Source organism: Aestuariibius insulae, assembly GCF_040783535.2.
GTDB classification, from domain to species: Bacteria; Pseudomonadota; Alphaproteobacteria; order Rhodobacterales; family Rhodobacteraceae; genus Aestuariibius; species Aestuariibius insulae.
Genome location: NZ_JBFONW020000001.1, coordinates 716,316 through 831,658, shown reverse-complemented (window position 1 = coordinate 831,658; position 115,343 = coordinate 716,316). Strand labels below are relative to the sequence as shown.

104 protein-coding genes (2 of these 104 cut by a window edge) are annotated in these 115,343 nt (G+C 61.4%); 54 read left to right on the top strand and 50 right to left on the bottom strand.

The genetic code is table 11. From position 1 onward, the window contains the following. From sdhC to AAD018_RS03960, 6 genes are all read right to left on the bottom strand, one after another. A protein-coding gene (sdhC, locus tag AAD018_RS03985; RefSeq protein WP_367313417.1) for a succinate dehydrogenase, cytochrome b556 subunit crosses the window boundary here: on the bottom strand, positions 1 to 95 show its start. It extends 289 nt beyond the left edge of the window; only the first 95 of its 384 coding nucleotides appear in the window; it begins with the start codon at positions 93 to 95; its stop codon lies beyond the left edge, outside the window. A 308-nt stretch (positions 96 to 403) separates the two neighbouring features. Then, positions 404 to 1,468: a Hint domain-containing protein gene (locus AAD018_RS03980; protein ID WP_367313418.1), complete on the bottom strand. Its 1,065-nt coding sequence runs from the start codon at positions 1,466 to 1,468 to the stop codon at positions 404 to 406. Between the two features lie 167 nt (positions 1,469 to 1,635). Beyond that, the gene (locus tag AAD018_RS03975) at positions 1,636 to 2,658 is read right to left on the bottom strand and encodes a MaoC family dehydratase (RefSeq protein WP_367313419.1); all 1,023 of its coding nucleotides are present in this window, start codon (positions 2,656 to 2,658) and stop codon (positions 1,636 to 1,638) included. Beyond that, the gene (locus AAD018_RS03970; RefSeq protein ID WP_367313420.1) at positions 2,655 to 2,861 is read right to left on the bottom strand and encodes a DUF1737 domain-containing protein; all 207 of its coding nucleotides are present in this window, start codon (positions 2,859 to 2,861) and stop codon (positions 2,655 to 2,657) included. The genes AAD018_RS03975 and AAD018_RS03970 overlap by 4 nt, the downstream gene beginning before the upstream one ends. A gap of 4 nt (positions 2,862 to 2,865) precedes the next feature. Then, the gene (locus tag AAD018_RS03965) at positions 2,866 to 3,417 is read right to left on the bottom strand and encodes an NnrU family protein (RefSeq protein WP_367313421.1); all 552 of its coding nucleotides are present in this window, start codon (positions 3,415 to 3,417) and stop codon (positions 2,866 to 2,868) included. Beyond that, on the bottom strand, positions 3,417 to 4,274 hold the full coding sequence (locus tag AAD018_RS03960) for an HpcH/HpaI aldolase/citrate lyase family protein (protein ID WP_367313422.1): 858 nt from the start codon (positions 4,272 to 4,274) through the stop codon (positions 3,417 to 3,419). Before AAD018_RS03960 ends, AAD018_RS03965 begins: the two co-directional genes overlap by 1 nt. A 156-nt stretch (positions 4,275 to 4,430) precedes the next feature. Here AAD018_RS03960 and AAD018_RS03955 point away from each other — a divergent pair, with 156 nt between their 5' ends. From AAD018_RS03955 to lpdA, 20 genes are all read left to right on the top strand, one after another. Further along, the gene (locus AAD018_RS03955) at positions 4,431 to 4,754 is read left to right on the top strand and encodes a hypothetical protein (protein WP_367313423.1); all 324 of its coding nucleotides are present in this window, start codon (positions 4,431 to 4,433) and stop codon (positions 4,752 to 4,754) included. A 186-nt stretch (positions 4,755 to 4,940) separates the two neighbouring features. Then, positions 4,941 to 5,903 carry a malate dehydrogenase gene (gene mdh / locus AAD018_RS03950; RefSeq protein ID WP_367313424.1) on the top strand — a complete coding sequence of 321 codons (963 nt, stop codon included), beginning with the start codon at positions 4,941 to 4,943 and terminating at the stop codon, positions 5,901 to 5,903. Between the two features lie 4 nt (positions 5,904 to 5,907). Then, positions 5,908 to 6,732, top strand: a complete 825-nt coding sequence (locus tag AAD018_RS03945) for a hypothetical protein (protein ID WP_367313425.1) — start codon at positions 5,908 to 5,910, stop codon at positions 6,730 to 6,732. Between the two features lie 952 nt (positions 6,733 to 7,684). Next, on the top strand, positions 7,685 to 7,879 hold the full coding sequence (locus tag AAD018_RS03940; RefSeq protein ID WP_367314207.1) for a DUF1963 domain-containing protein: 195 nt from the start codon (positions 7,685 to 7,687) through the stop codon (positions 7,877 to 7,879). Positions 7,880 to 8,091: 212 nt separating this feature from the next. Then, positions 8,092 to 9,285 carry an ADP-forming succinate--CoA ligase subunit beta gene (gene sucC / locus AAD018_RS03935; protein ID WP_367313426.1) on the top strand — a complete coding sequence of 398 codons (1,194 nt, stop codon included), beginning with the start codon at positions 8,092 to 8,094 and terminating at the stop codon, positions 9,283 to 9,285. Between the two features lie 110 nt (positions 9,286 to 9,395). After that, positions 9,396 to 9,779, top strand: a complete 384-nt coding sequence (locus AAD018_RS03930; RefSeq protein ID WP_367313427.1) for a hypothetical protein — start codon at positions 9,396 to 9,398, stop codon at positions 9,777 to 9,779. 93 nt (positions 9,780 to 9,872) lie between these two features. Continuing rightward, positions 9,873 to 10,451 (top strand): hypothetical protein, encoded by a 579-nt coding sequence (locus AAD018_RS03925; protein ID WP_367313428.1) that lies wholly within the window; start codon positions 9,873 to 9,875, stop codon positions 10,449 to 10,451. 210 nt (positions 10,452 to 10,661) lie between these two features. Beyond that, positions 10,662 to 11,117, top strand: coding sequence for a hypothetical protein (locus AAD018_RS03920; protein WP_367313430.1), 456 nt, complete (start codon positions 10,662 to 10,664; stop codon positions 11,115 to 11,117). Positions 11,118 to 11,186: 69 nt separating this feature from the next. After that, a complete protein-coding gene (sucD, locus tag AAD018_RS03915) occupies positions 11,187 to 12,068 on the top strand; it encodes a succinate--CoA ligase subunit alpha (RefSeq protein WP_367313431.1) in 882 nt (293 codons plus the stop codon). A 277-nt stretch (positions 12,069 to 12,345) separates the two neighbouring features. Next, positions 12,346 to 13,056, top strand: coding sequence for a sulfotransferase family protein (locus tag AAD018_RS03910; protein ID WP_367313432.1), 711 nt, complete (start codon positions 12,346 to 12,348; stop codon positions 13,054 to 13,056). Beyond that, positions 13,053 to 13,529, top strand: coding sequence for a DUF805 domain-containing protein (locus tag AAD018_RS03905; protein ID WP_367313433.1), 477 nt, complete (start codon positions 13,053 to 13,055; stop codon positions 13,527 to 13,529). The genes AAD018_RS03910 and AAD018_RS03905 overlap by 4 nt, the downstream gene beginning before the upstream one ends. Beyond that, positions 13,526 to 14,011 (top strand): DUF805 domain-containing protein, encoded by a 486-nt coding sequence (locus tag AAD018_RS03900; RefSeq protein WP_367313434.1) that lies wholly within the window; start codon positions 13,526 to 13,528, stop codon positions 14,009 to 14,011. Before AAD018_RS03905 ends, AAD018_RS03900 begins: the two co-directional genes overlap by 4 nt. Next, a complete protein-coding gene (locus AAD018_RS03895; RefSeq protein ID WP_367313435.1) occupies positions 14,008 to 16,980 on the top strand; it encodes a 2-oxoglutarate dehydrogenase E1 component in 2,973 nt (990 codons plus the stop codon). The genes AAD018_RS03900 and AAD018_RS03895 overlap by 4 nt, the downstream gene beginning before the upstream one ends. Positions 16,981 to 16,984: 4 nt before the next feature. Next, positions 16,985 to 18,523, top strand: coding sequence for a 2-oxoglutarate dehydrogenase complex dihydrolipoyllysine-residue succinyltransferase (gene odhB / locus AAD018_RS03890; RefSeq protein WP_367313436.1), 1,539 nt, complete (start codon positions 16,985 to 16,987; stop codon positions 18,521 to 18,523). 27 nt (positions 18,524 to 18,550) lie between these two features. Beyond that, positions 18,551 to 18,955 (top strand): hypothetical protein, encoded by a 405-nt coding sequence (locus AAD018_RS03885; RefSeq protein ID WP_367313438.1) that lies wholly within the window; start codon positions 18,551 to 18,553, stop codon positions 18,953 to 18,955. A 135-nt stretch (positions 18,956 to 19,090) separates the two neighbouring features. Beyond that, entirely contained in the window at positions 19,091 to 19,474 is a 384-nt protein-coding gene (locus tag AAD018_RS03880; RefSeq protein ID WP_367313439.1) for an MAPEG family protein, read from the top strand. Then, on the top strand, positions 19,471 to 19,965 hold the full coding sequence (locus tag AAD018_RS03875; protein ID WP_367313440.1) for a L,D-transpeptidase family protein: 495 nt from the start codon (positions 19,471 to 19,473) through the stop codon (positions 19,963 to 19,965). Before AAD018_RS03880 ends, AAD018_RS03875 begins: the two co-directional genes overlap by 4 nt. Positions 19,966 to 20,007: 42 nt before the next feature. Continuing rightward, positions 20,008 to 20,271 carry a hypothetical protein gene (locus tag AAD018_RS03870; RefSeq protein WP_367313441.1) on the top strand — a complete coding sequence of 88 codons (264 nt, stop codon included), beginning with the start codon at positions 20,008 to 20,010 and terminating at the stop codon, positions 20,269 to 20,271. Continuing rightward, complete coding sequence (locus AAD018_RS03865; RefSeq protein ID WP_367313442.1) at positions 20,268 to 20,669, top strand: MAPEG family protein; 402 nt, start codon at positions 20,268 to 20,270, stop codon at positions 20,667 to 20,669. The genes AAD018_RS03870 and AAD018_RS03865 overlap by 4 nt, the downstream gene beginning before the upstream one ends. 30 nt (positions 20,670 to 20,699) lie before the next feature. Continuing rightward, a complete protein-coding gene (gene lpdA / locus AAD018_RS03860) occupies positions 20,700 to 22,091 on the top strand; it encodes a dihydrolipoyl dehydrogenase (RefSeq protein WP_367313443.1) in 1,392 nt (463 codons plus the stop codon). A gap of 13 nt (positions 22,092 to 22,104) precedes the next feature. Here lpdA and AAD018_RS03855 read toward each other — a convergent pair whose 3' ends face one another. Both AAD018_RS03855 and AAD018_RS03850 read right to left on the bottom strand, forming a co-directional pair. Continuing rightward, the gene (locus AAD018_RS03855; RefSeq protein ID WP_367313444.1) at positions 22,105 to 22,716 is read right to left on the bottom strand and encodes a ferric reductase-like transmembrane domain-containing protein; all 612 of its coding nucleotides are present in this window, start codon (positions 22,714 to 22,716) and stop codon (positions 22,105 to 22,107) included. 5 nt (positions 22,717 to 22,721) lie between these two features. After that, entirely contained in the window at positions 22,722 to 23,213 is a 492-nt protein-coding gene (locus tag AAD018_RS03850; RefSeq protein ID WP_367313445.1) for a peptidase associated/transthyretin-like domain-containing protein, read from the bottom strand. Positions 23,214 to 23,460: 247 nt separating this feature from the next. On the opposite strand from AAD018_RS03850, the gene AAD018_RS03845 reads away from it, so the two are divergent. From AAD018_RS03845 to tssH, 10 genes are all read left to right on the top strand, one after another. Further along, entirely contained in the window at positions 23,461 to 24,123 is a 663-nt protein-coding gene (locus tag AAD018_RS03845; protein WP_412005174.1) for a DUF6931 family protein, read from the top strand. Between the two features lie 34 nt (positions 24,124 to 24,157). Beyond that, complete coding sequence (tagH, locus tag AAD018_RS03840) at positions 24,158 to 25,396, top strand: type VI secretion system-associated FHA domain protein TagH (RefSeq protein WP_367313447.1); 1,239 nt, start codon at positions 24,158 to 24,160, stop codon at positions 25,394 to 25,396. A gap of 57 nt (positions 25,397 to 25,453) precedes the next feature. After that, positions 25,454 to 26,827 (top strand): type VI secretion system protein TssA, encoded by a 1,374-nt coding sequence (locus AAD018_RS03835; protein ID WP_367313448.1) that lies wholly within the window; start codon positions 25,454 to 25,456, stop codon positions 26,825 to 26,827. 138 nt (positions 26,828 to 26,965) lie between these two features. Beyond that, positions 26,966 to 27,496, top strand: coding sequence for a type VI secretion system contractile sheath small subunit (gene tssB / locus AAD018_RS03830; RefSeq protein WP_367313449.1), 531 nt, complete (start codon positions 26,966 to 26,968; stop codon positions 27,494 to 27,496). Positions 27,497 to 27,547: 51 nt separating this feature from the next. Next, positions 27,548 to 29,041: a type VI secretion system contractile sheath large subunit gene (tssC, locus tag AAD018_RS03825; protein WP_367313450.1), complete on the top strand. Its 1,494-nt coding sequence runs from the start codon at positions 27,548 to 27,550 to the stop codon at positions 29,039 to 29,041. Positions 29,042 to 29,099: 58 nt separating this feature from the next. Continuing rightward, on the top strand, positions 29,100 to 29,606 hold the full coding sequence (locus AAD018_RS03820; RefSeq protein WP_367313451.1) for an Hcp family type VI secretion system effector: 507 nt from the start codon (positions 29,100 to 29,102) through the stop codon (positions 29,604 to 29,606). A gap of 155 nt (positions 29,607 to 29,761) precedes the next feature. Continuing rightward, positions 29,762 to 30,352, top strand: coding sequence for a type VI secretion system baseplate subunit TssE (gene tssE, locus AAD018_RS03815; protein ID WP_412005173.1), 591 nt, complete (start codon positions 29,762 to 29,764; stop codon positions 30,350 to 30,352). Beyond that, a complete protein-coding gene (gene tssF, locus AAD018_RS03810) occupies positions 30,349 to 32,265 on the top strand; it encodes a type VI secretion system baseplate subunit TssF (protein WP_367313453.1) in 1,917 nt (638 codons plus the stop codon). The genes tssE and tssF overlap by 4 nt, the downstream gene beginning before the upstream one ends. Next, entirely contained in the window at positions 32,262 to 33,248 is a 987-nt protein-coding gene (gene tssG / locus AAD018_RS03805; protein ID WP_367313454.1) for a type VI secretion system baseplate subunit TssG, read from the top strand. The genes tssF and tssG overlap by 4 nt, the downstream gene beginning before the upstream one ends. A 67-nt stretch (positions 33,249 to 33,315) precedes the next feature. Next, entirely contained in the window at positions 33,316 to 36,006 is a 2,691-nt protein-coding gene (gene tssH / locus AAD018_RS03800; RefSeq protein ID WP_412005199.1) for a type VI secretion system ATPase TssH, read from the top strand. Between the two features lie 137 nt (positions 36,007 to 36,143). Here tssH and AAD018_RS03795 read toward each other — a convergent pair whose 3' ends face one another. From AAD018_RS03795 to AAD018_RS03785, 3 genes are all read right to left on the bottom strand, one after another. Beyond that, complete coding sequence (locus AAD018_RS03795; protein ID WP_367313456.1) at positions 36,144 to 38,435, bottom strand: M23 family metallopeptidase; 2,292 nt, start codon at positions 38,433 to 38,435, stop codon at positions 36,144 to 36,146. Positions 38,436 to 38,444: 9 nt separating this feature from the next. Then, positions 38,445 to 39,887 (bottom strand): caspase family protein, encoded by a 1,443-nt coding sequence (locus AAD018_RS03790; RefSeq protein WP_367313457.1) that lies wholly within the window; start codon positions 39,885 to 39,887, stop codon positions 38,445 to 38,447. Positions 39,888 to 39,978: 91 nt separating this feature from the next. Beyond that, positions 39,979 to 40,395, bottom strand: coding sequence for a DUF1036 domain-containing protein (locus AAD018_RS03785; RefSeq protein WP_367313458.1), 417 nt, complete (start codon positions 40,393 to 40,395; stop codon positions 39,979 to 39,981). A gap of 87 nt (positions 40,396 to 40,482) precedes the next feature. Here AAD018_RS03785 and AAD018_RS03780 point away from each other — a divergent pair, with 87 nt between their 5' ends. The 6 genes from AAD018_RS03780 (at position 40,483) to AAD018_RS03755 (ending at position 44,350) form a co-directional block, all read left to right on the top strand. Continuing rightward, a complete protein-coding gene (locus AAD018_RS03780; RefSeq protein ID WP_367313459.1) occupies positions 40,483 to 40,980 on the top strand; it encodes a hypothetical protein in 498 nt (165 codons plus the stop codon). 124 nt (positions 40,981 to 41,104) lie between these two features. After that, the gene (locus AAD018_RS03775) at positions 41,105 to 41,536 is read left to right on the top strand and encodes a hypothetical protein (protein WP_367313460.1); all 432 of its coding nucleotides are present in this window, start codon (positions 41,105 to 41,107) and stop codon (positions 41,534 to 41,536) included. 34 nt (positions 41,537 to 41,570) lie between these two features. Continuing rightward, entirely contained in the window at positions 41,571 to 42,212 is a 642-nt protein-coding gene (locus tag AAD018_RS03770; protein WP_367313461.1) for a MotA/TolQ/ExbB proton channel family protein, read from the top strand. 16 nt (positions 42,213 to 42,228) lie between these two features. After that, positions 42,229 to 42,678: an ExbD/TolR family protein gene (locus AAD018_RS03765; RefSeq protein WP_367313462.1), complete on the top strand. Its 450-nt coding sequence runs from the start codon at positions 42,229 to 42,231 to the stop codon at positions 42,676 to 42,678. Beyond that, positions 42,675 to 43,079, top strand: coding sequence for an ExbD/TolR family protein (locus AAD018_RS03760; protein WP_367313463.1), 405 nt, complete (start codon positions 42,675 to 42,677; stop codon positions 43,077 to 43,079). Before AAD018_RS03765 ends, AAD018_RS03760 begins: the two co-directional genes overlap by 4 nt. Then, a complete protein-coding gene (locus AAD018_RS03755; protein ID WP_367313464.1) occupies positions 43,076 to 44,350 on the top strand; it encodes a hypothetical protein in 1,275 nt (424 codons plus the stop codon). Before AAD018_RS03760 ends, AAD018_RS03755 begins: the two co-directional genes overlap by 4 nt. Here the strand turns inward: AAD018_RS03755 and AAD018_RS03750 are convergent. The 12 genes from AAD018_RS03750 to AAD018_RS03695 all read right to left on the bottom strand — a co-directional run bounded on the left by AAD018_RS03750 (position 44,347) and on the right by AAD018_RS03695 (position 65,293). Further along, positions 44,347 to 46,338, bottom strand: coding sequence for a serine/threonine-protein kinase (locus tag AAD018_RS03750; RefSeq protein ID WP_367313465.1), 1,992 nt, complete (start codon positions 46,336 to 46,338; stop codon positions 44,347 to 44,349). The genes AAD018_RS03755 and AAD018_RS03750 overlap by 4 nt on opposite strands. A 4-nt stretch (positions 46,339 to 46,342) precedes the next feature. After that, the gene (locus tag AAD018_RS03745) at positions 46,343 to 47,122 is read right to left on the bottom strand and encodes a PP2C family protein-serine/threonine phosphatase (RefSeq protein WP_367313466.1); all 780 of its coding nucleotides are present in this window, start codon (positions 47,120 to 47,122) and stop codon (positions 46,343 to 46,345) included. A gap of 54 nt (positions 47,123 to 47,176) precedes the next feature. Further along, positions 47,177 to 47,827 carry a type VI secretion system-associated protein TagF gene (gene tagF / locus AAD018_RS03740; RefSeq protein ID WP_367313467.1) on the bottom strand — a complete coding sequence of 217 codons (651 nt, stop codon included), beginning with the start codon at positions 47,825 to 47,827 and terminating at the stop codon, positions 47,177 to 47,179. A gap of 7 nt (positions 47,828 to 47,834) precedes the next feature. Further along, a complete protein-coding gene (gene tssM / locus AAD018_RS03735; RefSeq protein ID WP_367313468.1) occupies positions 47,835 to 51,407 on the bottom strand; it encodes a type VI secretion system membrane subunit TssM in 3,573 nt (1,190 codons plus the stop codon). Positions 51,408 to 51,460: 53 nt separating this feature from the next. Next, entirely contained in the window at positions 51,461 to 53,032 is a 1,572-nt protein-coding gene (icmH, locus tag AAD018_RS03730) for a type IVB secretion system protein IcmH/DotU (RefSeq protein ID WP_367313469.1), read from the bottom strand. Then, positions 53,032 to 54,363 (bottom strand): type VI secretion system baseplate subunit TssK, encoded by a 1,332-nt coding sequence (gene tssK / locus AAD018_RS03725; protein ID WP_367313471.1) that lies wholly within the window; start codon positions 54,361 to 54,363, stop codon positions 53,032 to 53,034. The genes icmH and tssK overlap by 1 nt, the downstream gene beginning before the upstream one ends. Before the next feature lie 100 nt (positions 54,364 to 54,463). Continuing rightward, on the bottom strand, positions 54,464 to 59,353 hold the full coding sequence (locus AAD018_RS03720) for a beta strand repeat-containing protein (RefSeq protein WP_367313472.1): 4,890 nt from the start codon (positions 59,351 to 59,353) through the stop codon (positions 54,464 to 54,466). 374 nt (positions 59,354 to 59,727) lie between these two features. Then, entirely contained in the window at positions 59,728 to 60,369 is a 642-nt protein-coding gene (locus tag AAD018_RS03715; protein WP_367313473.1) for an ATP-binding cassette domain-containing protein, read from the bottom strand. Beyond that, complete coding sequence (locus tag AAD018_RS03710; protein WP_367313474.1) at positions 60,362 to 62,080, bottom strand: ABC transporter permease; 1,719 nt, start codon at positions 62,078 to 62,080, stop codon at positions 60,362 to 60,364. Before AAD018_RS03710 ends, AAD018_RS03715 begins: the two co-directional genes overlap by 8 nt. Further along, the gene (locus AAD018_RS03705) at positions 62,064 to 63,263 is read right to left on the bottom strand and encodes an ABC transporter substrate-binding protein (RefSeq protein ID WP_367313475.1); all 1,200 of its coding nucleotides are present in this window, start codon (positions 63,261 to 63,263) and stop codon (positions 62,064 to 62,066) included. Before AAD018_RS03705 ends, AAD018_RS03710 begins: the two co-directional genes overlap by 17 nt. Position 63,264: 1 nt before the next feature. Further along, a complete protein-coding gene (locus AAD018_RS03700; RefSeq protein WP_367313476.1) occupies positions 63,265 to 63,894 on the bottom strand; it encodes a CDP-alcohol phosphatidyltransferase family protein in 630 nt (209 codons plus the stop codon). A gap of 103 nt (positions 63,895 to 63,997) precedes the next feature. Continuing rightward, on the bottom strand, positions 63,998 to 65,293 hold the full coding sequence (locus tag AAD018_RS03695) for a dihydrolipoyl dehydrogenase family protein (protein WP_412005198.1): 1,296 nt from the start codon (positions 65,291 to 65,293) through the stop codon (positions 63,998 to 64,000). 162 nt (positions 65,294 to 65,455) lie between these two features. Between AAD018_RS03695 and AAD018_RS03690 the strand changes: the two genes are divergently transcribed. From AAD018_RS03690 to AAD018_RS03660, 7 genes are all read left to right on the top strand, one after another. Further along, positions 65,456 to 67,033, top strand: coding sequence for an alpha-amylase family glycosyl hydrolase (locus AAD018_RS03690; RefSeq protein ID WP_367313478.1), 1,578 nt, complete (start codon positions 65,456 to 65,458; stop codon positions 67,031 to 67,033). A gap of 112 nt (positions 67,034 to 67,145) precedes the next feature. Continuing rightward, positions 67,146 to 68,234, top strand: coding sequence for an ABC transporter ATP-binding protein (locus AAD018_RS03685; RefSeq protein ID WP_367313479.1), 1,089 nt, complete (start codon positions 67,146 to 67,148; stop codon positions 68,232 to 68,234). Then, positions 68,235 to 69,320, top strand: coding sequence for an ABC transporter ATP-binding protein (locus AAD018_RS03680; RefSeq protein ID WP_367313480.1), 1,086 nt, complete (start codon positions 68,235 to 68,237; stop codon positions 69,318 to 69,320). It begins immediately after the preceding gene. Next, on the top strand, positions 69,320 to 70,192 hold the full coding sequence (locus AAD018_RS03675; protein WP_367313481.1) for a carbohydrate ABC transporter permease: 873 nt from the start codon (positions 69,320 to 69,322) through the stop codon (positions 70,190 to 70,192). The genes AAD018_RS03680 and AAD018_RS03675 overlap by 1 nt, the downstream gene beginning before the upstream one ends. After that, positions 70,189 to 71,079: a carbohydrate ABC transporter permease gene (locus AAD018_RS03670; protein ID WP_367313482.1), complete on the top strand. Its 891-nt coding sequence runs from the start codon at positions 70,189 to 70,191 to the stop codon at positions 71,077 to 71,079. Before AAD018_RS03675 ends, AAD018_RS03670 begins: the two co-directional genes overlap by 4 nt. Before the next feature lies 1 nt (position 71,080). Beyond that, positions 71,081 to 71,356: a DUF2160 domain-containing protein gene (locus AAD018_RS03665; RefSeq protein WP_367313483.1), complete on the top strand. Its 276-nt coding sequence runs from the start codon at positions 71,081 to 71,083 to the stop codon at positions 71,354 to 71,356. Between the two features lie 63 nt (positions 71,357 to 71,419). Continuing rightward, the gene (locus tag AAD018_RS03660) at positions 71,420 to 73,135 is read left to right on the top strand and encodes an ABC transporter substrate-binding protein (protein ID WP_367313484.1); all 1,716 of its coding nucleotides are present in this window, start codon (positions 71,420 to 71,422) and stop codon (positions 73,133 to 73,135) included. A 34-nt stretch (positions 73,136 to 73,169) separates the two neighbouring features. Here AAD018_RS03660 and AAD018_RS03655 read toward each other — a convergent pair whose 3' ends face one another. Continuing rightward, a complete protein-coding gene (locus AAD018_RS03655) occupies positions 73,170 to 74,141 on the bottom strand; it encodes an SDR family oxidoreductase (protein ID WP_367313485.1) in 972 nt (323 codons plus the stop codon). Between the two features lie 190 nt (positions 74,142 to 74,331). Between AAD018_RS03655 and otsB the strand changes: the two genes are divergently transcribed. Both otsB and AAD018_RS03645 read left to right on the top strand, forming a co-directional pair. Further along, on the top strand, positions 74,332 to 75,078 hold the full coding sequence (otsB, locus tag AAD018_RS03650) for a trehalose-phosphatase (protein ID WP_367313486.1): 747 nt from the start codon (positions 74,332 to 74,334) through the stop codon (positions 75,076 to 75,078). A 25-nt stretch (positions 75,079 to 75,103) separates the two neighbouring features. Continuing rightward, positions 75,104 to 76,483, top strand: coding sequence for an alpha,alpha-trehalose-phosphate synthase (UDP-forming) (locus AAD018_RS03645; protein WP_367313487.1), 1,380 nt, complete (start codon positions 75,104 to 75,106; stop codon positions 76,481 to 76,483). Positions 76,484 to 76,486: 3 nt separating this feature from the next. Here AAD018_RS03645 and AAD018_RS03640 read toward each other — a convergent pair whose 3' ends face one another. Then, complete coding sequence (locus AAD018_RS03640; RefSeq protein ID WP_367313488.1) at positions 76,487 to 76,909, bottom strand: helix-turn-helix domain-containing protein; 423 nt, start codon at positions 76,907 to 76,909, stop codon at positions 76,487 to 76,489. 107 nt (positions 76,910 to 77,016) lie between these two features. Between AAD018_RS03640 and AAD018_RS03635 the strand changes: the two genes are divergently transcribed. Further along, positions 77,017 to 77,898, top strand: a complete 882-nt coding sequence (locus tag AAD018_RS03635) for a helix-turn-helix domain-containing protein (RefSeq protein WP_367313489.1) — start codon at positions 77,017 to 77,019, stop codon at positions 77,896 to 77,898. Positions 77,899 to 77,907: 9 nt separating this feature from the next. Then, on the top strand, positions 77,908 to 78,636 hold the full coding sequence (locus AAD018_RS03630) for a hypothetical protein (RefSeq protein ID WP_367313490.1): 729 nt from the start codon (positions 77,908 to 77,910) through the stop codon (positions 78,634 to 78,636). 64 nt (positions 78,637 to 78,700) lie between these two features. Here AAD018_RS03630 and AAD018_RS03625 read toward each other — a convergent pair whose 3' ends face one another. The 5 genes from AAD018_RS03625 to AAD018_RS03605 form a co-directional block, all read right to left on the bottom strand. Beyond that, positions 78,701 to 79,168, bottom strand: a complete 468-nt coding sequence (locus tag AAD018_RS03625) for an Hsp20 family protein (RefSeq protein ID WP_367313491.1) — start codon at positions 79,166 to 79,168, stop codon at positions 78,701 to 78,703. Positions 79,169 to 79,311: 143 nt separating this feature from the next. Next, positions 79,312 to 80,118 carry a trypsin-like serine peptidase gene (locus tag AAD018_RS03620; protein ID WP_412005172.1) on the bottom strand — a complete coding sequence of 269 codons (807 nt, stop codon included), beginning with the start codon at positions 80,116 to 80,118 and terminating at the stop codon, positions 79,312 to 79,314. 136 nt (positions 80,119 to 80,254) lie between these two features. Then, the gene (glcF, locus tag AAD018_RS03615; protein ID WP_367313494.1) at positions 80,255 to 81,622 is read right to left on the bottom strand and encodes a glycolate oxidase subunit GlcF; all 1,368 of its coding nucleotides are present in this window, start codon (positions 81,620 to 81,622) and stop codon (positions 80,255 to 80,257) included. Beyond that, complete coding sequence (locus AAD018_RS03610; RefSeq protein ID WP_367313495.1) at positions 81,619 to 82,803, bottom strand: FAD-binding protein; 1,185 nt, start codon at positions 82,801 to 82,803, stop codon at positions 81,619 to 81,621. Before AAD018_RS03610 ends, glcF begins: the two co-directional genes overlap by 4 nt. Next, complete coding sequence (locus AAD018_RS03605) at positions 82,800 to 84,248, bottom strand: FAD-linked oxidase C-terminal domain-containing protein (protein WP_367314208.1); 1,449 nt, start codon at positions 84,246 to 84,248, stop codon at positions 82,800 to 82,802. Before AAD018_RS03605 ends, AAD018_RS03610 begins: the two co-directional genes overlap by 4 nt. Before the next feature lie 131 nt (positions 84,249 to 84,379). Here AAD018_RS03605 and AAD018_RS03600 point away from each other — a divergent pair, with 131 nt between their 5' ends. Then, positions 84,380 to 84,733 (top strand): hypothetical protein, encoded by a 354-nt coding sequence (locus AAD018_RS03600; RefSeq protein WP_367313496.1) that lies wholly within the window; start codon positions 84,380 to 84,382, stop codon positions 84,731 to 84,733. Here the strand turns inward: AAD018_RS03600 and AAD018_RS03595 are convergent. The 4 genes from AAD018_RS03595 to AAD018_RS03580 are packed head-to-tail and all read right to left on the bottom strand — an operon-like array spanning position 84,730 to position 91,443. Continuing rightward, a complete protein-coding gene (locus AAD018_RS03595) occupies positions 84,730 to 86,799 on the bottom strand; it encodes a hypothetical protein (RefSeq protein WP_367313497.1) in 2,070 nt (689 codons plus the stop codon). The two genes, AAD018_RS03600 and AAD018_RS03595, sit on opposite strands and share 4 nt — an antisense overlap. Further along, positions 86,796 to 89,567: a DUF4159 domain-containing protein gene (locus tag AAD018_RS03590; protein WP_367313498.1), complete on the bottom strand. Its 2,772-nt coding sequence runs from the start codon at positions 89,565 to 89,567 to the stop codon at positions 86,796 to 86,798. Before AAD018_RS03590 ends, AAD018_RS03595 begins: the two co-directional genes overlap by 4 nt. Then, positions 89,567 to 90,439 carry a DUF58 domain-containing protein gene (locus AAD018_RS03585; protein ID WP_367313499.1) on the bottom strand — a complete coding sequence of 291 codons (873 nt, stop codon included), beginning with the start codon at positions 90,437 to 90,439 and terminating at the stop codon, positions 89,567 to 89,569. The genes AAD018_RS03590 and AAD018_RS03585 overlap by 1 nt, the downstream gene beginning before the upstream one ends. Next, positions 90,436 to 91,443, bottom strand: coding sequence for an AAA family ATPase (locus tag AAD018_RS03580; RefSeq protein WP_367313500.1), 1,008 nt, complete (start codon positions 91,441 to 91,443; stop codon positions 90,436 to 90,438). Before AAD018_RS03580 ends, AAD018_RS03585 begins: the two co-directional genes overlap by 4 nt. 72 nt (positions 91,444 to 91,515) lie before the next feature. On the opposite strand from AAD018_RS03580, the gene AAD018_RS03575 reads away from it, so the two are divergent. From AAD018_RS03575 to AAD018_RS03560, 4 genes are all read left to right on the top strand, one after another. Beyond that, a complete protein-coding gene (locus AAD018_RS03575) occupies positions 91,516 to 92,106 on the top strand; it encodes a DUF1285 domain-containing protein (protein ID WP_367313502.1) in 591 nt (196 codons plus the stop codon). 324 nt (positions 92,107 to 92,430) lie between these two features. After that, positions 92,431 to 92,676, top strand: a complete 246-nt coding sequence (locus AAD018_RS03570) for a DUF2798 domain-containing protein (RefSeq protein WP_367313503.1) — start codon at positions 92,431 to 92,433, stop codon at positions 92,674 to 92,676. A gap of 68 nt (positions 92,677 to 92,744) precedes the next feature. Continuing rightward, positions 92,745 to 93,122, top strand: coding sequence for a VOC family protein (locus AAD018_RS03565; protein ID WP_367313504.1), 378 nt, complete (start codon positions 92,745 to 92,747; stop codon positions 93,120 to 93,122). Continuing rightward, the gene (locus AAD018_RS03560) at positions 93,119 to 93,862 is read left to right on the top strand and encodes a helix-turn-helix transcriptional regulator (protein WP_367313505.1); all 744 of its coding nucleotides are present in this window, start codon (positions 93,119 to 93,121) and stop codon (positions 93,860 to 93,862) included. Before AAD018_RS03565 ends, AAD018_RS03560 begins: the two co-directional genes overlap by 4 nt. Here the strand turns inward: AAD018_RS03560 and AAD018_RS03555 are convergent, their stop codons facing one another. The 16 genes from AAD018_RS03555 to AAD018_RS03480 form a co-directional block, all read right to left on the bottom strand. Next, positions 93,863 to 94,255 carry a PAS domain-containing protein gene (locus AAD018_RS03555; RefSeq protein WP_367313506.1) on the bottom strand — a complete coding sequence of 131 codons (393 nt, stop codon included), beginning with the start codon at positions 94,253 to 94,255 and terminating at the stop codon, positions 93,863 to 93,865. Positions 94,256 to 94,345: 90 nt separating this feature from the next. After that, on the bottom strand, positions 94,346 to 97,147 hold the full coding sequence (polA, locus tag AAD018_RS03550) for a DNA polymerase I (protein ID WP_367313507.1): 2,802 nt from the start codon (positions 97,145 to 97,147) through the stop codon (positions 94,346 to 94,348). Positions 97,148 to 97,931: 784 nt separating this feature from the next. Next, positions 97,932 to 98,690, bottom strand: a complete 759-nt coding sequence (locus tag AAD018_RS03545) for a TIGR02117 family protein (RefSeq protein ID WP_367313508.1) — start codon at positions 98,688 to 98,690, stop codon at positions 97,932 to 97,934. Further along, entirely contained in the window at positions 98,647 to 99,492 is an 846-nt protein-coding gene (locus AAD018_RS03540; protein WP_367313509.1) for a fumarylacetoacetate hydrolase family protein, read from the bottom strand. The genes AAD018_RS03545 and AAD018_RS03540 overlap by 44 nt, the downstream gene beginning before the upstream one ends. Before the next feature lie 62 nt (positions 99,493 to 99,554). Next, the gene (locus AAD018_RS03535; RefSeq protein ID WP_367313510.1) at positions 99,555 to 100,382 is read right to left on the bottom strand and encodes a metal ABC transporter permease; all 828 of its coding nucleotides are present in this window, start codon (positions 100,380 to 100,382) and stop codon (positions 99,555 to 99,557) included. Then, positions 100,379 to 101,230 carry a metal ABC transporter permease gene (locus tag AAD018_RS03530; protein ID WP_367313511.1) on the bottom strand — a complete coding sequence of 284 codons (852 nt, stop codon included), beginning with the start codon at positions 101,228 to 101,230 and terminating at the stop codon, positions 100,379 to 100,381. Before AAD018_RS03530 ends, AAD018_RS03535 begins: the two co-directional genes overlap by 4 nt. A 276-nt stretch (positions 101,231 to 101,506) precedes the next feature. After that, positions 101,507 to 102,391, bottom strand: coding sequence for a manganese/iron ABC transporter ATP-binding protein (locus AAD018_RS03525; RefSeq protein WP_367313512.1), 885 nt, complete (start codon positions 102,389 to 102,391; stop codon positions 101,507 to 101,509). Position 102,392: 1 nt separating this feature from the next. After that, entirely contained in the window at positions 102,393 to 103,271 is an 879-nt protein-coding gene (locus AAD018_RS03520) for a metal ABC transporter substrate-binding protein (RefSeq protein WP_367313513.1), read from the bottom strand. Positions 103,272 to 103,360: 89 nt separating this feature from the next. Further along, positions 103,361 to 105,301, bottom strand: coding sequence for a cation:proton antiporter domain-containing protein (locus tag AAD018_RS03515; RefSeq protein WP_367313514.1), 1,941 nt, complete (start codon positions 105,299 to 105,301; stop codon positions 103,361 to 103,363). Next, on the bottom strand, positions 105,298 to 105,900 hold the full coding sequence (locus tag AAD018_RS03510; protein ID WP_367313515.1) for an NAD(P)H-dependent oxidoreductase: 603 nt from the start codon (positions 105,898 to 105,900) through the stop codon (positions 105,298 to 105,300). Before AAD018_RS03510 ends, AAD018_RS03515 begins: the two co-directional genes overlap by 4 nt. Positions 105,901 to 106,024: 124 nt before the next feature. After that, entirely contained in the window at positions 106,025 to 106,984 is a 960-nt protein-coding gene (locus tag AAD018_RS03505; RefSeq protein ID WP_367313516.1) for a fumarylacetoacetate hydrolase family protein, read from the bottom strand. Next, positions 106,981 to 107,841, bottom strand: coding sequence for an MBL fold metallo-hydrolase (locus AAD018_RS03500; RefSeq protein ID WP_367313517.1), 861 nt, complete (start codon positions 107,839 to 107,841; stop codon positions 106,981 to 106,983). The genes AAD018_RS03505 and AAD018_RS03500 overlap by 4 nt, the downstream gene beginning before the upstream one ends. Before the next feature lie 42 nt (positions 107,842 to 107,883). Further along, complete coding sequence (gene hmgA / locus AAD018_RS03495; RefSeq protein ID WP_367313519.1) at positions 107,884 to 109,239, bottom strand: homogentisate 1,2-dioxygenase; 1,356 nt, start codon at positions 109,237 to 109,239, stop codon at positions 107,884 to 107,886. A gap of 142 nt (positions 109,240 to 109,381) precedes the next feature. After that, complete coding sequence (locus AAD018_RS03490; RefSeq protein ID WP_367313520.1) at positions 109,382 to 110,650, bottom strand: ABC transporter permease; 1,269 nt, start codon at positions 110,648 to 110,650, stop codon at positions 109,382 to 109,384. Beyond that, positions 110,647 to 111,459 carry a taurine ABC transporter ATP-binding protein gene (locus AAD018_RS03485; protein ID WP_367313521.1) on the bottom strand — a complete coding sequence of 271 codons (813 nt, stop codon included), beginning with the start codon at positions 111,457 to 111,459 and terminating at the stop codon, positions 110,647 to 110,649. The genes AAD018_RS03490 and AAD018_RS03485 overlap by 4 nt, the downstream gene beginning before the upstream one ends. A gap of 108 nt (positions 111,460 to 111,567) precedes the next feature. Continuing rightward, entirely contained in the window at positions 111,568 to 112,581 is a 1,014-nt protein-coding gene (locus AAD018_RS03480) for a taurine ABC transporter substrate-binding protein (protein WP_367313522.1), read from the bottom strand. Between the two features lie 428 nt (positions 112,582 to 113,009). On the opposite strand from AAD018_RS03480, the gene AAD018_RS03475 reads away from it, so the two are divergent. Then, entirely contained in the window at positions 113,010 to 114,392 is a 1,383-nt protein-coding gene (locus tag AAD018_RS03475) for an aminotransferase family protein (protein ID WP_367313523.1), read from the top strand. A gap of 95 nt (positions 114,393 to 114,487) precedes the next feature. Further along, on the top strand, positions 114,488 to 115,343 hold the 5' portion of the coding sequence (locus AAD018_RS03470; protein WP_367313524.1) for a Hint domain-containing protein. It continues 320 nt past the right edge of the window; only the first 856 of its 1,176 coding nucleotides appear in the window; it begins with the start codon at positions 114,488 to 114,490; its stop codon lies off the right edge, out of view.

Genomic DNA, 115,343 nt, shown 5'->3' with positions numbered 1-115,343 from the left:
AGGCGCACGAAGATCGAGGTCATCGAGGTCATCTGCGGTTTGTAGATGCTCAGATGCGGTGAGAGGGGCCGGTTGCCCCGGTTCACGTCGGCCATGGTGTATTCCCGATCCTTGGACTGTCGCTCGGCCTCTTATCTGGAACAATTCCAGACAGATGTCACGGGGCAGCGGCGCGGATTAGTGTCGCGGAGGAAAGAAACCGGCTTTTGTGATCACGTTGATCGGATCTCGTTAGAGATAGAGGGTTAACAGCCAGGATATCGCGATTTTGGGGTTTCGGTATCCGGTCGGTATCGCGTCGGTATCTGGTCGGTGGATTTTCGGTGCCACGCGCCTTTAACGGACCGCGCGTTGCCCGGCGGCGTCACGGCCCTCGACACGCAGGGTGCCGAGGGCCGGATTGTCAGTGCCGCGTGTCCAGAAGCGGCGCGCCGTTTTGGGCGTGCTGCCGGACAAGCTGGTTCTGGTTCTTGTTCGACGGGATCGGGCGGCGAGGTTCAGGAGCGCCGGATTGATCCGCGATTTGAGGGAAGAGGGTCATGATCTCCTCCCGTGCAGCCGGAGCGAGGGCCTTGAGCGCTTCGGGACCGGTGAAGAGGCTCTCGGTCGGGGCGCCTTCGGCGTAGATGACCTCGTGGCTGTCGAAGAGGAGGTGGATATATTCCACCTCGTGCACCTCGGTATCGACGAAGATCCCAGGCAGCTCGGTCAGACGGATCGCCGCAACGAGGACCTCCGGCTCTCCGAAGAGGCGCTGCGCGATGGCAGAGCGCACGAGCATCCGGTGCTGGCGCGAGACCAGCAGGTCGCGCTTGGGCAGACCGTCCCCCAGAGCGCCCGCGCAGATGCGGATCGGGCGGAGTTTGGGATTGGCCTGCATCTCGGCGGCGGTGATGACGCGGCTGAGACGGTGGGGCGCGCTGCGATATTGCCCGTCGATGGTCAGGACTGTCATGTCGTCGCGCAAATCCTCGACTTTCACGTCGCCGTCGGACGTCTCCACCAGAGTGCCGCGGGTCAGACACGGCACGGATCCGGGATTGGGATCGTCTTCGGGGGTGAACGTCTCGCCGTCGTCGCTGACGATCGATCCGCCGCGAGGGTCGGGGCCGACTTCGGTCGATGTCAGACCGTTGGCCGGGCCTTCGGTTGCGGTGATCGCTTCAGGCGTGTCGCGGAAGGATACGAAGGAATAGACCTCTGCCCCTTCAGAGAGGGCGACGCCGTTGCTTCGTGCCACGCCGTTGAACGTGTCGGAGCTTTGGGTGTCGATGACGTAGACATCCTTGCCTTCCGACTGGGTCGGCGTGATGCCGTCAAGCGAGTTAGACGTCCGGACGGTTCCGTCGGACCGGTAGATTGTCAGCTCGAGCGCCGAGACGTCGGTGCCTTCGTCGACTGCGATTTCGATGAAATCGCCATCGCGATTTCCAACGTATTTGATTTCAGAGAGGAATGGATCAGCCATGGGGAAGCTCCTGATGAGATGTTTCGAACACTGCCACTCATTGGGTAGAGCGCTACCACATGGGAATCGGCATTGGACACCTCGGGCGGCGGGGTCGGCCGGTTCGGTTCGGCATCTGTCTGCTTACGATGCGGCGAAGATCGCCGATGCCGGATCGCGAGGCGGATTTATGCTGGCATCAGAGCCCAGTAATCCAAGTCCAGAAGCACCTCCGGACGGTATTTGCCCGCCTCGTCCTTGAGATCGCCCGCCGCGCCCTTAGTGGCGACAAGACGTAGGCGGAGGGCCGCCACTGTTTGCGATAGCGGCGCCTTGTCCAGCACTTCGGACCAGGCGCGGACGGTGTCACCCGCGAAACAGGGGTTGGCATGGGCGCCTGCATTGATCGCCGCGATCATCTGGGCGTTGGCCAGACCGTTGAAGCTGAGCGCGCGGGCGAGGCTGATGATGTGGCCACCATAGATGAGGCGCTTGCCGTCCTGGCGGTGGGTGGCGTCGAAATGGACCTTCGCGGTGTTCTGCCAGAGGCGGGTCGCCATCATGTGCTCGGCTTCTTCGATGGTGACGCCGTCGACATGGTCGATGACCTCTCCGATGTCGTAATCGGACGCGCGGTGCGGCTCTCCGGCCAGGGCGGTATCATAGTTGGCGAAGGTGAGGCCTTCGGGGAGGGCGAGGTCCTGGGCCGCGACATGGGGAGCGAGATCGGGGATCGTGGTGTCGGGGGCGGAAGCCTCGGGGTCGCGTTTGCGGACCATGACCCAACGCACGTAGCTAAGCACAGGCTCTTCATTTTGGTTGAGGCCTGTCGTGCGGACCCAGACGACACCCGATTTGCCGTTGGAGTTCTGCTTGAGGCCGATCACCTCGGAGACGGCGCGGAGCGTGTCGCCGGGCCAGACGGGTCTGAGGAAACGCCCCTCGGCATAGCCGAGATTGGCGACGGCATTGAGCGAGATGTCAGGGACGGTCTTGCCGAAGACGGTGTGGAAGGCGATCAGATCGTCGAGCGGGGAGCCGTCGAGGCCCGAGTTGATCGCGAAGAGGTCCGAGGAGTAGAGCGCGAAACGTTGCGGATAGAGCGCGTGATAGAGCGCCCGCTCGCCTTCGGCGACGGTGCGGGGGACCGCGTGGTGGATGACCTCGCCAAGGCGGTAATCCTCGAAGAAGCGGCCGGGGTTGGTTTTCATTGCGCGCCCAGTTTCATGTCGGGGTCATAGGGTGCCTCGACCTCTTTGGTCACAGCCTGGGCGCATCGCATCACACCGTTGGCTGCGTCGAACGCGTAGGAGGGCGAGCCGTGCAGGCTCCACCCTTTGGCGAGCGCCTCGGTGACCTTGTGGCAAAAGGCGGAGGTGTCGTCGGCGGTCAGCAGGCGGTAGAGCGTTGTCATGTCGTCAGCCTCCTACCGGCCAGGGGCCGAGCCAGCCGTGAATAAAGATCACGATCACATAAAGGACGACGGCGGCGATGGGGGCCGTGATCTCCTTGCGGGCGATGGGATGGGCGGGTTTGACCCATTCGGTCTGGCGGTTCAGGACGACGATCTCGGCGATGGCCCAGGCCAGCAGGCCGCCGAAGAGGATGAGGGACGGAAGATCCCCGTTCACCAGCAGATGCGCCGCGGCGAAGATCGCAAAACCGGTGAGCTGCGGATGGCGGATGAGGCGGGTGATGCGGATCTTCGCGCCGGAGGCGGCGAAGAGGTAGAAGGCGATCAGCATCAGCAGGTTGTTGAGATGCCGCGTCCAGCTGCCGAGATCCCACAGGAATATCGTGTCGGACCAGCGGTAGCCAAAGATCATCGCGACGACCGAGACGATCAACGCGGCGGTCACGGCGCCCTTGCCCGCCTCGCCCATCGCGGCCCGGCGTTCGGGTGCGATCCGCTTGAAGAAGTGGGCGCCGGCCCAGAGGGCGACGCCGAAGATCAGCAGGAGATATCCCATCAGGTGTCGCTTTTCTCGATAAGGCGGGCTTTTGCGAGCGTGGCCCGTGCGGTTTCGATATGCAGATTTTCGACGATCTGGCCGTCGACGACGGCGACCCCCTGCCCTTGCGCCTCGGCCTCTTCGAAGGCGGCGATCTGGCGGCGGGCGAGGTCGATTTCGTCCTCCGAGGGGGCGAAGGCGGTGTTGGCGATGGCGATCTGGGCGGGGTGGATCAGCGATTTGCCGTCGAAGCCCATAGCGCGGCCTTCGGTACATTCGGCTTTCAGTCCATCCTCGTCCTTGAAGGCGTTGTAGACGCCGTCGATGGCCACGATGCCCGCGGCACGCGCGGCCAGAAGGCTAAGCTGAAGCGAGGTCATCAGGGCGGAGCGACCCTTGGCCTGTAAATCCTTGGCCAGATCGTTGGTGCCCAGAACAAAGCCTGCCATGCGGGGGGCGGCGGCGATATTGGCGGCGTTCAGCACGCCTTGGGGCGTTTCGATCATCGCCCAGATGGCGGTGTCGGCATAGCCCGGCAGCTTGTCCATTTTGGCGGCCAGTGCCTCGATATCCTCGGCGCCGTTCACCTTGGGCAGCAGGATCCCGTCGGGGGTTTCGTTGGCGATCTCGGTCAGGTCATCGCGGGACCAGCCGGTGTCGGTGCCGTTGATGCGCACGATGCGGGCGCGGTCGCCGTAGCCGCCTTCCTCGAGCGCGGCGCGCAGGGTGAAGCGGGCGGTCTCTTTTTCGGTTGGGGCGACGGCATCCTCGAGATCGAAGAGGATCGCATCGACCGGCAGCGTGCGGGCCTTTTCCAGCGCGCGGGCCTTGGAGCCGGGGATGTAGAGGGCTGAGCGATAGGGACGGATCGTCATGGAAGCCTCCGCACGATTGTTGCGCCGGGGATGGCATGAACAGGCCGGATCGTTCAAGGCGATAGTCACGCAACACCCCGCCGGACGCGCCGTTAACCCATCGCCAAGGTGCCGGGCGCAGCTTTCCCCCATTGGATAGAGGAAAGGACGGCGGCGATGAGAGAGCGGATCTATATCATAGCAGGATTTTTCTGGGCCTGCGCGGCGGCACTGGCGGCAACGGGCGTCGCGGCGGACGGCGGGCCGAAATGCGCAGAGCGGGAGCGAGTGATCGCGCTGCTGGCCGAGCAATACGGCGAAAGCCGCCAAAGCATCGGGATCGCGGCCAATGGATCGTTGATGGAGGTCTATGCCTCTGAGGTGACGGGAAGCTGGACAATCACCGTCTCTGCACCGGATGGGCCGATGTGCCTGATCGCGTCGGGGCAGGCCTATAGCCACCTCGCCGAGGCGCTGCCGTCGCGCGACGAAGGGGCCTGAACGAGGCGATTCTCTGGGGGCGCAGCCTTGGGGCTTGCCTTTGAGAAAGACCGGTCTCGCTGGGGCGGAACCGGTCTTTTTGCTGTTTGGCGAAGGGCTTAACCGGGCCGCCCGGGAAGGCTTGCGCGGGCCGGGGTGGCGCGGTAGGCCTCCCCGCGACCAAAACCGAACGCGGAGAGCTCTTCGATGGCACGACCCAAAATCGCCCTTATCGGCGCCGGACAGATCGGCGGCACGCTGGCCCATCTGGTCGCGCTCAAGGAACTGGGGGACGTGATCCTCTTTGATATCGCGGATGGCACGCCGCAGGGCAAAGCGCTTGATATCGCGGAATCCGGCCCTGCCGAAGGGTTCGACGCCAATCTAAAGGGCACCACCGATTACGCCGATATCGCGGGCGCCGATGTCTGCATCGTGACCGCGGGCGTGCCCCGCAAACCGGGGATGAGCCGCGACGATCTGCTGGGCATCAACCTCAAGGTCATGAAGGCCGTGGGCGAAGGCATCAAGGCGAATGCGCCTGAGGCGTTCGTGATCTGCATCACCAATCCGCTCGATGCGATGGTCTGGGCTTTGCGCGAGTTTTCCGGTCTGTCGCACGAGAAGGTCTGCGGGATGGCGGGCGTGCTGGACAGCGCGCGGTTCCGGCATTTCCTGGCGGACGAGTTCGACGTGTCGATGAAGGATGTGACAGCCTTCGTGCTGGGCGGTCATGGCGATACGATGGTGCCGCTCACGCGCTATTCGACGGTAGCGGGCATCCCTCTTCCCGATCTGGTGAAGATGGGCTGGACCAGCCAGGAGAAGCTCGACGCGATTGTGCAGCGCACCCGTGACGGCGGCGCCGAGATCGTTGGTCTTCTGGGCAACGGATCGGCCTACTACGCGCCCGCGACGAGCGCGATCCAGATGGCGGAGAGTTATCTGAAGGACCAGAAGCGCGTCCTGCCTTGCGCGGCCTATGTGGACGGCGCCTACGGGCTGGACGGATTTTACGTGGGCGTTCCGACCGTGATCGGCAAAGGCGGCATCGAGCGCGTCGTCGCCATCGAGCTGGCCAAGGACGAGCAGGCGATGTTCGACAAATCGGTCGATGCGGTGAAGGGCCTTGTCGAGGCCTGCAAGGGGATCGACGAGACGCTGGCCTAGCGTCGTGGCGGAGGCGAGCGAACCGCGCGGCTTTGTCCTCGCCTCCAGCGGCGAAGGGTTCGCGCCCATCGCCTTTCATGCCGGACAGTACCTGCGGGAAGTACATCCGGATGCGCTGATCGATTTCTATACCGATGAAGAAGGGCTCGATCTCGGCCCGTTCGACAGGATCGTCAAGCTGGAGCGGTCCTGGCACCGGCCCAAATTCGAGGCGCTGCGCCGGACCCGGTTCGAGCGGGCGATCTATATCGACACAGATGTCATCACGCTCGCCGATCTGAGCGATGTCTTCGATGTGCTCGACCGGTTCGACATTGCAGGCGCCCATGCGGACCGGCGCGGCAACGCGTTCAACTCGCGCGGTTGGCGGTCAAGCGTTCCGCCGGCTTTTCCGCAGATGAATTCCGGCGTGATGGGCGTCAAGAAAAGCCCGGAGATCCTGAAGCTCTGGCAGGATACCGAGGCCGCCCTGGCCGAACCGGACCAGAAGAAGGATCAGATCCCGCTGCGCGAGCTGCTGTATGAGAGCGACCTGCGGATCGCGACATTGCCGGTGGAGTACAATCTGGTCAGTCAGCGGCAGATCGATGCGATGAAGGTGGGCTATGCGGCGGCCCCTCGCGTTCTGCATCTGCACCGCCTGCACAAGCATCTGCGCCGCGACATGCCGCAGGAGACAGATCTTTCGGCCCTGCTTGGACATGGCCGACTGGCCCGGATCGCCAAACTGCTGGAGGCGGATGTCACGCTGGAGGGCCGGAACGTCGCGGATCTGTCCCGCTGGCGCCAAGGCTGGCGGGCCCGGCTGGCCGATCTGACGGTGCGCTGAGGAGTGGGGATGTTTTGCCGGCCTATAGCCAGCCCGGCCATGGGGATCGATGTCGTCATGCAGGGTAGGTAGTATCGAGATTGTTTGTGGGTCTCGAGTTGATTTCAGTGTGGTTAAATCTGCCGTCAGCCAAGGAGATGTTCGTCAGGATCATCCGACGCTCTTCTTCCTCTATACGCAAAGCTACACGAGAATTACTTCTTCGGCGAGACGACGGGCGAAGAACAAAGTATTTTTCGAGGTGGCCTGTTGAGTTCGCAGGTCTAACCCCGATGAACTCGGTCAATGACCCACGTTTGGAAGTAAATTTCTAAAGACTGAAATTAAAGAGCAGTATGGGCTTGCCGAGCATTTACTTTATGCATCTGGCCATCTTAAAAAATTTTCTCTTCCGAGACTCCGCTGCAGTTTCGATACAGCATCGGTCTGATTATTAGCGATCTCGAGAAAGTTTTCGAGAGTTTTTCGTGGAAACTGGAATATAGCAAGAAAGAAGTTGATCGCTTGAAGTCAGAAATTTTAGGTACTTTGACCGAACGAACCCTACGACTTATTGGATTGATCTCTCAGGAAGAAAGAACGCGCATCCAAATCGCGAAAACAAAACTAGAGACAGCAGAGAAAGAACTTCGGAACCGCCTTTCTGTGCAGTCCCGGCGGGATGTGTTCAAGGAGGGCCGTCTATCTCTTGGAGGTCATTACCAAGAGGGCAGAAAGTGGTAGAGGCTTTCATCGGTAGAAGTGAGAGACATAAAAAGGTATTATTGCGGATCTTTCGGAGTTTTATAAGAGCGCGAACCAGTATGGCACTATTGAGAAATCTTTGAATGAATGCGTTCTACAAATCATTTCGGCTGAGCCAGAGGTGTACCAACTGCTCCCGCAGAACCTCAGAACGCTTCTGGAGAAAGACTACCGAAATCCAAGCTGGGGTGATGATATGTGGCACTAGATCGGGGGCTGGGGCGGCGAGGTTCAGGAGTCGGCGACGATCAACGAGAAGAGTATTTTACTGTTTCAGGCTGCAAGTGACGAGATTGTCCGCTTCATGTGGGGCGATGTCGGGCTGATGCAGTTCTGGATTTCTGCGGAGGCGCTTGCAGAGCGCGATTGGTCCAAGGTTCAGGTGACTGTTGAAGGTCACTGAAGGAACCTGTGGTACTCACCTCTATCTTGGCTTCGTGTTGCGCCCCTGTTTTATAGGGACGATTAACCTTGCAATACAAATTTGTGATCACACCTATTTTGACTGTGATCACAATTGCTGGTTTTCCGCCGGTTCACACTGAATCCCCTTTGATCGCGGGGGCGGGCGTGGCAGACCGGGGCTGATCTGATGCCAGCCAAGGAGACGTTGCGGTGAACATTCACGAATATCAGGCCAAGGCCCTTCTTCGCAGCTATGGCGCTCCGGTGTCGGATGGGCGTCCTGTGATGCGGGCCGAAGAGGCCAAGACGGCGGCGGGCGCTCTGGACGGACCGCTTTGGGTCGTGAAGGCGCAGATCCATGCAGGCGGGCGCGGCAAGGGCTCGTTCAAGGAGGCGGATGCGGGCGAAGCGGGCGGTGTTCGGCTGACCAAGTCGGTCGAGGAAGCCGCCGAGGAAGCCAAGAAGATGCTCGGCCGTACGCTGGTGACGCACCAGACGGGCCCGGCAGGCAAGCAGGTGAACCGCATCTATATCGAAGACGGCTCGGGCATCGAGACCGAGCTGTACCTCGCCCTGCTTGTGGATCGTCAGACCTCGCAGATCAGCTTTGTCTGCTCGACCGAAGGCGGGATGGATATCGAGGAGGTCGCGGCCTCCACCCCGGAGAAGATCCTGAGCTTCAGCGTCGATCCGGTGACGGGCTACCAGCCGTTCCATGGACGGCGGATCGCCTTTGCGCTCGGCCTTGAGGGGCAGCAGGTCAAGCAATGCGTCAAGCTGATGGGCACGCTCTACCAGATGTTCGTCGACAAGGACATGGAGATGCTCGAGATCAACCCGCTGATCGTGACCGACAAGGGCGATCTGAAATGCCTCGATGCGAAGATGGGTTTTGACGGGAACGCGATCTACCGCAATGACGATATCGCCGCGCTTCGCGACGAGACCGAGGAAGATCCCAAAGAGCTGGCCGCGTCGAAATACGATCTGAATTATATCGCTCTGGACGGTGAGATCGGTTGCATGGTGAACGGCGCGGGTCTGGCCATGGCGACGATGGATATCATCAAGCTTTACGGCGCGGAGCCTGCGAACTTCCTTGATGTGGGGGGCGGCGCGACCAAGGAGAAGGTGACGGAAGCCTTCAAGATCATCACCTCCGACGAGAACGTCAAAGGCATCCTGGTGAACATCTTCGGCGGCATCATGCGCTGCGACGTCATCGCCGAGGGCGTGGTCGCCGCGGTCAAAGAGGTCGGCCTCAAGGTGCCTCTGGTCGTGCGGCTCGAGGGGACGAATGTCGAGAAGGGCAAGGAGATCATCAACACCTCCGGCCTCGACGTAATTGCAGCGGACAATCTGAAAGACGGCGCGCAGAAGATCGTGAAGGCGGTGAAGGGGTGAGTGCAGTGAGAGCGATCGGGACGGCTGCGGCTATTCTTGTCCTCGCCTCCTGCGCCCAAACTGGATCATCTGGGCGTGAAGGAGTGATAACCTCTGACGTGCAGACAGTCGTGGCCGACGCCGCTCGGGCCTGCGTCGCGCGCCTGAGCGACGGGCAAAGCCTCAATACGCTGGTGGCGCGCGGCTTCAGATCATCTCGCAACGAATATGGCATACGTGTTCCCAACCCTAATACAGTCGGAAGCAGCAGTATCAGCGTCCGCGAACGTGAGAATACCTGCCAAGTGCGGGTCTCTCCGGCAATGTTCAACGAAACGTCGATACTCTTCGATGTGGCAGAGGACGCGTTGCTTGGCGCAGGGTATCGCGAGGAAATCGTTCAGATCAACGGTGCGCTTGGCCGCAAGGTCTTCGTTCGTGGATCTGCACGAATCGAGCCTCGCATCCGCACCGGATCTGGCCGGGCCGAGCTGATATTGTCGCGGAGGGACTAGGCGACTTTTGAAAGAGGGAACTTGGGTTGATGCGTCTGATGGCGTTGTCAGCCCCCCATATACCGAACAACACAGACCAAGGACGATTAAGACGTGCGTATACTTAAGACGATGGCCTGCGCGGCTGCATTGATGGCGATGGCTGGTTGCGAAGCCCCCGGAGTTTCAGCACCGGGCCGGGTCACCGAGGGTGCCCAGACGGCGCAAGCCTCTCAGTTCACGAGCGCGAAGCCGGAGCTTGTCCTCAAGGCGCAGCAGGTCATCACGGCCTGCGTCGAGGAGTTGCCGGATCGCCGTGCGGTGCGCGGGCGGTTGCAGGATATCGGGCTGCGGTCGGAAGGCGTGTTCGAGAGGGACAACTATTACACGCTGGATGGCCGGAGACTTGTCGCCGTGGTGTCGATCGACAGCGACCGGGAGGCCGTTTGTTCGGTCTTTGTGAGCGAGATGTCGGAAGAGGAAGCGACGATCCTGGCGGGCCTGGCCGCGGAGCCCCTGGACGCGACGCGCTACGGCACCGATGGGGTCGATATCGCTGCGGTCTGGGCGCTTGAGCGGGAGGGCCGGGCCTTCATTCTTGCCGCTCTCGAGCGGCAGAACCTGCGGATCATGCGCGGCGCGGGCGTTGCCGTCATCCTTGACGACGAGCCACTGGAGATCGTGGAAAACTAGAGTGATGTGATCGCCCCGGGGAGGGCTGTTCGGATGTCGGTTCAACAGGTGGACAGAAGAGGAAAGGCCGGTTTTGGCCGCGATGCCGGCCTGACTGCCGGTCAAGCGGGCGGGATCGCGCTGAGCGGGCGCGTGAGCCCGCGCGTTGGTACAGGCCTGGCTGCAGCTGCGCTAAGTCTTGCACTGTCCCGGACCTGAAGGAGCCACACGATGCGTCTTGCCCTCTGTTTTGCCCTTTTCCCCGCCACCGCCTTTGCCGATCCGCTTGCCGAGATGGGAGAGGCCTGTGTGACGACCGATCCCAAGCAGCTGATGGCAGCCGGCAAGATCCTCGAGGAGCGTTTCGGCTATGAACGGACGGCGGGGATCGAGGGGATGGAGACGTATATCTCTTCGGACAAGAGCCGGACCGTGTTTTTGATGGGCGACGGTGCGGCGGCCTCTTGCGTGATGGTTCTGACGGCCAAGGACGAGGCCCGGATCAACAAGATCACAGGCAAGCTCGACCAGTTGGCTTCGGGCCAGCCGGGCAGCACCGAGATCGAAGGACCCGGATCGCACTATCACTGGGTCGCCGATGGCCATGACGTCACCGTCGGCCATCAGATCGCCGAGAACGGCGAGGATCTGATCCTGACCTATGAACTTGGCGGAGCGGGGTCGTGATCTGCGCCGCCTCCCGATATCGCGCGGCGCCCTGCCCCGCCTTCAAGACAGAAATCCCAAGGAGCTGACATGGCCATTCTCGTCGACGAAACCACCAAGGTGATCTGCCAGGGGCTGACCGGCTCTCAGGGGACGTTCCATACCGAGCAAGCCATTGCCTACGGCACGCAGATGGTGGGCGGCGTCACCCCCGGCAAGGGCGGGATCGAGCATCTGAACCTGCCGGTCTTCAACTCCTGCCACGAGGCGGTGGAGCGGACGGGGGCTAATGCGTCGGTCATCTACGTGCCGCCGCCTTTTGCCGCCGATTCCATCCTCGAGGCGATCGATGCGGAGATCCCGCTGGTCTGCTGCATTACCGAGGGGATCCCGGTTCTCGACATGATGAAGGTCAAGCGGGCCTTGGAGGGATCCAAGACCACGCTGATCGGGCCGAACTGCCCGGGCGTGATCACGCCCGATGCCTGCAAGATCGGGATCATGCCGGGCCATATCCACAAGCGCGGCAAGGTCGGCGTCGTCTCACGCTCGGGCACGTTGACCTATGAGGCGGTCAAGCAGACGACCGATGTGGGTCTGGGCCAATCGACCTGCGTCGGCATCGGCGGCGATCCGATCAAGGGGACCGAGCATATCGACGTGCTGGAATGGTTCCTGGCCGATGACGAGACCGAGGCGATCATCATGATCGGCGAGATCGGCGGCTCGGCCGAAGAGGAAGCCGCCCAGTTCCTCGCCGACGAAGCGAAGGCGGGCCGCGGCAAGCCGACGGCGGGCTTTATCGCGGGTCGCACGGCGCCTCCGGGTCGCCGCATGGGCCATGCGGGCGCCATCGTCGCAGGCGGCAAGGGTGATGCGGAGAGCAAGATCGAAGCGATGAAGGCTGCCGGGATCACGGTGGCCGAGAGCCCTGCGACGCTGGGCGAAGCTGTGGTGGAGGCGATAGGGTGAGGTGGCAGACGTTCGGTCATCAGAGCTAAGGGCTGCGCCTGACCGGGCGGGGCTAGGGCGTGCAGGCTCAGCCCGGTCGTGCCGGACATCGTCCACTGGACGATGTGTTGTTCGGCATTTACCCCCGTGCGGAGCGGGACGGGCGCTGCCCGGCGCAAACGACGGGAGCGACATCTAAGCGATGACCCGGCTTGCCCTCCAACTCTGCTTGCTCCGTCGATCTCGTCTCGCGGGCCGCTCGCGGCGGTTCGCGTTCCGGCGGATTGAGGGTTAGATCATGGCGCTTATCTCTCACGATCATGAGCTCATCTTTCTCAAGACGGCGAAGACCGCCGGAACATCGGTGGAAATGTTTCTTGAGGCGATCTGTAGCGGCAGCGATACGCCTGTCCTGGAGCGAACGCATGCGAGGCAGACCGAGCGGTTAATCGTGGGGATGCGGCTGGTCGAGAAAGCCGAACGCCTTCCTCTGGACGAGGTTTGGTACAATCACATGCCAGCCGCGGAGATACGGGACCGGCTTGGTCCCGAAAGATGGGATCGCTATCGCAAGGTCACGACGGTTCGGAACCCGTTCGACCTTGCAGTCTCGCGCTTTCACTGGACTGCGGAACGGCGCGGAGACCTTCCAATCCCGGAGGATGTCGATCGCCAGCGGGAGGCTTTCTCGCATTTTGTGAAAACGGCCGTGTTTCGCAGCAGTGCGGATATCACCCATATCGACGGGGTGTTCGCGGTCGACCATATTCTGCGCTTCGAGACACTTCCGGCAGATCTGCGGACGCTCTGTGCTGATCTGGGTTTGCGATATGATCCGGCGATCCTGCCCCATGCCAAAGCCACCTCGTGGCGGCGGTTCGGGCTGGCGACCGAGGATTATTATACGCCTGAAACCGAGGAGATCGTCCTTCATCAATACGCCTGGATGTTCGATCACGGTGGATATTCCAGATCCGTTAAGGAACTTGCCGGAGGGGTTGGCGTATGACCCCCCTCGTCGCCCTCAGATCCTCACTCGCCCGTTGGCGCACCTTTGCGGGGCGCTCGCGGCGGTCGGAGTTTTGGTGGAGCGTGCTGGCGGCGCTCTGGGTCGTGGTGGCCGCGCTGGGGCTGGATCAGCTTCTCTTCGGAGGCGGCACCACGAGGATTGACTGGAGCCCGCGGTTTCCGGTGACCGGGCTCGCCTTGTTGGCGCTGGCCTGTCCCTTGATGGCTTTGGGATGGCGGCGGATGCAGGATACGGGGCGGCCTGGATGGCTTGCGCTCATGCCTCTGGCGGTGGGCGTGCCGGTCAATGCCGCTTTGCTTTCGGGATGGGTACAGACCGGGCGCGGGGTTGCCTATATGATGCTCACCGTGATCGAACTTGCTGTCCTTGCTGTGACCATCCTGCTGCTCGCCCGGCCGTCTGCGCCCGGGGCGAACCGGTATGGGCCCAATCCGAAGGAGGTGGGGGTGTGAGCTATTCTCAATCTTTGATCTCATTCATTAATCCAATTCGTCCCTTTTCCGGGCGAATGTCGCGAAAAGCATTTTGGAGCTGGGCTCCGGCATACGTTGTTTCGGTTGCTCTATTTGTTGCGATATTTTCCAGGTGGCTCGGTCATCCTTATATTAATTTTCTGCAGTTCATTATTCTTATCTTTGTTATCGCGATGTTGCCACTTTTTGTGCTTTTTACAAGGCGCATCAGAGACGCGGGACTGCCACCCGGAATCATGCTGACTTTTCCACTTTATATTATCTTTGTTCCGCCATTGATTTACTTTGCGGACGTATATGAATGGATCTACCCGACTTCGCGCGGTCGGCTGATGCCCGAAGGTCTATACGCGTTATTCGGCTATATCGCCCTTTTTCCTTTGACCTTTCTGCTATGCCTTCTGCCATCAAAAACTATGACAAACACGGTTAGCCCGAACCCCAACGAGGTCCCCCAATGACCGAACAGTCTCCTAATGATGTCTTCCATGCCTCCTCGTTCCTGCAGGGGCATAATGCCGATTATATCGAGCAGCTTTATGCGCGATATGCCGAAAACCCCGATGCGGTGGATGAGGACTGGCAACGGTTCTTCAAGGAGCTGGGGGATCGCGAGGATGCTCTGGCCGAGGCGGCGGGGCCGAGCTGGGCGCGCAGCGATTGGCCGCCTCAGCCAGCCGACGATCTGACGGCGGCTCTGGACGGGCAGTGGCCGTCCGATCCCAAGGATGCTCCGAAAGAGGCGAGGGCGGCGGCGAAGAAGATCGCGGACAAGGCCGAAGCCTCGGGCGTGACGGTGAGCGATGCGCAGATCCGGGCGGCGGTTCTCGACAGCATCCGGGCGCTGATGATCATCCGCGCCTACCGGATCCGGGGGCATCTGGTGGCCGATCTCGACCCGCTGGGTATGCGCGATCAGACGCCGCATCCCGAGCTTGATCCGGCCTCCTACGGGTTCACCAAGGCGGATATGGACCGGCCGATCTTCATCGACAACGTGCTGGGCCTCGAGATCGCGACGATGAACGAGATCATCGCGCTGGTGGAGCGGACCTATTGCGGCACCTTCGCGCTGCAATACATGCACATCTCCGATCCCGAACAGTCCGGCTGGCTGAAGGAGCGGATCGAGGGGCTGGGCAAGGAGGTTCAGTTCACGAAGCAGGGCCGCCGGGCCATTCTGAACAAGATGGTCGAGGCCGAGGGCTTCGAGAAGTTCCTGCATGTCAAGTATATGGGCACCAAACGGTTCGGCCTTGATGGCGGCGAAAGCCTGATCCCGGCGATGGAGCAGGTGATCAAGCGCGGCGGCGCGCTGGGGATCGAGGAGATCGTAATCGGCATGCCCCACCGCGGGCGGCTGAGCGTTCTAGCGAACGTGATGGGCAAGCCTTACAAGGCGATCTTCAACGAGTTCCAGGGCGGCAGCTTCAAGCCCGAGGATGTCGACGGATCGGGGGATGTGAAATACCACCTTGGCGCGTCGTCTGACCGGGAATTCGACGGCAACACCGTGCACCTGTCGCTGACGGCGAACCCTTCGCATCTGGAGGCGGTGAATCCGGTCGTGCTGGGCAAGGCGCGGGCCAAGCAGTTCCAGATGAACGATGCCGACCGGACCAAGGTGCTGCCGGTGCTGCTGCATGGCGATGCGGCCTTTGCCGGTCAGGGCGTCGTGGCCGAGTGCTTTGGCCTTTCGGGGCTGGTCGGGCACCGGACGGGCGGGACGATGCATATCGTGGTGAATAACCAGATCGGGTTCACGACGGCCCCGCATTTCAGCCGGTCAAGCCCCTACCCCACCGACATCGCGCTGATGGTCGAGGCGCCGATCTTCCACGTGAACGGCGATGATCCCGAGGCGGTCGTGCATGCCGCCAAGGTCGCGACCGAGTTCCGCCAGAAGTTCCACAAGGACGTGGTGATCGACATCTTCTGCTACCGCCGCTTCGGTCACAACGAAGGCGACGAGCCGATGTTCACCAACCCGGTGATGTACAAGAAGATCAAGAAGCAGAAGACCACGCTGACGCTTTATACAGAACGGCTGGTGCGCGACGGTCTGATCCCCGAAGGCGAGATCGAGGATATGAAAGCCTCGTTCCAGGCGCATCTGAGCGAGGAGTTCGAGGCGGGCAAGGATTACAAACCCAACAAGGCCGACTGGCTCGACGGGAAATGGTCGCATCTGGATCGGCGGGACGGCGAGAACTACGACCGGGGCGAGACGGCGATCAAGCCCGAGACTTTCGATCAGGTGGGCACGGCGCTGACCACGGCGCCGGAGGATTTTCCGCTGCACAAGACGATCGGGCGGCTGCTCGACGCGAAGTCGAAGATGTTCGACAGCGGAGATGGTTTCGACTGGGCGACGGGAGAGGCGCTGGCCTTCGGCTCGCTGCTGACCGAGGGCTATCCGGTGCGGCTGGCAGGGCAGGATTCCACGCGGGGCACGTTCTCGCAGCGGCATTCGGCCTTCGTCAATCAGGAGGACGAGAGCCGCTACTACCCTCTCAACCACGTGCGCGACGGACAGGCCCGCTACGAGGTCATCGACTCGATGCTGTCGGAATATGCGGTTCTGGGCTTTGAATACGGCTATTCGCTCGCCGAGCCCAACGCGCTGGTCATGTGGGAGGCGCAGTTCGGCGATTTCGCCAATGGCGCGCAGATCATGTTCGACCAGTTCATCTCCTCCGGGGAGAGCAAGTGGCTGCGCATGTCGGGCCTCGTCTGCCTGCTGCCCCATGGTTATGAGGGACAGGGCCCTGAGCATTCCTCGGCTCGGCTGGAGCGGTTCCTGCAGATGTGCGGCGGCGACAACTGGATTGTCGCCAACTGCACGACGCCGGCGAACTATTTCCACATCCTGCGCCGCCAGCTGCACCGGACGTTCCGCAAGCCGCTGATCCTGATGACGCCCAAATCGCTGCTACGGCATAAGATGGCGATCTCGGCGAAGGAGGATTTCGTCACCGGATCGTCCTTCCATCGCGTTCTCTGGGACGATGCGCAGAAGGGCAATTCGGACACCGAGCTGGTAGCGGATGACAAGATCAAGCGGGTCGTGATGTGTTCGGGCAAGGTCTATTACGACCTGCTGGAAAAGCGCGACGCCGAGGGGATCGACGATGTCTACCTGATGCGGTTCGAGCAGTTCTATCCCTTCCCGGCGCAGTCCGCCGTCAAGGAGCTGGAGCGGTTCAAGCAGGCCGAGATCATCTGGTGCCAGGAAGAGCCGCGCAATCAGGGCGGGTGGAGCTTCATGGAGCCGAACCTCGAATGGGTCCTGAGCCGCATCGATGCCAAGAACCAGCGCCCGGTCTATGCCGGACGTGCCGCCGCCGCGTCGCCCGCGACGGGCCTTGCCTCCCAACACAAAGCTCAGCAAGAGGCGCTCGTGAACGACGCTCTCGGAATTGAAGGATAACACGATGAGCACCGAAGTCCGCGTCCCCACTTTGGGGGAATCCGTCACCGAAGCCACGGTCGCGACCTGGTTCAAGCAGCCCGGCGACAGTGTCGCCGTCGACGAGATGCTGTGCGAGCTGGAAACCGACAAGGTGACGGTCGAGGTGCCCTCGCCTGCTGCCGGTACGCTCTCCGAGATCGTGGCGGGCGAAGGCGACACGGTCGGCGTCGATGCGCTGCTGGCACAGATCGCCGAGGGCGGCGAAGCAGCCGAGCCGAAGCCCGAGAGCGGGGAGGCCAAGGCGGAGGCGCCGAAGGATGAGGCTCCTGCCAAGTCCGATGGCGATGATGCGCCGGTGGACGTGATGGTGCCGACGCTGGGCGAAAGCGTGACCGAGGCGACGGTTTCGACCTGGTTCAAGAAAGCGGGCGAGAGCGTCGAGGCGGACGAGATGCTCTGCGAACTGGAGACCGACAAGGTGTCGGTCGAGGTGCCTGCGCCGACGGCAGGCACGCTGACCGAGATCCTGGCCGAGGAAGGCGCCACTGTTGAGGCGGGCGGTAAGCTGGCCGTGATGTCGCGCGGCGCGGCCCATTCGGAAAGCGTCGGCACGCCGAAGACGACGATGGAGGCGAATACCGACGCCCAGTCGCAGACCCCGGACAAGGGCCGGTCGGATGTCGAGGATGCGCCGTCGGCGCAAAAGCTGATGGCCGAGAAGAACCTCTCGCGCGACGAGGTCACCGGGTCGGGCCGCGATGGGCGCGTGATGAAGGGCGATGTGCTCAAAGCGCTTTCGGAGCCGAAGAAGGAGGCGGAGGCGCCCAGCGCGCCGCGTGCTCCGGTGGCCGCCGAGGACGAAGCGCTCGAGGAGCGGGTCAAGATGACCCGCCTGCGCCAGACCATCGCCCGCCGCCTGAAGGAGGCGCAGAACACGGCGGCCATGCTGACCACCTATAACGAGGTGGACATGACCGGCGTCATGGAGCTGCGCAATGAATACAAGGACCTGTTCCTGAAGAAACACGGCGTGAAGCTGGGCTTCATGTCCTTCTTCACCAAGGCCTGCTGTCATGCTCTGAAAGAGGTGCCCGACGTCAATGCCGAGATCGACGGCGATCACGTCGTCTACAAGAACTACGTCCATATGGGCATCGCGGTGGGCACGCCGAACGGTCTGGTCGTGCCGGTGGTGCGCAATGCCGACGACATGAGCTTCGCGACGATCGAAAAGACCATCTCGGAGCTGGGTGTGAAGGCGCGGGACGGCAAGCTTTCGATGGCGGACATGCAGGGCGGGTCGTTCACGATCTCCAATGGCGGGGTCTACGGCTCGCTGATGAGCTCTCCGATCCTGAACCCGCCTCAGAGCGGGATCCTAGGGATGCACAAGATCCAAGAGCGGCCGATGGTCGTGAACGGAGAGATCGTAATCCGCCCGATGATGTACCTCGCCCTGAGCTACGACCACCGGATCGTGGACGGTAAAGGCGCGGTGACGTTCCTTGTGCGGGTGAAGGAAGCGCTGGAAGATCCGCGGCGGTTGTTGATGGATTTGTGAGGGGTTGGGTTGGTGAAGACTGTGCCATTGGATCTCACCAGAAAAGCAATCATCGCGTGGTGTGCGCTAGTTATTGTTGGAATAGTCACCGGGCTGACAGCAACACTGGCGTTTGCAACCGAGCCTGACTACTTTTTGACGGCAATCATCCAAGCATCCATGGTCGCTTGTGGGCTCATTTGGATTTACGCGACACTTGCCGTCGCCTCATACCGGCGTTCAGACAACGCACCCAAGTGGAACCGTAGCCTCTTCTGGTTCTGGTCTGGTATCGCGGGCTTGATGCTCTTGGCATCCGTTTTTCCCGACCCAAACAAGGACGAGTTTGCGACTCAGCGATTTGCTGCAAGCATTCTTTTGTTGTCTTTATTTGCGGTTATTCACTGGGGTTTTCATCGCGGACTTCGAAACGAAGGTGCGACTTGCCGATGAAGAGTGCCGAGCGGGCACCTGCGCCCCAGTTGACTTCCATTTTCGAGATAGGATGGCGGGGTTCAATCCGCCATCCTTAGTTACCAAACCGAACCGGGACGGCGGGCTGAAGCCCGCCCTACAGACAGGAACTTTATGACCCTTTCCACCATCCTCGCGCTTTACGGTCTTCTCGTGGCCATCACCCTCGTTTTGCAGGCCACCGGTTATATGCAGAAGCTCGGGATGGGGTATCTGCTCTCCTCTCGGGACGAGCATCGGACGGTTGAAGGGATGGCGGCTCGGCTGGACCGGGCGCTGAACAACTCGGTTGTGGGGATGGCGCTTTTTGGGCCTGCGGTTCTGCTGCTGATTATCCTCGACCGGGAGACCAATCAGGCGCTTCTGGCGGCGCAGGTCTTTCTGGCGGCGCGGGTCGTTTACCTGCCCGCCTATGTCTTCGGGATCGTCGGGCTGCGGACCTTTGCCTGGAGCGCGGGCTTCGTGGCGACCGTGATCCTTTATCTCCTCGCCCTATGATCGCTGTCTTCCTCCTGTCGCTCTGGGCCGATTGGGCCGAGCCGCCTGCGATGGCGGCAGCCTCGGAGCAGGCGGATGCCATCCATGTGGACAAGTCGGAGCGCCGGATGGACCTGCTGCGGGGCGGCGAGGTGATCGAGACCTATCGCGTGGCCCTTGGCTTTACCCCCGAAGGCCACAAGAGGCAGGAGGGTGACGGGCGCACGCCCACCGGCACCTACGAGATCGACTGGCGCAATGCGCAATCCATCGCGCATCTGTCGCTCCATATCTCCTATCCCAACGAGGCGGATCGGGCCTGGGCGGCGGAGCGCGGCGTCGATCCCGGCGGAGATATCATGATCCACGGCGTGATGAACGGATACCGGATGCTCGGGCCGCTTTTGCGCTATGTCGATTGGACCTGGGGCTGCATCGCGGTGACCGACCGCGAAATGCGCGAGATCTGGTCCCTGGTGCCCGACGGCACGCCTATTGTGATCGAGGAATGATGGAAGCGCTTCGTGATATCCGGATCCTAAGGTTTTGACCGAATGAGCGACGAACCCACCCTCGCCCGGCCGCTGATTACATGGGTCGTCCGCGTCGCGATTGCCGCGGCGCTTGTCTGGGCATGGCAGGTGACACGCGGATCAGGCCCGGCGCTCTGGTGGGCGGTTGCGGCCTATGCGGCGCTGTCGCTGCTGACCGGTTTGATGCTTTATCGCGCGCGCAAAGCGCAATATGCCAAGGCGCAAGCGCGGCTTGAATCCATCGCCGAGACGCAAGACATTCCTGAGAAAGACACGCGACCATGACCCCCGAACTGACCGTTCTTGCCTTGGCCGCCCTGCTGCAGGGCGCGCAATTCGTGCTTTACGCCGTGCCCGCCAATCTGGAGCTGGGGACCAAGAAAACGATGGGGCCGCGCGATGACCAGACAGCCCTGGCCTCGGGGTTGTCGGACCGGACGAAGCGGTTGAAGCGGGCGATGGAGAACCATTTCGAAGGGTTGATCCTCTTTACCATTGCCGCTGTCGTGGTGACGCTGGGCGAGCAATCGACATGGTTCACCGGCGCTTGCGCATGGGCCTATCTGATCGCCCGCATCGCCTATATTCCCGCTTATGCGCTGGGCCTTTCGCCACACCGATCGATTGTTTGGATCGTCGGGTTCGCCGCGACCTTTCTCATGATCCTCGCAGCCCTTATCTAAGTTCCGAACGCCCCCGAAGGAGAGACCCCCATGGCCAGTTACGACGTTATCATCATCGGCTCAGGTCCGGGCGGCTATGTGGGCGCGATCCGTTGCGCTCAGCTGGGGCTCAAGACCGCAGTGGTCGAGGGGCGCGAGACGCTGGGAGGCACCTGCCTGAACATCGGGTGCATTCCGTCGAAGGCGCTGCTGCATTCGACCGAGCTGCTGCACGAGACGGAGCATAATTTCGAGAAGATGGGCCTTAAGGTCGGGGCGCCCAAGGTCGACTGGAAACAGATGCAGGCCTACAAGGACGACGTGATCGGGCAGAACACCAAGGGGGTCGAGTTCCTTTTCAAGAAGAACAAGATCGACTGGCTCAAAGGGTGGGGATCGATCCCGGAAGCAGGCAAGGTGAAGGTCGGGGACGAGGTCCACGAGGCGAAGCATATTGTCGTTGCCTCAGGGTCGGAACCGTCGGCTTTGCCGGGGATCGAGGTGGACGAGAAGATCGTCGTGACCTCCGAAGGGGCGCTGGCACTGGGCAAGATCCCGAAGACGATGGTCGTGATCGGCGCGGGCGTGATCGGGCTGGAGCTGGGATCGGTCTATGCCCGGCTCGGGACCAAGGTGACGGTCGTCGAGTATATGGAGACGATCACGCCAGGCATGGATGCGGAGGTGCAGCGGCAGTTCCAGAAGATCCTTAAGAAGCAGGGGCTGGAGTTCATCCTCGGCGCCGCCGTGCAGGGTGTGGAGACGGCCAAGTCGAAGGCCAAGGTGAGCTACAAGCTGAAGAAGGACGACAGTGAGGCCGTGCTGGACGCCGATGTCGTTCTCGTTTCGACGGGGCGCAAGCCCTATACGGACGGGCTGGGGCTCGACGCTTTGGGCGTGAAGGTCAGTGAGCGCGGGCAGATCGAGGTCGACGGGCATTACCGGACGAATGTGGAGGGCGTTTATGCCATCGGGGACTGCATTGCCGGGCCAATGCTGGCGCATAAGGCCGAGGATGAGGGGATCGCGGTGGCCGAAGGCATCGCAGGCCAGCATCCGCATGTGAATTACGACGTGATCCCTGGGGTCATCTATACCCATCCGGAGGTGGCCAGCGTCGGCAAGACCGAGGCGGAGCTGAAGGAGGCGGGGCATGCTTATCGCAAGGGCAGCTTCCAGTTCATGGGGAATGGGCGGGCGCGGGCTAATTTTGCGGCCGATGGGTTCGTGAAGATCCTGGCCGACAAGGAGACGGACCGCATTCTTGGCGCGCATATCATCGGGCCGATGGCGGGCGATCTGATCCACGAGATCTGCGTCGCGATGGAGTTCGGCGCGGCGGCCGAGGATCTGGCGCGGACGTGCCATGCGCATCCGACCTATTCCGAAGCTGTCCGCGAGGCGGCTTTGGCGGCCAGCGGGATGGGCGCGATCCACGCCTAGAGGCGGATCGGCCTCAGGCCCTCCTGCGCGTCAGGAGGGTCCAGACCCGCAGATCGAGGATGACCTTGATCGTCGCGGCCAAGGCAAAGGCGCAGAGGGCGATCTTTGACACGGTGCCCATCGTGCCCTCTATCAGCAGGGCATGGATCACGCTGCCCGCGACAATGACCACAGCCAGACCGGTATGGAGTAATCGCCAAAGGCGCGGGCGGATGCGGCGCCTTTGGTGCAGGACGGCGAGGAGCGCGGTGGCGAAGACGGCCCACATCGCAATGACGCCCCAGACCGAGAAGGGCGTAGGCGAGGCGAAGAGAAGCGCATCCACGACGTCGGGCGGGCTGGTGATCCAGAGGGCGCCTACGTGGAGGATGACGGCGATCAGCAGGCCCAGACCGAGCAGGCGGTGGATCTGGCGACCTTTCAGGGTGGGCAGGCCGGGTAGATATCCCCCTGCTAGTAGCGGCTGGAGCAGAAGGATCGCCATGGCAATCACTCCGGCGAGCCCTGCGGCGATATAGACGGGATCGCGCCAGGCGAGCTGCGGACTGGTGGCCGCGACGGCGATCGGGATAGCAACGGCGCCTGCGAGGGCGATCCAGATCAGGGTCGCGCGGATCCGGCTCATGCCGCTCAGGCCGGTTGCAGGACGAAATGCGCCTGAAGGCTGGTATTGCTCGCGTCGGGCATGATCGGGCGCAGGAAGACCGTTTCAAAGTCGGGATCGTCATAGGCCAGATGGCCATGTGCCTGCCCGAAGGCGGGTACGATCTGCGGCATCTCGAGGCGAAACTCTCCGTTTGCGTCGGTGAGCGTCGCGCCGTGGCTTTCAGGATCACGCTCGTGGCCTTCGGTCGTGTGGGCCCAGATCTGGATGCGCTGGCCTTCGAGCGGCGCGCCGTCGCCTGCGCGGCGCACGGTGCCTGTCATCCAGAAACCGCCGCCGCCGATCCGGTCTACGATGGGCGCGCCGGGGCGGTAGTTATTGGCGCCGCCGCGCATGGTGGGCGTGGGTGCAAGACCCTGCGCGCGGGCGGGCACAAGCAGGCCGGAGGCGCCGGTCAGAAGGGCGGCGCCTGCACCGGCGGCGAGAAGGCTGCGGCGGGTCGGGGTGATGGGGGACATGTCGATCTCTCCTCTGGGCGTCCGGTCCGGACTGCGCTTGCGGGCTGTCGCATCAGGCACGCCAGCCTTGGATGTCTTGAAATTCCTTAAGAAGGTAGGAGCCTCGACGGATAAGAAAAACCGCCCCAACGGCTTTGTGAAGACAGGCGCGGCCCGAGATGGGCACCCCCTATTCGGGTGGCCTCGCGGATCTTGACGCCTGCAACGCCAGAGGAAACAAATGGAAAAGAATAGTTTAGGGCTTTGCATGCGACCTGCCGGGGGATTGAACGTGGCCGATACCGAAAGCGACGAGGCAACCCGCCCGCCGCCGCCAGAGGCGGCGATCCAGACCGAAAGCCGCGCGGACGCCCCAGAGCAGCCAGCCAAGACATTGCGGTTCGATACGCCGCAGGACCTCTATGCCGCCATGCCGCAACTGGCGGAGCTGACCCAGCATCGCCCCCGCGAGGGCGAGGAGATGCGCGCGTTTCTGTACCGGCTCCGCTCGTCCACCACGCCTGAGGAGGCTGTGACCTTCACCGCCTTTGCCGCGCAGCCTCGGGTGGCAATCTGGTGGGCGCATGACTGCCTGCGGATCATGGCGGACGGGATGGATGCGGATGATCTGGCGATGATGGAGCGAATCGCCCAGTGGATTACGACGCCGACGCAGGCGCTTCGTCATGCGATGATGCGCGATGCTCTTTGGGCGCCGAGGCGGTCTCCGGTGATCCTGCTCGCGCTGGCGGCGGGCTGGTCGGGCGGGCCGGTCGCACCGAACGATCCGGTGCCGGTCGCGCCCTACCGCGCGCCGCGTTCGATCAATTCGGCGGTTCTGTCGGGGCTGGCGCAGGCAAGTCTGACGCGGCGGTCGATCCTGCTGGCCCGGTTCATCGACATGGCGGAATCGGTGCTGAGGGTCTATTGACGCGGCGCTGCCTTCACGCGACGACGGACCGACCATGACGCTGACCCTTCAGATCGAGAATTTCGACCGGCTGGACGATGGCGGTCCGACGCAGATCACGGTGGATCGCGCCGGTCTGACCGTAGGGCGCAGCACGACGTCGGACTGGACGCTGCCCGATCCCGCCCGCCATGTCTCGAGCCGTCATTTCACGGTCGACTATCGCGATGGCGGCTATTGGCTGAGCGATACGTCGACGAATGGCACGTTTCTGATCGGCCAGCCCTACCGGCTGGACGGGCCGCATCCGCTGGTGAGCGGCGAGCGGTTTCAGGTCGGCCATTACATCATCGCGGTGACGGTTGGCACAGGTGCTGCTGCGGTGGCGCCGCCCCAGGCGCCGCCGATGGGCGATCCCGATCCGTGGTCGCTGGGCCCATCGGTGCACGAGCCGATCACTCCCAGCCCCGCGCCCGATCCGCGACAGTTCGAGGATTTCGCGGACGAGTTCATTGCAACGCCCGGTTTTGCGCCTGCGGCTCCGCCTCCGGTGGCCCCTGCTCCGGTCCCGGTCCCGGCCCCCGCATCGGCAGCGAGCCCGTTCGGCGCGGCGCCAGCCGCCTCGGAGAGCCCATTTGGCGCGGGCGGGGCTGCGGCGGCTCCTTTGCCCGTGCCTCCGGCGCCTGCCCCGTCCGCACCTGCGGCATCCACCGGTGCAGTGCTGGCTGCGTTCCGCGAGGGGGCCGGGCTTCCTCCGGCGGCGTCCGGTGTGGACGAAGTGCAGATGGCGCGCGAGCTGGGCCGGACGATGCGGATCCTGACCGAAGAGCTGATGACGCTGCTCCGCGACCGGGCTTCGGCCAAGCAGTTCACGCGGGCGGGCGACCGAACGATGATGGGGGCCACGGCGAACAATCCGCTGAAATTTATGCCGTCGGCCGAACAGGCGCTCGAGGTCATGCTGTTCGAGCCGCGCGACGGATTTCTGCGCAGCGCCGACAGCGCCGAGACGGCCTTGAGGGATGTGCGGCTGCACCAGTCGGCGGTCTTTGCCGCGATCCAGCCTGCGCTGGCGCGGCTGCTGGAGGATCTGTCGCCCGAAGCCGTGGAGGAGCGGTCGGGCAGTGGCCTGCTGGGCGCGGGGCGCAAGGGCAAGGCCTGGGACACCTATGTGCAACGCTGGGACGCCAAGGTGACGGCGCATGAGAACGGAATGCTCGATGTCTTTCTGGCCTATTTCGCCGAGAGTTACGCCCGGGCGATCGCTGGCGCCAAAGACACGCCCGGGAGTTGACGCGACCGGCCAAAGCCCGCACGGTTCGCGCATGTTTGATATGACGATGGCCTATTGATGCAGCTTGATTTTCTGACCGATCCCGTAACGCCCGAGGCGCCGTGCGGCCCCGATCTGGAGGCGACGGACCATGACGGGTTCCTCGACTACTATTTCGAGGCCGAGGCCCGGATGCCGGAGCGGTATTTCACCCCAGGGATCCGCGACGGGAAAGGCGAAGGCAGCACGGATGTGCTGTTCGACCCGTCTTCGGTGGATCTGAAGGCCGAGAAGGCCGCCATTCTAGGGCTACTTCAGGAAAGCCGGGATCTGCGGCTTTTGTCGCTGCTGGCACGCTTTTCGGTTCTGGCGGGGGATCTGGCGGGCTTTGCCGAGGCGCTGACAGGGATGGCCGATCTGATCGAGGCTTTCCCGCAAGAGGCGCATCCGTCGACCGAGGACGGCCCGTCGGACCGGCGCAGCGCATTGGAGGATCTGGCCGGTATCGTAACGGTGGTCATGCCGCTGCAATATGCGGATCTGGCGCCGCCCTCTCAGGCGACGTTGCGGCGGTATATGGTGGGCAATGCAGAGGTCACGCCGCGCGAGGGCGAGGACGAGCTGTCGACATCGGATGTGCTTTCGGCATTGGGGGATCCCGGCGCGGCGAGCCGGGTCGAGACCGTGCATGGGCAACTTGTCGCGGCGCGCGATGCGCTGGCGCGGATCCGGTCGGCCTGTCTGGGGGATGCCTCGCAGCCCTTCAACGTCACGCTCGATCCCGCGGCTGACACGCTTGAGCGGATGCTGACGGTGATCCAGCAGGCACGGAGCGATCTGACCTCGGATGCGCCTGCCGTCCCCGCAGCGCCTGACCCTGAACCCGAAACGCCGGTTTCGACCGGTGAGAACGATTTGCCGGAGACGCCCAAGGCTCCGGTGGAGGCGCCTGCTTCGCAGCCTGCGCCATCCTCGCCCGGGAGTGTCGGGATCGAAAGCCAGGCGGCAGCGAAGGCGACGCTGGAGGCGATCGAGGGCTATTTCGCAGCCCACGACCCGGCCTCGGCGGCCTTGCTTCTGGTGACGCAGGCGCGGCTGCTGATCGGCAAGCCGCTGGTCGAGGCGCTGGATACGCTTTTGCCGGACAAGGCGGGGCGCGCGATCATCGATTTCGGGCCGCAAACCGGCTTTGCGCTTCCCATGGACCGGCTGCGGATGTTGTCGGGTGCAGGGCCCTCTCAGACGGATGCCGAAGGCGCCCCCGCAACGCCCCCGGTGATCGAGCGGCGGGCGGATCTGGCGATGCATCTGAGGGGGGTCGAGGACTTCTTTCGGCAGACCCAGCCCGCCAGCCCGCTTCCCTTGCTGCTGACTCGCGCGCGCACATATTTGGACAAGGATTTTCAATCACTTCTGTCCGAATTGTTGCCAAAAGAGCCACCGCCCGAGTGACACTCCCCCCGAACGGGTGGGGCCGCTCCCCCGGAAGGGGTGGGGCTTTCCACCATTGATCGAGAAAAGGGGGGCTGACACGTTGACTTGGCCTGCCCCAACCGGTTTTATCTGCGCAAGATCAGGAGATTTGATTTAATGGCTTCCGATAAGAGTACCGATTTCATCAAGCGTAACCGGCCGCCTCGTGTGAATATCGCCTACGAGGATCCCTATGACAGCGAGAAGATGGTTGAACTGCCGTTCACCATGGGCGTGATGTCGGATCTGTCGGGCAACAACTCTCCCGTCGAGAAGCCTGGCTTTGAGGAGCGCGAATTCACCGATGTGACCTCAGCCTCGCTCGACAGCTATATGGAAAGCGTCGCGCCCGGTGTGACGTTCAATGTCGAGGACAAGCTGAACCCCGATAGCGGCAACAAGCTGGGCGTGGATCTGCAGTTCCGCTCTATGGACGATTTCAGCCCCGCCGAGGTGGCCCGCCAGGTGCCCGCGCTCAACAAGCTTCTGGAGGCGCGCGAGCATCTCGCCAATCTGCAGCGCTACATGAGCTCCAAGCCCAAGGCGCAGGATCAGATCCATCAGCTGCTGAACGATCCCGAACTGATGAAGGTTCTGGCCGAACGCAGCAAGCAGGCCGCTAGTGACGACGAGGCCGAAGACAACTAAGACGGTATCCAAGCGTATATTGGACGCAATGGACCGGAAGGGTAGCTGACGATGGCAAACGAAGCACAGACGCAAGAGTCTCAGGTCTCCGAAGGCCTCAACGAGCTTGAGGAATTCTCCGATATCCTCAAGCAGAACATCAAGCCGCGCACGGATGTCGCCGCCAAAGAGGTGGACAACGCCGTCGTTGCGCTGGTGCGTGAGGCGCTGGACGATCAGACCGTCATTGCCGAGGACGTCCTTGATACGATCAACGCGATGATCGCCAAGCTGGACGAGAAGCTGTCGGCGCAGGTCAACGAGATCATCCACCACGAGGATTTCCAGACCATCGAGTCGAGCTGGCGCGGTCTGGCCTATACGGTCAACAACGCCGAAACCGACGCGACGCTCCGCGTGAAGGTGATGAACGCGTCCAAGGCTGAGCTGGCCAAGGAGCTGCGCCGCTATCCTGGTGCCAAGTGGGACAAGAGCCCGCTGCACACCAAGATTTACGAAAAGGAATTCGGCACGCTGGGCGGCAAGCCCTTCGGTGCGCTGGTGGGCGACTACTACTTCAGCCAGTCGACCGCCGATGTCTCGCTTCTGCGCTCGATTGGGCAGATCGCCGCGGCGGCGCATGCGCCGTTCATCTCGGCCGCTGCACCGGAGCTTTTAGGTCTCGACAGCTGGAACGAGATTTCCACCCCGCCCGATCTGTCCGAGATTTTCGATACGCCGGACTATGCCGCCTGGAACAGCCTGCGTGACAGCGAGAACAGCCGCTATCTGGCGCTGGTCCTGCCGCGCGCCCTGTCGCGCGAGCCCTACGGTCAGGATTCAACCTCGGTCGTCGAGGAATTCGCCTTCGAAGAGGATACCGACGGACGCGAGGGCAGCCTGTATGCGTGGATGAACGCCGCCCATGCGATGGCCGCCAATATCAACCGCGCCCACAAGGAGCACGGCTGGACGGTTCAGATCCGCGGCGTGACCTCGGGCGGCGAGGTGACCAACTTGCCCTCCCATACCTTCGATGTGGGCGACGGGTCGAAAGAACTGAAATGCCCGACCGAGGTGTCGATCACCGACCGCCGCGAGGGCGAGCTGTCCAAGGCGGGCCTGATCGGCCTGATCCACCGGAAGCACACAGACAAGGCAGCCTTCATCGGAGCGCAGACGCTCTATCGCCCGAAGAAGTATGTCGACGAGTTGGCAACCGCCTCCGACAACATGTCGTCGAGGCTGCCCTATATCTTCGCCGTGTCGCGGTTCAGCCATTACCTCAAATGTATGGTTCGCGACAAAATCGGTCAGAGCCCGGATCGGGTCCAACTGGAGAAACAGCTTCAGACCTGGATCAACACCTATGTCTCTGCCAATCCCGAAAGCGCAAGCGAGAAGGAAAAAGCGAAGAAGCCCTTGGCCGGCGCAAAGGTCGAGGTCATCGAAGACGAGGAGAACCCCGGTTATTACACCGGCAAGTTTTTCCTCAAGCCGCACTTCCAATTGGAAGGAATGGATATCGGAATGAGCTTGGTGTCCAAGCTTCCCGGGGGAAAGTGATCAAGTCATTCAGTTCCGATGAAATCAAACCTAAACTTCATTACCAAGGAGACAGGCTATGGCCGTCGACATCTTTCTTGAACTTTCGAACAACATCAAAGGCGAGTCCCAGGATGCAACCTATAAGGATTGCATCGACGTTCTCGCATGGAATGCCGGGATGACCAACTCCGGCACCACCCACATGGGTGGCGGCGCCGGTAGCGGTAAGGTCAACGTGTCCGACCTGTCGCTGACCAAGTATGTCGACCTCGCGTCGACCGATCTTCGTCGCAAGTGCTGCGACGGCACTCACATCGAGCGTGCCAAGCTCATCGTGCGCAAGTCCGGTGGCGATGCCCCGGTCGAGTACGAGATCTGGCGCTTTGAAACTCTGATGACGTCGTCCTATCAGACGGGTGGCTCCAAGGACGGTCTTGACCGTATCCAGGAGAACCTGACGCTGAACTTCCGCCGGTTCCATACGACCTACACCATCCAAGACGAGAACGGCGTTGCAGGCGCATCGCAGTCCTATGGTTGGGATATTGCCGAGAACCAGGAATGGACACCCGGCTGGTCCTGATACCGGTCTGACCGGAGACCTCTCCGGTCGGTCCTGATCCTTCGGCACTTCGGAGGTCTCAATAGAGGGAGGGTCGGCATCTTTGCTGACCCTCTTTTCGTTTGAGCGTCGTGTTTGACTTGAAGCCTTTTCAATTATCAGCCTTTCCTTGACTCATGGCAAAACGTCTTCCTTCCGAACGAACCATGCCGCCCAAGGGTGATCGCCCGGGGGACAAGCGGCAGATGTCGCTGATGCAGGTTTTCAGGACCGCGCATGCTGCCGGTGACGCGCGAAAGCGAGATGCGCATCGCAAGGACGGAGAGCGGGATCTGACGGTCCGCTCGCGCGAACGGCGACACGGCACCGACGAAAGAACGCTGCGCAACGAGCTGGGTATCGATCTGGCCAATCTGATGAACACCGTCCGGCTGGATGCGATGCTCGATCTGGATGACTGGAGCTATGTGCGACGGTCTGTAGTGAATTACGGGTTCGAGGATCTCAGTTCGCTGTCGAGCTCCTCGATGACGACGGCCGCGATCAAGCAGGCGATCCACAAGACGATTGTCACCTACGAGCCGCGTCTGATCGCGCAGACGGTCGAGATCACGGTAGTGGAGGACGATCCCAACGATCCCGATCAGCGGTTGCGGTTCAATATCTCGGCCGATCTGGTCGGAGATCCGGTGGACATACCGCTCGATTTCATTGCCGAGGTCGATATCGGCGCAGGCAAGATGCAGATGAAGCGGATCCGGGGATGAAAAAGGCCTTCCGCGACGCCTATGAACGCGAGCTGGCGCTGCTTTACGAGCGATCGGCAGAGTTCGCAGCGGAATATCCCGGTCTGGCGGATCGTCTGGGCGGGCTGCTGAAGGACAACCTTGATCCCGCCATTGCCGGTCTGCTGGAGGGGACGGCGTTTCTGGCCGCGCGCGTGCAACTGAAAATGGACGAGGAGTTTCGCAGCTTCACGCGCGAATATCTCGATCAGATCTTTCCCGATGCCATCGATCCAACACCGTCGGTGATGATGGTACGGGGCAATCCCCCTCTGGATGACAGCGACATCATGAAGGGGGTCCGCTTCGAGCGGGGGAGCTACCTGGATGCACGGTTCGTCGATGCCGATCAGCGGGTGTCCTGCCGGTTCGCGCTTTGCGCGCCGCTGACGCTTTGGCCGTTGGATCTGCCGGAGGTGACGTATCATGATGGCGTCGGCCGCCTGGCGGCGCTCGGGCTGGAGCCGGCCAGCGGGACCAAGGCGGGTTTGCAGATCAATCTGGCGCACGCCATGGCAGGCGGTTCGCTTTCGGATATCGAGCTCGATGCGCTGCCGATCCATTTTCTCGGCGATCCGTCCGAGGCGATTGCGCTTTATGAGCAGATCCATTGCGATCTCAAAAGGGTGTCGGTGCGCTGGCTCGACAGGAACGGCGATGCGGTCTTCGCGCGGATCCCGCCTGCACAGATCGAGCAGATCGGATTCGATGCCGACCATCGGCTCTTTCCGCGCCGGTCGGGACATTTTCACGGGTTTTCGCTGCTACGCGAGGCGTTTGCCTTTCCGCGTGCGTTCATGGGCATGCGGATCACGGGGCTCAAACGAATCCTGCCGCGCGTGCTTGGCAGCGAGATCCAGGTCATCTTTGAATTCGGGTCGGCCAATGCGACGCTGGCGGCCCGCCTCAAGGCGGCGGATCTGTCGCTGCACACAGTGCCTGCGGTGAACCTTTTCGAGGAGCAATCGGCCTCGGTCCGGCTCGATGACAAGCGGCACGAATATGTGGTTACGCCGGACAGCAGTCCCGTGACCCACTACGAGATCCACCGGATCACCGATGTCTGGGCGCATTATCAGGGCGTGAAGACCAAGGTTCGGGTTCATCCGCTTTACGGGCTGCCCGAGGGCGATCTGAATCCGCGTCAGGCGCTCTATTACACATCGCGCACGAAGCAGCGCCGCCTCACTGAGCAGGAGAAGCGGTTCGGGCAGCGCCACCGCTATCGCGGCACGGAGACCTTCATTTCGATCTACGAGCCGCCCGGTCTGCCGGAGGACAAGCGCGCCCAGCGCCTTCAGGTCACGACGCTGGCCTCCAACCGCCACCTGCCCGATCATCTGCCGCTGGCGGGATCGGATCAGGACTTCTTCATGACCGAGGATCTGGCCGTCAGCCTCTCCTGCGTGGCGGGGCCGTCGAAGCCGCGCGAGGCGATGGTCGAGATCGAGACCGCCGCACCGCACCGGACACAGCAGGGCGATGTCTACTGGCGGCTGATGTCCTATCTGTCGCTGTCGGAATACGGGCTGGATCATCGCGGCAATCGTGAAGGCGCCTCTGCCCTCCGGGAGATGCTGTCGCTGTTCGCGGATCTGTCGGATGCGGTCACGGAGACGCAGCTGACGGGGATCCGCGGGGTCAAGACGCGGCCCATCGTCCGTTCGATCAAGCGTGGCGAGGGATATCATCCGGCGCGCGGGCTCGAGATCCGGATCACGTTCGATGAAACCGCATTCGAGGGGTCCGGAGTGATCCTACTGGGCGCCGTCCTCGACCGGTTCATGGCGGAACATGCGACAATCAATTCGTTCACGCAGACGATCATCGTCTCTGAGCAGCGCGGCGATATCCATACCTTCCCGCCGCGCACGGGCACCGGGCCTTTGCTGTGAGCGAAGCGGGGCCTTTGGGATACCTTGCGACGCTGCGCCGTCTGGAGCGGGAGGCAGCAGGCAAGCCGCCCATCGGTCGCAACCGGACCCTGCGCGAGGCGGTGGTGCGCGTCGGGCAGGATCCGTTCCTCGCCTTTCCAGAGACGGACATTTCGGAGATCGAGACGGAGGGCGACAAGGCCCGGCTGAGGTTGCGGCTTCTGGGCCTATTCGGACCGCAAGGTCCGCTGCCGCTGAGCACGACCGAAGACATCCTGCGCTGGTTCCAGCAAGGCGATACGGCGTTCGTTCACTTCACGGATATCTTCGCCTCGCGCTTTCAAGAGCTGTTTTTTCGCGCCTGGTCCGATGCCCATGCGATCAGCCAGTTCGATCACCCCGAGCAGGACCGGTTTCAGGATTACGTCGCCGCCGTCGCGGGGACCGGCACGCCCGCCTTTCAGGGGCGCAGCCCGCTGCCCGATACGCTCAAGCTGCCGGTTGTGCCGCTGGCCGGGCACCGCGTCAAAAGCCCCGTGCGCCTGCGCCAGATGATCGGGCATCTCTTTGACGTCGCCCATATCGCGTTGGACGAGCATCTGCTGGGCTGGATGGAGTTCGAGCCCGACAGCTATTCCTTGATCGGGCAACAGGGTGCGACGCTGGGGCGCGATTGCATCATGGGAAGCCGCATCCCGTCGGTGTCCGAGACCATCGGTTTGAGGTTTCATTTCGACACGCTCGACCAGTATCGCCGCTTCCTGCCGGGTGGATCCGATCACGATGTGCTGTGCGATCTGATCTTCTGGTATCTGGGCAAGCGCTTCGACATCCGCGTCACGCTCGCGCTGCTCGCCTCGGAAGTGGCGCCCGCGCAACTTGGCGTCTCTGCGGATCTGGGCTGGATGGCCTGCATTGCGCCGGTGGAGCCAAAAGGCGACAACGATTACGTGGAGGCGACGACCTTCCTGCTCGACCCGGAAACATTACCGGTCGCAGCTTGATTATTTCCGGACCAAGGGGACTGAACCCGTGACGACAGATATTTCCATCGAAACCTATGCCGGCAAGATGAACCGGGCGGGCTACGACGCCTTCCTGAAGGCGATGCGCCATGCCCGATCCGAGGGCAATCGCAATGTCGGGCTGCCACACTTCCTGTTCCACGCCGTCTCGGACAAGGACAGCGATCTGTCCGTCACCTTGCGTGAGCTGAAAATCGACCGCGCCGCTGTACTGCGCGATCTGGATGCGGCCGTGGCAGCGCTGGCCAAGAATGTCACCGAAACGCCGGGGATCTCCGAGAACCTCGCCGATGCGCTGAACCATGCCTGGACCTATGCGACGCTCTTCTTTTCCGAGGTGCAGATCCGCACCGGGCATGTTCTGGTCGCGTTGCTCAACGATCCTAATCTCAAGCGCGCGCTGAAGACGGTGTCGGCTGCGCTCGCCGATATCTCGGTCGACCGGCTGGGCAAGGAAAGCCGCACGCTCTGGCGCCAAAGCCACGAGGACGAAATGCGCCCGATGGATGGCTCGGGCCTGACTTCGGGGGGAGCGGCTGCGGGCGGTGAAGTGCGGGGCGGCGACACCGCGCTCGCCCGGTTCTCGGTGGATATGACCGCCGATGCCGAAAGCGGCAAGATGGACCGCGTCGTCGGCCGCGAGGAAGAGATCCGACAGCTGATCGACGTGTTGCTGCGGCGGCGCCAGAACAATCCGATCCTCACCGGAGAGGCGGGTGTCGGCAAGACGGCGGTGGTCGAAGGCTTCGCCCAGCGCCTTGCCTCGGGGGATGTGCCCCCCAAGCTGATTGGGACACGGCTGCATATGCTCGACATCCAGTCGATGCAGGCGGGTGCATCGATGAAGGGCGAGTTCGAGCAGCGTCTGAAATCGCTGATCGACGAGGTGCAGGCCAGCCCCACGCCGATCATCCTCTTTATCGACGAGGCGCATACGCTGGTGGGGGCGGGCGGCGCGCAGGGGACCGGGGATGCGGCGAACCTGCTGAAACCGGCTTTGGCCCGCGGGACTTTGCGGACCATCGGCGCCACGACATGGGCCGAGTATCGCAACTATTTCGAGAAGGATCCGGCGCTGACCCGGCGGTTCCAGCCGGTCAGCGTGGACGAGCCCAGCCCGGAGCGTTGCGCCTATATGCTGCGCGGCGTGCTGGGGCCGATGCAGGACCACCACGGCGTTCGGATCTCGGACGAAGCTATCGTCGCTGCCGTCAATCTGTCGGCGCGCTACATCCCCGCCCGGCAATTGCCGGACAAGGCGGTTTCGCTGCTCGATACGGCTTGTGCGCGGGTTGCGGTCAGCCAAGCCTCGGTGCCCGCGCGGATCGCCGACCTGAAAGAGGCGATCTCGGCGCTTGAGGCAGAGATCGAGGGCAAGACCTCGCAACGGGATCTGGGTGAGGCCAACGAGGAGCGCCGGGCCGAGGCCGAGGGCGAGCTGGCCGAGCGCCGGGCCGAGCTGGAGGCGGCACAGACACTTTACGAGGGCGAGAAGGAGGTCGTGGATCAGATCCTCGCGCTGCGGCAAAGCCTCACTGGCGAGCCGTCCGAGGCGGAGGGGGAGACGTCCAGCGAGGCCGAGAAGGCCGCGCCCGACGTCGACGGGAGCGGCAATTCCACCGACGGGATACCGACGGAAAACCGACCGGATACCGACATCCGAAAAGAGCTGTTCGAGCACATGGAAAAGCTCGAGGCGACGAACCCGGACGACCGCATGGTCTATGCCCATGTCGATGAACAGGCTGTGGCTTCGGTGATCTCGGACTGGACCGGGATCCCTGCGGGGCGCATGGTCGCCGACGAGCTTCAGGCGGTCCTGACGCTGGCCGACCGGCTGCAGGAGCGGGTCATCGGGCAGGACCATGGCCTTGAAATGATCGCCAAACGGATCGAAACCAGCCGCGCGGGCCTCGCCAATCCGCAAAAGCCCATCGGGGTCTTCATGCTTTGCGGGCCCTCCGGCGTCGGCAAGACCGAGACCGCTTTGGCGCTGGCCGAGAGCCTCTATGGCGGCGAGCAGAACATCATCACGATCAACATGTCGGAATTCCAAGAGGCCCATTCGGTCAGCCTCCTGAAAGGCGCCCCTCCCGGATATGTCGGCTACGGCGAAGGCGGCCGATTGACCGAAGCCGTGCGGCGCAAGCCCTACTCCGTTGTTCTGCTTGATGAAATCGAGAAAGCGCATCCAGATATCCACGAGCTTTTCTTTCAGGTGTTCGACAAGGGATTGATGGAGGACGGCAACGGACGGGCGATCGACTTCAAGAATACGCTGATCCTTCTGACCTCGAATGTCGGCACCGAGGTCATCATGGAGATGGCGGAGAACGGAGAGACGACGCCTGATCAACAGGAGGTCGAAACGGCGATGCGTCCTTTCCTGACGGACGTCTTCCCGCCTGCCCTTCTGGGGCGGATCGTGACTATTCCGTATTATCCGCTTGGCCGCGATGTGCTTGCCGGGATTGCGAAACTCAAGCTTGGCTCGGTCACTCGCCGTCTGCGCGAAGCGCATGGCGCAACGCTCAATTTCGAGGACGCCGTGATCGATCATATCGTCGATCAGTGTCGCGATCCCGATAGCGGGGGACGGATGATCGACAACATCATCACCAACTCGATCTTGCCAGAGCTGTCGCGTCAGGTTCTCAACCGGATGGTGTCAGGGGATGCGATCAAGCATGTGAATATCGTCAAGGATGATGCTGGTTTCGGCTATGAGTTTGAGTGAGCGCAGCCTCTTGAAGGATCTTGGTTTTCGAGCGACGGTATGGGGAATGGCGATGATAGCCGAAGCTTGTTTCGACATCTCACAAGTGGATATGCCTGAAGTTCGGTGACGCGCAGCGGGGCCTAACTGACATTGCTTCAGGTGGGACGGCCCACGATTTCGTCGATGATCTCGATAAAGGCCCTATCGGCTGCGGTGAGCTGAACCGGTGCGGCGGCGACCGGCGGGGAGGATCCGCCGCCTTTGCCGCGCATCTTTCGGTCGGCCCAGGCTTTGAGGTCGGCCACGTCGTAGTTTCTCAGGAACGGGTTGGCGTTTACGACGCCTGAGCCCATGAGGGCGAGGATTGTCATGTTGTCGGACGCGCCCAGGACGCGGCTCGCCCCTTTAGGGCCCAGAAAATGCGCGAGATAGAGGCGTCCTGCGGTAATCTGGTGGCCTTGAGAGCGAAGGTAGCGTTCGTTCTCGCGCGCGAGGTTCGTCACCATCTCGCGCGAGAGGGAGGGGTCGGTGCGCAGGGCGAGGAGATCGGCGCGGTTCATGGCGGCGACGAGTTCGGGCCGGTAGGTGCGCATCATCCGCAGCCATGTGCTTTCGATGAACTGGCCAAGACCGGTGGCGGTGGACAGCGGGTTCTTGGCGGTCGCGACACCGGCGCTTTCGACGCGAATGATCTGGTCGGTGAGCGCATCGACGGCGGCGGAGACGGTCGCGCCCTGGAAGGTGAGTGGATCGACGGGCTGTCCGCCGCGGCGCAGCTCGAAATGGAGATGAGGGCCGGTGGAGCGCCCCGTATTGCCGACATAGCCGATCACGTCCCCGGCGTTGACGGAGGTTCCGGGCGCGACCTCTTTAGCAAAGCCGTCGAGATGGGCGTAGCGCGTCTCGACCCCGTTGGCGTGGGCGAGGATGACGAGGTTGCCGTAGCTGCCCCCGACGCCCGCGCTTTTGATCGTGCCGGGCAAGGCGGCCCGCACCGGTGTGCCGATCGGCGCGGCCCAATCCACCCCGTTATGGTTCCGGACGCTTCCCAGGGTCGGGTGTTTGCGAGGCCCGAACCGCGAGGTCATCGTGCCGGAGACCGGAGTGATGAGCTCTCCCGATACCCGGGCTCCGCCGGTTGATCTGCGTCCGGCGCATTGGAAGCCCCGGTCAGAGCCCGCGACGATGTAGCAAGTCTTGGACCCCGACGGCCCATCGATCCCGGCAAAGAGAACCTGACCCGGCCCCTCATTCGCATCAGGGGCGTAGAGGAAGGTCATCTTGTCGCCGACATTTGCAAATCCGTCGAGGTCATGCGCGCGCGAGAAGATCGCGATTGTCTCTCCCACCAAGGTCGTCGGGATGCCGTTGCGCATGGCGGCGCTGTAGAACGCGTCGAGCAGGCGGATCTTCGTATCGGCAGGGGCTGCGGCAACGCCGACAGGTTCGATCCGGGTCAGATCCTCTTCGATCCACGGATCGGTGGCGGGCAGGATCTCCCCGTTTCCGAGGCGCGTGACGCTGCCGGTATGGGTGCCGCCGCTATAGAGCGAGAGCTGGAGCGGTGTGCGGGGGCTTTCTTTGGGATCGAAGCGGACGGCGACGATCGATCCGACATCGAGCGTTTCGAGCCTTGCGAGCAGATCGCCGGAGCCGGCTTGCAGCTTTGCCGCACTCTCGTCGCCGAACCCGTTCGAGACGAGAAGATCCTCAAGCGATTGCGGAACGCGAACCCTGAGGATGAGATCCTCATGGGTCTTTGCCCGCCTCCGGTCGGGACGCAGGAAGACTGTGCTGGTCGTGTCCTGAATGCGCGTTTTGGTGAAGGTCACGTCGTCCGTACCGCTTTCAAGGCTGGTGCCCCAGGTCGTTCCGAATTCTCCTAGATCGTCGTCGCGCTGGACCGCGATCCCGTCCGAGATCGGCTGGGATGCGGCCTGCCCGGTGAAGAAGGCGAAGTCCTCGCGGCTGGAGGGCAGCGTCGTCATGAGCTGTTGCTGCGTAACGATCAGATCGTCGCTGACGAGGCGCAGCCGGTCGGGCCTCGGGGCTCCGACGCGGTTGATCGGAAGATTACCTGGTCCCGCAAGGGTCTTGCCCTCGCCCGTCTGCGTGGTCGCGACCGTCAGGATCAGCGGATCGCCGGGGATATCGACGAAGGCGTTGATGCTGCGCGCGGTGGGCGCGACTTCGAGATCCTCCTCGTCCAGCTCGATCTGAACGAGCGTTTCGGAGGGAGGCGCGTCTGTTGTAGCTGTCTCTGGCTGGGTTTCGGCCGTCGGACTATCAGCTAGTGGACCCTCAGGTGCGGGGCGGAGCCAGATGGTGAGACCCACACCGAAAAGCAGGAGCACCAGCGCTGCGCTTCCTCCCAGAAAGGCGAAGCGACGCTGGCGGCGTTTTTTCGACTGTGTGCGGCTGGCTTTGAAGCGCGGGTCGACCTCCATGAGGGCGGCCTAGCGCACGACGCCGATCAGGCCGGTTTGCCGGTTGATGCGGCGCTCGCTGGGTTGCTGCTGTGCAGGCGGCGCGGGTTGGGGAGCTGCCGCTGGGGCGGTGCGCGGGGCCGGCGCTGTTTGGCGGGTTTGCGTCGCGCGCCGTGTTGTCTGCGGCTGGGTGGCGACGCGCTGGACAGGGGCCGCGTCCGGGCAGCGTACCTCATCGGCAGCCATGAGAATCCGGAAGAGCCCGATCGAGGGGGCATCACCGTCAATCTGTTGACCGGAAGCCTGAATATAGCGCCCGACGGACCTGCGGGAGCCTGCGCCCCAGATGCCATCGATCCCGGCAGTGTAGCAATTGAGGCGGGAAAGCTCGGACTGGATCTCGCGCGGGAGCTCGGCCGGGGCGGGATCGAAGGCGCCGGTCTGAAGGAGCGTGGCGAAAAATTCAGGCTGTTCTTCGCGAAGTGTGGCACGGGCGGCAGGATCTGTGATCGAAAGCTCCGATCCGGCGAGCGTGCCGGGCCCGTCCCCGTCGATCTGGTCGAATTCGTCAGCCTCGCTTTCGATGATACCGACGATAATCGACGGCTCGGGCAGGCCATCGGGGGTCGGCTGACTTGCCGGGGCGGGAAGGGCCGCAAAGATCGTCAGGCCACCGCCGACGATTTCCCCGCCCGATGGATTGCTGATGACGGGCGCGACAGCGCGGGCGACATTGACCGGTCTGACCGCGGCCGAGATGACGATGCTGTCGTTCTGGACAACATCGAGATTGCGGGCGAGCGCCGCGTCATCGAGCGCCTCTGCCCGGGGGGTCATCCAAAGGACGGAGGTGCTTGTCGCGGACAGATCGGCAAGAACGTTGATAAGGCTGTCATCGGTGGTCGCCAAAGATCGGGCGACGATTGCGCCGATATCGGCTGCGTTCGAACTGGCGCAGGGCTCGCCCAGCGGGGCTTCGAGAACGAGGCTGAGGTTGTCCTGATCGATCCCGGCGATCACTCCGCCGCCCGGAAGATCGGTGGTGCCGTTATGGCAGCGGTCGACAATCAGGGTGATGGTTTCAGCCTCGATCCCGGACAGCAGAGTGTCGATCGGGACGGCTTTCTCCCGAAGTGCGGCCTCGTCCCGAGGAGAGACATCGGACGGCAGGAGATAGGTCTGACCATCGAGCGATGTTGCATAGCCTGAGAAGAAGATCGTCACCTCTTCCGCCTTTACCAAAAGGGTCGAGAAGTCGTCCGTCGTTGCGTTCTCGATCAGGTCGACCGCGATATTTCGGGATTGCAGACTTTTAGAGAGGGTTCTGGCCGCGGCGATGGGACCGATCAGATCATCGTGATCTTCATAGACGGCCGTGCCGATGACAACGGCGGCCTGATCTGCCACTGCAGCGGCGGAAAAAGTTGCAATGAAGCCTGCCGCGCACGCGGCCAAGGCGCATGTTCGTGTCATCGAAGCCTCTTATGCGATCAGCAATCGGTCTTTCCCTTGGGGGTGTTTTACTGCATCGCAGCACAGGACGCTACAACCTTGTGGGGTAAGCTCAATCTGACGCAGGGGCGAGAAACAATGTCCAGCGTTCGGTGCGCTGGGTATCCACCTCGATGAAGCGGGCCGGTAAGTGGCCGCGAACAAGGCAGTCTTCCCGGCCGCGAATGACGAACCTCTTATCCGCGATGCAGAAGGGAGTTGCACCGTCGAGGATTTCCTTGCCGAAGATATCTTTTGCGAAGACGTAAATATAGCGGGCATCGAGAGGCTCGCGGATCACATTCGCGCATTGATTCGGTCCGATCGTCCACCATCCACGCGTGACGAAATCCTCGGTTTCGAACCGGCCGATCGATACATTGACCACGTCGAAGGTCTGGTTGCAGACGGCGAATTCCGCCGCAGCCCGGTCGGCCACGACGCTGGTCAGAAGCAGAAGACAGGCCTTTGCGCCGCATAATATCTGCAATCTTACCTTTCGCCTCGTTCTTTCATTGGTTGCTAACCTCTTGTCGGCTATAGTCGATCCAGTGAAAAGACGCAGAGTTCTTAAATCATGAAGATTCCTTTTATTATTGGCGGTGCCGCTCTTTTTTCCGTGGCTGCGGCAGCCTCTTTAGCGACGATCCATTCCCTGTCCGAGGACCTTGAACAGACCGAACGGACACCAATCCATGTACCGCAACTTTACGGCAAAGCCCCAATGGAAGCAGACCTATCGGTCGATCCCGTTAACGGCGAAGCGGATCCGATGATCGGCGGCCAGATCAGTCCGGCACGGCTTTCTTCTCCGGAAGGCGTCGACGCCGACGCATCCAATGACTGGTCCGAGATCCATCGCGAGGCATCGATCAAGCAAGAGACCTTGGCGGATGAGCAGCTTTCGATCCTGCCGTCCGGAAATAATTTCGCCACTCAACCCAGAATTGCGGTTACTCCGCCGGTGACGCGGCAGCGCACACAGCCCCGCCCAGTCGAGACGCTTATCCCTGATGATCGTCCGGCGGATGATAGGACAGTGAAACAGACCTGGTCGGTTGGTGTGTATCGCTGACACTGCGCGGGAAAAGGCAATCGGCTGTTGACTTAACCCAGCGATTTGAGGACCAATCCAAGCAGTCCGCTGTCCTGCGATACGCGGTATCTGAACCTGCTTCCGTCATTGCCTTGGGGAAAAAATGCGTTTCCGTAACATCATGTGCCTGACCGGCATCGCCCTTCATCTGCTCGCCGCACCTCTCGCCGCACAGGATGCCGCGGAGTTCCAGCTCGAGCTCAACAACGCGGCGGATACATCGGACGGAAACTGCCGTCTGACCTATGTCGCCTCCAACAATTCCGAAGAGGCGCTCGATAGCGTGTCTTACGAAGTTGCTGTCTTCGACGGCGAAGGAACCGTAACCCGGATCCTCGTTCTGGAATTCGGCGCCCTGCCCGTTGGCAAGACCAAGGTCCTGCAATTCGATCTGGCAGAGCAGGCGTGCTCCGACACATCGCGGATCGTGGTTAACGATGTGGCCGATTGTACGCTCGCCTCCGGTGGAAACGGCGACTTCTGCATCTCGGGTCTGTCGACCGCTTCGCGGACATCGATCCAGTTCGGCACCTGAACGAGCGACCCTGTAGACGCTGTATAGGACCCCTATGTCTCTTCCAGATCTTTCCATCTTCGATCCGGTTACTCTGGTCGTCTTTGCAGCTCTTGGTCTATTGTCGCTCATTGCGGTGACGGTCGCGTTCTTCAAGTCGTTTCAGTTCGCGCGGCTAGGCGTAGGACATGCGAGCGATGCAGAGATCATCGTCGAAAACTGGCTGAGTGGCCGACCCGACGATGCGCTGCAATCGGCTGCGGATCAGGACACCGTGCTGGCCAGAGTGTTGCAGGCTGTGATGACCGGTCTTCAGGCTCGCCCCGACGACCAGACCTACGCAGAGGAGTTGGGGCGCCAGACCGCCCTGACCGAACTTCAGACGATGTCGCGCCGGATGCGCCTGCTGGAGGCGGTGGTTCAGGCTGCGCCCATGCTGGGCCTGCTTGGAACGGTGATCGGGATGATCGATGCCTTCGGAACCTTGTCGACCTCTGACGGAGCGATTGATCCTACCCTTCTGGCCGGAGGGATCTGGACAGCGCTGACTACGACGGCGCTCGGCCTGGCCATCGCGCTCGTGACTTATTTCATTGCCGGATGGTTGGAAGAGCGGATCGACCGCGAACGCCAGACGATGGAAACGTTGATTTCTGCGGCCATTCACGGGCGCGTCGCACGCGCGGCGGTCGGCTAGGTCATCGCCAGGCGCCATGGCCTCGATCATTGGATCTCTCCCACAAAGCAGACGCAACTATAAATTCGCCCTCACGCCACTGGCGGATGCGATGTTTCAGTTGCTGATCTTCTTCATGCTGTCCTCGGGGCTGAACCCCTATTCGCTGTTGACCGTCGGCTCCGGAGCGATCGGACAGGCGATGCTGGCCGACACGCCCGGAGAAATCGATCCGGCGGCGATCATCATGCCCGGCAGCAGCGCGATCTGGAATGTGGAGCAAGGCGCGGTCCGCACGGGCGGCGAACGATTTGACTTTGCGCAACTTGTGGAGCTTGCCGAGGCGGCGGCGCTGACCGAAGCCTCGACGATCATCCTGATCGCGGATGAGGGCGCGCAAGTTCAGGACATCGCGACCGTGCTGGAGGCCCTGACTGTTGCGGGTGTAGGATCGATCCAGCTTGCGCATGCGGCGGCTCCGTCATGAAAGTGTTGCTGCCTCCTCCGCCAAGCCGGATTGGCCTCGATGTGTCGCTGGCCATCGTGAATATCGTGCTGCTTTTGATTTTCTTCTTTCTCGCGACCGGTCAGCTTTTGAACCCGGTCGATAGCGAGGTCGATTTGGCGGAGACCCGCGAGCTGCCGCTCGATCAGCTTCCGTCGCCGATCCTGATCGTGACGGAGCGCGGCAATTGGGAGCTGGACGGCCGGGTCATTGATCAGGACCTGCTAGGCGTTGCCATAGGCGATCTGCCGGAGCCCAAGACGTTGCATATACTTATGGATGGCGCAGCACCCGCAAGCGATTTGCTGGAGCTCTCTGCCCGCCCTGAGCTTCAGGAGGTCGCGCTGCGATTAGTGACGTTGCATCGGCGGGCGGCACAATGACGGAAGGCGGCGCGTTTCGCTGGATCGAGGCCTTTGCCTTTGCTCTGGTCTTTCATGTTGGCGTCGGTGCCGGTGTGTTGTGGCTCTTTGGAGATGGCCGCTTTCTCGCGCCAGACGACGCGGGCGATGTCGAGGTCATCGTGACGAGCATCACATTCGATACGGCGTCTCTCAATGCGGTGGAGGACGATGGCCCTGGCGAACCCGGGACCGAAGCCGTGTCCGATCCGGAAACCGTCGAGCCCGAGGTTCAGACCGATGACGGTGCCACCGAGGTTGAGCCCGAAGAGGAGCCGGTGCAAGAAGCGGCGGTCGCCGATCCGGTCGAACCCGAACCAAGCGTGGAGCCGGATGTGCCGGAGGCCACGCCGCCTCCGCCGGAGCCCGAGGATCTCAGCCCGGTTTTGCCGACGGATCAGACCCTGACGGCGGTTCGCCCGGTTGCTCCGGAGGTCGAACGCTTGCGTCCGAATGGGTCCGATGGGGGAGTCGGTTCGGACCCGGACGGTGATGGCACGGCCGTTGCGCCGGTGGAGCCAGACCGCATTGTTGCCGGCCGGCTTGATACGGCTCTGACGCCGGAGAGTACCGGGCGGACGGTGATCGCCTTACCGCAAAGCGACGCGCTGGTCCGGGACGAGCCTCTCCCCGAGGAGGTGCAGACGGTGAACGCCCTTATCGAGCGGATCCGCGGCCAGCTGGGTGAGGCGTGCCTTATCGCGCTGCCGCAGCGGACGGGAGATGGGGAGGCGCGCCTGACGCTGATTTCACCGGACGAGCAATCCATCGCGGAGTTCTCGCAAGCGGTTGTGCCAGGTCTACAGCCGGAGCCGCTTGCCCGCGATATCCTGATCGATCGCCGTCAATGTCCCGCTGTGACCTTCATCCGCAGCCAGCCAAGTTATCCGGTCGGGCAGCTGTCAATTATCGTTTCAGCCGACCGGGTGGAAAGCGGGGGACGCCTGCTTGGCTCGATCAGCGGGGCGGCGGGCCGGTATGTCTCGCTGCTGCTGATCGATGACAATGGCGTGGTTCAGGATCTGAACAGGTTTGTAACCTTTGCAGGTGGTCAAGCGCGATTTGATGTCCCCGTGACGCGGAATGGTCCGCCGCGCGATACCGGTCAGATCCTGCTTGCCCTGGCGACGGCGCGGCGGCCTTTGACGATCGAAACCGAGGCAGGCCGTCTTGCTGAGGATGTGTTTCCACCTCTCGCCGAAGAGCTTGGCCAGGCAGTGGCCATTGGCATCGTCCCCTTTTCAGTCCGCTAGCCTTCTTCGGGAGACGACGTGACTGTCTCTGGGTCGGAGGGGCGGGCGTCTTCCTGTGGCAAGGGCTGCGCCTCGGGCGCTCTCTCAACGGCAAGATACCCGATTGAAATACCGGCGGCGGCTTCGTCCTCTCCCAGTACGGATCGGAGGATGATGGGAAGGAGCGCTTCTGCGCGCGATCCATTCGGGGCGGTCGAGGCTGTGGCCAAAGAGTCTTCGCTGACGACAGCAACAATGAGCTGTGCTTCGGTATCCGCAGCGGACGTGAGGCCGAAACCAAGGCTGAAGCCAAGTGTTCCGTCCTCTTCTTCGACGAGATGCTCGGAGACGTTGTAGACAGCCCCCTGCCCGCTCACAACAAAGAGCCAGACCGACCGGCCATCGACATTTTCGAGGATCCCGGAGACCGACTCGCCGTCAGCCACCTTATCCGAACTCAGAACAAGAGAGGGCGCGCGATCTGAAACGGTCTGGATCTGTCTCGCGAAGTCCAAAAGAGGACATTGCGCGTCGGCGATAATCCTCTCCAGCAGATCGGGACGGGAGTTGAACTGCGTCTCGTACGCATCCGGCAGGTCGCCGTAGCGCCCGCTTTCGCTCGCGAAAACCTCGATAAGGCCAGTATTCGGGCCCGCATTGATCCTCGTCGCGTATGTGCAGTCGCCCGCATCGTAGGAGGCGAGGTAGGCCTCGCGGGTGAGCGGAGTGTCAACGAGAGGACGTCCCCCAGCGTTCGGAAGGGCCTGCGGCTCTGGCGGAGGCGGATCGGAAAGGCCAACACGTGCGAGCACGGGATCGAGGTCGAGCTGGGTCGACAGGATCAGGCCTCCACCCAGGAGGAGCAGAAGAAGCAGGACAGTCGACCGTTTGCCTCCCTTGCGGCGTCGCCCTACCCGCGCCGGGGGCGGAATGGTCAGGGTCCGCGGCGTTCGCGTCGGCGCGGGCGATGCTGCGGGCATGAAGTTCCCGGCGGCCAGTGTGTTCGCCACGCCGGTCGGCGAGGTATCGAAGGGACTATCGGAGCCGACCGGCTCCTGCGTGACTTCTGGCGGTTGGGTTACCGGCTGAGAAGCTCGCTCTTGTGGAGGAACAGCGGGCCGGATGATCGTCTGATCGTCGGCCATCGCCGCAGGCCGGTCGAGCAGACCGATCACATCGAGCATTCGTGGCGGGCGATTGGCTGGATCCGGCTCAAGCATGCGCGCCAGCAGCGGGCGCAGTTCTGCGGGAACGTCCCCCAGATCCGGGATGGAGCGTCGGGCGTTGACCGCCTCGACCACGGAGCCGCCCATGTCGAGCGGCGTGCCGGTGACCGCCGCGGCGATCATTAGGCCGAAGCCGTAGACATCCGTTCGCGGGCTGATCTCGCCTTCGTAATGGCCAAGCTGTTCGGGCGAAATGTATTTGAACTTTCCGGCAAGTTGGCCGTGAAGCGTGCCTTCGGTCAGTTCGGCGGACTTTGCGATACCGAAATCGATCAGAACGGCCTCGTCAATGGAGCCGCCGCGCAGCATGACATTATCGGGGGACAAGTCACGGTGAGTGACTTCGCGACTATGCGCTTCGTCCAGACCCTGAGCGAGCCTGCGGATCAGGCGTTTGGCCTCTTCGACCGAGATCGGGCCATTTGCCTTGACGTGGTCCGACAGGGAGATCCCGTCGATGAACTCCATGATAAGGCAGAAGCGGTCGAGATCCTCGTCGCGAACAAAGTTGTAGTAGCGCACGATAGCCTTGTCGGAGAGCTGACAGAGGATGCGCGCCTCACGCTTGAAGAGCGTTGCGACCTTTTCATCCTGGCTGAGGCTTTCAAGAACGATCTTGATCGCGACGGGATCGCCTGTGAAGGCGTTGACACCGCCATAGACCTCGCCCATCCCGCCAGCGCTGATCTGGCGGCTGATCTCGTAGTTGTTGTTGATCATCGTGCCCGGCGCAATCCCGGAGCGTGGCGGATCGGTTTGTGGAGGCGTGGTGTCGGAGGTCATCGGATCATGCCTCCCACAGGCCGGTGGTTTCGTCGGCCATGACATCGGTCCGAGCGAAACAATCCACGACTATGACGGTCGTGTTGTCTTTTGCGCCTTCGGACAGGGTTCGCTGGAGGATGGCGTCGCTGGCCGTCTGCGGATCAGGGTTCTGATCCTGCAAAAGGGCGGCGAGATGGTGATCGCGGCTGTGTTCGGTCACACCATCTGAGCAAAGGAGAAAGCGGTCGCCCTCCTGCAGGGTCCCGCTGACGACATCGCAGGATCCCGGATCTGTCACGCCGATGGCCCGAGTGATGACATTTCGGCGTGGCCACTGCACCGCCTGCTCTTCGGTGATTGTGCCGGAATTCAGCAGCTCCTGAACCTCCGTGTGATCCTCGCTGATGCGGTTGAGCTGACCGTCCCGCAGAAGATAAAGGCGGCTGTCCCCAGCCCAGACGCAGGCATATGCATCTTCGAAGATAAGCAAGGCGACGAGCGTCGCGCCAACGGTTCCGCCGCCGAGCCGAGCAGAGTGGTCGAGGATACGGTGATGGGCGCGGTCGAGGCGTTCCATGAAGCGGGCCTGAAGATCGTGGGCGGAGCCGGGTTTTCCGATGGATCGCAGATCCTCGACAATCGTTTGGCTTGCGAAATCTCCGGCCTGATGGCCGCCCATTCCGTCCGCCACGGCCCAGACGCCGGACTCGGGCAGGCTAAGCAGCGCGTCCTCGTTGTGATCGCGCACGCGGCCGCGATGCGTAACTTCGCCCGTCTGGAACGTGAAGATCCCGTTTGTCATTCTTTGTCGGTTCCTCTGCCCAATCGCACGCATCTCAACATCTGTCTTTGCACGCTAAACCAAGACCTCGTCTCTCAAAACACCCGCAAGGAGCCAATTTAGCGACGTTGCGTCGGGCCGGCCACGGCAGGCCCGGATGGCAGGTGCGCGTGTCGCATCGCCAAGGCTCCACCAGTATGACCGGCCGCGCGTGGCGCGCAAATGATCCGTCGCCGAAACTGCGGACAGAAGCTCCTCGAGCGGGGCCTCTCCATTCACCGCCCAAAAATCGGGCTCGGCTGCGGAGGATGTGGCGTAGTCGTCCATTTGCCCAATAGCGTCTGTCAGCGCGGCGAGAGGGGCGTCGGAGGTGATCCCGTCCAGTCCTGCGGCGAGCGCCTCGTAGATGTGCTGGTTAGGGTCGATCACGGGCGGCATCGGCACGGTCTTTTCAAGAACGGCCACGAGGGGAAAGCGGCGGCCGACCTTATCGCGAGACGGCCGCAGGACACCGCAGACAGGCCCTTGCGCGAAGATATCGCTTCCGGCCCAGAAACGCAAAGGCAGGCCATTGTCGAACATGGTCTGCCATCCCTCTCCCTCGGTTGATTTGGAACGCGGAAGGATTTCGTCGAGCCAGGTTTCGATCGTGGCCTGCGACCGGTCTCCGAGCCCGAGCGAGATGAAATCCCCGAAAAGAGGGTGTTTTCCATAGAGCCCCGGCAAAGCGACCCTAGTCCACGCTTTGGGGACACTGGAACTCGGAGAGTTCGGGCATCAGAAAAGGGATGGTGCGGGCGTCTGCCCTAATCTCGAGAGGAACGGGAATTCCTCCCATCGAATAAGTTCCGCGCATCACGCCGCCGTCCTGACTGCGAGAAGAGGCTTCTCTCAGGAATTGAATGATTGACCAGTTCCCGTATCGGTCGAACTGTTTCGCGCTAGGTTGTCGTCCCGGGCTTGCCGCCTCCATCAAGACCGTTCCGTTGTTTCCCGGCCAGACCACAGATTCTGATATCGCTCCGCGAAGATCGACTTCTATATTTTGATCGCCGAAACGCACGAGGAGGAAGCTTAAGGCAGGCTGAGCTTGGGCGAGACTGATCTGGATGCCTACAGAGGGCTGATCGCCGCCGCTGGCGAAAAAGGCGTCTTGGATCCTCTGCGCTCGCTCGAACTGCTTTAGAGCTGCAGAAGAAAGATTATCCGCTAATGGACTATCGGGCCGAACCTGGAGAGTTCCATCCCGCGTCCGATTGACGTGATTGATAAGGTAGGTCCGGAAGTACTGATCAATTGTTCCGCCCGGGCTGAAGAACCGGCCGAATTCCCCCAAGGGAAGGCCTCTGCCATCCTGTGCGAAAGGAAATGACTGAACGATGTTCGAGCAGGCATAGCTGACATCCGAGAAAAGCGCGGCGTTCATCTCGTCAATTGTCGCATCGCGTGCTTCGATGCGCAGGTCGTCAGCAGCCTCATCAATCAGTCGCTCCAGCGTTTCGGGAAGGCGTGATTTGATCTGGCGAAGAGCAGCGAGATGGCGCCGCAGCTCGTCCAATGCGCCAGCGGGATCGGTCCGCGCCTCGATTGCCCTGTTCTGGAAGATCTGGTTGAGCTGGGCGAGGACCCCGTCGATGGGCCGGGCGCCGCGCTCTCCCTCAAGCAGGAGGTGCCATTCCTCAAAGTCCCGCTCGATCCGGGTCACGGGCTCGAGCGCGTTGTCGGGTTCGCCGGAGGCTCGGGTCTGGTTTTTGCCTCCCCGGCGATTGCCAGCGGATTCGAGCAGGATCCGGGCGACACCGCCCTGTTGGGAGATAAATCGCTGTCCCAGCCTCCGGCTTGCCTCGTCCCCCATGCCGCCAAAGTCGCCCGTGGCGATCGCTTCAGGATCAAGGGAGGCCAGTTCGTCTACAAGGCGGGTCAGTCTGGTTTCGTAAGTCACCTCGTTGACCAGAAGAAGCATCGGGGAGGTGGTAGGAGACGCGAATTCCTCTAGCGCACGATAGGCGGGCTGATCTGCTGACATCGAAACCAGCTCGATCCTCGCAAACATGTCGGTCCAGGCATCGCGGAATTCCTGACGATACCGGTTGAGAAGCGCGGGTGAGAGGGCGTCCAGTTGCTCGTCGAACCCTGAACGTTCGGCGGCCTCCCCCAAAACCCATTGGTCGTCCTTCAAGCGTTGGGCCACGGTATCGAGGGCAGGGAAGAAATACTCCCAGAAGCCAACGAATGTATAAAGCGCGGGAACGGTCAGGTCGGATAGGTCGCTGCCATCCGAGGACTGGAATACGAAGGACCCAGACGGCGCGGTGGCCTCGGACAGGCTCCAGTCGGGTAGGACAGCAAGCTCCGACCCGCCCTCGATCAGGGTGTAGGCCTGTTCGGCCAGCGGCATGCGGACAATGGCCTGCCGCGCCCGGGAGATCACATCGGGATCGAGGCCGATCCCCACATCGCGGGTATTGTCGAGCTCGAGCATCGCCGAGAGATGTTCGTTCAGTGCCTCGCGTTCATCAAAATCGGCGAGGGAGGCGAAATCCTCGGTCCGCCACTGCTCTTCGAACCATGCCGCGATCGCTTCGTCGTCGGTTTGCCCGCCGACACCGCCCAGAAGCATGTAGACCTTGAGCGCGCGATAGATGAGCGGCAAGTCTCCCTCTCGTAGGTAGCCGGGGATACGGCGTTCGATATCGAGGATAAGGCGGGGCCGGAGCATCTTTTCGAGCGCGTCGGAATAAGCCTCCTCAGAGGCGACCGACATGCGTTTGCGCTGGCCCAGTCCGAAGGTTTCCCAGATCTTACTGTCGGTCTGCTGACCGTAGCCGGTCGGCAGGGTCCGAAGGAGGTTCAGATGCGGCAAGATCGGACGCAGGTCCGGATCCGAGACGATATTGCGCTGGATCTCGGTGGCGGCCACGGTCTGGTATTGACGAATGTCCGCTTGTGCGGTGCGTAGCAGGTTGGCGTTCTGCCAATAGCTGACCCCGAGCCCCGCGAGGACGCCCGCCGTCACGAGACCGAGGAGCGTGAGGCTGACAGCGGTGAAGACGCGGCGGCGCGCGACTGCTCTTTTGTCGAAGGACACCCAATCGCGTTCTTCGAAGATCACGCGGCGCAGCAGATCGTGCAGGAAGTAGCTCTTTCCCTTGCCCGACATGAAAGCGGGTGTGAACGCTCCGGTTTCCGTCCCGCGGCTCATGGCGCCAAGGACCTGGTCGATCGGCGTGCCTTCCTGGGTGCCGGAGGTGAAATAGAAGCCGCGCAGGATCGCGCTGGTCTTGTAGCGCGTAGGCTCGAACACGCGGCGCAGGAAGGTGCTGACATTGTCGCGCAGGAGCGCCATCTGGCCGGGAAGACCGAAGATCGCGATGCGGCTGATGCCGTCGGGCTCTTCGCTCATCCGGTCGATGATCTCGTCGGAGAGGCGGCTGACGAGTGCGTCGAATTCGGCGGGGACGTCCTCGTAGGTCGCGGCCTTGCGATCCTTGGTCTGGAAGGTCACGCCCCAGACGCTTTTCCGGCGGCTGAGGCTGAAAGAGCTGAAATACTCGCGGAAGCCTGAGATCAGGTCGGCTTTCGTGAAAAGGACGTAGACCGGGAAGTCGACCTTGAGCGCCTCATGGATTTCACCCAATCGGTCGCGCACGATATCGGCGTGGCGGGCAAGCGCCTCGTCGGTGGTCGAGAGCATGTCCTCGACCGAGAAGGCCAGGATGACGCCGTTAATCGGCTGATCGGAGCGGGCTTTTTTCAGGAGGCCAAGGAAGGCCGTCCAGCTTTTGCTGTCGGCCTCGGCATCGCTGTCCTGCGTGGTGTAACGGCCCGCCGTGTCGATGAGGACGGCATCCTCAGCAAACCACCAGTCGGTGTAGCGCGTGCCACCGAAGCCTTCGACAACACCGCCTTCCTTACCCTCGAGTGGGAATTCGATGCCTGAATTGGCAAGGGCGGTCGTCTTGCCCGCGCCGGGAGGGCCGATGATGACGTACCACGGCAGATCGTAGAGATAGCTGGCGCCGCCCGATTTCTTAAGCGTCGCGAGGGCGCCTGTCATTTTTTCGGACAGGACCTTGGCATCGCCTTCGACCACCTGCGGGACAATGGCTTCTTCGAGCTCGGCAGCGCGGCGGCGGCGGCGGCGTAGGCGGACGAGGAAGACGATCAGAAGAACACCGTAGATCACGCCCAGGATCGTGAGCTGGATCCAAGGGGTCGAGAGGGGTCCCCATCCGGTCATCGGGCCGCCAAACCAGACGGCGATCCCGATGCAGATTAGGCCCAAGATGATGAACGGGATGCGCATCCACGACTTCCAGCGAAGACGCAGGCGAGGCATTCTGAAGAGGCTGGACAGTCTCAATACGTGCCCTCCCGAGCGACGAGGATCTCCACGCGGCGGTTGAGCGCGCGTCCTTCCCGGGTTGCGTTGTCGGCGATGGGATCGGCCGGGCCGCGTCCTTCGACCTGAATACGGTCGGTGTTTCCGATGGACTGGCTGAGCACATCGGTGACGGCCTGCGCGCGCGCTTCGGACAGATCGAGGTTGGTCTTGTAGCGCGCACTTGCTCCCGGCTGGATATTGTCGGTGAAACCCTGAACGAGGATCGGTCCCTCTTCCTGATCGAGGACCTGGGACACCTCCGCGATTGTGGCGATGTAGTCGTCATTGACCACGGCGCTGCCGCTTCCGAAGGAGAGGCTGCCGACACGTACATAGATAAAATCGCCCCGCTCGCCGACATTGACTTGACCTGCTTCGATCGGGCCTGACAGTCTGTCGCGGATCCGGTCGATCTGGGTTGTGTCGGAGACCGGCACGAACGCTTCGGGCGGCTGGATAATCCGCTCGAGGCTGACATTGGGCGCTTCGGCATGGAGGCGGTTCAGCTGGGTCACGACCGCTGTGCCGTCCCGCGAGATCAGGGTGGAGAGCGTGGCAAAGGCCGCCACCAGCATAACTGCGGCGACCGACATCCAGACCCAAAGCGGCGGGCCCGAGAAGCGGCGCTTGCCGCCTAGCGGGACGGCTGTCCAGCGCGTGGAGATATCGTCGTCCGGTCGCGGGTTAACACGGCGCAGGCTTTCATAGATCGCAGAGCGGATCCGGCCAAGCTCGACCGTGCCGTTTTGCGACATGCGGTACTGACCTTCGAAGCCGAGGCTGAGGCAGACCAGCATGAGTTCGAGCAGGTTATATTTCTGGCCCGGCGCCTGCATCGCCTTTTCGGCTTCCTGAAAGAAGCCGACGCCAGAATCGCGCTTTCCGAAAAAGCGCGCGACCATGGAATATTGGATCCAGATTCCCCGATCCGCGCCCGGCAGGTTCTGCACGATATCGTCTGCCGTCCCGCACAGGGCGTATTTCGCTATCTCGGCGTCCTGCGGATCGGCGCCGATCGAGATGGCGTTCTGGGTGTAGCCGTCAAGTTCGCGGGTGACGTGTTCCATCAGGGGGACGGCCTGCATCTCCACCAGCCCGGTCCGGAGCCGCCCGAAGAGGATCAGGAGATTGGCCGCTGCGGCGACAAGCGGGTTGGACGATCCGCCTTTTCCTAGGCCCGTGGCCTTGAGCGCTTTTTCCAGCGGGATCTTGGGTCCGGTGGCCTGAATCGGTTCAGGGCCACCTGTTCCGATCTCGGGGAAAAAGCCCTCGGAGGCGGTGACGGGGCGACCGATTTCGCCGGGCGTGTAGGATTGCTGATAGCCCGATTGCGGACGGTTTGGCTGGACCGGGGTTGGCCCGCCGAGCCACGTATCCTCTCGCGAAGGCTGGAAACCGCTTCCGGTCTGACCGGTGCGGCCCGGCGGCGGGGTCGGGAGAGCGCCGCCAATAATCGTCTTGTCCGCATCGCCGGACGGCGCGGATGGCCGTTCGGGCGGCGGAAGCTTCTTGCCGAAAACCGTTTTGTCGTCGTCGGACCCGGTCATCAGGTTTTCTCCGGAACAGCCCAAAGTTCGAGCTTGAGTTCAGGCCAATCACCCGCGAAATGCATGCCGATGGCCGGAGCGGTGGAGAATTCCTGCCAGAGTGGCGTGTTCTTCTCGAGCAAAAAGTAGACATTGGACGAGATGACGCGGATCTGGCGAGGCGGATTGGGGAGGTGGACCAGACCGATCCCGGGGAGATTGTTCTTCACGATCTCGCTCATCCGGGTGTTCGGTCCCACCTTGCACAGCTCTGGGAACTGCTGCTGGACTTGGGTCAACTGCTTGCCCGTCTCGACCTCGATGACGAAGGTCGCGTTGCGGAAGAGGGTCCGGTCGGCGACTTCGGCGATGAAGGAGTTTTGCCGGACCTGACGCAGGTTAAGCCGCGTCGCGCGTCCCACATCGCGGCTGAGGAGCCGTTGGATGTCTTGCACAACAGGGGTGAAGGCGGCTTTCGGATCGCCATGGTCGTAGATTTTGTATTCCGGTGCGGTTCTTGCGCCTTGATCGAAGGTCGACAGCTCCCCGGCGAGGCCGATGAGACGCTCGTAAAGACGCTCGGGATGGACGTTCCGGCTGTCACGCATATGGCGAAGCGTCCCGATCTCGCGGTTGAGCGTCATAAGCATTAGATAGTCGGTCGCCTGCATCCCGCCGCCTGCCGAAGGATCGGAGGCATAGCGCGCGAGGTTCTCGAGCTTGGCCTCGACCCAGCCAATCACTCGCGTCAGAAACCCCATCAGAACGGGATGGGCGGCAACGATCAGGGCGGGCGGCGCCACCGTGTCGTCCATCGAAACGACGCCGTCGCGCACCTCGGAAATCCGGGCCAAGCGAAGGCACTGAAAGCCCTCTTTCGGAGATTTGCGCACGACGAGTTCAAGACGCGGAACAGCCACTTCAAGATCGTGTTCGATCCGGGCGGAACTTGCATTATCGGCGACGACCTGCGGATGGATCCGGTAGCGTGTGGCTTCTCCGGACCCGTCACCGCCTACATCCTGACCGTTCTGGCTGACATCTGGCAGGGTCAGCCAGACAAAGAGACCGGCCGCATCGCTTGGAACCTCGACCGGAACAGGCAGGATGCCGGCATTGGGCGCGTCGAAAGGCGTTCCGTCCGGCATGATCCCCGTGACGGACCGTAGGCCCACCCTGCCCTGCTGCGCCATGTCCTTGTCGAGGACCATATCGGAGACACCCCAGGGATAAGGGGTCAGGACACCCGTCCGAGCCTCGATCAATCGCTCAGCGTAGCGATCCGCCTGCTGCAAATGTTGCGGCTGAAGGAAGAGACCTTCCTTCCACGCCACCTTGCTGAACCAAGACATCAAAATCCTTTCGTGCTCGCGGCACGTTATCAATTTCGACTGTGAAACCTCAGATTATGAGGGTCAAGTCGGGTTCCCCTGACCTGGGACGCGCAGCCCCTTAGAACTGAATGCGGACCTGAGCGGTCAGACCGTAGCTTTCAACATCCTCGCTGAACCGCGCATCGGCGCGCACTGAGGCATTGAACTGCCGCGCATTCGCCAACTGCCCCGGGTCGAGGATCCGGATGTAGTTCACACCGGCGCTCACCTCTCCATAGGTGCCGAGGTTCGAAGATGTCGATTTGTCGATCACATCGTTGCCATCCTCGTCGACCCGCGTGAAGACCGATTCCGGGTCATCCGCGAAGTCGCTGTAGATCGTGGCGGTACCAAAATAGTTGAGCGCGGACAGGCCATTTTCGGCGAATTGCGATCTCGACAATGTGGCACCGACGAACCCGACATTGCTCTGGCTGTCCTTGATCTCGAGCGTTCCGCTGTCGAATTCGATCTCGTCCGTTTCTGTCCGCGTGAAAGCAAAGCCCGCGGTCGGAATGAAGCCGAAGCCGGTCTCACCGATCGGCATGAAGTAGCTGGCCGATCCGCTGAGCGTCTGGGCACGGCTTTCGAATTCCTGATCGAGCCCGAGACCCGCCGAGCCGCCCCGCGCTTCGTTGCTGATTTCGAAATCCGTCCGCTCGATCCGGTATTGAAGATCCGCCGAAAACGGGCCCCGATTGGCGGTCATGTAGACGCCGAGATAGGTTTGGCGGAAATCGACTTCGTTCTTGCTGGTCTGCTGATCCTTAAGCTGCCGGGTTCCCGTCAGATCGAGCGCGAAGACGGGCTGCTCGGTTTTGCCGACATTGACGCCGCCGATCCCGCCGAACGCCAGGTCCCAACCGTTGTAAAAGCCGTTGAAGCAGGCATAGTCGCCTCCGAATTGGATACCGGAATAGGTTGCCGATAGCGTACTTTCCAGCTCGATCTCGTCGGTTTTCGTCGTGCCGTTGACTTCTGCCGTTCCGCCCAGCGCACGCGTCCAGCCACCAACGCCGCAGCTGTCTTCATCGTCATAGGCCAGACCGATGACAAACGGGCTCGACGGTCTGTTCACGATCGAGCCGATTAGCGATTGGGTCAGTGTGATGTTCCCTGCGATCGCGCCAATGGCCGGATTGACCTGGTCGGAGATAAAGAGATCGCCCCCCTCGCCCCGGCCAATCGCATAGATGATCGCTTCGCCCGCGCTTGGCAGACCGGTTGCGGTGAAATTAAAGTCGGTATCACCGTCCTGCACGTCGAAAACCAGAATATTGCTTTGCGGACCAACAGGAGTGTCGGCGAGATCGAAGACGAGATTGATCGTGCCACTGACATCGCCGCTGACGACAACCGTGTCGGCGGCATTATCTGTCGAGGCATTTTCGTCCCGACCTGAAAGATCAGCATCGAGAACGAATTCTCCGCCATTCAGATCGCCATCGATCCGAATAGTATCGCCCAAAGAGCCATTTCCTGCAGAGGTCACGCGCCCCGTGCGATCGGAATCAAACGCGTTGTTAAGATTGCCGCTGATGCGCAATGTTCCTGGCTCGGCCAATGCGATAACGCCGGAGTTTTGGACGTCACCCAAGATCCTAGACCCTGTTTCCACGGCGAAATTTCCACCGTTCACCAGAGAAGATGTCAGCGTTCCGTCCAAAGATGTATTCCCCGAACCCAAATTGGTGAACTGCGTCGTCTCAAGACTTCCATTGATCGAGAAAAGACCGGAGTTGGATACGCCCCCTCCAACCTCGAGCGGGGCGTTGACCGTAACCTCACCGGACGACTGCAATTGGTCCGTAATAGTACCGGACAACAAAGCAGTGCCGAGATTGCTGACGTCTCCGTTAATGACGCTTGTTGACGTCATCGTCGCGGGCGCTTCGTTTCTGACATTCCCGATGATCGTGCCCTGATTGGTCAGGTTTCCGTCAGCTCCGAAATTCGTGAAGACGGGATTGTCTGCGCTGGTCAGCGTCAAGGTTCTCGATGAGGACACTTCGAATGTTCCGGAGTTGGAAATCATCGCAGCAGAGAGATTTCCTCCAGACATGGAAAACTCTCCACTCGAAGAGATATTGCCGTTCACTGTCAGATCGCCGGTCAGGTCAACTTCACCGGAGTTTGTGAAGTTGCGGCCGATAAGGCCTCTTGCCTCGGCAGTTCCGCTATTCGTCAGTGAGCCGTCCAAAGTTCCACGAAGACGGGTGATCGCATCTTGGGTATTGGTGATGTTTCCGGTGACGCGGCCATTGATATTGGCGGTGCTCGACCCGTTGTTTTGGATCGAGCCTGTTAGAAGGCCGTTGCTGACCACATCTGTGACACCGCGATTTTCAGCTCTGACATCACCGCGAAGCTCACCTCCTGCGCGGACCCGCACGACGCCCGAATTCTCGACATCCGCAAGGAGCGTTCCCTCGACAGTCAATTCACCTCGATCGCCACCCTCGCTTTCCAGTGTTAGCAGGCTATCGATCTGGCTCGTTTCAGTCGGAGACGGATCGGCCGCGACTCTGATCGACCCCAGGCTGTTAACCGGACCGGTCGCTCGGCCACCGATCATGACTAGCGAGCCATCGTTTTCAAGGCGCCCGTCGAAAGTACCCACCAGGTTCATCTGACCGTTGTTTTCGAACTGGGATGACGCCAATGTTCCATTGACGTTGACTATCCCGCCGGTGTTCGTGTCTGTGTCCGCGTTCCGCGACACAAGGCGTGTGCCCTCGTCCACCGTCAGAGTGCCGCCATAAGAAATACTGTCGACGGTTGTCGTCCCCGCCCGAACGTTTACCTGGCCTCCGCCGCCCCGGAGCCCCCCTTCGAGGTTCATCGTGTCTACGAAGTTTGTCTCGCCCCCGCCAAAGGTCGTGAGATCTCCGACAACTGTGTTGGACAGCTCTGCCGTTCCCCTATTGTCAATGTCACCGACAATCCGGCCGCCGCTTCGTAAGGTTCCGGTGCCGTCATTTTCGAACATGTTCTGAGCAGTCAACGTTCGCGTATCTCCGACCGTTACCAAGCCGTCGTTATCGAACAGCTGGCTGACCGTAAGATTTCCGCCGGAGACGCGGAATTCTGCATCGTTGTTAATCTGCCCTGTCACGTCGAGATCCCCGGTGATCGTTGTCAAATCCGCGAGGTTGTCGAGACGTCCGGACAGACCCCCCTCGATGTCGAGCCTTCCTTCGTTCGCCAGAATACCGACCACTTGGCCGTCGCTGTCCATCGCGCCGTTATTATCAATCAGCGCGGCCTCCAACGTCCCGCGGCCGTTCACAAAGATGGTACCGTTGCTGACAACCTCATCCGCGACCAAGCGCGATCCGATAATGCGTAAACGTGTGTCATCGGCCATATCTGTATTGGTAAGATTGATATCTCCGTTGACGGTCAGATTACCATCGACCGTCGCAAGGCCGGCCCCGGTGATGAAGACATTGTTTGTTATTCGGCCTGCAAGATTTGCGGTGCCCGAATTGTTTAGGGTGCCATCGATCTCGCCATTCAGATCTATTTCATTCTGATTGATAACTTGCCCGATAACGCGTCCATCGACATCTAATGTACCGGTATTGTTGATGGTCGATGCCTGAAGGCGTCCCCGTGCGTTTCCATTTGCTTCGATCCGCGTGATGCCTGCGTTCTCGTAAAGACCGACATTGTTCAAACCGCCATTTGACCGGATCACAATCGTGCCCGGATTTCCCATTACGGATTGGTTGTCGACGGTATTTCCCTGAGCATTGATGTTCACATCGATCGTCACCCTATTGCGGTTGTTGAGATCGCCGGTGAGCTGCTGAAAGACGTTGAAATTGAGATCTGAGTCGTTCTCGATATCTCCCCGCAGGCGCACGCGCCCCTCCACGTTCGAACCTTCGCGCAATTCGATTGTGTCCGCCTCTACGATCAGGATTCCATCTCCGGCACCGTTGATGAGACCTCCGTTCGCATTCGTAAACGTCTCCATCTCGGAGAGTCTGACATTGTTGTTTTCGTTCGTCGTCACGATCCCTTCGTTAACGAATATTCCGGAGGCCTCGGAGTTGCCTTCGACTTCGAAGCGGCGTGTTGCGTTATTTTGTACATCGCCGAAATCGCCAGAGGCCCTGACCCTGCCGTTGTTCGTGACGAGCCCCGAGATGGTGCCGTCGTTGAAAAGCTCACCAGCGTTGTCGACCGAGCCGTCCAAAGAGCCATTTCCGGATAGATTGAGCGTTCCATTTTCAGCAACAGTGGTGGAAACGGTTTCACCATTATCTGAATCGGATACGGCCGCGTTTAGATTTACCGTGCCGTATTCTCCGACCGAGAGCTGGCCATCGGCATCGACGGGCGCGTTGACCGTCAGCTCACCGGTAAAGATCGTTCCGCCGCTTTCGACACCAGATACCGAGATGTTGTTCGTGCTCGTGGCACTTTCTATGGTTGCTGTGGCGTTTCCGTCTGCGGCAGTCCCCTGAACAGTGATGTCACCGGTGCCGGTATTCAACGCGCCTGATGCCCCGAGAGTTATTACTCCACCATTGGCGGTTATGGCCTGGGTCGTTCCCTGAAGGCTCAGGTTTGATCCGTTGGCTGTGACATTCCCACTGAGTGCCCCATTGCTCGAGAAGGCAGCTCCTCCGTCGACGGAGATAATGCCGCCGAGAGCTCCCTCGTTCGTGACAACGATGTCTGAGCCTGAGATATTCAGGCTATCGACAGCTCCCTGATCCCCGGACAGGTTGAGCGTTCCATCGCCACCAACCGAGAAATTACCGTCGAGAGCCGAACTGACCTCGGCTTCGACTTCATTGCCCATGGTGATGCCAATGCTACTGCTCGTATCTCCAATTATGCCGCTACCGTCGCTTTCGACTGTATAGCCTTCGGCATCTATAGTGATGCTGCCCGGGATCACTGCTTCATTGACAGTTATGGTGCTTTCATCGTCATCGCTCGTGGGAGAGGACAAAAACACGTCATCATCATTCTCAAACCTCAATTGGCCAGAACCAGTTTCGGATGTCCATTGCTCGTCTCTGAGGTTCCAGCTGCCATTCCCGGCACCCACTTCACTAGAATCTGAATCATCATCCCAGAACACGTCCTTCGCGAGAGCAGGCGAAATCCCAAACGTGGTTGCCAGCACAACGCCGGTCAGTGCGCTTGTGAGAAGAAGCGCCGTTCTGCTTTGATGGCGGCGTGACGTTTCAGGTCTTCGGGTTTGAAAATTCAGCATGAAAAATGTCCTGATAAAAAGCAGACTCGTATGGAGTTTGCATATGCAGCGCAGGGGTTCAACTCGCCGGAGAGGTTCTCGGGCGAGATTAACATTTCCGCCACAACCTAACGTGATGCTGAGATATCCAGAATTCGTCCTGGGGCTGCCTGAACGTCTGCAGGCTCGTGCGTCACCATCATTACTGGCAGGGCCCGCTCCACCGCCATGTCGAAGACAAATGTTCTGATCTGATCTCGAAGCTCGGAATCGAGTTTCGAGAACGGCTCGTCCAGCAAAACCGCCTCAGGTTCGGACAAAAGCATACGCATGAGAGAGACACGCGCCTTCTGTCCTCCGGAAAGAGTGGCTGGATCACGATCTCCTGCATCTGGCAGATCGATCGCGCGAAGTGCGCTGCGCACCCGCTCGGATCGGTCTGTGCGGGTTCCTCCGGGACGCAGGCCGAAGGCCAGGTTTTCAAAAACGCTCATATGCGGAAACAGCAGATCGTCCTGAAAGAGCAAACCGATCCGGCGGTCCATCGTTGGGAGATCCGTCACATCGCGCCCGTTCAGGATCACGCGGCCTTGTGCTTTGAACTCTAGCGGAAGCGTACCTGTCAGGTAAGCCAAAAGTGTCGACTTTCCTGATCCGGATGGTCCCATCACAGAAAACACCTCGCCCGGATGGATCGTGTCATCGAAAGCGACGAGCAATGTGTCGCCCTTCCAGATCTCGATATTCTCCAGCGTCAGCCCGTTAGCCATGTCTGAGATCCGCACGGTTTCGCCAGACCCAGGCTGGCAGAGCGAGAGCAGCGGCGAAGGGTAAGAGCGCTGCTGCGGTCTGCAGCAGAGCATATACGCCAATCGCGCGGCGATCTCCGCCCGAGGAGAGAGCAAGTGCCTCTGTTGTCAATGTCTGAACGCGTCCCCCGCCGATCAGCAAAGTCGGGAGGTATTGCCCAACGGAGACGGCAAAGCCGACGGCGAGGGCTGTGAGAAGCGGTCGTAGCATCATCGGCAGCCGGATCGCCCAAAGCGTTCTGTCAGGGCTTGATCCAAGAGCGGAGGAAACCACCGCGAAGCGGGTATCCCAGCTCCTATAGGGATCGCCCAGAGACAGGAAAACGTAAGGAAAGACAAAGACGATATGAGCCAGCGTTACGGCCAAAAGACCTCCGGACAGTCCGGCGCCGAGCATCAGGGTCTGGAGGCCTGGCAGGAAGGCCGTTTGAGGGATCAGAATTGGAAGATAGAGTATGAGAAGGGCTTTGGATGATAGTTTCAGACCATAGCGATGCTCTGCCTCCAGACATCCCAGCGCCAGAAACAGCGCCGCAAGAACAGAGCAAGCCGCAATGAGAGCGGTTTGGCCAGATGCGGCGGCAAGGCTATCGGCATGCCGCATCCAGCTTTTGAACGTGAGGGTGTCCGGACTGACATCGGGAAACCGCCATGATCCGGCGAAAGACCAGAGAGCGAGGGAGGCCAGTCCTGTGAAGATCGTGACAACTGCCAATCCGCCAAACGCGACACCGGTACTGCGGAGCACACGATCACGCCGGCCCCGCCGACCGGACACAACGGCCCTGTGTCCGAGCCGCGCGACCAACCGTTCGCCAAGCCGCCAAATCAGGATCGCGCCCAACACAAGAAGAGCCTGCCAAAGGGCTGCCGCGGCTGCGACGAGACGCATGGAAAGATCCGGATCCGACATCCATCTGACGATCTGCACCGAAAGCGTCGGCGGCAGATTTGGACCCAGGATCACAGCAACATCGACGACGGACATCGAATAAGACAGCACGACATAGATAGGCAATCTGATCTGCCTATAGACACGTGGAAACACCGTCTTGAGCCAACCCGAAATTCGTCCGTAGCCAAGGGTCTGTGCTACCTTCATGGATCTGTGGCCGCCGGTCTGGCCAAGCGCGGCAAGGGTCATCAGAAGGAGAAACGGAACCTCCTTCGCGATCAGGCCCGCTGCGAGGGAGAGGCCGAGCGGATCCTGCAGAATGAGTAGATCCGGCGGCCGATCCCAACCGGTGAGCGAAGGACTCACCGTACGAATGATCCATCCCGACGGTGCGATCAGAAAGGCCAGTCCGAAAGCTGCCGCGGCATGAGGGATCGAGAGAAGAGGTGACAGGACAGTTTGCAGGATTGCAAAGACACGTGTGCCCGACCATCCGGCGACGATGAGCACGACTATGAGAAGGGAAAGCGCGGTGGTCAGAAAGCCGACGCCAAGCGACAGGAACGTGGCCCGCCATATGCCCGTCCAGGCAAAAAGATCGAGCATAGGATCCATGGTGAACGACGTTTGGCCAATCGCGGGGAGATACCCAAAAGCAGGCGCGACGGTTCCAGCAAGCCCTGCGCAAACCGGGCCAAGAAGAAGCAGGATCGTCAGAATAGGAAACCAGGCCAGCCTGCCGGACCGCGGACGGCTCACCTCATCTGCCGCTGCCATACCGGGCAACCCAATCTGCCGCGATCCGTTCCGCCCAACTTGGATGAGGCTCGGGCAAAGCCGGTCCGAGCTCAGCGGGAGGGAGGGTTGCGATTCCAAGATCGAGCGCGTCGAAGGCCTCTCGTTCTGACGGGGCCAGCTTGTTCATCGACAGAACCGTTCCATAGCCAAGGATATCGGGATCTTGCGCCCGCAGCTGCGCCTCGGGGGACAGCAGGAAGTTGGCAACGACCATAGCCCCTTCGGTTGCGCCCGAATTGTAAGGGATGGCCACGAAGCTCGCATTGCCAAGCGTTCCACGATCAAGAACGAAGGTTCGTACCGTGTCGGGCAGCTGGTCGTTTGCAATGGCCGCTGTCGCCTCTCCGGGAGAGAAGGAAATTGCGAGATCGATTTCTTCATCCGCGATCAATTGGAGCTGGCGAGGGCCGGTCTGGGGATAGGCGCGTCCTTCGCGCCAGAGGGTCGGGGTCAGTTCCTCGAGAAAAGCCCAAAGCGGCTCTGTCACTTGGGGGTAGGTTTCGTCGGTTGCCGGGGCCGCCAGAGCCTCTGGCTCGTCGGTTAAGTCGATCAGTGCCTGTTTCAGGAAAGTCGTGCCCAGAAAGTCAGGCGGCTGCGGAAAGGTGAAGCGGCCCGGGTTTTCGGTACTCCAACCAAGGATCGCATCCATCGATCCAAGGGGATCCGGGAGATCCCGAGTATCGTGCATGAAGACGACCTGAGCCATGGCCCACGGGCTTTCGTACCCTTCAGTTGGCACAGTGAAATCTGTCTGAACTGTCTTTCCCTCGACGTCGACGAAGTCCCAGTTCGGCAGATCTTCTGCAAATGGACCGTAGAGCAGGCCCGCATCCTTCATGGCGGCGAAGTTTGCGCCGTTGATCCAGATCATATCAATGGCGCCATCCGTATCCTGCCCGGCCTGCTTTTCAGCGAGGACGCGGCTGACGGCCTCGCCGGTATCGGTCAGCTTTACATGTTCCAGCGTGACGCCATAGTCCTCTGACACCCGCTTGCCGACCCATGCGATGAAGTCGTTTGTTGTCGTGGATCCGCCCCATGCATTCCAATAGACCGTCTGACCTTGGGCGGCGTCGAGCACGGCAGGCCAGTCCGATGGATTGCTTTCGGCTGAGGCGGTCAGCGGAGCGAGTGCAATAAGCGCTGTTACGATAAATCTCATGTCAGGTCCCTGCCTCGTCGCTGGTTGGTGCGAATATACGCCGCGCCAGCAGTATTCTTGATATGGCGGTGATGAAACACAACGCTCCGAAGATCCACGCCAAAGCCGGAAACAATCCGGGGAAAAGGCAGAGGAGAACAAAGAAGACGATCGTCTCCGTGCCCTCCAGAAGACCGCCCGTGAAGTAGAGCGACTTTACGCCCCGCGCCTCAGTCGTGATTTGAGCCTTTTCGGCGAGGATGGCGTAGCCGAGAAAGCTTGTCCCGTTGAAGTAAAAGCTGGTGAGCAGGAAGGCTCCAGCAGCGCCGTTCGCATCGGGATTGTTCAAGACAAAGGCAAGGGGTATGACCCCGTAGAAGAGAAAATCGCACGCGATATCGAGATAGCCGCCGAAATCCGTGCGTGCGCTGGCGCGAGCCACGGCGCCGTCAAGGCCGTCGGCGAGGCGCGATGCGAGAAGCGGGATCAAAGCCCAGCCGGTCGCGCCGACTGCAATCAGGAGGGCGGCGACCAGACCCAGGATCAGCCCGGCGAGCGTGACCTGGTTTGCTGAAATACCCTGCCCCGCGATGCTACGACCAAGCGCATTTAGAGGTGGATCAATCAGTTTTCGGGCAGCGGCGTCCAACATCTCTCGAACTTTTGTTTTGCGTCGTTCTCATCTTTTGCGCCGGGCTGCGCAATCAGCCTGACGCTTTTGTGAGAAGAAGACGGATCACTGGTGTGACGGCCATCTAGCGCCGACCAACGACCTCTTCTGCCAGAGTTGGATGAACCGCCGTTGCCTTGGTCAGATCCTCGGATCTACCGCCTGCCGCAAGACAGGAGGCGATCCAAGCAATCTCGTCGGCGGCGGAATGGCCGATCAGAACAGCCCCTTTAAGCTGTCCGGTCGCGCTGTCGCTATTAATCTTGCCATAAACCTCGATCGTCTCAGCGGATAAGACCCCACTGGGCAGGGGCGTGGTGATTCCGTCAAATGCGGTGCCACTCTCCGTCTCACCTACTTGGGCAATGGGAGGGTAGAGGAAGGTGGCGGAGCTAACCAGATCGAGATCAACAAGCCGCGCGCCCTCGCCGAACAGGATGTCCGCCAGCGCTTCACCGTCTCGGGTTGCGACAGGGGTGAGCGGAAGCCGATCAGCCGCATCACCTATTGCATAGATGCCAGAGGCTGACGTCTCCAGACGGTCGGTGACCTTTAGCGCGCCGTTTTCTGCTCTTTCCATGCTCTCCGTGACTGGTCCGAGTTCATCGATGTTCGGCGAGCGCCCGACAGCACATAGGACATGAGTGACCGCCTCCGCGGGTCCGCTATCGAACTCAACGGTGATCTTGCCGGCGGTTTTCGAAAGAGATGTCGGCTCAACGCTAAGCCGCACCTTTATACCGCGCGCAGTGAGAATGTCCTGGGCATGGCCGACAGCGACTTCATCGAACTGCTCGAGAAGCCGGTCGCCAGCATCGACGATGCAGACATCGGATCCAAGTGCGCGGAAAATAGAGGCGAATTCACACCCGATGTAGCCGCCGCCGATGACGAGAAGGCTCTTGGGTATCTCCGTCCACTCGAACACATCACGGCTCGTAGAAAGAAGATCCTTACCAGGAATATCCAGAAGAATCGGGGATCCTCCGGTCGCCAGAACGATATTCTTCGCGGATAAGATTCGGCCCTTAACGCGCACTTGTTTGTCATCGAGTAGCTCGGCATCCGCACGCAGGACGGTCACTCCGGCATCCTCCAGCGAGGACGCATAGCTTTCGCGGATCGCTTCGATCTTATCTGAAATGCGCGTCTTCAATGCCTGCAGATCGAACGGGCCAAGATTTGGCGCGATACCAACCGTCTCGAGCTCGCGGGCATCCTTCCAGACACGGCCTGCTTCCCACATCAGTTTTTTCGGCACGCACCCACGATTCACGCAAGTGCCGCCGAGGTTTTTCCTTTCGATAAGGCATACCTTCGCCCCGAGCGAGCTGGCCCTCGTGGCGCACGAGATGCCTGCAGATCCCCCGCCGATGACCATCAAGTCGAATGTATCTTCCGTTGTCATCGATCTCTTCCCTTCGAGTTCCGCCGGTCAGGCAGTTTCAAACGCCCGGTCCCCTGCCGCAGTTCCTGTTCCCGAAGGAACCTGTTCCGCTAAGAGGACGTTCAAACGGAATACCTCAAAGCGGAAAACGATCTCATGATAGATGATACCGGACCCACTCCTCGTAGAGGAGGTTGGCCAATCGCTCCCGTCATCTATGAGATCTACCCCCGCTCGTTCCGGGACACGACCGGATCCGGCGAAGGTGATCTGCGCGGTGTTATGGAAGGTCTCGATCATGTGGCCTCCCTTGGGGTCGATGCGATCTGGATCACCCCATTTTTCGTAAGCCCTCATGTCGATGGAGGCTATGACGTCGCTGACCATCGGCAGGTTGATCCGCGATATGGCACGATGGCGGATTTCGACAGGCTGGTCTCGCGGGCGCATGATTTGGATCTCAAGGTGATGATTGATCAGGTGCTCAATCATACCAGTGATCAGCATCCCTGGTTTCAACGAGCCATCGAAGGGGATGCGGAGTTTGCTGATCGCTATCTCTGGGTCGATCCCAAGCGCGATGGGACTGCGCCGAATAACTGGTTGTCCCAGTTCGGCCCTCCGGCCTGGACATGGAACCACAAGAGACGACAGTATTATTTCCACCAGTTCCTTGCCTGCCAACCATCGCTGAATCTGCGAAACGAAGCTGTACAGGAGAAGCATCGAGCCGAGATTCAGTGTTGGAGAGACCGCGGCGTCGACGGGTTCCGGTTCGATGCGACGACGTCGTACCTTTACGACACATCTTTGAAGGATAATCCGCCCGCATCGGCGGAGGTGCAGGATAAAGTGTCGGGGGAGAACTTCGTCCCCTACACCTATCAGGATCATGTTTATGACATGCTTCCGGGCGACGGGGTTGCCTATACGAAGAAGCTCCGCGACTGGGCTGGTGACGATGCGTTTCTTCTGGGAGAGATCACATCGGGAAATCAGTCCGTCGAGCTTGCATCTCAGATGGTTGCCACCGACCAGCTCGACGCCTGTTACACCACTGATATGCCCGAGGGCAAAGGGACACCTAAGGTAGTGGCTGATATCCTGTCGCGGCAAGACAAGACCGCCTCGGCGTGGTGGATGTCGAGTCACGATCAGCCGCGCCACGTGACGGCTGCCGGAGATGGATCGGATCGCGACGCGCGCCTCTTCGCGATGCAATGTGCCGTTCTTCCGGGACCGTGGATGATTTATCAGGGCGAAGAGCTGGCCTTGCCGCAGCCTGACCTGACCAAGGAAGAGACGACCGATCCTCTTGACCTACTCTACTGGCCGGATGGCCCCGGGCGGGAGGGACCGCGTGTCCCGCTGCCTTGGCATGAGGGGGCAGACCACTATGGGTTCACCTCAGGAACACCATGGCTTCCGATGCGATGGCCCCACGGGAAGGCTGTGATGCGTCAGAGCGAGGAAGACGGCGTCGCGGCGTTCTATACCGAGCTGCTGAAGATCAGAAAGAAATACCGGTTAGGCGAAGGCAGCTGGACGGTCGAGGAGGCCACGGATCATTTGCTGGTCCTTTCGCGCGAGACGCCTGAAGGCCATTTCCGGGCGATCTTTAATCACGGCCAAGAGCCCCGGGATCGGGCTGATCAAGAAGGAGATCTCGTCTTCTCGAGCGAGGCGGATGACGGCCTTTCCGCTCGTGTCGGGATCCTCCTGACCCGCCCCTGAGATCGGCCGCCCACGCCAAGTCCTTCAAATCTCTTGGATCTCGGGGCGCTTTTGCGTTGCGTCGTTTTCCTCCTTGGACCTAAGATCAAAGTCCGGGCAGGGGAGGTCCAAGATGACACTGACACTCACGAACGTGTCAAAGGCCGTTGGGGCACACACCCACATTCATCCGACCGACCTCGAACTGCAAAGCGGAACGATGAATGTTCTGCTTGGTCCGACGTCGTCAGGGAAGACGTCTTTGATGCGTCTGATGGCCGGGCTCGACGTTCCAAATACAGGCCAGATCCTTTGGCGCGGTGAAGATGTGACCGGCCAACGCGTTCAGGACCGCAAGGTCGCGATGGTTTATCAACAGTTCATCAACTACCCATCGATGACGGTCTACGACAACATCGCCTCGCCGATGAGGCTGATGGGTCAGTCGCGCGACGAAATCGACAATAGGGTTCGTGACACTGCAGAGCTGATGCAATTGACGCCGATGCTGGATCGCAAACCACTGGAATTGTCCGGCGGCCAGCAGCAGCGCTGTGCTTTGGCGCGGGCGTTGGTCAAGAATGCGGGTCTCGTTCTACTGGACGAGCCGCTCGCCAATCTCGACTACAAACTGCGCGAGGAGCTTCGGGCGGAAATCCCTAAGATCTTCGAAGCCTCCGGTTCGATCTTTGTCTATGCCACGACCGAGCCAGAGGAGGCGCTGCTTCTCGGCGGCAATACCGCGACGCTTTGGGAAGGTCGCGTCACGCAGTTCGGGCCGACCCCTTCGGTTTACCGCAAACCGGTCGATGCGACGACGGCGCGGGTCTTTTCAGATCCACCGATGAATTTCCTGACGGTACGGAAGGGCGGCAACGCGCTTTCTTTCGGCGACGGTCAAAGCGCACCGGTCCCGGCTGGGCTGACAGCACTTTCCGATGGGGCCTATATGGCGGGCTTCAGGCCCAATCATCTCGAGCTTCATCAGCATGTTTCCAACGCGATGACCTTCGAGACCCAACTTGTGGTCACCGAAATCACCGGATCGGAAACCTTCGTTCATCTCGATCACCATGGCGAACGGTGGGTCGGTCTGATCCATGGCGTCCAGCAGCTGACCCTCGGCCAGAAGCTTCCGGTTTATCTCGATCCATCGCATGTCTACGTGTTCGCCACCGACGGAACGCTCGTCTCGCCAGCTCCTTACGCGGAGGCCGCATAGATGGCGAAAATCACACTCGACAATCTTGCCCACTCCTATCTGGATACGCCCAAATCTGAAGACGATTACGCGCTAAAGGAACTGAACCACGACTGGGCCGATGGGGAGGCTTATGCCCTTCTTGGCTCCTCCGGATGCGGGAAGTCGACGTTGCTCAATATCATCTCGGGGCTTCTTCAGCCCAGCGAGGGTCGCGTCCTTTTCAACGATATGGACGTCACGCACGCTCCGACAGCCGACCGTAACATCGCACAGGTGTTTCAATTTCCGGTCGTCTACGACACGATGAGCGTGCGCGACAATCTTGCCTTCCCGCTGCGTAATCGCGGCGCAGAGCCGTCCTATATCGCCCAGCGCGTGACCGAGATTGCCCGCATGATCGGCATGGAGGCCGAGCTGGACCGCAAGGCGCGCGGGCTCACCGCGGACGCCAAGCAAAAGATCAGCCTGGGGCGCGGCATGGTGCGGGAGGACGTGAACGCTCTGCTCTTTGACGAGCCGCTGACCGTGATCGACCCGCATATGAAGTGGGAGCTGCGCACCCAGCTTAAGTCGCTTCATCACGATTTCGGTCATACGATGATCTACGTTACGCATGATCAGACTGAGGCGCTCACTTTCGCCGACAAGGTGGTGGTGATGTATGATGGGCGCGTGGTGCAAATGGGTACACCACAAGAGCTTTTCGAGCGTCCGGCGCATACCTTTGTTGGCTATTTCATCGGATCGCCGGGCATGAACTTGCTGGATGCCGAAATCAGCGGGCGCACCGCAAACATAGACGGAACGCAGATCGACCTCGGTTCTGGCTATGAGGCCGCTCCCGGCAAAACGCAGATCGGGATCCGGCCGGAATTCGTCCACCTCTCCACAAATGGCGAAGGCCTGCCCGCAAGAGTCCGCCGGGTCGAGGATGTGGGACGGCACAAGATCGTCCGGCTCGATGTCGCGGGCAAAGAGCTGAGCGCCATCGTTTCCGAAGAGGGCGGCATCCCAACAGATGCCAACCACGTCACTTTTGACGCAGGTCACATCAACGTCTACGCCAATGACTGGCGTATCGCGCCGTCTGGAAAGGCTGCCTGATGGAAAAAACCGTCAACCAAAAAGCGTGGTTCATGGTCCTGCCAGTGCTGGTGCTCGTCGCCTTTTCGGCGGTAATCCCGCTAATGACGGTCGTCAACTATTCGGTGCAGGATACGTTCGGGAACAACCAATTCTTCTGGGCCGGCCTCGAATGGTTCGAGGAAATGCTAGCGAGCGAGCGAATGTGGGCGGCCCTCAGACGGCAGCTCATCTTCTCGGCGATCATCCTCGCCATTGAAATTCCGCTTGGGATCTTCATCGCTCTCAACATGCCTAAAAAGGGCTTCTGGGCCTCGTTCTGCCTTGTCGTGATGTCCCTGCCGCTCCTGATCCCATGGAACGTGGTCGGCACCATCTGGCAGATCTTCGGTCGCGTCGATATCGGGCTGCTTGGCTACACGCTCGACAAGCTCGGCATATCCTACAACTACACACAGGACTTCTTTGCCGCCTGGGCCACAGTTATCATGATGGATGTCTGGCACTGGACCTCGCTCGTGGCGCTTCTGGCCTATGCTGGCCTGCAGTCAATCCCCGACGCCTATTATCAAGCGGCGAAGATCGATCAGGCCAGTCGCTGGAAGGTCTTCCGCTACATCGAATTGCCCAAGATGGCGGGCGTTCTGATGATCGCGATCCTGCTGCGGTTTATGGACAGCTTCATGATCTATACCGAGCCCTTTGTCGTCACCGGTGGTGGTCCCGGCAATGCGACGACCTTCTTGTCGATTGACCTCGTCAAGATGGCGTTGGGACAATTCGACCTCGGCCCGGCAGCCGCTTTCTCGATCATGTATTTCCTTGTCATCCTGCTGATCTCGTGGGTCTTCTACACCGTGATGACGAACCTCGACAAAAGGGATGGCGCATGATCGATACTGCGCAAGCTCCCGGCGCGAGCCCCATCCCTGGCGATGTTACGGCCAGCCATCCGCGAGCCCGCGCGCGCCGCCGCTATGTCCCGAAGGGAAGCGCCATCGTCATGGCGCTTTACCTGATCTTCCTGATGCTGCCGATCTACTGGCTCCTCAATATGAGCCTGAAGACGAATGCCGAAATACTCGGTCAGTTCTCTCTCTGGCCGCGCAATCTGACCTTCGCCAATTACGAGAAGATCCTGACCGACCCTTCCTGGTACATGGGTTATGTCAATTCGCTGATCTATGTTGTGCTCAACACCGTCATCAGCCTCGCCGTCGCGCTGCCTGCCGCCTACGCTTTCAGCCGCTATACGTTCATGGGCGACAAGCACCTGTTTTTTTGGCTGCTGACGAACCGGATGGCGCCGCCTGCGGTCTTTGCCCTTCCGTTCTTCCAGCTTTACTCCGCTGTCGGCCTCTTCGACACGCATATCGCCGTGGCGCTGGCCCATTGCCTTTTCAACGTGCCGCTTGCGGTCTGGATCCTCGAAGGATTCATGCGCGGCGTCCCCAAAGAGATCGACGAGACCGCCTATCTTGATGGCTATTCCTTTGGGCGGTTCTTCACTCGCATCTTTATGCCGCTGATCGCTTCCGGCATCGGCGTCGCGGCTTTCTTCTGCTTCATGTTTAGCTGGGTGGAATTGCTCTTGTCGCGGACGCTGACATCCGTCGACGCAAAGCCCATCGCGGCTACGATGACCCGCACCGTCTCAGCCTCTGGCCTCGACTGGGGCGTCCTCGCTGCCGCAGGGGTCCTGACCATCGTACCCGGAGCGCTCGTCATTTATTTCGTCCGGAACTACATCGCCAAGGGCTTTGCCCTAGGGAGGGTGTGATATGCTCGACTGGATGGCTTGGACCTGGCCAACAGCGGTTTTCTTCCTCACGATCGCGGCGCTTCTGATCGTCTTCACTGTCCTTGCCCTGCGCTATCCGGAAACGCCTCGTACTGGCATTCTACGGATCGAGACGACGCGGGGCGACCGGCTTTTCATCACGCTTCTGGGCAGCGCTTTCATCAATCTGGCTTGGCTCGGCCTGACGGATCTGCACCAGCTCTGGGCGCTGGCGGTCTGCCTGCTCTTTGCCATTCTCGTCTTTCGCTTCGTCTGATCGAAGCCAAAGCGCGCCGGGATCAACCCGGCCATACTTACGGTTCACCAAGGGAGGAACACTATGAATTTAACATTAAGATCAACAACGGCGGTCGCGCTTGCCTTCGCGGGGCTTCCGGCCTTCGCGGATATGGACGCCGCACGCGCCTTTCTCGACGCAGAGATCGAGCGGTCCGTCCTGTCCCGCGAGGAGCAGGAAAACGAAATGCAGTGGTTCGTTGATGCCGCCGCCGCCTTCGATGGAATGGAGATCAATGTCGTCTCTGAAACGATCACGACCCACGAATACGAAGCCAACGTCCTTGCGCCTGCCTTCACGGCGATCACCGGGATCACGGTCAATCATGACCTGATCGGCGAAGGCGATGTCGTAGAGAAACTACAAACGCAGATGCAGTCGGGCGAGAACATCTATGACGCCTACATCAACGACAGCGATCTGATCGGCACCCACTGGCGCTATCAGCAGGCGCGGAACCTCACCGATTGGATGGCGGGTGAAGGCGCGGATGTGACGAACCCGGGTCTGAACCTCGACGACTTCATCGGAACCCAGTTTACCACGGGTCCGGATGGCAAGCTTTATCAGCTGCCTGATCAGCAATTCGCGAACCTCTATTGGTTCCGCTATGACTGGTTCACCGACGAAAAGAACATGGCGGATTTCGAGGCCGAGTACGGCTACCCGCTTGGCGTTCCGGTCAACTGGTCAGCCTACGAAGATATCGCCGCTTTCTTCACCGGGCGCGATCTGAACCATATGGGCGTCGATGGTGAAGTCTTTGGCCATATGGATTACGGCAAGAAGGATCCGTCCCTCGGCTGGCGATTCACCGATGCGTGGATGTCGATGGCAGGCATGGGGGATATCGGTGAGCCAAATGGTTTGCCTGTCGACGAATGGGGCATCCGGGTGAATGAGAACTCGCAGCCTGTCGGCTCGTGCGTCACACGGGGCGGAGCGACGAACTCTCCCGCAGCTGTCTACGCGATTGAGAAATATACCGACTGGCTTCAGAACTACGCGCCGCCCGCAGCGGCTGGCATGGTCTTTTCCGAGGCGGGACCTGTGCCTGCTCAGGGATCCATTGCGCAGCAGATGTTCTGGTACACCGCCTTCACCGCCGACATGGTGGGTGACGGGGCCGCCGCAGTGCTGAACGACGACGGCACGCCGCGCTGGCGGATGGCGCCTTCGCCGCATGGTGTTTACTGGGAAGACGGCATGAAAGTCGGCTATCAGGACGCCGGATCCTGGACTTTGATGGAATCCACTCCGGTCGATCGCGCCAAGGCCGCTTGGCTCTATGCGCAATTCGTCACGTCCCAGACTGTCGATGTCGAGAAGTCCCATGCCGGTCTGACTTTCATCCGTGAAAGCACGATCCAGCACGACAGCTTCACCGAACGCGCGGATAAGCTTGGCGGTCTGGTCGAGTTCTACCGCTCGCCAGCACGCACGCAGTGGTCGCCCACTGGAACCAACGTGCCCGACTATCCGAAGCTGGCCCAACTCTGGTGGCAGAATATCGGGGATGCGTCCTCGGGTGCGAAGACCGCTCAAGAAGCGCTCGACAGCCTTTGCGAGGAGCAGGAACGCGTGCTTGAGCGTCTCGAGCGAGCAGGTGTCCAAGGCGATCTGGGTCCCGTTATGAACGAGCCGCAGGAGGCGTCCTACTGGCTTGAGCAAGATGGCTCTCCGAAGGCCAAGATCGAGAATGAGGACGAGGAGCCACAGACCGTCGCCTATGACGAGCTGATCCAGTCCTGGCAATAGACTGCTTTTCGGGTCGGGGCGTTTGCGCCCCGGCCTATCCCAAGATCAAACCGATCAAAAAAGCGAGCGCCGGAGCACCGAAGAACACCACCTTCCGCGCCAGATCTGCATCCACAATCATCCCATCATCCGAGGCGCGATCGCCGAAACTGCCTTCTGCCCGTGACGGGTAGTCCGCAGGGCTGAGCAGATTGTCTTCCCTATCTCCACTCTCTTCACGGTCAGACTTCTGGCTCTCAACCCCGTCATCGGCAAGCTTCTTGTCGAGCCAGTTTGGCAGGACCATGGTTCCAAATATCAGCTTTACCACCGACGTTCCCACAAGAAGCTCCCGTTCCTTGCCGGTCGCGGCTCGCATCACTGCCTTTGCGGCAAAGTCGGGTGAAAAGATCGGAGGCGCGGGTTGAGGTTTCTTGTCCATCCGATTGCGGGCCCAGTCAAATTGCGGCGTGTTGATCGCAGGAAGCTGAACGAGCGAAATGGACACCCGGCTTTTCTGGCGCAAAAGTTCTGACCGCACCGATCCCACAAAGCCATTGATCGCGTGTTTTGCAGCGCAATATGCCGACTGATACGGCACGGGACGGTAGGCCAAACCCGATCCTATGCAAACGATCCGACCTTTGGTCATATGCTTCAGCGCAGCGCGCGTCCCGTTCACTTGCCCTCCGAGCGTCGTGGCGAGAATTTCCTCGAACTCTTCGGCCGTCATTTCCTCGAACGGGGAAAACGTCGTGAGCATTGCTGCATTGACCCAGATCGATGGAGCGCCCCATTTTTCAACGATGGCCTTGGCGGCCTTTTCCATGGCGTCGGCTTTGCTTACATCGACCGATTGGCAGAATACCTTGTCCTCACCTAGATCGGCGGCCATTTCATCAAGGCGTGCCTGACCGCGCGCCATAACGGCGACTTTGTATCCTTTGTCCAGCAACGCAGTGACGACCGCTCTTCCGACCCCGGCACTGCCTCCGGCTACTACTGCGATCCGATCTGTCTGTGCCATTTGTCGCGCCTTTCGCTGATCCTGCCGCTCAACAGGTGGCTCAAGACGTCGGTTCCAAGCGCACAGCAGACGCTGGATTTCTGATCATTCGATCAGGATCTGCGTATTTCGACAGCGATGAGGTGAGATTGGTGGAACCGCCCCTCGGGAAGCTGTGTTTCTTCTTCATCCTCACACAGAGACTTTCACGATGATATCAGATCCAGAGCCGGTATCCGTCGGACCCTCGCTTGATCTGAAGACGGCCTCCGTCTTCCTTGATTTTGATGGAACCCTTGTCGACCTTGCCGACACACCGGACGGCGTATCGGTTCCGGATGATCTGCCTGCTTTGCTTCAGGATCTGTACAACGCATTGTCCGGACGGCTCGCTCTCGTGTCAGGTCGAAAGATTTCGGATCTCGAGACCTTTTTGCCGACGTTTCCGGGACCTATGGCAGGAGGGCATGGGGCAGAAACACGGATCGACGGCAACTATTCGGCGCATCCTTTCTCCGGATCCGAGGGCTATGATCAAATGCTCGCTTCTCTAGAGCAGATCGTTTCGGATCACCCAGGATCTCTGCTGGAAGAGAAGCCAACGGGTGCCGTCGTTCATTACAGGCAAGTTCCCGATAAGCGAGAGACGATTGGGAAGGCCCTTGCTTCCATCATGGAACGGCACAAGGACCTCGAACTTCACCAGGCCAAGATGGCCTTTGAGCTAAAGCCTTCAGATGTCGACAAAGGTGAGGCAACGCTCGATCTCTGGAAACATCTCGGGGGGAACATACCTGTCTTCATGGGCGATGACGCGAGCGATGAACCGGCGATGGATCTGGTCCAGAAGCATGGAGGCTTTGCTATAAAGGTCGGCGACGGCGACACGATCGCTCACCATCGCAAACCTGATCCTGCATCAATACGCGCACTTCTTCGCTCTTGGCTCACCTCGTAACGGCAAATGTGATAGGAATAGCTCTATGGCCGGACGTCTTATCGTCATCTCGAACCGCATTCCGTTGGGGGGACCTCCATCAGGTGGACTTGTCGTGGCCCTGCATGAGTGCCTCGAGCAGATCGGCGGTGTCTGGATAGGCGCGGCCGATGAGACGGTCGAGACACCGGCAGCAACATTCACGGAGCACAAGGAAGCGTCATATCAGAAGCTGACCTTTGATCTGACCAAGGAAGACTACCGGACCTACTATCTTGGCTATGCCAACGCTGTGCTCTGGCCCCTGTGTCACCGGCGCGGCGATCTCATTGACCTGCAGCAAGATTATCGCGACGGCTACTACCGGGTAAACGAGCGCCTTGCTCAGATGCTTGCGGATATCGTGACGCCGGACGATCGGATCTGGGTTCAGGATTATCACTTCTTTCCCCTCGCCCATGCGCTTCGCAAGCTCGGCGTGCGTGCGGCAATCGGATTCTTCCTGCATATTCCCTTCCCGACCCGAACCGATCTGGAAGCCTTGTCGGATCAGCGGGAGTTTCTGGACTGGATCGCCGCATTCGATCTGGTCGGCGTGCAGACAAAAGGAGACGTGGCAAGCTGCCTAGAAGTCTTCCGCGCGATGGGAGATGGCGAACTACAGCTTGATGGTGCCATGCGGCACGGAGCCCGCCGTTTTCATGTTCAAAGCTTCCCGATCGGGATCAATCCGGAAGGGTTCGCGCAATCGGCCGGTGAGGAAGATGGCAGGGAGATCCTGAACCTGCGTCCGAATGAGAAGCTTTTGATCGGGATCGACCGGCTCGACTACTCAAAAGGGCTCCCCAACCGAATGCGCGCAGTGGGTCAATATCTTGATATGCGACAGCCTGAGGACCCACGAGCGACCTTTCTTCAGATCGCACCGCCAACACGCGAGGGATTGGCAGCCTATGAAGATATTCGCAATGAGTTGGAACAGATCTCAGGAGCTGAGAATGGGAAACATTCCGATCTGGACTGGACCCCCATCCGATACATCCACCAAATGGTGCCCCGCCACCGCCTAGCTCCCATTCTGCGGGCCGCCGATGTCGGGCTTGTGACGCCTATGGCCGACGGGATGAACCTTGTCGCGAAAGAGTTCGTCGCTGCGCAAGATGGACGCGATCCGGGTGTTCTCGTGCTATCACGTTTTGCCGGAGCGGCAGAACAACTTGAGGGAGCGTTGATCGTGAACCCCTTCGATATCATGGAGATGGCGGATGCAATCCGTACCGCTCTCGTGATGTCTCTGGAAGAGAGAAGCGAGCGGCATGAACAACTGGCCCGGTCGGTCTTTACTGAAACTATCGATCACTGGACCGAAACTTACCTGAACGCGTTTGACCGGGTTATTCCAATTTCCATGCCGCTCTCGGCCTGAGCGTTAGCCGCTCGACCGTCCCTCATTCGCGACCTCGGTGATTAAACCGGTGATCGCGGACTTCAGCGGCCCTCTGGGCAGCTGAGCCAATGTCGCTGCAAGACGTGCGGTCTCATCGTCGACCGGCGTCGGTTTGCAGCGACGACCCAACCCGTCGAAAAAATAGCTGACCGCGACTTCGCAAATCTGGGACAGCTCGAACAGGCGACTTGCCGAAACGCGGTTCGCGCCTGTTTCATACTTCTGCAACTGTTGAAACGAGATGGACATGCGGGTCGCAAGGTCCGATTGCGACAGACCTCGCATCTGACGAACTTCACGGATCTTGCGGCCAACATGGGTGTCTACGGGATGGGGCATCTGTAACCTTTGAATTTCACTTTCGCCCACCATGAATGGTTGAGCGGGGGTCAGACAATTCATCATTTCTGGCTAATTTCTGTACCCAAATACGACACTGATGGATGATTTTTGTTCCCGTCGCTTTAGTTTTGTGGTGAATAGTTCTTTAAGGCAGGCAGGGAAGCACGTTCATGGCACGTCAGCAGGGAGAAGCGATCCTATTCGAGCTCTTGCGCTCGTTTACCATGCTCGCCGAAACCCTGAATTTGTCACGGACCGTGGAACGCCTCGGAACCACTCGGCAAACCGTTCGGCGCCATCTAGTAATTCTCGAAGAGCATATGGGCGGCCCTCTCTTCGAACTTGTGGACCGCGAATATCAACTGACAGAACGCGGTCGAAATGCCCTGCGCGAGGCCGAGGAGCTTTTGGCCCGAGGCGATGCGTGGCTGCGAAACCAGTCCGGCCATATCGATGGTCGCTATTTCCTTCGCTCGAACAACGCCACCGATCAGAAATACTTTCTCGAACAACAGCCGCTGCGTCAGCTCTGGACAGTCGACGCGCCACTCCTGCAAGAGAGCGTCCGCGCCTGGGCAGAAGCGAAGGGGGAGCTTGAGCATGCCGTCTTCGCTCCAATCCGCCCTTATATCATGGTCTTCCGACTACACGGGGAGGACTGGCTTTGCACACATGTGGGGGAAAAATCGTCTTTTGCGACTTGGTTCGGATGGGAATGGGAGCGGTCGATGATCGGCCGCGGTCTGGTCGATTTCCCAGGAGGCCGAGGATTTGCACGGCTCATGACGCAGCCCTTCCGCGAGGTCTACGAGACCGAAGGACTACGGCTGGATCATATCCTGACGCACATCCCCCGCGACCCTGACGGCCCTCCAGCGCCGATTGCCTACCGTCGTCTCCTGCTGGGATGCCGCTTTCCTGACAGCAGCTTTGCCCTGGTTAGCGTGGTTGATCGCACCCACAATCTAAAGATCGAGGGGGTCGAACGGTCCGATATCGAAGCGATGCCGGAAGATCTTGTGATGTCGATCAATCCTCTCGAAGCGGCTTGAGGGTTCGATATGGCGTTTCATCCACCCCTCACCTACCCCGATGCGATCGAGACGACGTTCGATGCGATTCAGTATGTCACGGGAATCAATGGCCTGCTGAATGAGCAGGGAATCACCCTCGAGATGGGGTCGGATTTTACAAGATATACCCAATTGACTGGTAAAGCGCGGCCTGATCAGCCTGTCGGACCACCTTTCGATCATAGGTTGCACTACCTGACGCAAAGCAATTCGTTCTGGATCGTTGGACGGGACGAAACGGGCCGTGTTGTCCATTGTCAGGCGATAAAATCGCTCGATTTGGCAGGTAGTCATCTCGCGGAATATCTAGCTGAACGCTATCTTGATTTTCCTCCTGCGGGTCTTGCTTTGGATCTGGCTTCCTCGCGCTGTCACCCCGGGCCAATGGCGCATAAAATCCGCGGGAAGGTTTGCTATCACGGAGATGTCTGGCTCGATACGTCCTATCGCGGCTCTGGAGTTTCCTCTCTTCTCGCGAGGCTGGCTCTGATCACGTGCCTCCTTCATCTGCGACCAGATCACATCTTTGCCTTCATGCCCGAGGGCATTGCCTTTCGAGGTCTGACAGAACGCGAGGGCTACATGCACGCCGAGCCAGGCATTCTAAGCTGGGCCCTTCTTGGTGGGGGAACTGTCGAGGGTTTCATGATCTCGGTGGGGCAAGACGATCTTCGACAGCTTCTCAGGATCCCTCCCCGCCGTTTGCTGAAGCGATAATGTGCAGACAGACAAAAAGGCCGCCGAGGTGAACTCAACGGCCCTATTCAGGTAGTCACGTGATTTAGTTGACGGCTTTTGCCTCAACAAGATCCGTCTCGACGCCTGGAGTCTTAGCGATTTCGATCCGGCGCGGTTTCAGCGCCTCGGGTATCTCGCGCGTCAACTCGATATGAAGCATCCCGTCAGCATGGGCGGCTCCGTTGACCGTGACGTGATCGGCCAGATGGAAGCGACGCTCGAACGCGCGGGTGGCAATGCCGCGATGAAGGAACGTGCGGTCTTCGTCATCTTCCGTCTTCCTAGCGGTTACGACGAGAGCCTTATCCTTCACCTCGACGCTCAGATCGGCATCAGAGAAGCCTGCGACGGCAATCGAGATGCGATAGGCATCCTCGCCAATCTTCTCGATGTTGTAGGGGGGATAGGACGGCTGGCTGACATCCGACGCCAGCACCCTGTCCATCAGGTTGGCGATCTGATCAAAACCGACCGTTGACCGATAGAGCGGTGCAAAATCAAAAGTACGCATGGAATCCTCCGTTGAGCGATACCTAATATGTGCGGTCTTCCGGATGCGGACCGACCGACGATGAGCTCGGGACCCTCTATGGCATCCCGATACCGCTCATTTGGGGAGGCGGTCTTTCGGTTTCAAGACCCCTGACAACAGGGTCATGGACGGAGAAATTTTGCGCCTGTATCGGCGCGATCGCCTGCCTCGATAAAGCGCTGGTCTCCGCCAACGCGAGCGGGAGCGACAGTCGCAAACTCTGCCTTCAGCTCAGCCAGCGGCCGCGCCAAGGACGTGCCCAGCGACACCTTACGCTCGTCCAGTTCTGCCATTGAGGAGACGACCGAGACGATCCGGGCCACGCCGTTCTTGACGGAGAAAACAGGTGATCCGCTGGACCCGAAATCGACGCTGCATGTCATCACCAGAACGCCCAACCGAACGCCGAGAACCTCACAGGTTTCCTGCAAGGTCGGGTTGTCCGCGCGGTCCTTGCCGTATGAGACAACGCCGACTTCATCTCCCCTGCCGGGGCGTGCATCGGTTTCAAACGGTCTGATCCGGCTGTTTCGAATGGGTTGATCAAGCTCGAGAAGGGCGAGGTCATGGGAAACTTCGCGACCGACATTGGACCCAGACCGGTGAACATAGTCAGGATGCGTGACAGCCCGCTTCACACCTCGATAGGCGCGCGCCTGTCCACCTCTGAGACCTGCGAGAAACTGGATCTGCGAAATCTCGACGAGCTGCCCATCGTCGCGATAAAGGCAATGCGCTGCCGTCAGAACCTGATCGACGTCGACCAGAGCGCCCGTGCAAAAACCTTTCCCGACGATATCAAGTCGCCCGACGCCCTCCCAGCCTCGACTGGCATCTGCTGTCTCAAGGCTCAGCATCACGGCATCCTCGGCCACGGAAGCCGTCGCCACAATACAGCACAAAATGCCAGCAAAACACCGTCCGAGCATCGTCACCTATTCCCCGGTCGGACCCTAGATATCTGTTGCGGCGAAACTTAGGCGCAGCTCGGGCCTCTTCCGTTTCCCACCCTAAGATCAACCCAACCAGATATCCATTGTTTTCAATATGGAGGAACGGGGTTCCTCAGGCGTCGAGCGCGGGCGGACGCGGACCGCCGGTGGCCCAGTCGAGAAGCTCGACCGTATGGACAACTGGCGTCTCGGTTCCGCCGCCGATCTGCATCATACAACCGATATTACCGGCAGCGATCACATCGGGCTTTGTCGCCTCGAGAGTCAGCACCTTCCTGTCCTTAAGCTTTGCCGAGATTTCGGGTTGCATGAGGTTGTAGGTGCCCGCCGATCCACAGCACAGATGACTGTCAGCAGGTTCGACCACCTGAAACCCGACCGATTTCAGCAGATCCTTTGGGAAGGTTTTGATTTGCTGCCCGTGCTGAAGCGAGCAAGCCGCATGATAGGCCACGGTCAGATCACTGCTCATCGCCCTGTGACTCTCTTCGATCTGAGGCGCATCGGTGCCCGCGATCGAAACAAGCGCCTCGTTCACTGACGTTCCGGTCTCTTGACGCGGCATCAGCTGCACTAGCAGCTCGCTGACATCCATGGCCAGGTCCGACACCGTCGCCGCATCCTTTGCGCGCGCAGGATCGGTTCGAAACATGTGGCCGTAATCCTTGACCGTCGTGCCGCAGCCGCTTGTATTGATTACGATTGCGTCCAGATCGCCTGCGCGATGTTCGGCCATCCAGGCATCGATATTTTTCGCCGCAGTCTCATGGCTTTCGTCTGACTTGCCCATGTGGTGTACCAAGGCCCCGCAACATCCCTGTCCTTTCGCGATCACGACGTCGCAGCCTAGCCTCGTCAGCAGCCGGATCGTTGAATCGTTGATGTCCGTATTCAGCGCCCGTTGTGCGCATCCGGTCATGAGCGCCACGCGCTTGCGCCGCTCGCCTTGCGCTGGGAACGTCTGCGGATCGTCGTTGCGGCTGACCTGAGGGATCTGCCGCGGCGCCATCTCGAGCATCGCCCTCAGTCGAGGGTCAGGCATCAGCCGTCGCAGTGGCCGGGCAATCTTTGCTCCCAGAAGAGCGAGGCGGAAGCGTCCGGGATAAGGAAGGACCCAAGCCAGGACCCGCCTAAGCGCACGGTCCTGCCACGGGCGTTCGTAGTTTTCCTCGATATAGGCCCGCGCATGATCGACCAGATGCATGTAATGCACACCCGAAGGGCAAGTCGTCATGCAGGCGAGGCAGCTCAGGCACCGATCGATGTGTTTGACTGTTTTCTCGTCGGGCACACGCTCGTTCTCGAGCATATCCTTGATGAGATAGATCCGGCCTCGGGGGCTATCCAGTTCGTCCCCGAGCACCTGATAGGTCGGGCAGGTCGCCGTACAGAACCCGCAATGCACGCAGGAGCGCAGGATCTCGTTCGAGCGGGAGATAGCCGGATCCTCAAGCTGGTCGGCCGTGAAAGTCGTTTTCATGTATTCATCAGTCCGGGATTGAGGCGCCCCTCCGGATCGAACCGGGCGCGCAGTTGCTGCGACAAGTGTTCGACCGGGGAGGATTGCGGCTGAAACATCCCCAAGGAGCGCCGCGTCTCATCGCTGCCGCGGACGAGTGTTGCATGACCGCGCAATTCCGGCAGGACGGCTCTGAGATCCGTTCCCGGCGTCGTCGCAAGCCAGATTAGCCCACCCCCCCAATCGTAGAGAACTGGCGAAGAGGCGGACCGGGTGCCATCCGGTAGGTTGGCGATGAGGGCGGGCGCGTCCGAGGGTTTGACTGAGATCTTCCAGACATCGTCGCCGGTCCCGTGAAAGGGGCGGGCATCTCGAATATCGGACCAGGTCTGCGTGACCTGATCGGGATCGTTATCCACCGCAACCGACCCGAACCTGGACAGAAGTTGGGTCAATTGTTCGCTTCGGTATCGAACGGATGCCTCGAACCCCTCAAGACGGATTGATGTCATAGACCTGTCCGGGGTCGAGACATGAGCCGCTCCGGTGATATCATAGGGCGAGCCGAGCGCTGCTGACAGCGCCTTTACAGCATCGGTATCGGTTAAGCCCTCGAGAGAGACAGTCGCAGTCATGGCAGGGATGGGAAGCACCTTGAGCGAGACTTCTGTGAGAACGCCAAGCGTGCCGAAGCTACCCGCCATCAGCTTGACGAGATCATAGCCGGTGACGTTTTTCATGACCCGGCCACCGTTTTTGACGACCGTACCCATGCCGTCGACAAAGCGCACGCCAAGCAACGCATCCCGGCAGGCACCGACCTGAATTCTGCGAGGTCCCGAGCGACCGCTTGCCACAACGCCCCCGATGGTCGGAGCGCCCTCTGTCCCGAAGAGTCCTCGGTAATCAGGAGGCTCGAAGGCTAGTCGTTGCCGTTCGGCACTGAGAAGATCCTCGATTTCGGATAAGGGTGTGCCGGCTTTCGCGACAATCGTCAGCGCTCCGGGCTCGTAAAGCGTAATGCCGGACAGACCGGTAACAGACAGCCTGCGGTCAGTAGCAGATGACAAGGCTTGCGTATTGCCACCGGTGATCCGGACTGGAGTATCGAGGCTCCGGATGGCATCCGCTAAATCTTGTTCAGTCTTCGGTTCGAGGTTCTCGCGGATGCTAAACGGCCGCTCGGCGATTGTGTCGGTCATTGCGCGGCGATACTTGCGTTGCGCCGATCCTGCGAAACCGCCAGAGGGAAGACCTTAGCCGGGTTCAGCAGCCATTTCGGGTCGAACACATCTTTCACCGCCATTTGCGCCTCAAGATCTTCGGGCGCAAATTGCACATCCATCAGATCCCGCTTTTCGATCCCGACGCCGTGCTCCCCTGTCAGGCAACCGCCTGCCTCGACACAAAGCTTCAGGATCTCGGCCCCCAAGGCCTCGCAGGTCTCAAGCTGTCCCTCGACATTGGCATCAAAGAGGATCAGCGGATGCATGTTGCCGTCGCCCGCGTGAAAGACGTTCGCGACATCCAGACCGTACTCCTTCGAGAGCTCGGTGATCCGGCCCAGCACAAAGGCGAGGGAAGAGACAGGGATCGTGCCATCAAGGCACATGTAATCGTTGATCTGACCCATCGCACCGAAGGCCGATTTGCGGCCCAGCCAGATGCGCCCGGCCTCGTCCGCATCGCGCGCCTCGCGGAGCTCGACAGGGTCATGCTTGCGCGCGATTTGCGTGATAATCCCAAGCTGCTCATCGATCTCGGCGTCTGATCCCTCAACTTCAACGATCAGGAGCGCCTCGCACATCGGGTATCCTGCCTTGGCGAAGGCTTCGCAGGCTTCGATGCAGGGGCGATCCATGAATTCGATTGCCACCGGCAGAACGCCCGCCTTGATGATGTCGCTGACGACCTGTCCGGCGACGACCGAGCTGTCATAGCCCATCAGCACTGGACGGGCCCCTTCGGGTTTGCGCAGGATGCGAAGTGTCGCCTCTGTCACGACGCCAAGTTGCCCTTCCGATCCGCAGATCAGACCAAGCAGATCATAGCCTGCCGGATCAAGGTGACCGCCACCCAGCTCGATCACCGTTCCGTCCATCTGGACCATCGTCACGCCCAGCAGGTTGTTCGTCGTAACCCCGTATTTCAGACAATGCGCACCGCCGGAATTCATCGCGATATTGCCCGCAATCGCGCATGCTAGCTGAGACGACGGGTCGGGTGCGTAGAAAAAACCATCTTCCTCCACGGCGCCGGTGACAGAAAGGTTGGTCCGTCCGGATTGAACTCGGATCAGACGATTGTCGTAGTCAGTCTCAAGCACGGCATTCATCCGCGCGACGCCAAGGATCACACTGTCCTCGGTCGGAAGAGCGCCACCGGCGAGCGACGTTCCCGATCCGCGCGGGACAACTGGCACGTTCATCCGGTGACAGATCTTCAGAACCTGCGATACCTCTTCGGTCGATGACGGAAGCACAACGCAAAGAGGCGGACATCGATAAGCGGTGAGGGCGTCACACTCATAAACGCGTGTCTCGGCTGGGTCTGAGATCACCGCATCTTCGGCAAGATGGTCCCTGAGCGCCGCGACCAAAGCCGCCTTTTTTGACAGAACCAGCGGATCGGGGGCAGGCATCTCCATCATCGGTCCTCTCTGTCGGTGCTTGTTCCAATATAGAAAAGCGGACCGGCATCGGCAATTCGTTTCGCCGTGGCCTTGCGACACACCTGATTGTGAAAGACCCTTGCAAGATCGTCGTCTAGGGTGCCCCCATGCTGAAATATCTGATCTTTGCGCTTTTTCTTCCGGTCGCCGCTCTCGCGGACGAGCCGACCATCGTTGCAGTTGATGCAACCCAATCGGGTGATAGCTGGCGGTTCGATGTCACGCTTGAGCATCCTGATACCGGCTGGGATCATTATGCCGACGGCTGGGAGGTTTTGGCCGAGGACGGTACATCGCTTGGTCTGCGGGTCCTACATCATCCCCATGAGAACGAGCAGCCCTTCACTCGCAGCCTATCCGGCGTCGTTATCCCCGAGGGCGTTACCAGCGTGCAGATCCGCGCCCGATGCAACGTGGACGGATGGGGAGAGCCGATCCCGTTCGATCTGCCTGTTAGCTAGCTTCGTCCTTCGCGGATCCAGGCACCGATCAAGAACAGCCCCGATAGGATCAACAGGAGCCATGGCGGAACGAGCGAAAAGATTGTCAGGTCGGCCGTCCGATAGGCCTCTCTCGGAGTAATCCCGACCCAGCCGCGACCCGATGCGGTTCGACCGGCGCGCACGTCTCGAACAGATGGAATACCCGCTTCAGCCAGACGCACCGTTCCGCCCCGCATTTCGTCAGTCAGGGGCTCGAGGATCTCTCCGGTCGAGATCGTCTCTTCAAATTCACGCGGGGCGGATGGCCCCAGCGCGACAACGGTTCTCTCGGCCCCATCGGTGATTTGGTAAAGACCGATTTCAGGTGCCGTAAACTGCCCCTCGAAGAGACCCGGTCGGACTTCCTCCATCCCTAAAGCTACGGGCTCGCCGTCGGCGCTTTGCCATGTTGTCTCGTCGAGTTCTGTCTCCATCGTCCGGCGACGTACCGTGACCTCCAGACCATTTGCCTCGGCGCTGAATGCCTCTTCCTCGAGCTCAGGCTCTTTCATCATCCAGTGCGCCAGCCTGCGCAAAAGCTCAAGCTGGGGGCCGCCGCCTTCGTAACCACGGCTCCAGAGCCAGGCATGATCAGAGGCAAGAAGCGCAACGCGTCCCTCTCCGACGCGATTTAGGACAAGAAGCGGTCGCTCTCCGACGCCTTGCAGCACCGTCGTTCCCGTTGTGTCGGCAAGCTCGATCAGGCGGAACCAGCGACCCCAGCCGGGGCTCTCCTCGTCCGCCTCACCTTCGAACCCGTCGGTGAGACCTTCGGTGACGGGATGCCGTTCCCCTTCGTCCGTCAGACGCGGCAGAAAGCCGTCCTCGAGCACACGCGCCGTCGGTCGCGCAGGCAGGATCGATCCAAGCGCGGATCGATAGAGACTGTCAGCAGAGGCAAAATCCGGTCCCGCCGCGACAAGAACAGCGCCTCCGCGTTCGACATAAGAGCGGATATTCTCGAAATATTGCGGAAGAAGGATGCCCCGCCGCTTGTAGCGATCAAAAATGATCAGATCGAATTCGTCGATCTTGTCGAGGAAAAGCTCGCGGGTCGGAAACGCGATGAGGCTCAGTTCGTCGACGCGCACGCCATCCTCTTTTTCAGGCGGGCGCAGGATGGTGAAATGCACCAAGTCAACCGAGCTGTCGGATTTAAGAAGGTTGCGCCAAGTCCGCTCGCCTGGATGCGGCTCGCCTGAGACGAGAAGGACCCGAAGACGATCCCGCACGCCATTGATCGAAACGACAGCGACATTGTTTCGGTCTGTGAGTTCACCCTCCATGGCGGGGGTGGTGAACTGTAGGACATTACGGCCTCCATGTGGAAGGGTCACCGGAAGCTGGACATCCTGACCAAGCGGGACCTGGAATGTCATCGGAGGATTCTCGTCGACGGCGATGGTCAGATCCGCCAGCGTCCCTTCTGGCGCTTCGCCCTGGTCCTCGATCCGGACAGTCAAATCGACCGATTCCCCCAAGATGGCGAAGGCAGGGGCGTTTTGGACGACGAGCCGCCTGTCCCAATCGTCCTCCTCCCCGGTCAGCAAGGTATGAAACGGTGCAGGCAGGTCCGGGGCCTGTTCGAAATCGTGGACGCGCCCGTCAGTGATGGCGAGGATACCCGCGATCCGGGCCCGCGGCTCTTCCGCGATAGCCTCCTGCAAAGCCGCCATAAGACGTGTGCCTTCGTCGCCTTCGCCGTCGCCAACCTCTACAATCCGAAGTTGGGTATTGGGACGCGCCTCGATCTCTTGGGTCAACTGCCGCAAAGCCGCTTCGGTTTGCGCCGGGCGATCCGCAATCCGCTGACTGGCAGATCGATCGACCACCAGCATCACGATGTCCGATAAGGGCGCACGCTCCTCTTGTTGGAGCGACGGATTAACGAGGGCCAAAACCAACATCGCGCCTGCCAAACCCCGCAGCCACCATCCGCGCAAGCCGCGCCAAAGCGCAAGACCGACAGCCAGCACTGCGACACCTGCCACTGCATAGATGAGCATCCATTCCAGGAGCGGGTTGAAGATCAGCGTTCCGGTCATTGGCCCAGCCTGTCGAGCAGATCGGGCACGTGAACCTGATCGGATTTATAATTGCCGGTCAGTACATGCATGATCAGGTTGACGCCAAAGCGGAAAGCAAACTCGCGTTGCCGGTCACCCGCTGCGCCGCGACCGATGGGCAGCATCCAGTTGCCGCGCGCGCCAATGGCCCAGGCCGAGGCCCAGTCATTGCCGCCGATCACCACGGGCGTTACCCCGTCGTTAAGGTTGCGGAAGGGCATTCCCGGGGCCCGTTCGGCATCCGGCGGGGAGGCCTCGACCCAGACATCGCGGCTTGTGTATCGACCCGGAAAGGCTTGGATCAGGTAGAACGTGCGCGTCAGCACATGATCCTCGGGCACGGGCTCGAGCGGAGGAATGTCCAGCGCACGAGCGATGGCCTGCAGCCTGCGACCTTCGGGCGAGCCACTGCCGAACCCTGCCGTATCTGAGTCGCGCGTGTCAAAGAGGATCATCCCCCCGTTACGCAGATAGCGGTTAATCTTGCCGTAGGCTTCCCGCGAGGGAAGCGGCTGATTGGCGGTGATCGGCCAATAAAGGAATGGGAAAAAGGCGAGTTCATCCCGTTCAATATCGATCGCGATCGGCTCGCCAGGCTCGATGGAAGTGCGGGCGAAGAGAACGTTCGACAGACCGCGCAGCCCGGCCTCTGCCACCTCATCGACTGTTGGATCTCCGGTCAAGATATGGGCCAAGACCACTTCGCCGGTCGCGACCTGCGCAAGGGCGTCATCGGTCATCTCGCTTCTCTCCTGCGCCTCAGCCACTGGCGGGAGCATGAGGAGAAGTGCGATCAGAGCAGCAACGCCAGATCTGGGGCCACGCAGTCGCCCGGAGACGAGAAGGGAGGCAAGAATATCAAAAGTGAGAAGGGCGAGCGCGACTGCAATCAAGAGGCCCTTGAGCGGGCGCTCCTGATCAAGGCTAGGTCCTTCGACAGGAATGCGGGCAGGCCAAAACGCGGGGGCAAGTTCAGTGTCAGCCTTTATCACATTCACGGCAATTCGCGCCTCTTCGCCCGCATATAGTCCAGGAGGCACCTCCGCCGACAATGTTCCCTCAGCCAGAACCTCTCCGGTCACACCATTTAATCGGTCTGCCTCGCTTAGCTGTCCAAAGGCATCGAGTACCTCTTCAGGCGCCCATGTCGTTCCGGCAAGATCCTCCACCGTGGGCCGCTCGGGCCGGGTCAGAACCGCGAGCCTCTCGAGCATCTGCACGAAAAGACCCGATAAGGGCAATGTCGTCCATTCGGCATTGGCTGTGACGTGGAAAAGGACGACCTGCCCCTCTCCCAGAACCTTACGGGTCACGAGGGGGGTTCCGTCAGTGAGTTCAGCGATCACCCGCTCGTCCAGCTCCGGGCCTGGCTCTGCGACGACCTGGGCCGAGACAGCGACGTCGTCCGGGACGCTCAATCCGTAAAATGGCGAGTCCTCTTCAAAGGGTGCAAGCGCTTTGGGCTCTCCCCAGCTCATCGCGCCGCCAACGGTCCTTCCGCCGGCACGGAGCCGGACAGGCATCAGCGGATCCTCTTCGCCGCGGCTCACATCACTTGCGGCAAGCCTTGGTCCGGCAAAGCGAAGGAGCATTCCCCCCTCCTCGACCCAGTCAAACAGAACGTCCACCTCGTTGGGAGATAGCGTTGCGACATCCGCCAGAACGATGACATCCGGAGCCGCGATCAACAGGTCGTCCAGAACACCCTCAAGAATATCAGCGGTCGGAGCCAGCGCCTGTCGCACATAGTGAAGTGGCGAAAGAAGATCGATCTCTTCCCGTTCCTCCCGGCCCGCGATCAAGGCAACCTCGCGACGTTTGAGTGCATCATCCGTCAAGCTCACGGCAGCCGCTGACCGGACACCATCAAGCTGGAACCGGCTGATCCTGTTGCGTAATTCCGGCGGAAGCGTCAGAGCCACATCGAGCGTCCGGGCCGCAGGTTCGAACTCAGTCTCGATCTGCGCAAGATTCCGTTCCACCCCCGCGGGGTCCAGTCCGAAGGCCTGGACCGTAACTGCGCCGGGACCCGCTCCGGAGGATCTGTTGATTGTCATCTCGATCTGACCATCCGCGAAGGTCGCGGGGCCAAGACCAAGGACAGGGCGCGGCGTCTGATAGACGAAGACGTCCCCCTTTGCCTCAAGCGCTTGCAGAACGGGCTCGCGGCTCTCGCGCTCAAGTCCGTCAGAGAACCAGAACGTGTCGAACGGTCCTTCCAGCTCATCGACCCAAGCCAGAAGCGCTTCGCTATCGGGCTCGAACGGGCGCGGAGCAAGAGACGGCAAGCGTGTCATCCAGCTTTCCGCAGGCTGCATCACGAGGTCCGGCTCAAGATCCGTAGCCACGGCGATGGCCACCGGGCGGCCCCTGCGAGCCGCGTCATCGAGAAGCGCCGATGTCCGTTCCATCCGGCGCGGCCAATCACGGGCATCGGCCCATGTTCCGTCCAGCAGAACAAGGAGCGGACCGTCTCCCGACCTTTGTTCCTGAGGGTTCAGAACAGGCCCGGCAAAGCCGATGATAATCGCAGCCGCCGCGAGAAGCCGGAGCAGGAGAAGCCACCATGGGGTTCGGTCACTCTGACTTTCGCGGTCCTTTAGGCCAAGCAAAAGCGCGACACCGGGGAAGCGTCTGCGGATCGGCGCGGGCGGAACCGCCCGGAGCAGGATCCACAAGATCGGCAGGACGATCAGGCCAAGAAGCAGCCAAGGCGCCGTGAAGCCGAGGGGTCCCAGCGTCCACATCAGGTATGCCGCCCCAAAGCGCCATGGATCCACAGTAGGGCGGCCGCAGCGCTTTGCGATGTATGGTGTGAGGAGACCTGCCAGCCCGTTCGATGGGCGAGATCGGCCAAGTGACCTTTCCGTTCGGCCAGACGTTCGAGATAACGGTCCCGAAGATCACCCGCCTTGAGTGTCTGGTGTTGAAGCCCGCCCTTCATGCTTTCGAAGATGGTTCTACCATCAAAAGGAAACGCTTCTTCCTGCGGATCGAGTACCTGAAGGAGCACCCCGCGCACGCCGCGATCGGCGGCATCCGTCAAGGCAGCCTCGACATCGCCGATCTCTCCTAAAAAATCAGAGATGAAGATGGCGCGGCTATGGGGGAGCATTCCGCGTGCGACCGGGGCGCCGTATTCCGTCTCATCCTCTTCGGACAGGGCGCCGGCCAGTCGCATAAGCTGCATCTGCCCGGCTCTGGCAGGGAGGTTCAAGCCGGTGAGGCCAACACGCTCCCCTCCACGGAAGAGGAGGATCGCGGCGGCCAGACCAATCAGGCGCGCCCGGTTCGCCTTGGTCGGCAGGTCCTTGTCCGAACTGAACCCCATCGAAGCGGACCTGTCGATCCACATCATCACCGATTGGGCGATCTGCCATTCCTTCTCGCGCACGAAATGGGCATCGGCGCGGGCCGACCGACGCCAATCGATATTGCGTGCTTCATCAATAGCTTGCGCAGGACGGTATTGCCAGAAGGCATCGCCCATACCCGCACGCCGCCGTCCATGCTCGCCCAAAAGGACCGTCGTCGCCAAGTGCTCCGCCTCCGCCAGAAGCGGAGGGAAGGCACTGGCCGCATCGGACGCCTCGGCGCGGAGGGCTTCGGGTGTCGTCACGCGGCGGCCTGAACCCGGAGGCTGCTGGAGGCGACCTGTTCGATCACATTCGTCAGGCGCTCGCCGCGGGCGCGGGCGGCGAAACTGAGAGCCATACGATGTTCGAGGACGGGCACGGCCATGGCCATGATGTCCTCGGGCGAGGGCGCGAGGCGACCGTTCAGCAAAGCCTCCGCGCGAACCGTGAGCATCAGGGCCTGAGCCGCGCGGGGACCGGGGCCCCAGCTCACGGTTTCGCGGACGATGTCGGGGGCGGAGGGATCCTCAGGGCGGCAGGCGCGGACGAGATCGAGGATCATCTCGACGATGGCGTCGCCGACCGGCATCCGGCGCAAAAGCGCTTGTGCTGCAAGGAGTTCCGGGGCGGTGAAGACCTCGGTCGAGGCTTCCTCGGAGCTGCCTGTGGTGGCGATCAGAATGTCCCTTTCGGTCGAGCGGTCGGGATAGGGCACGTCGATCTGCACGAGGAAGCGGTCGAGCTGCGCTTCGGGGAGGGGATAGGTACCCTCCTGCTCGATCGGGTTTTGCGTGGCCAGGACGTGGAACGGCACACCGAGGGGGCGGTGCTGACCGGCGATGGTGACTTCCTTTTCCTGCATCGCCTGAAGCAGCGCGGACTGGGTTCGGGGGCTGGCGCGGTTGATCTCGTCGGCCATCAGAAGCTGACAGAAGATCGGACCTTCGATGAAGCGGAAGGCGCGGCTGCCATCGTCGGATGTCTCGAGCACTTCGGAGCCCAAGATATCGGCTGGCATCAGGTCAGGCGTGAACTGAATGCGGTTTCCGTTTAGGCCCATCACCGTACTAAGTGTCTCAACAAGCCGGGTTTTTCCAAGACCCGGCAGGCCGATCAGAAGCGCGTGACCGCCGCCGAGCATCGAGGCCAGCACCAGTTCGACCACCCTGTCCTGCCCGATGAAACGGCGGGAAATGCTCTGCTTGGCCTGGCTCAGGCGGTCGCCGAGCGCCTCGATCTCGGGCACCAGGGTGGTGTCTTCGGTCATGGGCTTCCTCTCTAACAGGTCTATGTAAATATAGGATCGACAGTTAAGCCTTGGTAGGAAATTGGCAATCGGATGACCAGACAAGACGATGTGAATAGACCGGATGCCGAGGGGCTGGCTGCGTCTGCCCGAAAGGCGAGCGGAAAAGGGCCGCCTCCGGTGCATCTTTGGGACCCGCCGTTTTGCGGCGATCTCGACATGCGGATCGCGCGGGACGGGACGTGGTTTTATCAGGGAACGCCCATCGGGCGGGAGGGGCTCGTCCGACTTTTTTCCAGCATTATCAAGAAGGAAGGGGACGACTACTTTCTCGTGACCCCGGTGGAGAAGGTCGGGATCACGGTCGAGGATGCGCCTTTTGTTGCTATCGACTTCAGGCAGACAGAAGAGGGATTGCTGTTCGAGACGAATGTGGGCGACACGGCGTTGGCGGGAGCGGATCATGCGATCCGGATTGCGCGGGACGGGCCTGAGGGGGAACCCTCGCCTTACATACATATCCGCGCGAACCTCGAGGCGCTGATCGACCGTAAGTCCTTCTATCGATTGATAGATATCGGAGAGCACCGCGACGTCGAAGGCACCGAATGGTTCGGGATAGCGTCGGGAGACAGCTTTTTTCAGATCATGCCCAGCGCGGAACTTGAGGCGGCTTCGGCCTGATTTGCGGCCATACGCGCGGATCTGCCGCAGACCGGGCCTGTGGTTTGCGCCCCGAGATGGCCGCACGGGCGCGACTCAGAAGTAAACGCGAGGAAATGCGGATTATTCAGGCTTCGGTATCCGGTCGGTATCACGTCGGTATTTGGTCGGTGGATTTTCGGCATGACCCCGGATTAACGCTGCGGTCGATGCCGCTGCGCGCAACACCCATGAACAATAGAATGGCTGGAATCCGGATTGTTGATATTCGCAGACGGCCTGTGCGAATGCCGCGCTTGCAGTGCCGCAGCGCCGCATTCTAGGCTGCGGGTAAAAGGACTGCCGATGATCCCTGCTCGATATTCACAGATCCTCTTCAGCCTGATCCTGTCGGGTCTGATGTCGTTCATCGTCTCGTGCATCGCCACCTTCCGGGCCGTCGGCGCGGCCGAGGGGTTCGTCGGGATCTGGCTGAGTTCGTGGCTGGCGGCCTGGCTCGTGGCATTTCCGGCGGTTCTGGTGGTTGCGCCGATCACGCGGCGAATCGTGGCCTGGATGGTCAGAACCGAGGAGCCGGGACCAGGTAGCTGACAGCACGCTGTCAGGAGGAGTATGATTGGGTAGAGATGTTCCACCTTTTCATTATTCGGAGACCCAAGATGGCCTTTACACCGACCCACACCGTTTGCTGGATCGAAATTCCCGTGACAGACCTCGATGCCTCCCAGGCCTTTTATGCCAAGGTCTTCGACTGGGACATGACACGGATGGAAGAGGGGCCGAACCCGACCGTCTTCTTCAAGCCCGATCCGATGTCGGATGGCGTTTCGGGCCATCTTTATCCTGGCAAGCCGTCAGAAAACGGGCCCACGATCCATCTTGTGGTCCCGGACAGTCTGAAGGCTGCGAAGGAGCGGTGCGCCTCCGCCGGCGGCAAGCTGGTCGGTGACGATACCGACCTTCCGGTGGGCACGTTTTGCTATGCTCATGATCTCGATGGTAATTCCATCGGCCTATTCGAGGCGAAACAGGCATGAGGCGGGCGGACCGGCTCTTCCGGCTGGTGGATCTGCTGCGCGGCGGCGATCTGATGACGGCCGAGGTTCTGGCCGATCAGCTCGAAGTGTCGGTCCGCACCGTTTATCGCGACATGGCCGATCTGATGGCCAACGGGGTGCCGATCACGGGCGAGGCCGGGGTTGGCTACGTGATGGGCGGCGGATGGGATCTGCCGCCGATGATGTTCACCGAGGACGAGATTGTGGCGCTTGTCGGGGGCGCGCGGATGATCCAGGCTTGGGGCGGCACCGAGATGGCGGCGGGCGCGGATGCCGCGCTTAAGAAGATCGCGGCGGTGCTCCCTTCCGATGCCAAGCGGCGGATCGACGGCGTGCATGTCCACGCGATGCGGATGCCGCGTCAGACCCCGGACATGGCCGCCGCGCTTGACCGGATCGAGACCGCGACGGAAGGACGCCAGCGGTTGAGCTTTGACTACCAGGATGAGGCGGGGGCCGAGACGCGGCGGACGGTGCGTCCGCTTGGTCTGTGGTTCTGGGGGCAGGTCTGGACGCTGGTTGGCTGGTGCGAGCTGCGCGAGGATTTTCGCATGTTCCGCGTCGACCGGATGGCGGATCTGACCGGCGGGGGTGCCTTCCGGCTGGAGCCGGGACAGACCTTGCGGGATTTCCGGTTGCAGCATGTGGAGGGATGCGGCGCCGAAGAGGCCCCGGCTCGCGGTTTGGATCGTGAGACGCCGGGCGATGCGCGCGCCTGATCAGCCTGCGCGCTGGGCGGTCATATCCATGAAGATGGCGAGCTGTTCACCGCCGCGCGCGCCGGAGCGTCCGCCCATGCCCCGGGCTGCGATCCAAAGCGGTGGCTGCGTTCCGCGATCGATGCGGAACTCGAAGCTGTAGGGGCCGTCTTCGGCGGCGGAGCGTTCCCACGCGTCGATGGCAGCGGGCCGGTCATCGGCCAGGATGCCGTCCCAGAGCATGTCGAGCGTGACAATCGGATCGTCGATCTGCCAGAACTTGCGGCTAAGGCTGTCGAGCCAGACCTCTTGCGTTTCGGGGTTCCAGGACCAGAGAGCCAAGTCGCCCAAATGGATCGCTTCCTCGAAATCGGCGAGGGTGAAGGGGAAGTCGGGATCAGATATCTGTTTCATGGCGTGCTCAGTTGCATTTGGAACGGGATCCGGCAAGCGGGCCGGTTTGTCGCAGTTTAATCGCGCTGAATATAGGGCGGGATCGGCGGATCAGTGCGCCTCGGCCCAATTAGGCCCCTGCCCCGCATCGACGGTGAGTGGCACGTCGAGGGTCAGGACAGGTATATGCGCCTCCTCCATCACCTCGCGGGCCTTGGCGATGAGCGCGTCCTCGTGGCCTTTTTCGACCTCGAAAAGCAGCTCGTCATGGACCTGGAGCAGCATTCTGGCAGGCAGATCCGCGATCGCGTCATCCATCCGGATCATCGCGCGGCGGATGACGTCGGCAGCGGTGCCCTGGATCGGCGCGTTGATTGCGGCGCGGCGGGCGAAGCCTGCGGTCGGGCCCTTGGCATTGATTTCGGGCGTGTGGATCTTGCGGCCGAAGAGCGTCTGGACGTAGCCGTGTTCCTTGGCGAATTTGGTGGTCTCGGACATGTAGTCCTTGATGCCGGGGAAGCGTTCGAAATAGCGGTCGATGAAGCCCTGCGCCTCGTCGCGGGGGATACGCAGGTTGCGCGCGAGGCCGAAGCCCGAAATGCCGTAGATCACGCCAAAATTGATTGCCTTAGCCCGCCTGCGGATCTCGGGCGTCATCTGATCCAGCGGGACCTCGAACATCTCGGAGGCGGTGGTGGCGTGGATATCCTCGCCGTCGCGGAAGGCTTTCTCCATCGCGGGGATATCGGCGAACTGGGTCAGGATCCGCAGCTCGATCTGGGAATAGTCGAGCGCGACGAGGGTCTTGCCCTCCTCGGCGATGAAGGCTTGCCGGATGCGGCGGCCTTCCTCGGTGCGGATCGGGATGTTCTGAAGGTTGGGATCGGTCGAGGCGAGGCGGCCGGTATTGGCGCCCGCGATGGAGTAGGAGGTGTGGACGCGGCCCGTCTCGGCGTTGATGTGGTCCTGAAGCGCGTCGGTATAGGTCGATTTCAGCTTAGAGACCTGCCGCCAGTCGAGCACGCGGCCCGGCAGGTCGTGTTCGGTCGCCAGATCCTCGAGGATATCGGCGCCGGTGGCATAGGCGCCGGTCTTGCCTTTCTTGCCGCCTGGCAGGTTCAGCTTGTCGAAGAGGATCTCTCCGAGCTGTTTGGGTGAGCCGACCTTGAAGTCTTCTCCGGCCAGCTCGTGGATCTCTTCTTCGAGCTGGACCATCTTTTGCGCGAAGGCCGACGACATCTGCTGGAGGACGTGGCGGTCGACCTTGACGCCTGCCATCTCCATCCGTGCAAGCACCGGAATGAGGGGGCGCTCGAGCGTTTCGTAGACGGTCGTGACCTGCTTGCGGTGGAGCTGCGGTTTGAAGCTGTGCCAGAGGCGCAGGGTGATGTCGGCATCCTCGGCGGCGTATTTGGTGGCCTTCTCGACGGGGACGCGGTCGAAAGTAATCTGGCTTTTGCCGCTGCCGATCAGCTCCTTGATGGGGACGGGGATGTGGCTGAGATAGCGCTCGGACAGGGTGTCCATCCCGTGATTGTGCAAACCGGCGTTGAGTGCGTAGCTCATCAGCATGGTGTCATCGATCGGAGCGACGTCGATGCCGACGCGGGCGAGGATCTTGGCGTCGTATTTCATGTTCTGGCCGATCTTGAGGATCGAGGAATCCTCGAGCATCGGTTTGAGCATAGCGAGCGCGTCGTCCAAGGGCATCTGGCCGTCGGCGAGGCCTTCTTCGGAGAAGAGATCGTCCTCGGCGCTTTTCTTGTGGATGAGCGGAAGATAGGCCGCCTGCCCCGGCTGAACGCTGAGACAGACGCCAACGAGATCGGCTGTCATCTCGTTCAGGCCCGTCGTTTCGGTGTCGACGGCGACATAGCCGCGCTCGTAGATGCGGTCGATCCAGGTTTGCAGTCCTTCGGCGTCGGTGATGGTCTCGTAGGCGTCGTGATCGAAGGGGGGCTGTTCGATCTCGTCCGGTTCAGCCCCGGCGGGGTTGGTGTCGGGCAAGGCGGGCGCCTCGACATTGAGGTGGTCCGAGATCCGTTTGACGATGGTGCGAAACTCCATCTCTTGCAGGAAGCCCAGCAGGACCTCGGGATCGGGGTCGCGGACCTCTAGATCGTCGAGGGTGAAGTCGAGCGGGGTCTCTTCGTCGAGCTGGACGAGGCGCTTGGAGAGGCGAATTTGATCGGCATGGTCGATCAGGGTCTGGCGGCGCTTGGGCTGCGGGACCTCTTCGGCGCGGTCCAGAAGATCTTCGAGCGAGCCGAATTCGTTGATGAGAAGCGCTGCCGTCTTGACGCCGATGCCGGGTGCGCCGGGAACGTTGTCGACGCTGTCGCCCGCGAGCGCCTGCACGTCAACCACCCGTTCGGGACCGACGCCGAACTTGGCCTCGACGCCCTCGCGGTCGATGACGCTGTTCTTCATCTGATCGAACATTTGCACGCCATCGCCGACGAGTTGCATCAGGTCCTTGTCGGAGGAGACTATAGTGCAGGTCCCGCCCGCCGCGCGGGCCTGGACGGCCAGGGTCGCGATCATGTCGTCGGCCTCATAGCCCTCCATTTCCTTGCAGGCGATGTTGAAGGCTTCGGTGGCGCGGCGCGTGAGCGGGATCTGGGGGCGCAGATCCTCGGGCATCTCGGAGCGGTTGGCCTTGTACTGGTCGTACATGTCGTTGCGGAAGGTGTGCGAGCCTTTGTCGAAGATCACGGCCAGATGGGTCGGCGGTTCGACCCCCGGATTCCCCTCGATGTACTTTTGCAGCATGTTGCAAAAGCCCGAGACGGCGCCGATGGGCAGGCCGTCCGATTTCCGGGTCAGCGGCGGGAGCGCGTGGAAGGCCCGGAAGATAAACGCCGATCCGTCGATCAGATGCAGATGACAGCCTTTGCCGAATCGCGTTGTCATGAAAATTCCTTTCACACAGTCATACAAAATGACACGCCTAAACGCGGATCACCATACGTCTGAAGGACTTGGAGGATCTTCCGTGTCGCTGCTTTCATGCTTGCGTCGCGGTCAGATCCAACCATTATCTCGGGATCAAATTTTGCTATGGAATAATAGATGCCTTTAAAACGAAAGCTTTTGCTCTCCACTCTCGCCGTACTAGCCCTGACGGCTTGTACAACAACGGAAATCGCTTCGGTCTCGCAAAATCAGTTTGTGGTCTCAACAACGGGCGCCCCTGCCTGCGACGCTGATGCTGTCTTAGTTGTAGCACAACAAATGGCTGCGGTAGAGACTTTGCGTCGTGGTTTTGATCGGTTCACCGTGCTAGACTCAGATACGACGGCGAGGGAGCGGACATCGAGCGTGCCGGTCGTCTACGGGGGTATCGTAACTTCCTCATCACTAAACTCGACGGAAATGACTGCTGAGCTTTCAGTTATTGCGGGTCGAGGCAATCAGGCCACCTCTGCAAACTGGTTCGACGCAAAGCAGGTTCTCGGTCCTGAGTGGCAGCGTCGTGTAAGGTCCGGTGTGAATAGCTGCAGCTAGAAACATGGCCTCCTGGCGGGACGCATTCCACCGTAAATACCATCGTCGCACTTAGGTAAATTTTGCTAAACGTTTTCTTAACTTTTAGTTGAGTAGGGTGACGAAGCTTTTTGGGAAGGAAGCTTTGATGGTTTTGTTTTTGTTCTTCGCCGTGCTGGGCGTTGTCGCGTGGGTTGCCGTTCGGCAGCCGTCAAATGTCGTGATCGAGATGCCCGTAGCGCGCAAGCGACAGGGTCAGCGCGTATGGCGTTGGGGTCCAGGCGCCAAGGCGTAGACCGGCCTTGCGCAGGGTCGCTCCGACCCAGGCATTGCAGGTATAGAGCGCGTTGAAGCGGTCCTGGCCGAGGAAAAACCGGTCGGTGGTGGTGAAGCTGGGGCTGCCATGGGCAATGGGCGCGCCGGACGGATCGCGTGTCAGATCGGCGAGGATCGTCTTTAGCAGGCGGTCCAGCTCTTCGGGCGTAACGGCCACGCGGCTAAGGCCGGGATGCGAGCCGAGCGGGCCGTAGACGTCGATCCTGAGAACGCCGGCATCGCCGAAGATGCCTCTGAGCGTCGCGCGCATCGACAGATCGCTCCAGGTCGGGGTCGTCGTGTAGAAGTCGAGCCCGCCCCAGCCGACGGCGATCCACTCCACCCTGTCCCAGCTGACCGGAACGCCTGCCGCTTCGGCGAAGGCGAAGCGGGCGCGGATCTCGGGCGTGGCGGGCAAGAGGATATCGGCATGGACCAGACTTGAGGCCATAAGGATCGTCTCGGTTCTGGCGGCGGGCGCGGTCTGGGCGCTTTGTCCCGGGATCAAAGCGCCGGGGATCGCGAGCGCGAACCACAGGAGCGGGATCGCCAAGGCGAAGAGCGCGGCGCGCAGGAGGCGGCGGCGGTTGCGGCGCGGCTTTGGGGCGGCGTCAGTCAGGGACGGTCTCGCAGCGCTGCTCTCCCAACCCGTCAATGCCGATGCGGACAGTCTGGCCGGGTTTGAGGAAGACGGGATCGGGCCTGATGCCCGCGCCGACACCGGCGGGCGTGCCCGTCGCGATAATGTCGCCGGGATGGAGCGCCATGAACTGGCTGAGATAGGCGACCGTCTTGGCGACCGGGTGGACCATGTCGGCGGTGGTCCCATCCTGCCGCATTGTGCCATCGACCTCGGTCCAGAGGCGGAGGTTCTGGGGATCGGTGATGTCGTCCTTGGTAACGAGCCAGGGGCCAAGCGGCGCGAAGCTGTCGCAGCTTTTGCCCTTGGTGAACTGGCCGCCGCGTTCGTTCTGGAAGGCGCGTTCGGAGACGTCGTTCATGACGGTGAAGCCCGCGATATGGTCCATCGCCTGCGCGTCGGTGATGTATTTGGCATGGGTGCCGATCACGACGGCGAGCTCGACCTCCCAGTCTGTTTTCTCGGATGTGCGGGGAATGCGGATCTCGTCGTTGGGACCTGATAGGGCCGAGGTCGCTTTGAGGAAGATCATCGGCTCGTCCGGCGCGGGGCGGCCCGTTTCGGCGGCGTGATCGGCGTAGTTGAGGCCGATACAGACGATCTTGCCCGGATCGCTGACGGGCGGGCCAAGCCGGGTGCCTTGCGGCACGAGCGGCAGCTTGGACGTCTCGAGCGCGCCTAAGTGGGCGAGCGCGTCGGGCGACAGCGCCTCTCCGGTCAGGTCGGTGACGTGGTCGGAGAGATCGCGCCAGACGCCCTCGGCGTCGATCAGGCCCGGGCGTTCCTCGCCGGGTTGTCCGTATCTGATGAGCTTCACCGCGCGTCTCCCTTGGTCGTGACCCGGGCGACTATGGCGGGGCTTGCGCGGGTTGGGAAGACTTAGACGGCCGCGCGGCGGGTCCGGCGGGCGCTGCGGATGAAAGCGGCGATGAAGGCCGCGGTCATCAGCAGGATGATCGTGGGCGCGGGCGCGCTGTCGAGCCAGAAGGAGAGATAGACGCCGAGCAGGCTGGAGACGAGAGTGAGCGCGGTGGCGACGATCAGCATCGCGTCGAAGCGGCGGGTCAGCAGGAAAGCGGTGGCGCCGGGGGCGATCAGAAGGCCGATCGTGAGGATGAGGCCGACGGCGGCGAGCGTGGCGACGATGGTCAGCGACAGAAGCGCGAGCAGGCCGTAGTGCAGCCAACGGGTCCGCAGGCCAAGGGCGCGGGCCTGGGCGGGATCGAAGGCGTTGAGCAGCAGGTCCTTGCGCAGGACAATGAGGGCGGTCGTCACGATCAGAGCCACAATGCCGCTGGTCCAGAGATCGGCGGGAGAGACGCCGAGGAGGTTGCCGAAGAGGATGTGGTCGAGATGCAGGTCGGTTTCGATCTGCGTGTAGAGGACGAGGCCGAGGCCGAACATGCCGGAGAACACGACGCCCATGACGGTATCCTCCTTCACGCGACTTTGCTCGGAGAGGTAGCCTGTGGCGAGCGCGCAGGTCATGCCTGCCGCGAAGGCGCCGATCAGCAGCGGGATGCCGGCGATATAGGCGAGCACGATGCCGGGCAGGACTGCATGGCTGACCGCATCGCCCATCAGCGACCAGCCGCGCAGGACCAAAAAGCAGGAGAGCAGCGCCGAGGGCAATGCGATGATCGCGGCCATGACGAACGCTTCCTGCATGGAGACGAGCTGGAACGGGAAGAGCAGCGTTTCGATCATTCCAGCGCTTCCCTCATGCGGCGGCGCGCGGCGAGGCGGCCATGTTTGGGCGCCCAGATGAAGGCGGCGAGGAAGAGCAGCGTTTGCAGACAGACGATGATACCGCCGGTCGCTCCGTCGAGGAAGAACGACAGGTAGGCGCCGACGGCGCAGGTCACCGTGCCGAAGCCGAGGCTCAGCGCGATCAGGCGCGGGAAGCGGTCGGTCAGCAGGTAGGCGGTGGCGCCGGGCGTGACGACGAGCGCGATCACGAGGAAGGCGCCGACTGTTTGCAGCGCAGCGACGCAGGAGGCGGCGAGGAGGGTGAAGAAGATCGCGCGCAGAAGGCGGGGGTTCAGCCCGATAGAACGCGCGTGGTTTTCGTCGAAGAAGGCGACCATCAGGTCCTTCCAGAGGAGTGTGAGGACCGCCAGAGAGACGGCTCCGATCAGGGCCAGTTGCAGGGTGTCGCCCGGGGAGATGGCGAGGATGTTGCCGAGGATGATGGTCTGCACGTCCACGGGGACCGGAGAGACCGAGACCATAAAGAGGCCGAGGCCGAAGAAGGAGGTGAAGATCAGACCGATGATCGCGTCCTGTTTGAGGCCGGTGCGCTCCTGCAGGAAGAGCATGGCACCTGCCGCAAGGCCGCCTGCGAGAAAGGCACCGAGGGCGAAGGGCAGGCCGAGCATATAGGCGCCCGCGACACCGGGAACGATCGAATGCGAAAGCGCGTCGCCGATCAGCGACCAGCCTTTGAGCATCAGGAAGGCGGAGAGGAAGCCACAGACCCCGCCGACGAGGGCCGAGACCCAGATCGCGTTTGTCATGTAGCCGTAGGTGAAGGGGGTGAGGAGGGTTTCGATCATGGGGCGGTAGCCCGCTTGAGGTCGCTAGCTGTGCCGTTGAACGAGGAGGGTCGCGCCTGACCCTGGGAGGGCGGAAATAACCTTGAAGCCGAGGGTACGCTCGAAAGCATAGATGTCGTTTCATTTCCGAATGACATCGCCAAGCGCCCTCCCGTGGGGAGGCTCGGGCGCGACCCGGCGTGCCGCCGGGCCTGACGGATGGACGGTGTTTCGCTCAGTGTCCGATCCGGCGGGATATTTGTGTTGGGTTCGGGGCGAGAGCACATAGCCGAGCCGTTACTCACGCGGGTCATCGTCGTAGATGACGAAGGGGCGTTCGTCGTCGGTGATGACGCGGATCTGGCGCGGGTCGTCGTCATCGTGCAGGTCGTCTCCGCCGAGGACGAAGTGGCGCAGGACGCCTCCGAAGGCGCGTTCGAGATTGGCGCGGGTGAAGACCTCGGAGGTGAGGCCGTGGGCCAGAACGGTGCCTCTGACGAGGATTGTCCGGTCGCAGAATTCGGGGACCGAGCCGAGGTTGTGGGTCGAGACCAGCATGACGCGGCCTTCGTCGCGCAGCTCTCCGAGGAGTTTGGTGATCTCCTCTTCGGTGGAGACGTCGACGCCGGTGAAGGGCTCGTCGAGCAGGATCACGCGAGCATCCTGCGCGAGCGCGCGAGCCAGAAAGACGCGCTTTCGCTGGCCGCCCGAGAGCTCCCCGATCTGGCGGGTGCGGAAGCTGTCCATCCCGACGCGGGCGAGCGCCTGGGCGACGGCGGCGCGGTCGACTTTTTTGGGGCGGCGCAGCAGGCCCATATGGCCGTAGCGGCCCATCATCACGACATCCTCGACGAGGACGGGAAAGGACCAGTCCACCTCTTCGGATTGCGGCACATAGGCGACCTCGTTCACCTTGAGCGCCTCGCGGGCAGGCCGGCCGAGGACGGTGATCTCGCCCTTTGCGACCGGCACGAAGCCCATGATCGCCTTGAAGAGTGTCGATTTGCCCGCGCCGTTCACGCCCACAAGGGCGGTGATCGTGCCGGTGGGGATCTCGAAGCTCGCCTCGCGCAGGGCGGTGGTCCCGTTGCGGTAGGTCACCGTCACGTCGCGCGCGAAAACGCCGCTGGTGGTCCGGTTCGCTACGGCTGGGGCGGGCGCCCTGGCGTCGAGGGACGCCATGCTACCCGCCCAGCCCGTCTGCAATCGTCTCGGACGTCACACGCAGCAGGTCGAGATAGGTCGGCACGGGGCCGTCCGCTTCGGTCAGGCTGTCGACATAGAGCACGCCGCCAAAGGCCGCGCCGGTTTCGCGAGCGACCTGCTCGGCCGGATCGTTGTTGACGGTGCTCTCGCAGAAAACGGCCGGGACGCTGCGCTCGCGCACGCCGTCGATGACGCGGCGGACCTGCTGGGGTGTGCCAACCTGATCGGCGTTCATCGGCCAGAGATAAAGCTCCTCCAGCCCGAAATCGCGGGCGAGGTAGGAGAAAGCGCCTTCGCAGGTGACCAGGGTGCGCGCGTCTTCCGGCAAGGCGGCGATGCGGTCGCGCAGGGGTCCGATGGTCGCGCGCAGCTCGTCCTTGTAGGCCTCGGCATTGGCGGCATAGGTCCCCACGTTGTCCGGATCGGCCTCGGAGAAGGCGTCGCGGATATTGTCCACGTAGATCAGCGCGTTATCGAGGCTCATCCAGGCATGGGGGTTGGTGCGGCCCTCGTAGCTGCCCGAGCCGATGGCGATGGGATCGATCCCCTCGCTGACCGTGACGGAGGGGATGTCACCGAGGTTGTCCAGGAACTGCTCGAACCACAGCTCGAGGTTCAGCCCGTTCCAGAGGATCAGATCGGCATCCTGCGCACGCACCAGATCGCGGGGCGTGGGCTGGTAGCCGTGGATCTCGGCTCCCGGGCGGGTGATCGAGACGACCTCGGCGGCGTCTCCGGCCACGTTTTGCGCGATGTCGGCGATCACGGTGAAGGTCGTGACAGCCTTGAGGCGGTCCTGCGCGCTTGCCGCAGAGGCGGCCAGTCCAAGGAGAAGAGCGAAGGCGAGGCGCAGCATGGGGAAGATTCCGTTGGTTGTTTCGCGGCAACCTATGTGGATTTTGCCCCCTGTCAATGCAATTGCGACTTATTCTCAACTAAGAGTGATCACGAGGAGGCCTTCTTGGACGGCTCCGTCTCCTCCTCGTTGGCCTCGATGTCGCGGGGGCGCGGAGGGGTCCAGGCGCGTCCGATCCAGTCGGTATAGTCGGGGCTGTCCTGCTGCATCGCCTCGTCCTGCTCGCGCATCAGCTCTCGGGCGCGCTGGACATAGGCGTCATTCTCGTGGCTGGGCGTGTCGGGATCGTAGAGGTCGGCCATCCGGCGCATGGCATGCTGGTCGCGGGCAACGAAGTCCTTCACTTTCCGCTCGGCATCGAAGGGATGCCATTCCAACGCCTCGAGCGCGGAGCGTCCGCCGCGCACGGCGCTGTCGAACGTGTCGCGGATGATATCGCGGCAGCCTGCCGCCCAAAGCTCGTAGACATGGTTGCGATCGCGCGCGCGGGCGGTGACATGCACATGCGGGTAGTGATCGACGATGTAGCGGACCAGTTCGGTCGTTTGGTGCGGATCGTCGATGGCGACGACGATCAGGCGCGCCTCTTCGATCCCGGCGGCATGGAGCAGATCGGGCCGGGTCGGATCGCCGTAGAAGACGCGGAAGCCGAAGGCGCGCAGCACTTCCAGATGACCGATCGCATTATCGAGGACCACGGTCTTGTAGCCCGCCGAGGTGAGGATCCGGTTGATCACCCCGCCGAAGCGGCCGTGACCTGCGATGATGACGGGGCCGTCGGCGTCGATCTCGTCCGGCTCAAGCTCTTGGGCGGCGGAGAAGCGAGGGGCGATGAGCTTGTCATAAGCCAAAAAGAGCAGCGGTGTGAGCAGCATCGAGAGCGCCACGATGAGCAGAAGCCGGTCGGCAATCGCATCGGGCAGGATCGCGTTGCCGGTGGCGAAGCTGAGCAGGACGAAGCCGAATTCTCCGGCCTGTGCGAGCGAGAGGGCAAAGAACCATTTGTCCGCGCCCTGCATCTTGAAGAGCAGCGCGAGCCCCCAGAGGATCGCGAATTTCAGCGCGATCAGGCCAAGGGTCAGCCCGACGATGACGAAGAGGTTCTCGGACAGCATCCCGAAATCGATCCCGGCGCCGACGGTGATGAAGAAGAGACCGAGTAGCAGTCCCCGGAATGGCTCGAGATCCGCTTCGAGTTCATGGCGGTATTCGGAATTGGCCAGAACGACCCCGGCCAGAAACGAGCCGAGAGCCGGGGAAAGGCCGACAAGCGTCATCAGAACGGTGATCCCGACGACGATGGTCAGGGCCGTAGCGGTGAAGAGCTCTCGCAGATTGGCGCGGGCGATGAAGCCGAAGACGGGCCGCGTCAGGAAGTTGCCAACCAGGATGACCGCCGCGATCGCGCCCAGGGTCAGGCCCGCCCTGCCCCATCCGGAGAGGCCCGCGATCCAGGCATCCAGGGCGGAGGCCTCGCCGTGATCGTCCCCATGGGCGGCGGCCTCGCCCATCAGCTCGGGCATGGCGAGAAGCGGCAGGAAGGCGAGCATCGGGATGACGGCAATATCCTGCGTCAGCAGCACCGAAAAGGAGGATTGCCCGCCATCGGAGCGGAGAAGCCCCTTTTCGGTCAGCGTCTGCAAAACGATGGCGGTGGAAGAAAGTGACAGAACCGCCCCGATGGCCAGCGCCACGGTCCAGGGCTGGCCCAGCGCCATCGCGATGGCCATGACCGCCCCGAGCGTGCCTACGACCTGAAGCCCGCCAAGGCCCAGAAGCTTGGTCCTCATTTGCCACAGGACCTTCGGTTCCAGCTCGAGGCCGATCAGGAACAGCATCACGACGACGCCAAATTCTGCGAAATGCTGGATCTCGATGACGTCGACATCGAAAATGGCCAGAACCGGCGACAGCGCGATGCCCGCGATCAGGTAGCCCAGCACCGATCCCAGGCCGAGCCGGGCGGCAATGGGGACCGCGATGACCCCCGCGGCCAGAAAGAGCAGGGCAAGCTCGAGGATATCGCTCATGCCGCGCCCTGCCCTAGCCGAAGGGTCTGCGCCGTCAGAACCTCCTCGTTCCCGATCTCGAGCCGATCGTCGCGCAAGGCTTTCAGAAGCGCCGCATAGCCGCGTGCATGCTCGGCGACCTCGGTCTGCGCATCGGCCTCGATGGAGCCATAAAGGACGTATGGCGGGAGGAACTCCATCTTGCACAGATGGGCCGTTTGCTCCAGCGGGGTGAGAAGCGTGCGGATCCCGAAGCGGTTATACCCGTCCTTGGAATAGGACGTCTCGGGTCCGCCCGCGGTCAGCGCCAGCTGCATCCGCTTGCCCGCCAGCTGCGTGCCGCCATCGCCATAGGCAAAGCCGTGCTCCAGAACCAGATCGATCCAGTCCTTGAGCAAGGCGGGGACGGAATACCAGAAGAACGGGAATTGCAGGACGATCGTGTCATGATCGATCAGACGATCCTGTTCCCGCTCCACATCGACACCGTGACGGGGATAGTCGGCATAAAGATCGACCTGTGTTATGCCCTCGACCTGCGCCGCTTCGCGGACCATGGCGCTGTTCACCCGCGAATAGCGCTGCCCGGGATGCGCGAGATAGACGATCACCTGCGCCATAAGATCCCCTGTTCATGTCTTGATCCCGGACGACGATGACAGGTCCGCCGCCGGAGGGAAAGGCGCGGCCGGGATGGAGGGAGGGTGATGCCGCGCCAGCGGCGAGGGCTCCCCCGTCCCGGGATCAGGCCGGAACGACCGTCTGCTCGATGGCGCCGAAGATCGACCGGCCATCCGCGTCCTCCATCCAGATCCGCACCCGGTCGCCCGGCCGCAGGAACGGGGTCTTCGGCGCCCCGCTTTCGATCGTCTCGATCATCCGCTGCTCGGCGATGCAGGAATAGCCCACTCCGCCCTGCGCCACGGGTCGGCCCGGACCGTCCTTCCCGGCATTCGACACGGTGCCCGATCCGATGATCGTCCCGGCAGGCAGATCCCGCGTGCGTGCGGCATGGGCGATCAGCTGCGCGAAATCGAAGGCCATGCCGACCCCCGCATCGGCGCGTCCGAATGGCTCGTCGTTCAGATCGACGCGCAGGATGCCCGAGAGCCGCCCCTCCGACCAGCCGGGCAGCGCTTCGGGCGTCGCGGCGACGGGCGAAAAGGCCGAAGGCGGCTTGGACTGCACGAAGCCGAACCCTTTGGAGAGCTCGTCCGGGATCAGTAGCCTCAGAGAGATATCGTTGATCAGGCAGACCAAACGGATCGCGGCGGCCGCTTGCTTGGGGGACGCGCCACGCGGGACGGGCCCGGTGATGACGGCGATCTCGGCCTCGAAATCGGTGCCCCAGCCCGGATCGCAGACGATCGGCGCCTGCGCCGCCAAACAGGGCGCGGAGCAGCCTTGGTACATCAATGGATCGCTCCAGAGCCGCTCGGGCATCTCGGCGCCGCGCGCCCGGCGCACCAGTTCCACATGGTTTAGATAGGCCGATCCGTCGAGGAATTGCGGCGCTCGTGGCAGCGGCGCCAGCGCATCGGTTGGATCAAACGGCGCGGCAGAGGGCTCCGGCAGATCGGCGTCCTCCCAGCCATCCAGAAGGTGCTGCAGGGACAGCCCAGCGCGCGCGCAATGGGCCAGATCGTCCGAGACCGTGACCAAGGTGCCATCGGGCGTGCCGTTATCGACCGTCGCCATCTTCATGATCCGCGCTCCACCGTCATTCCATCATAACCCACCGTGACCGGGCCGCCGGGCCAAGCCGCCTCTGCCGCCGCCTGCCAGTCCGCAAGGCCAAACCCCGGCAGATCGCAAGGCACCAGATGATTGAGAAGAAGCCGCCCCGCGCCCGCTTCCCGGGCGATCCGGACGGCGTCCTCAAGCGGGGTATGGCTGGCCAGAAGATGTGCCTTGAGCCGGCCTGTATTGCCGACTCGGGAACACAACAGATCCACCCCGTCCAGCCGCATCGCCTCGTGAACGAGGATGTCCGCCTTGCGCGCGAACTCGACCAAGGGCGGAAATGGCGCGGTATCCGCACCAACGACTACCGACCAGCCCGGCACCTCGAGCCGCAGCGCGAAACAATCGGTCACCGGTGGATGTTCGACCCGGAGCGCGGCGGCGGTGCACCCCGCCAGATCCAGCGGTCCTTCGGCGATCTCGCGGCAGGTCACCAGATCGCGCAGCGGAGGGCGCCCTTCATCGGCGACGCGCAGATCGATGTCGAACCGCATCGACGCGCAGAACCGATCCCAATAGGCGTCTATGCCCGGAGGCCCCCAGATCTCTATCGAGGCGCTCAACCCCGTCGTCCAAGCGGTATGCAGAAGCGGCCCAAGCTCCAGCACGTGATCGGAATGCAGATGCGTGATCAGGATCGTCCGCAGATCCTGAAGATCGAGCCCCGCCTCCACCAGCCCGCGCGTGACCCCGAGACCGCAATCGACGATGATAGGCCGTCCGCCCATCACCAGAAGATGCGAGGTCGGATTGGGTCCCCCGGCGCGGATCGCCGGTCCGCCCTTTGTGCCAAGAAGCACCAGCCGATCGCTCAGCACGACGGGATCCTCTTCATCTGGCCAAAAATACTCAAATATCCGTCACTTCACGCCGGGCGAGCCGTCGAACTTCTTCTCCAGACCGTCCCAGCAGTCCACATAATCGTCCTGAAGCGGCGCCTCCTCAGCGGCAAAGCGCGTCAGGTGCTGCGGAAAGCGGGTCTCGAACATGAAGGACATCGTATCGGCCAGCTTCTCGGGCTGCAGATTGGCCTGCGAAGCCCCTTCAAAAGCCGGCCCGTCCGGACCGTGGGGCAGCATCATGTTGTGCAGACTGATCCCGCCCGGAACGAACCCTTTGGGCTTGGCGTCGTAGATCCCGTGGATGTTGCCCATCAGCTCGGACATGATGTTCTTATGATACCAAGGCGGGCGGAATGTGTGCTCGGCCACATTCCAGCGATCGCGGAAGAGAACGAAATCAATATTGGCCGTCCCCTCGACGCCTGAGGGCGCGGTCAGCACGGTAAAGATCGACGGATCGGGATGATCGAAGAGGATCGCGCCGACCGGAGAGAAGGTCCTCAGATCGTATTTGCAAGGCGCATAGTTGCCGTGCCAGGCGACCACGTCCAAAGGCGAATGGCCGATCTCGGTGACATGGAACTGGCCGCACCATTTAATCGTAATTCGACTGCGGACCTCGCGATCCTCGAACGCGGCGACGGGTGTCTTGAAGTCGCGCGGATTGGCCAGGCAGTTGGCCCCGATCGGACCCCGGTTCGGGAGATCGAACTTGGCGCCGTAATTTTCGCAGACAAAGCCGCGGGCCGGCCCCTCCAGCACCTCGGCGCGGAAGACCATGCCGCGCGGCAGGATCGCGATCTCCTGCGGCTCGACATCCATGACGCCCATCTCGGTGTGAAACCGCAGCCGCCCGGCCTGCGGGACGATCAGCAGCTCGCTGTCGGCGGAATAGAAGTAGTTGTCGACCATGGAGGCCGTCGCCAGATAGATATGCGCTGCCATCCCGATCTGTGTATTTACATCGCCCGCCGTGGTCATGGTGCGCATACCGGTGAGGAAAGTCAGATCCGCCTCGGGAACGGGAACGGGATCCCAGCGGTACTGACCCAGAGAGATCACGTCCTCGATAACATGGGGCGCCGTCTTCCAGCCCGGAACGTCCGTCTTCACCCAGCGCGACTGATGCCGGACCGAAGGCCGGATCCGGTAGCACCAGGTCCGTTCGTTCAGGCCGCGCGGCGCCGTGAAAGGCGTACCCGAGAGCTGCTCGGCATAGAGGCCATAGGCGCATTTTTGCGGAGAATTCTGGCCTTGGGGCAGCGCGTCTTCAAGCGCCTCGGTTTCGAAATCATTGCCAAATCCCGGCATATAACCCGATGGCGCTCCAGTCCGGGCCGCCGTCTGAGCATCCGGGGCGTTCTGAACGTTCATTGGGACCTCCCTGTCACGCGCGCTCAGGATACTCTCGTCGCGCCCGGCGGCAAGGGGCACGATCTTCTAGAAGATCGTGAGGCCCAAAATCTTCTAGAAGATTTTGCAGATCAGAATTTTCTAGAAAATTCTGCCCGACCGCTCAGACGCGACCTTTCCACGGCACCAAGACCTTCTCGGCCTGGCGCATCAGCATGTCGATGCCGAAGCCGATGATCCCGATCAGGATGATCCCCATCAGGACGATATCGGTCGACTGAAACTTCGAAGCCACCATGATCATCATGCCTGCGCCCTTCTCGGCGGCCACAAGCTCGGCCGCGACGACCGTGCCCCAGCAGACGCCCATGGCGACCCGCGCTCCGGTGAAGATCTCGGGCAGGCTGTTGGGAATAATCACATGGCGCAGGATCTGCCATTTCGAGGCGCCCAGCGAATAGGCGGCATGCACCTTCGAGATTGCCACGCCCGACACGCCCGACCGCGCGGCGATGGCCATGATCCAGAGCGCCGCCAGGAACAAAAGGACGATCTTGCCGGTCTCTCCGATACCCGCCCAGATGATGACGAGCGGGATCAGCGCCAGAGGCGGCACGGGCCGCATGAATTCCACGATCGGGTCGAACCAGCCGCGAAACCAGTTCGACAGGCCCATTGCGTAGCCCAGCGGAATTCCGACCAGCGCGCCCAGTGCGAAGCCCACGATCACCCGGAAAAGCGACCAGCCCAAATGCTCCCAAAGGGTGAAGTTGCGAAAGCCCGAAGACGCAATCTCGACCACGCGGCCCCAGACGGCTTCGGGGGGCGGCAGCCAGATCGGCTCCATCTGCCAGCCGGTGCGCGGCTCGACGTTGAGCGTGCCCTTGGCGGTCATCGCAATCCGCGCGAAATCGGTCGTTACCTCTCCGCCCGGGGAGATGGGCTGGCCGTTGACCTGGGTGATCTGGACATCCTCGGCCCGGCCCAGCTCGTCGTTGCGGTCGACCCGGATCAGATCGCTGCGATAGACCGGAATGACCGCTGCATCATCCTTGGCGAAGCCCTCGCCGGGGGGCACTTCGGGCAGCGCTGCATCTTCGCCCTCCTCAGGGACCAAAACCGTCACCGTGGCCACGTCGCGGGCGCCGTCCGGCCCTTCGGCGGTATATTCGAAGCTTCCCGTACCGGTGAAGGGGCCAGGCGCGTGCAGGAACGAGGGCGTCAGGGCCGAGCCGGTAAAGGCCGACCAGAGCAGGAAGATCGTCAGGACCGAGATAACAGAGGCAATGCGACTGGGCTGGACCGCGCTTTCGTCGCCGAAGGTGACCGTCTTGCGCGCGGTGTAATCGTTGCGGGCCAGCCCTGCAGTGGCCGCGCGCACGGCGAGAAAGGCGATCGTGAAGATCGCGACATAGATCAGAAGCGGGATCATTGCGCGGCCTGCGCTTCGGGACGACCCATGATCTCTTCCTCCATTTCCCAGATCAGGCCCAGGACCTCTTCGCGCACCTTGGCGAAATCGGGATGTTTCTTGACCGTTCGGAGATCCTGATCGACGCCCATCTCCGCAAAGGGAAGGCGGCGGTCGACGGCGATCCGCCCGGGACGCGGGGCCATGACGATCAGCCGCTCGCCCAGAAGCAGCGCTTCCTCGACCGAATGGGTGATCAGGATGATCGTCTTGCCGGTCTCTTTCCAAAGCTTGAGGACAAGTCCCTGCATCTTTTCGCGTGTGAGCGCATCGAGTGCGCCCAAGGGCTCGTCCATGAGGATTACCTCTGGCTCATTGGCCAGGCATCGCGCGAGCGCCACGCGCTGCTGCATGCCGCCCGACAGCTCGTAGACCGCCTTTTCCTTGAAATCGGCGAGGCCGACGACATCAAGGAGATGATCGACGATCTCGCGCTTCTCGCCTTTGGCCATGCCCTTCATCGCAGGCCCGAAGCCAACATTCTCACGCACATCCATCCACTCGAAAAGCGCGCCTTGCTGAAAAACCATGCCCCGTTCGGCGCCGGGACCCTCGACCCGCGCGCCGCCCAGACGGACCACGCCCTCGGTCGGCGCAAGAAAGCCTGCCACGATGTTCAGAAGCGTGGTCTTTCCGCATCCGGACGGGCCCAGAACGCTCAGAAGCTCGCCCTCCTTGAGATCGAGCGAGACATCCTTGAGAGCCTGAACCGCTCCGCCTCCGGGCAGATCGAACCGCATGGACAGATTTTCGATGGACAATCCCGACATGTCCGCTCTCCCCAGAATTTTCTAGAAAATTCTGTTCTTCAAAATTTTCTAGAAAATTTTGCCCCGTCGAGCCGGGTCCCCGCATGATCCATGCGGGGACCTTTGGGTCTACATCTCCGACGCGGTCTGCAGCGGACCGGTCGCGACGGTGGCGTCATAGCTGTCCAGCGCGCCGTCGATGGATCCGGCATCGACGAAGACCTGCGCCACACCGCCCATGAATTCCTGCGCGCCGCCGCCGAGCCATTGCTCGCCCAGCTGATCCGACGCGGAGGGGAAGGTGAAGGTCGCGAGCGAGGCAGCCGCGGCTTCCTCGTCCATACCGGCATCCTGAGCGATGACCGGCAGCATCTCGGCCTGCGCTTCTTCACCGGAGTTCCAGCGTTCGTTCATATCCGCTGTCACCTTCAGGAAAGCTGCGAGCAGCTCGCTTTCTTCGGCGACGAAATTGGCTGGCGCCGAGGTCACGTCGAAGACAAGGATCCCGAGCTCTTCCTTCTCGGCGCCGGTCAGAAGGATGTTTCCGCTTTCCTTCATCCGGTTTAGACCGCCGCCCCAGCCGCAGGACATGTCGACCGCGCCTTGCGCGAGGGCAGCTGCCCCTTCGGCGGGAGCCATGTCGACGATTTCCATCGAGGCGGGATCGACGCCGAAATGCTCCATCTGTTTCAGAAAGCCGTAATGGGCCGCCGTTCCGAGCGGCACAGCCGCCTTCTTGCCGGCCAGCTCGTCGGCACTGTCCTGATCGATTTCAAGCTCGGTGCGGACGACGCAGTTGTCGTTGTCCGAATAGCTCACCGCGACATCGACGGCCTGGATGTCCTGACCGGCAGAGGTTGCCACGACGAAGGGCGGCACACCCTGGCTGACGGCGATCTGCACGTCGCCCGAGGCCATAGCGGCGCTCATCGCGGTGCCGGTGTCGAAGCTCACCCAGTTGATGTCGACGCCCATTTCTTCTTCGTAGATCTCGTTGACCTTGGCGTATTGGAACGGCATCGGCCATTCGAGGAAATAGGCCACCGTGATCTCTTCGAGGTGACCTGCCGCCTGCGCGCCCTGCACGCCCGTCAGAATGGCTCCAGCCGCAACGGCGCCCGTCAACATGGTCTTTATCGTCATACGTCTCTCCTGTCGGTCAACGCGGCACGCGGGCCGCCACCAGATCCGGGGGGATGTTGTGCCTCCGCCGCCGGTTGTCCGAGCAGACACCGCCGCCGCGACATCCGTCAAGCAGGATCGACGCCCGGATGCCGTTCGATCATGCAAATGCCTGTAAAATCCCCTGTCAGAACAGCTTTGCGGTGATCCGGGTGGCATCTGTTTCGCTTCGAGACGGGCCAAGGATCTGGAAAATATGCCTAATTTCGGGAATGACGAAAGGGATTTTCAGGAAATCGCGCTCGATGTGGAGGGAGACAGGAGGTTGGCCTGTCGACGTTCCGAGATCGGCGAACGCGTCTTCAGGCGGATGGCGAAAACGTGATCTTGCCACATTGCTTAATCTGAGCCACGCTCGCGCATCGCGATCCAGACAGGGAGCTCTCGCCATGAATCTGCCTTTCAACGACCCGTCCGCCATCGTCGAAGCGGACCGCGCCCATGTCTGGCACCATCTGATCCAGCACAAATCCTTTGAGACGGTCGATCCCCGCATCATCGTCGAAGGCAAGGGCATGCGCGTCTGGGACATCACCGGCAAGGAGCATATCGATGCGATGTCCGGCGGCGTCTGGACGGTCAATGTCGGCTACGGGCGCGAGCGGATCGCCGACGCCGTGCGCGACCAGCTTGTGAAGCTGAACTTCTTTGCCGGAGCCGCAGGCACCATTCCCGGATCGCAATTCGCCGAGCGGCTGATTTCGAAGATGCCGGGTCTTGCGCGGGTCTATTACGCCAATAGCGGATCGGAGGCGAACGAGAAGGGCTTCAAGATGGTCCGCCAGATCGCGCACAAGGTACACGGCGGCAAGAAGTGGAAGATCCTCTATCGCGACCGCGACTATCACGGCACCACGATGGGCGCGCTGGCCGCGGGCGGACAGGACGAGCGCAATGCGCAATACGGGCCCTTTGCGCCTGGCTTCGTCCGCGTGCCCCATTGTATCGAATACCGCGCCCACGAGCTGGGTCTGGAGCCGGGGCCCGGTTTCGGGGTCGCCGCCGCCAATCTGATCGAGGAGGTCATCCTGCGCGAAGGCCCGGACACTATCGGCGCGCTTTGCCTGGAGCCGGTGACCGCTGGCGGCGGTGTCGTGCCTCCACCAGAGGGCTATTGGGACCGCGTGCAAGAGATCTGCCGCCAATACGAGATCCTGCTGCATATCGACGAGGTCGTCTGCGGGGTGGGCCGGACCGGCGCCTGGTTCGGCTATCAGCATTACGGGATCCAGCCCGATATCGTGACGATGGCGAAGGGCGTCGCCTCGGGCTATGCGGCCATTTCGTGCTGCGTGACGACGGAAGCGGTGTTCGAGCAGTTCAAGGATGACAGCGATCCGATGAGCTATTTCCGCGATATCTCGACCTTTGGCGGCTGCACGGCGGGTCCGGCGGCGGCGCTTGAGAACATGGCGATCATCGAGGAGGAGAACCTGCTCGAGAACACTATCCGGATGGAAGAGAGACTCGTGGACGGCCTGAACCGGCTGGCCGAGAGGCATGATGCAATCGGTCAGGTGCGCGGCAAGGGCCTGTTTCAGGGTGCCGAACTGGTCAAGAACCGCGAGAGCAAGGAGCCGCTAGGCGAAAAGGAGGTCGGCGCGATCCTTGCCGATTGCATGGCGCAGGGGGTTATCGTGGGTGCGACGAACCGGTCGGTGCCGGGGCGCAACAACACGCTTTGCCTGTCGCCTGCCCTAATCGCGACGGCGGATGATATCGACCAGATCGTGGAGGCCATCGACGGAGCGATCGGGCGCATGCTGTCCTAGGACACCATAACGCAGCCTGAGATTCGCCGCATTCAACCTATACTCGTAGTCCAGCGTCCTTTTTCAGAGGGCGCAGCGTATAGCGAGTAGGACAGATGGCAGACGCACTTTTGGGCGGAATCGTTATCAATGAGGTCTTGGCCGACCCCAGCGGGTCGCAGAACGATTTCGATACCGATGGCAATGGAACAGCCCGCAATACCGACGAGTTTGTCGAGCTTTTTAACACGTCGGGCAACCCCATCGATATTTCGGGCTTAGAGCTTTTCGATCCCGCCCAAGGTAGCTGGTTCACCTTTCCTGATGGAACCGTCCTGCAATCGGGAGGGCGCGCTGTTGTTGTCGCCGGTGTTCAGAACGGTGGCAGCCTTCCTGCCGTCGGTCCGGGCAACCTTGCCTTCGATGCGGGGCGCAACAACGCCGTTCTAACCAATTCCAGTGACACGATCGGTCTCTATGACCCATCGTCCAACACCTATATCGAGGCCGATTACAACGGGGGCGCGTCGCGCGCGATAAGCTATCCGGCGGGCGCAACGCAGATCGGCAGCGGCGACGATCTTGGCTCCGATATCGATGGCTTCTCGATCCAGCGCGATCCCGACGGGTCGGACACGGTCGTCAATGATGCGGCGCCGACGCCGGGGACGCGGAACCTGTGCTTCACGCAGGACACGATTTTCGAGACGCCGGATGGGCCGCGCGCGATCGAGGAGCTGCAGCCCGGCGATCTGCTGATGACGCGCGACCGCGGGGCGCAGCCGATTCGCTGGATCTGGAGCGGCACGCATCTGTCTGAGGCGATTGCGGCCAATCCCGCCCTGAATGCGATCCGGATCGCGCGGGGCGCCTTGGGGCCGAACGTGCCGTCCCGGGACATTCGGCTGTCGCGCCATCACCGGATCCTGCTGTCGTCGAAGATCGCGGCGCGTGTCTTCGGGTTGCGCGATG

Excerpts from the sequence above, each read along its gene's own strand:
- AAD018_RS03970 (WP_367313420.1), bottom strand. The coding sequence starts at position 2,861 with ATGACAACGCTCTACCGCCTGCTGACCGCCGACGACACCTCCGCCTTT.
- AAD018_RS03560 (WP_367313505.1), top strand. The coding sequence starts at position 93,119 with ATGAGGCGGGCGGACCGGCTCTTCCGGCTGGTGGATCTGCTGCGCGGC.
- AAD018_RS03760 (WP_367313463.1), top strand. The coding sequence starts at position 42,675 with ATGAAAGTGTTGCTGCCTCCTCCGCCAAGCCGGATTGGCCTCGATGTG.
- AAD018_RS03475 (WP_367313523.1), top strand. The coding sequence starts at position 113,010 with ATGAATCTGCCTTTCAACGACCCGTCCGCCATCGTCGAAGCGGACCGC.
- tssC (WP_367313450.1), top strand. The coding sequence starts at position 27,548 with ATGGCAAACGAAGCACAGACGCAAGAGTCTCAGGTCTCCGAAGGCCTC.
- AAD018_RS03600 (WP_367313496.1), top strand. The coding sequence starts at position 84,380 with ATGCTGAAATATCTGATCTTTGCGCTTTTTCTTCCGGTCGCCGCTCTC.
- AAD018_RS03700 (WP_367313476.1), bottom strand. The coding sequence starts at position 63,894 with ATGTTGGACGCCGCTGCCCGAAAACTGATTGATCCACCTCTAAATGCG.
- AAD018_RS03695 (WP_412005198.1), bottom strand. The coding sequence starts at position 65,293 with ATGGTCATCGGCGGGGGATCTGCAGGCATCTCGTGCGCCACGAGGGCC.
- AAD018_RS03965 (WP_367313421.1), bottom strand. The coding sequence starts at position 3,417 with ATGGGATATCTCCTGCTGATCTTCGGCGTCGCCCTCTGGGCCGGCGCC.
- AAD018_RS03525 (WP_367313512.1), bottom strand. The coding sequence starts at position 102,391 with ATGGCGTCCCTCGACGCCAGGGCGCCCGCCCCAGCCGTAGCGAACCGG.
- tssF (WP_367313453.1), top strand. The coding sequence starts at position 30,349 with ATGAAAAAGGCCTTCCGCGACGCCTATGAACGCGAGCTGGCGCTGCTT.
- AAD018_RS03490 (WP_367313520.1), bottom strand. The coding sequence starts at position 110,650 with ATGATCCCGCTTCTGATCTATGTCGCGATCTTCACGATCGCCTTTCTC.
- odhB (WP_367313436.1), top strand. The coding sequence starts at position 16,985 with ATGAGCACCGAAGTCCGCGTCCCCACTTTGGGGGAATCCGTCACCGAA.
- AAD018_RS03780 (WP_367313459.1), top strand. The coding sequence starts at position 40,483 with ATGAAGATTCCTTTTATTATTGGCGGTGCCGCTCTTTTTTCCGTGGCT.
- AAD018_RS03655 (WP_367313485.1), bottom strand. The coding sequence starts at position 74,141 with ATGGCACAGACAGATCGGATCGCAGTAGTAGCCGGAGGCAGTGCCGGG.
- AAD018_RS03980 (WP_367313418.1), bottom strand. The coding sequence starts at position 1,468 with ATGGCTGATCCATTCCTCTCTGAAATCAAATACGTTGGAAATCGCGAT.
- AAD018_RS03630 (WP_367313490.1), top strand. The coding sequence starts at position 77,908 with ATGGCGTTTCATCCACCCCTCACCTACCCCGATGCGATCGAGACGACG.
- AAD018_RS03955 (WP_367313423.1), top strand. The coding sequence starts at position 4,431 with ATGAGAGAGCGGATCTATATCATAGCAGGATTTTTCTGGGCCTGCGCG.
- tssB (WP_367313449.1), top strand. The coding sequence starts at position 26,966 with ATGGCTTCCGATAAGAGTACCGATTTCATCAAGCGTAACCGGCCGCCT.
- AAD018_RS03775 (WP_367313460.1), top strand. The coding sequence starts at position 41,105 with ATGCGTTTCCGTAACATCATGTGCCTGACCGGCATCGCCCTTCATCTG.
- AAD018_RS03530 (WP_367313511.1), bottom strand. The coding sequence starts at position 101,230 with ATGATCGAAACCCTCCTCACCCCCTTCACCTACGGCTACATGACAAAC.
- AAD018_RS03645 (WP_367313487.1), top strand. The coding sequence starts at position 75,104 with ATGGCCGGACGTCTTATCGTCATCTCGAACCGCATTCCGTTGGGGGGA.
- AAD018_RS03920 (WP_367313430.1), top strand. The coding sequence starts at position 10,662 with ATGCGTCTTGCCCTCTGTTTTGCCCTTTTCCCCGCCACCGCCTTTGCC.
- otsB (WP_367313486.1), top strand. The coding sequence starts at position 74,332 with ATGATATCAGATCCAGAGCCGGTATCCGTCGGACCCTCGCTTGATCTG.
- AAD018_RS03485 (WP_367313521.1), bottom strand. The coding sequence starts at position 111,459 with ATGTCGGGATTGTCCATCGAAAATCTGTCCATGCGGTTCGATCTGCCC.
- hmgA (WP_367313519.1), bottom strand. The coding sequence starts at position 109,239 with ATGAACGTTCAGAACGCCCCGGATGCTCAGACGGCGGCCCGGACTGGA.
- AAD018_RS03625 (WP_367313491.1), bottom strand. The coding sequence starts at position 79,168 with ATGCGTACTTTTGATTTTGCACCGCTCTATCGGTCAACGGTCGGTTTT.
- AAD018_RS03515 (WP_367313514.1), bottom strand. The coding sequence starts at position 105,301 with ATGAGCGATATCCTCGAGCTTGCCCTGCTCTTTCTGGCCGCGGGGGTC.
- AAD018_RS03680 (WP_367313480.1), top strand. The coding sequence starts at position 68,235 with ATGGCGAAAATCACACTCGACAATCTTGCCCACTCCTATCTGGATACG.
- AAD018_RS03595 (WP_367313497.1), bottom strand. The coding sequence starts at position 86,799 with ATGACCGGAACGCTGATCTTCAACCCGCTCCTGGAATGGATGCTCATC.
- AAD018_RS03745 (WP_367313466.1), bottom strand. The coding sequence starts at position 47,122 with ATGACAAACGGGATCTTCACGTTCCAGACGGGCGAAGTTACGCATCGC.
- tssK (WP_367313471.1), bottom strand. The coding sequence starts at position 54,363 with ATGTCTTGGTTCAGCAAGGTGGCGTGGAAGGAAGGTCTCTTCCTTCAG.
- tssE (WP_412005173.1), top strand. The coding sequence starts at position 29,762 with ATGGCAAAACGTCTTCCTTCCGAACGAACCATGCCGCCCAAGGGTGAT.
- mdh (WP_367313424.1), top strand. The coding sequence starts at position 4,941 with ATGGCACGACCCAAAATCGCCCTTATCGGCGCCGGACAGATCGGCGGC.
- AAD018_RS03895 (WP_367313435.1), top strand. The coding sequence starts at position 14,008 with ATGACCGAACAGTCTCCTAATGATGTCTTCCATGCCTCCTCGTTCCTG.
- AAD018_RS03880 (WP_367313439.1), top strand. The coding sequence starts at position 19,091 with ATGACCCTTTCCACCATCCTCGCGCTTTACGGTCTTCTCGTGGCCATC.
- AAD018_RS03845 (WP_412005174.1), top strand. The coding sequence starts at position 23,461 with ATGCGACCTGCCGGGGGATTGAACGTGGCCGATACCGAAAGCGACGAG.
- tssH (WP_412005199.1), top strand. The coding sequence starts at position 33,316 with ATGAACCGGGCGGGCTACGACGCCTTCCTGAAGGCGATGCGCCATGCC.
- AAD018_RS03610 (WP_367313495.1), bottom strand. The coding sequence starts at position 82,803 with ATGACCGACACAATCGCCGAGCGGCCGTTTAGCATCCGCGAGAACCTC.
- AAD018_RS03505 (WP_367313516.1), bottom strand. The coding sequence starts at position 106,984 with ATGAAGATGGCGACGGTCGATAACGGCACGCCCGATGGCACCTTGGTC.
- sucD (WP_367313431.1), top strand. The coding sequence starts at position 11,187 with ATGGCCATTCTCGTCGACGAAACCACCAAGGTGATCTGCCAGGGGCTG.
- AAD018_RS03565 (WP_367313504.1), top strand. The coding sequence starts at position 92,745 with ATGGCCTTTACACCGACCCACACCGTTTGCTGGATCGAAATTCCCGTG.
- AAD018_RS03705 (WP_367313475.1), bottom strand. The coding sequence starts at position 63,263 with ATGAGATTTATCGTAACAGCGCTTATTGCACTCGCTCCGCTGACCGCC.
- icmH (WP_367313469.1), bottom strand. The coding sequence starts at position 53,032 with ATGACCGGGTCCGACGACGACAAAACGGTTTTCGGCAAGAAGCTTCCG.
- AAD018_RS03590 (WP_367313498.1), bottom strand. The coding sequence starts at position 89,567 with ATGTGGACGCTGGGACCCCTCGGCTTCACGGCGCCTTGGCTGCTTCTT.
- tssM (WP_367313468.1), bottom strand. The coding sequence starts at position 51,407 with ATGCGCATCCCGTTCATCATCTTGGGCCTAATCTGCATCGGGATCGCC.
- AAD018_RS03975 (WP_367313419.1), bottom strand. The coding sequence starts at position 2,658 with ATGAAAACCAACCCCGGCCGCTTCTTCGAGGATTACCGCCTTGGCGAG.
- AAD018_RS03755 (WP_367313464.1), top strand. The coding sequence starts at position 43,076 with ATGACGGAAGGCGGCGCGTTTCGCTGGATCGAGGCCTTTGCCTTTGCT.
- AAD018_RS03865 (WP_367313442.1), top strand. The coding sequence starts at position 20,268 with ATGACCCCCGAACTGACCGTTCTTGCCTTGGCCGCCCTGCTGCAGGGC.
- AAD018_RS03960 (WP_367313422.1), bottom strand. The coding sequence starts at position 4,274 with ATGACGATCCGTCCCTATCGCTCAGCCCTCTACATCCCCGGCTCCAAG.
- AAD018_RS03520 (WP_367313513.1), bottom strand. The coding sequence starts at position 103,271 with ATGCTGCGCCTCGCCTTCGCTCTTCTCCTTGGACTGGCCGCCTCTGCG.
- AAD018_RS03835 (WP_367313448.1), top strand. The coding sequence starts at position 25,454 with ATGCAGCTTGATTTTCTGACCGATCCCGTAACGCCCGAGGCGCCGTGC.
- AAD018_RS03870 (WP_367313441.1), top strand. The coding sequence starts at position 20,008 with ATGAGCGACGAACCCACCCTCGCCCGGCCGCTGATTACATGGGTCGTC.
- tagH (WP_367313447.1), top strand. The coding sequence starts at position 24,158 with ATGACGCTGACCCTTCAGATCGAGAATTTCGACCGGCTGGACGATGGC.
- AAD018_RS03690 (WP_367313478.1), top strand. The coding sequence starts at position 65,456 with ATGATAGATGATACCGGACCCACTCCTCGTAGAGGAGGTTGGCCAATC.
- AAD018_RS03750 (WP_367313465.1), bottom strand. The coding sequence starts at position 46,338 with ATGACCTCCGACACCACGCCTCCACAAACCGATCCGCCACGCTCCGGG.
- AAD018_RS03635 (WP_367313489.1), top strand. The coding sequence starts at position 77,017 with ATGGCACGTCAGCAGGGAGAAGCGATCCTATTCGAGCTCTTGCGCTCG.
- AAD018_RS03770 (WP_367313461.1), top strand. The coding sequence starts at position 41,571 with ATGTCTCTTCCAGATCTTTCCATCTTCGATCCGGTTACTCTGGTCGTC.
- lpdA (WP_367313443.1), top strand. The coding sequence starts at position 20,700 with ATGGCCAGTTACGACGTTATCATCATCGGCTCAGGTCCGGGCGGCTAT.
- AAD018_RS03665 (WP_367313483.1), top strand. The coding sequence starts at position 71,081 with ATGCTCGACTGGATGGCTTGGACCTGGCCAACAGCGGTTTTCTTCCTC.
- AAD018_RS03580 (WP_367313500.1), bottom strand. The coding sequence starts at position 91,443 with ATGACCGAAGACACCACCCTGGTGCCCGAGATCGAGGCGCTCGGCGAC.
- AAD018_RS03605 (WP_367314208.1), bottom strand. The coding sequence starts at position 84,248 with ATGGAGATGCCTGCCCCCGATCCGCTGGTTCTGTCAAAAAAGGCGGCT.
- AAD018_RS03510 (WP_367313515.1), bottom strand. The coding sequence starts at position 105,900 with ATGGCGCAGGTGATCGTCTATCTCGCGCATCCCGGGCAGCGCTATTCG.
- AAD018_RS03620 (WP_412005172.1), bottom strand. The coding sequence starts at position 80,118 with ATGCTCGGACGGTGTTTTGCTGGCATTTTGTGCTGTATTGTGGCGACG.
- AAD018_RS03570 (WP_367313503.1), top strand. The coding sequence starts at position 92,431 with ATGATCCCTGCTCGATATTCACAGATCCTCTTCAGCCTGATCCTGTCG.
- AAD018_RS03685 (WP_367313479.1), top strand. The coding sequence starts at position 67,146 with ATGACACTGACACTCACGAACGTGTCAAAGGCCGTTGGGGCACACACC.
- AAD018_RS03790 (WP_367313457.1), bottom strand. The coding sequence starts at position 39,887 with ATGACACGAACATGCGCCTTGGCCGCGTGCGCGGCAGGCTTCATTGCA.
- AAD018_RS03875 (WP_367313440.1), top strand. The coding sequence starts at position 19,471 with ATGATCGCTGTCTTCCTCCTGTCGCTCTGGGCCGATTGGGCCGAGCCG.
- AAD018_RS03660 (WP_367313484.1), top strand. The coding sequence starts at position 71,420 with ATGAATTTAACATTAAGATCAACAACGGCGGTCGCGCTTGCCTTCGCG.
- AAD018_RS03795 (WP_367313456.1), bottom strand. The coding sequence starts at position 38,435 with ATGGAGGTCGACCCGCGCTTCAAAGCCAGCCGCACACAGTCGAAAAAA.
- AAD018_RS03640 (WP_367313488.1), bottom strand. The coding sequence starts at position 76,909 with ATGATGAATTGTCTGACCCCCGCTCAACCATTCATGGTGGGCGAAAGT.
- AAD018_RS03710 (WP_367313474.1), bottom strand. The coding sequence starts at position 62,080 with ATGGCAGCGGCAGATGAGGTGAGCCGTCCGCGGTCCGGCAGGCTGGCC.
- AAD018_RS03535 (WP_367313510.1), bottom strand. The coding sequence starts at position 100,382 with ATGATCGAAACGCTGCTCTTCCCGTTCCAGCTCGTCTCCATGCAGGAA.
- glcF (WP_367313494.1), bottom strand. The coding sequence starts at position 81,622 with ATGAAAACGACTTTCACGGCCGACCAGCTTGAGGATCCGGCTATCTCC.
- AAD018_RS03850 (WP_367313445.1), bottom strand. The coding sequence starts at position 23,213 with ATGTCCCCCATCACCCCGACCCGCCGCAGCCTTCTCGCCGCCGGTGCA.
- AAD018_RS03670 (WP_367313482.1), top strand. The coding sequence starts at position 70,189 with ATGATCGATACTGCGCAAGCTCCCGGCGCGAGCCCCATCCCTGGCGAT.
- AAD018_RS03575 (WP_367313502.1), top strand. The coding sequence starts at position 91,516 with ATGACCAGACAAGACGATGTGAATAGACCGGATGCCGAGGGGCTGGCT.
- polA (WP_367313507.1), bottom strand. The coding sequence starts at position 97,147 with ATGACAACGCGATTCGGCAAAGGCTGTCATCTGCATCTGATCGACGGA.
- AAD018_RS03715 (WP_367313473.1), bottom strand. The coding sequence starts at position 60,369 with ATGGCTAACGGGCTGACGCTGGAGAATATCGAGATCTGGAAGGGCGAC.
- AAD018_RS03905 (WP_367313433.1), top strand. The coding sequence starts at position 13,053 with ATGACCCCCCTCGTCGCCCTCAGATCCTCACTCGCCCGTTGGCGCACC.
- AAD018_RS03555 (WP_367313506.1), bottom strand. The coding sequence starts at position 94,255 with ATGAAACAGATATCTGATCCCGACTTCCCCTTCACCCTCGCCGATTTC.
- AAD018_RS03910 (WP_367313432.1), top strand. The coding sequence starts at position 12,346 with ATGGCGCTTATCTCTCACGATCATGAGCTCATCTTTCTCAAGACGGCG.
- AAD018_RS03480 (WP_367313522.1), bottom strand. The coding sequence starts at position 112,581 with ATGACGATAAAGACCATGTTGACGGGCGCCGTTGCGGCTGGAGCCATT.
- AAD018_RS03855 (WP_367313444.1), bottom strand. The coding sequence starts at position 22,716 with ATGAGCCGGATCCGCGCGACCCTGATCTGGATCGCCCTCGCAGGCGCC.
- AAD018_RS03765 (WP_367313462.1), top strand. The coding sequence starts at position 42,229 with ATGGCCTCGATCATTGGATCTCTCCCACAAAGCAGACGCAACTATAAA.
- AAD018_RS03675 (WP_367313481.1), top strand. The coding sequence starts at position 69,320 with ATGGAAAAAACCGTCAACCAAAAAGCGTGGTTCATGGTCCTGCCAGTG.
- AAD018_RS03820 (WP_367313451.1), top strand. The coding sequence starts at position 29,100 with ATGGCCGTCGACATCTTTCTTGAACTTTCGAACAACATCAAAGGCGAG.